The sequence below is a fragment of the Pseudomonas sp. BP6 genome (assembly GCF_017875935.1).
Classification (GTDB): Bacteria; Pseudomonadota; Gammaproteobacteria; order Pseudomonadales; family Pseudomonadaceae; genus Aquipseudomonas; species Aquipseudomonas putida_Y.
In genome coordinates, this window is record NZ_JAGINI010000001.1 from 3,705,634 (window position 1) to 3,819,625 (window position 113,992).

General features: G+C 59.1%; 109 protein-coding genes and 2 pseudogenes (1 of these 111 cut by a window edge). 53 read left to right on the forward strand and 58 right to left on the reverse strand.

Going from position 1 to position 113,992, the window contains the following annotated elements:
- The 6 genes from J3A98_RS16785 to J3A98_RS16810 all read right to left on the reverse strand — a co-directional run.
- Window positions 1–150: the 5' portion of an amino acid permease gene (locus tag J3A98_RS16785; protein WP_209967409.1), read on the reverse strand. Its footprint begins 1,269 nt before the window's first position; 150 of the gene's 1,419 nt are visible here — the first part of the coding sequence; the start codon lies at window positions 148–150; its stop codon lies off the left edge, out of view.
- Window positions 151–789: 639 nt separating this feature from the next.
- The gene (gene rluB, locus J3A98_RS16790; protein WP_209967411.1) at window positions 790–1,857 is read right to left on the reverse strand and encodes a 23S rRNA pseudouridine(2605) synthase RluB; all 1,068 of its coding nucleotides are present in this window, start codon (window positions 1,855–1,857) and stop codon (window positions 790–792) included.
- A gap of 262 nt (window positions 1,858–2,119) precedes the next feature.
- Complete coding sequence (gene scpB, locus J3A98_RS16795) at window positions 2,120–2,887, reverse strand: SMC-Scp complex subunit ScpB (protein ID WP_176685217.1); 768 nt, start codon at window positions 2,885–2,887, stop codon at window positions 2,120–2,122.
- Window positions 2,874–3,614 (reverse strand): ScpA family protein, encoded by a 741-nt coding sequence (locus J3A98_RS16800; RefSeq protein WP_162149596.1) that lies wholly within the window; start codon window positions 3,612–3,614, stop codon window positions 2,874–2,876. The genes scpB and J3A98_RS16800 overlap by 14 nt, the downstream gene beginning before the upstream one ends.
- 110 nt (window positions 3,615–3,724) lie before the next feature.
- A complete protein-coding gene (locus tag J3A98_RS16805; protein WP_103444853.1) occupies window positions 3,725–4,354 on the reverse strand; it encodes an L-threonylcarbamoyladenylate synthase in 630 nt (209 codons plus the stop codon).
- A gap of 13 nt (window positions 4,355–4,367) precedes the next feature.
- On the reverse strand, window positions 4,368–5,228 hold the full coding sequence (locus J3A98_RS16810) for a PHP domain-containing protein (RefSeq protein ID WP_176685216.1): 861 nt from the start codon (window positions 5,226–5,228) through the stop codon (window positions 4,368–4,370).
- 67 nt (window positions 5,229–5,295) lie between these two features.
- On the opposite strand from J3A98_RS16810, the gene J3A98_RS16815 reads away from it, so the two are divergent.
- The 5 genes from J3A98_RS16815 to J3A98_RS16835 all read left to right on the forward strand — a co-directional run bounded on the left by J3A98_RS16815 (window position 5,296) and on the right by J3A98_RS16835 (window position 9,621).
- Complete coding sequence (locus J3A98_RS16815; protein ID WP_209967413.1) at window positions 5,296–5,889, forward strand: septation protein A; 594 nt, start codon at window positions 5,296–5,298, stop codon at window positions 5,887–5,889.
- Between the two features lies 1 nt (window position 5,890).
- Complete coding sequence (locus J3A98_RS16820; RefSeq protein WP_003254549.1) at window positions 5,891–6,190, forward strand: YciI family protein; 300 nt, start codon at window positions 5,891–5,893, stop codon at window positions 6,188–6,190.
- A gap of 788 nt (window positions 6,191–6,978) precedes the next feature.
- Complete coding sequence (locus tag J3A98_RS16825) at window positions 6,979–7,656, forward strand: response regulator transcription factor (RefSeq protein ID WP_209967416.1); 678 nt, start codon at window positions 6,979–6,981, stop codon at window positions 7,654–7,656.
- Window positions 7,657–7,805: 149 nt separating this feature from the next.
- Window positions 7,806–8,222, forward strand: coding sequence for a Spy/CpxP family protein refolding chaperone (locus J3A98_RS16830; RefSeq protein WP_103444750.1), 417 nt, complete (start codon window positions 7,806–7,808; stop codon window positions 8,220–8,222).
- A gap of 58 nt (window positions 8,223–8,280) precedes the next feature.
- Entirely contained in the window at window positions 8,281–9,621 is a 1,341-nt protein-coding gene (locus tag J3A98_RS16835) for a HAMP domain-containing sensor histidine kinase (RefSeq protein ID WP_209967418.1), read from the forward strand.
- Window positions 9,622–9,750: 129 nt separating this feature from the next.
- Here J3A98_RS16835 and J3A98_RS16840 read toward each other — a convergent pair whose 3' ends face one another.
- Window positions 9,751–10,308, reverse strand: coding sequence for an NAD(P)H nitroreductase (locus tag J3A98_RS16840; protein ID WP_209967420.1), 558 nt, complete (start codon window positions 10,306–10,308; stop codon window positions 9,751–9,753).
- A gap of 102 nt (window positions 10,309–10,410) precedes the next feature.
- Here J3A98_RS16840 and J3A98_RS16845 point away from each other — a divergent pair, with 102 nt between their 5' ends.
- The gene (locus J3A98_RS16845; RefSeq protein ID WP_021783436.1) at window positions 10,411–11,865 is read left to right on the forward strand and encodes a TrkH family potassium uptake protein; all 1,455 of its coding nucleotides are present in this window, start codon (window positions 10,411–10,413) and stop codon (window positions 11,863–11,865) included.
- Here J3A98_RS16845 and J3A98_RS16850 read toward each other — a convergent pair.
- Complete coding sequence (locus J3A98_RS16850) at window positions 11,822–12,883, reverse strand: AraC family transcriptional regulator (RefSeq protein ID WP_209967422.1); 1,062 nt, start codon at window positions 12,881–12,883, stop codon at window positions 11,822–11,824. The two genes, J3A98_RS16845 and J3A98_RS16850, sit on opposite strands and share 44 nt — an antisense overlap.
- Before the next feature lie 153 nt (window positions 12,884–13,036).
- On the opposite strand from J3A98_RS16850, the gene J3A98_RS16855 reads away from it, so the two are divergent.
- The gene (locus tag J3A98_RS16855; protein ID WP_014590083.1) at window positions 13,037–13,348 is read left to right on the forward strand and encodes a DUF962 domain-containing protein; all 312 of its coding nucleotides are present in this window, start codon (window positions 13,037–13,039) and stop codon (window positions 13,346–13,348) included.
- A gap of 13 nt (window positions 13,349–13,361) precedes the next feature.
- Here J3A98_RS16855 and J3A98_RS16860 read toward each other — a convergent pair whose 3' ends face one another.
- Window positions 13,362–14,159: a UDP-2,3-diacylglucosamine diphosphatase gene (locus J3A98_RS16860; protein WP_209967425.1), complete on the reverse strand. Its 798-nt coding sequence runs from the start codon at window positions 14,157–14,159 to the stop codon at window positions 13,362–13,364.
- Window positions 14,160–14,286: 127 nt separating this feature from the next.
- Here J3A98_RS16860 and J3A98_RS16865 point away from each other — a divergent pair, with 127 nt between their 5' ends.
- Complete coding sequence (locus J3A98_RS16865; protein ID WP_209967427.1) at window positions 14,287–15,054, forward strand: AraC family transcriptional regulator; 768 nt, start codon at window positions 14,287–14,289, stop codon at window positions 15,052–15,054.
- Between the two features lie 178 nt (window positions 15,055–15,232).
- Window positions 15,233–16,123 carry an EamA family transporter gene (locus J3A98_RS16870; protein ID WP_209967429.1) on the forward strand — a complete coding sequence of 297 codons (891 nt, stop codon included), beginning with the start codon at window positions 15,233–15,235 and terminating at the stop codon, window positions 16,121–16,123.
- Here the strand turns inward: J3A98_RS16870 and J3A98_RS16875 are convergent, their stop codons facing one another.
- Window positions 16,124–16,405, reverse strand: coding sequence for a SelT/SelW/SelH family protein (locus J3A98_RS16875; RefSeq protein ID WP_043201632.1), 282 nt, complete (start codon window positions 16,403–16,405; stop codon window positions 16,124–16,126). It lies immediately after the preceding gene.
- A gap of 67 nt (window positions 16,406–16,472) precedes the next feature.
- Here J3A98_RS16875 and J3A98_RS16880 point away from each other — a divergent pair, with 67 nt between their 5' ends.
- On the forward strand, window positions 16,473–18,659 hold the full coding sequence (locus J3A98_RS16880) for a patatin-like phospholipase family protein (protein ID WP_209967432.1): 2,187 nt from the start codon (window positions 16,473–16,475) through the stop codon (window positions 18,657–18,659).
- A gap of 32 nt (window positions 18,660–18,691) precedes the next feature.
- Here J3A98_RS16880 and J3A98_RS16885 read toward each other — a convergent pair whose 3' ends face one another.
- Window positions 18,692–19,129 carry a MarR family transcriptional regulator gene (locus J3A98_RS16885; RefSeq protein WP_010955198.1) on the reverse strand — a complete coding sequence of 146 codons (438 nt, stop codon included), beginning with the start codon at window positions 19,127–19,129 and terminating at the stop codon, window positions 18,692–18,694.
- 150 nt (window positions 19,130–19,279) lie between these two features.
- Window positions 19,280–21,427 (reverse strand): DNA helicase RecQ, encoded by a 2,148-nt coding sequence (recQ, locus tag J3A98_RS16890; RefSeq protein ID WP_176685206.1) that lies wholly within the window; start codon window positions 21,425–21,427, stop codon window positions 19,280–19,282.
- Between the two features lie 243 nt (window positions 21,428–21,670).
- Here recQ and J3A98_RS16895 point away from each other — a divergent pair, with 243 nt between their 5' ends.
- The 3 genes from J3A98_RS16895 (at window position 21,671) to J3A98_RS16905 (ending at window position 24,301) form a co-directional block, all read left to right on the forward strand.
- Entirely contained in the window at window positions 21,671–22,258 is a 588-nt protein-coding gene (locus tag J3A98_RS16895; RefSeq protein ID WP_010955200.1) for a YecA family protein, read from the forward strand.
- 7 nt (window positions 22,259–22,265) lie between these two features.
- The gene (locus J3A98_RS16900; protein ID WP_176685205.1) at window positions 22,266–22,631 is read left to right on the forward strand and encodes a YbaN family protein; all 366 of its coding nucleotides are present in this window, start codon (window positions 22,266–22,268) and stop codon (window positions 22,629–22,631) included.
- A gap of 311 nt (window positions 22,632–22,942) precedes the next feature.
- Window positions 22,943–24,301, forward strand: a complete 1,359-nt coding sequence (locus J3A98_RS16905) for a TolC family outer membrane protein (protein WP_176685204.1) — start codon at window positions 22,943–22,945, stop codon at window positions 24,299–24,301.
- A 62-nt stretch (window positions 24,302–24,363) separates the two neighbouring features.
- Here the strand turns inward: J3A98_RS16905 and J3A98_RS16910 are convergent, their stop codons facing one another.
- From J3A98_RS16910 to J3A98_RS16920, 3 genes are all read right to left on the reverse strand, one after another.
- Window positions 24,364–24,963, reverse strand: a complete 600-nt coding sequence (locus J3A98_RS16910) for a DTW domain-containing protein (RefSeq protein WP_209967434.1) — start codon at window positions 24,961–24,963, stop codon at window positions 24,364–24,366.
- A 64-nt stretch (window positions 24,964–25,027) separates the two neighbouring features.
- Window positions 25,028–26,593 carry a PAS domain-containing methyl-accepting chemotaxis protein gene (locus J3A98_RS16915; RefSeq protein ID WP_176685202.1) on the reverse strand — a complete coding sequence of 522 codons (1,566 nt, stop codon included), beginning with the start codon at window positions 26,591–26,593 and terminating at the stop codon, window positions 25,028–25,030.
- A gap of 137 nt (window positions 26,594–26,730) precedes the next feature.
- Window positions 26,731–27,624 (reverse strand): LysR family transcriptional regulator, encoded by an 894-nt coding sequence (locus J3A98_RS16920; RefSeq protein WP_003254585.1) that lies wholly within the window; start codon window positions 27,622–27,624, stop codon window positions 26,731–26,733.
- 224 nt (window positions 27,625–27,848) lie between these two features.
- Here J3A98_RS16920 and speB point away from each other — a divergent pair, with 224 nt between their 5' ends.
- Window positions 27,849–28,799 (forward strand): agmatinase, encoded by a 951-nt coding sequence (speB, locus tag J3A98_RS16925; protein ID WP_129932884.1) that lies wholly within the window; start codon window positions 27,849–27,851, stop codon window positions 28,797–28,799.
- A 152-nt stretch (window positions 28,800–28,951) separates the two neighbouring features.
- Window positions 28,952–30,331, forward strand: a complete 1,380-nt coding sequence (locus J3A98_RS16930) for a sodium:solute symporter (RefSeq protein WP_176685201.1) — start codon at window positions 28,952–28,954, stop codon at window positions 30,329–30,331.
- A gap of 127 nt (window positions 30,332–30,458) precedes the next feature.
- Here J3A98_RS16930 and J3A98_RS27105 read toward each other — a convergent pair whose 3' ends face one another.
- Window positions 30,459–30,587: a PA1414 family protein gene (locus tag J3A98_RS27105; RefSeq protein WP_256122388.1), complete on the reverse strand. Its 129-nt coding sequence runs from the start codon at window positions 30,585–30,587 to the stop codon at window positions 30,459–30,461.
- A 124-nt stretch (window positions 30,588–30,711) separates the two neighbouring features.
- Window positions 30,712–31,605, reverse strand: coding sequence for a LysR family transcriptional regulator (locus tag J3A98_RS16935; protein WP_176685200.1), 894 nt, complete (start codon window positions 31,603–31,605; stop codon window positions 30,712–30,714).
- 105 nt (window positions 31,606–31,710) lie between these two features.
- Here J3A98_RS16935 and J3A98_RS16940 point away from each other — a divergent pair, with 105 nt between their 5' ends.
- Entirely contained in the window at window positions 31,711–32,883 is a 1,173-nt protein-coding gene (locus J3A98_RS16940; RefSeq protein WP_209967436.1) for an MFS transporter, read from the forward strand.
- A 100-nt stretch (window positions 32,884–32,983) separates the two neighbouring features.
- Here the strand turns inward: J3A98_RS16940 and J3A98_RS16945 are convergent, their stop codons facing one another.
- The 4 genes from J3A98_RS16945 to J3A98_RS16960 all read right to left on the reverse strand — a co-directional run bounded on the left by J3A98_RS16945 (window position 32,984) and on the right by J3A98_RS16960 (window position 34,999).
- Window positions 32,984–33,910: a DMT family transporter gene (locus tag J3A98_RS16945; protein WP_176685198.1), complete on the reverse strand. Its 927-nt coding sequence runs from the start codon at window positions 33,908–33,910 to the stop codon at window positions 32,984–32,986.
- Window positions 33,911–34,015: 105 nt separating this feature from the next.
- Window positions 34,016–34,411, reverse strand: a complete 396-nt coding sequence (locus J3A98_RS16950; protein WP_176685197.1) for a transcriptional regulator — start codon at window positions 34,409–34,411, stop codon at window positions 34,016–34,018.
- A 77-nt stretch (window positions 34,412–34,488) separates the two neighbouring features.
- A complete protein-coding gene (locus J3A98_RS16955) occupies window positions 34,489–34,743 on the reverse strand; it encodes a BrnA antitoxin family protein (RefSeq protein WP_004576871.1) in 255 nt (84 codons plus the stop codon).
- Window positions 34,721–34,999, reverse strand: a complete 279-nt coding sequence (locus J3A98_RS16960; RefSeq protein ID WP_010955211.1) for a BrnT family toxin — start codon at window positions 34,997–34,999, stop codon at window positions 34,721–34,723. Before J3A98_RS16960 ends, J3A98_RS16955 begins: the two co-directional genes overlap by 23 nt.
- 215 nt (window positions 35,000–35,214) lie before the next feature.
- Here J3A98_RS16960 and J3A98_RS16965 point away from each other — a divergent pair, with 215 nt between their 5' ends.
- Entirely contained in the window at window positions 35,215–35,487 is a 273-nt protein-coding gene (locus J3A98_RS16965; RefSeq protein ID WP_003254599.1) for a hypothetical protein, read from the forward strand.
- Between the two features lie 71 nt (window positions 35,488–35,558).
- On the opposite strand, the gene J3A98_RS16970 is transcribed toward J3A98_RS16965, so the two are convergent.
- Window positions 35,559–36,920 (reverse strand): DEAD/DEAH box helicase, encoded by a 1,362-nt coding sequence (locus tag J3A98_RS16970; protein WP_012051553.1) that lies wholly within the window; start codon window positions 36,918–36,920, stop codon window positions 35,559–35,561.
- A 103-nt stretch (window positions 36,921–37,023) separates the two neighbouring features.
- On the opposite strand from J3A98_RS16970, the gene J3A98_RS16975 reads away from it, so the two are divergent.
- The gene (locus J3A98_RS16975) at window positions 37,024–38,325 is read left to right on the forward strand and encodes a mechanosensitive ion channel family protein (RefSeq protein WP_209967438.1); all 1,302 of its coding nucleotides are present in this window, start codon (window positions 37,024–37,026) and stop codon (window positions 38,323–38,325) included.
- 72 nt (window positions 38,326–38,397) lie between these two features.
- Here the strand turns inward: J3A98_RS16975 and J3A98_RS16980 are convergent, their stop codons facing one another.
- Together J3A98_RS16980 and J3A98_RS16985 are read right to left on the reverse strand one after the other, a co-directional pair.
- On the reverse strand, window positions 38,398–38,667 hold the full coding sequence (locus J3A98_RS16980) for a DUF3077 domain-containing protein (RefSeq protein WP_019471426.1): 270 nt from the start codon (window positions 38,665–38,667) through the stop codon (window positions 38,398–38,400).
- Window positions 38,668–38,762: 95 nt separating this feature from the next.
- Window positions 38,763–39,005, reverse strand: coding sequence for a hypothetical protein (locus tag J3A98_RS16985; protein ID WP_010955213.1), 243 nt, complete (start codon window positions 39,003–39,005; stop codon window positions 38,763–38,765).
- 761 nt (window positions 39,006–39,766) lie between these two features.
- On the opposite strand from J3A98_RS16985, the gene J3A98_RS16990 reads away from it, so the two are divergent.
- From J3A98_RS16990 to J3A98_RS26985, 6 genes are all read left to right on the forward strand, one after another.
- Window positions 39,767–40,198, forward strand: coding sequence for a pyrophosphatase (locus J3A98_RS16990; RefSeq protein ID WP_209967439.1), 432 nt, complete (start codon window positions 39,767–39,769; stop codon window positions 40,196–40,198).
- Window positions 40,199–40,221: 23 nt separating this feature from the next.
- Window positions 40,222–41,364: a hypothetical protein gene (locus tag J3A98_RS16995; protein WP_209967441.1), complete on the forward strand. Its 1,143-nt coding sequence runs from the start codon at window positions 40,222–40,224 to the stop codon at window positions 41,362–41,364.
- Window positions 41,364–43,562 (forward strand): hypothetical protein, encoded by a 2,199-nt coding sequence (locus J3A98_RS17000; RefSeq protein ID WP_209967443.1) that lies wholly within the window; start codon window positions 41,364–41,366, stop codon window positions 43,560–43,562. The genes J3A98_RS16995 and J3A98_RS17000 overlap by 1 nt, the downstream gene beginning before the upstream one ends.
- A 313-nt stretch (window positions 43,563–43,875) precedes the next feature.
- Complete coding sequence (gene tnpB / locus J3A98_RS17005; protein WP_245354962.1) at window positions 43,876–44,235, forward strand: IS66 family insertion sequence element accessory protein TnpB; 360 nt, start codon at window positions 43,876–43,878, stop codon at window positions 44,233–44,235.
- 18 nt (window positions 44,236–44,253) lie between these two features.
- Window positions 44,254–45,786, forward strand: coding sequence for an IS66-like element ISPpu15 family transposase (locus J3A98_RS17010; protein ID WP_010954877.1), 1,533 nt, complete (start codon window positions 44,254–44,256; stop codon window positions 45,784–45,786).
- A 32-nt stretch (window positions 45,787–45,818) separates the two neighbouring features.
- Window positions 45,819–46,055, forward strand: coding sequence for an antirestriction protein ArdR (locus J3A98_RS26985; protein ID WP_245355023.1), 237 nt, complete (start codon window positions 45,819–45,821; stop codon window positions 46,053–46,055).
- Between the two features lie 383 nt (window positions 46,056–46,438).
- Here the strand turns inward: J3A98_RS26985 and J3A98_RS17015 are convergent, their stop codons facing one another.
- The 6 genes from J3A98_RS17015 to J3A98_RS17040 form a co-directional block, all read right to left on the reverse strand.
- A complete protein-coding gene (locus tag J3A98_RS17015; protein WP_209967446.1) occupies window positions 46,439–47,980 on the reverse strand; it encodes an AAA family ATPase in 1,542 nt (513 codons plus the stop codon).
- The gene (locus J3A98_RS17020) at window positions 47,977–48,750 is read right to left on the reverse strand and encodes a protein phosphatase 2C domain-containing protein (RefSeq protein ID WP_209967448.1); all 774 of its coding nucleotides are present in this window, start codon (window positions 48,748–48,750) and stop codon (window positions 47,977–47,979) included. Before J3A98_RS17020 ends, J3A98_RS17015 begins: the two co-directional genes overlap by 4 nt.
- On the reverse strand, window positions 48,747–49,502 hold the full coding sequence (locus J3A98_RS17025; protein ID WP_209967450.1) for a serine/threonine-protein kinase: 756 nt from the start codon (window positions 49,500–49,502) through the stop codon (window positions 48,747–48,749). The genes J3A98_RS17020 and J3A98_RS17025 overlap by 4 nt, the downstream gene beginning before the upstream one ends.
- Window positions 49,503–49,950: 448 nt before the next feature.
- Window positions 49,951–50,319, reverse strand: a complete 369-nt coding sequence (locus tag J3A98_RS17030; RefSeq protein WP_209967452.1) for a histone-like nucleoid-structuring protein, MvaT/MvaU family — start codon at window positions 50,317–50,319, stop codon at window positions 49,951–49,953.
- Between the two features lie 126 nt (window positions 50,320–50,445).
- Complete coding sequence (locus J3A98_RS17035) at window positions 50,446–51,618, reverse strand: DUF3800 domain-containing protein (RefSeq protein ID WP_209967454.1); 1,173 nt, start codon at window positions 51,616–51,618, stop codon at window positions 50,446–50,448.
- A gap of 16 nt (window positions 51,619–51,634) precedes the next feature.
- Window positions 51,635–52,003: a hypothetical protein gene (locus J3A98_RS17040; protein WP_209967455.1), complete on the reverse strand. Its 369-nt coding sequence runs from the start codon at window positions 52,001–52,003 to the stop codon at window positions 51,635–51,637.
- Between the two features lie 288 nt (window positions 52,004–52,291).
- Here J3A98_RS17040 and J3A98_RS17045 point away from each other — a divergent pair, with 288 nt between their 5' ends.
- The 3 genes from J3A98_RS17045 (at window position 52,292) to J3A98_RS17055 (ending at window position 56,675) form a co-directional block, all read left to right on the forward strand.
- Complete coding sequence (locus tag J3A98_RS17045) at window positions 52,292–54,403, forward strand: hypothetical protein (protein WP_209967457.1); 2,112 nt, start codon at window positions 52,292–52,294, stop codon at window positions 54,401–54,403.
- Window positions 54,403–55,299 (forward strand): hypothetical protein, encoded by an 897-nt coding sequence (locus J3A98_RS17050; RefSeq protein WP_209967459.1) that lies wholly within the window; start codon window positions 54,403–54,405, stop codon window positions 55,297–55,299. The genes J3A98_RS17045 and J3A98_RS17050 overlap by 1 nt, the downstream gene beginning before the upstream one ends.
- A 629-nt stretch (window positions 55,300–55,928) precedes the next feature.
- Window positions 55,929–56,675, forward strand: a complete 747-nt coding sequence (locus tag J3A98_RS17055; protein ID WP_209967461.1) for a DUF2971 domain-containing protein — start codon at window positions 55,929–55,931, stop codon at window positions 56,673–56,675.
- A gap of 55 nt (window positions 56,676–56,730) precedes the next feature.
- On the opposite strand, the pseudogene J3A98_RS26990 reads toward J3A98_RS17055, so the two are convergent.
- Window positions 56,731–57,062 (reverse strand): annotated as a pseudogene (locus J3A98_RS26990) (DUF4113 domain-containing protein); the annotation flags it as partial.
- A gap of 184 nt (window positions 57,063–57,246) precedes the next feature.
- Window positions 57,247–57,630 carry a hypothetical protein gene (locus tag J3A98_RS17060; protein WP_209967463.1) on the reverse strand — a complete coding sequence of 128 codons (384 nt, stop codon included), beginning with the start codon at window positions 57,628–57,630 and terminating at the stop codon, window positions 57,247–57,249.
- A 319-nt stretch (window positions 57,631–57,949) separates the two neighbouring features.
- On the opposite strand from J3A98_RS17060, the gene J3A98_RS17065 reads away from it, so the two are divergent.
- Both J3A98_RS17065 and hisD read left to right on the forward strand, forming a co-directional pair.
- A complete protein-coding gene (locus tag J3A98_RS17065; RefSeq protein WP_209967465.1) occupies window positions 57,950–58,762 on the forward strand; it encodes a helix-turn-helix transcriptional regulator in 813 nt (270 codons plus the stop codon).
- 238 nt (window positions 58,763–59,000) lie between these two features.
- Complete coding sequence (gene hisD / locus J3A98_RS17070; RefSeq protein ID WP_209967467.1) at window positions 59,001–60,308, forward strand: histidinol dehydrogenase; 1,308 nt, start codon at window positions 59,001–59,003, stop codon at window positions 60,306–60,308.
- A gap of 72 nt (window positions 60,309–60,380) precedes the next feature.
- On the opposite strand, the gene J3A98_RS17075 is transcribed toward hisD, so the two are convergent.
- The 3 genes from J3A98_RS17075 to J3A98_RS17085 all read right to left on the reverse strand — a co-directional run bounded on the left by J3A98_RS17075 (window position 60,381) and on the right by J3A98_RS17085 (window position 64,234).
- Window positions 60,381–61,535 carry an MFS transporter gene (locus J3A98_RS17075; protein WP_209967470.1) on the reverse strand — a complete coding sequence of 385 codons (1,155 nt, stop codon included), beginning with the start codon at window positions 61,533–61,535 and terminating at the stop codon, window positions 60,381–60,383.
- Between the two features lie 81 nt (window positions 61,536–61,616).
- A complete protein-coding gene (locus J3A98_RS17080; RefSeq protein WP_209967472.1) occupies window positions 61,617–62,999 on the reverse strand; it encodes an amino acid permease in 1,383 nt (460 codons plus the stop codon).
- 176 nt (window positions 63,000–63,175) lie between these two features.
- Window positions 63,176–64,234 (reverse strand): LacI family DNA-binding transcriptional regulator, encoded by a 1,059-nt coding sequence (locus tag J3A98_RS17085; protein WP_245355015.1) that lies wholly within the window; start codon window positions 64,232–64,234, stop codon window positions 63,176–63,178.
- 881 nt (window positions 64,235–65,115) lie between these two features.
- On the opposite strand from J3A98_RS17085, the gene J3A98_RS17090 reads away from it, so the two are divergent.
- From J3A98_RS17090 to J3A98_RS17120, 7 genes are all read left to right on the forward strand, one after another.
- Entirely contained in the window at window positions 65,116–65,775 is a 660-nt protein-coding gene (locus J3A98_RS17090) for a ThuA domain-containing protein (RefSeq protein ID WP_180688483.1), read from the forward strand.
- A gap of 93 nt (window positions 65,776–65,868) precedes the next feature.
- Complete coding sequence (locus J3A98_RS17095; protein WP_209967476.1) at window positions 65,869–67,656, forward strand: thiamine pyrophosphate-binding protein; 1,788 nt, start codon at window positions 65,869–65,871, stop codon at window positions 67,654–67,656.
- 22 nt (window positions 67,657–67,678) lie between these two features.
- A complete protein-coding gene (locus J3A98_RS17100) occupies window positions 67,679–69,271 on the forward strand; it encodes a GMC family oxidoreductase (RefSeq protein ID WP_209967479.1) in 1,593 nt (530 codons plus the stop codon).
- A 68-nt stretch (window positions 69,272–69,339) separates the two neighbouring features.
- On the forward strand, window positions 69,340–70,599 hold the full coding sequence (locus tag J3A98_RS17105; RefSeq protein ID WP_209967481.1) for an MFS transporter: 1,260 nt from the start codon (window positions 69,340–69,342) through the stop codon (window positions 70,597–70,599).
- Window positions 70,600–70,723: 124 nt separating this feature from the next.
- A complete protein-coding gene (locus J3A98_RS17110; protein WP_209967484.1) occupies window positions 70,724–71,947 on the forward strand; it encodes a carbohydrate porin in 1,224 nt (407 codons plus the stop codon).
- A gap of 110 nt (window positions 71,948–72,057) precedes the next feature.
- Window positions 72,058–72,447, forward strand: coding sequence for a heme-binding protein (locus J3A98_RS17115; protein WP_209967486.1), 390 nt, complete (start codon window positions 72,058–72,060; stop codon window positions 72,445–72,447).
- Window positions 72,444–72,734: an MFS transporter gene (locus J3A98_RS17120; protein WP_209967488.1), complete on the forward strand. Its 291-nt coding sequence runs from the start codon at window positions 72,444–72,446 to the stop codon at window positions 72,732–72,734. The genes J3A98_RS17115 and J3A98_RS17120 overlap by 4 nt, the downstream gene beginning before the upstream one ends.
- Here J3A98_RS17120 and J3A98_RS17125 read toward each other — a convergent pair.
- From J3A98_RS17125 to J3A98_RS17140, 4 genes are all read right to left on the reverse strand, one after another.
- Window positions 72,731–73,147 carry a hypothetical protein gene (locus J3A98_RS17125; protein WP_209967490.1) on the reverse strand — a complete coding sequence of 139 codons (417 nt, stop codon included), beginning with the start codon at window positions 73,145–73,147 and terminating at the stop codon, window positions 72,731–72,733. The two genes, J3A98_RS17120 and J3A98_RS17125, sit on opposite strands and share 4 nt — an antisense overlap.
- A gap of 62 nt (window positions 73,148–73,209) precedes the next feature.
- Window positions 73,210–73,938, reverse strand: a complete 729-nt coding sequence (locus J3A98_RS17130; RefSeq protein WP_209967492.1) for a metallophosphoesterase family protein — start codon at window positions 73,936–73,938, stop codon at window positions 73,210–73,212.
- A gap of 74 nt (window positions 73,939–74,012) precedes the next feature.
- Window positions 74,013–74,408 carry a hypothetical protein gene (locus J3A98_RS17135; RefSeq protein WP_209967495.1) on the reverse strand — a complete coding sequence of 132 codons (396 nt, stop codon included), beginning with the start codon at window positions 74,406–74,408 and terminating at the stop codon, window positions 74,013–74,015.
- Between the two features lie 3 nt (window positions 74,409–74,411).
- Window positions 74,412–74,786: a hypothetical protein gene (locus J3A98_RS17140; protein WP_348635630.1), complete on the reverse strand. Its 375-nt coding sequence runs from the start codon at window positions 74,784–74,786 to the stop codon at window positions 74,412–74,414.
- Window positions 74,787–75,088: 302 nt separating this feature from the next.
- Here J3A98_RS17140 and J3A98_RS17145 point away from each other — a divergent pair, with 302 nt between their 5' ends.
- Together J3A98_RS17145 and J3A98_RS17150 are read left to right on the forward strand one after the other, a co-directional pair.
- Window positions 75,089–75,499 (forward strand): helix-turn-helix domain-containing protein, encoded by a 411-nt coding sequence (locus J3A98_RS17145; protein WP_348635631.1) that lies wholly within the window; start codon window positions 75,089–75,091, stop codon window positions 75,497–75,499.
- Window positions 75,500–76,035: 536 nt separating this feature from the next.
- A pseudogene (locus J3A98_RS17150) lies at window positions 76,036–76,647 on the forward strand (mechanosensitive ion channel family protein); the annotation flags it as partial.
- Window positions 76,648–76,689: 42 nt separating this feature from the next.
- Here J3A98_RS17150 and J3A98_RS17155 read toward each other — a convergent pair.
- From J3A98_RS17155 to J3A98_RS17165, 3 genes are all read right to left on the reverse strand, one after another.
- Entirely contained in the window at window positions 76,690–77,565 is an 876-nt protein-coding gene (locus J3A98_RS17155; RefSeq protein ID WP_209967499.1) for a carboxylate/amino acid/amine transporter, read from the reverse strand.
- Window positions 77,566–77,850: 285 nt separating this feature from the next.
- A complete protein-coding gene (locus tag J3A98_RS17160; RefSeq protein ID WP_176685573.1) occupies window positions 77,851–78,450 on the reverse strand; it encodes an FMN-dependent NADH-azoreductase in 600 nt (199 codons plus the stop codon).
- A 108-nt stretch (window positions 78,451–78,558) separates the two neighbouring features.
- On the reverse strand, window positions 78,559–78,873 hold the full coding sequence (locus tag J3A98_RS17165; RefSeq protein WP_012051530.1) for a hypothetical protein: 315 nt from the start codon (window positions 78,871–78,873) through the stop codon (window positions 78,559–78,561).
- A 48-nt stretch (window positions 78,874–78,921) separates the two neighbouring features.
- Here J3A98_RS17165 and J3A98_RS17170 point away from each other — a divergent pair, with 48 nt between their 5' ends.
- From J3A98_RS17170 to J3A98_RS17185, 4 genes are all read left to right on the forward strand, one after another.
- Complete coding sequence (locus tag J3A98_RS17170) at window positions 78,922–79,845, forward strand: LysR family transcriptional regulator (protein WP_003254610.1); 924 nt, start codon at window positions 78,922–78,924, stop codon at window positions 79,843–79,845.
- Between the two features lie 13 nt (window positions 79,846–79,858).
- The gene (locus J3A98_RS17175) at window positions 79,859–80,671 is read left to right on the forward strand and encodes an alpha/beta hydrolase (RefSeq protein WP_209967501.1); all 813 of its coding nucleotides are present in this window, start codon (window positions 79,859–79,861) and stop codon (window positions 80,669–80,671) included.
- A complete protein-coding gene (locus tag J3A98_RS17180) occupies window positions 80,665–81,222 on the forward strand; it encodes a peptidylprolyl isomerase (protein ID WP_021783413.1) in 558 nt (185 codons plus the stop codon). Before J3A98_RS17175 ends, J3A98_RS17180 begins: the two co-directional genes overlap by 7 nt.
- 61 nt (window positions 81,223–81,283) lie before the next feature.
- The gene (locus tag J3A98_RS17185) at window positions 81,284–83,116 is read left to right on the forward strand and encodes an ABC transporter ATP-binding protein (RefSeq protein WP_209967503.1); all 1,833 of its coding nucleotides are present in this window, start codon (window positions 81,284–81,286) and stop codon (window positions 83,114–83,116) included.
- 124 nt (window positions 83,117–83,240) lie between these two features.
- Here J3A98_RS17185 and J3A98_RS17190 read toward each other — a convergent pair whose 3' ends face one another.
- Complete coding sequence (locus tag J3A98_RS17190) at window positions 83,241–84,368, reverse strand: GNAT family N-acetyltransferase (RefSeq protein ID WP_209967504.1); 1,128 nt, start codon at window positions 84,366–84,368, stop codon at window positions 83,241–83,243.
- A gap of 262 nt (window positions 84,369–84,630) precedes the next feature.
- On the opposite strand from J3A98_RS17190, the gene J3A98_RS17195 reads away from it, so the two are divergent.
- The gene (locus tag J3A98_RS17195) at window positions 84,631–85,875 is read left to right on the forward strand and encodes a putative porin (protein ID WP_176685577.1); all 1,245 of its coding nucleotides are present in this window, start codon (window positions 84,631–84,633) and stop codon (window positions 85,873–85,875) included.
- 244 nt (window positions 85,876–86,119) lie between these two features.
- Here J3A98_RS17195 and J3A98_RS17200 read toward each other — a convergent pair whose 3' ends face one another.
- Both J3A98_RS17200 and hrpA read right to left on the reverse strand, forming a co-directional pair.
- The gene (locus J3A98_RS17200; protein ID WP_176685578.1) at window positions 86,120–87,241 is read right to left on the reverse strand and encodes a beta-ketoacyl-ACP synthase III; all 1,122 of its coding nucleotides are present in this window, start codon (window positions 87,239–87,241) and stop codon (window positions 86,120–86,122) included.
- A gap of 174 nt (window positions 87,242–87,415) precedes the next feature.
- Window positions 87,416–91,321: an ATP-dependent RNA helicase HrpA gene (hrpA, locus tag J3A98_RS17205; protein ID WP_209967506.1), complete on the reverse strand. Its 3,906-nt coding sequence runs from the start codon at window positions 91,319–91,321 to the stop codon at window positions 87,416–87,418.
- A 572-nt stretch (window positions 91,322–91,893) separates the two neighbouring features.
- On the opposite strand from hrpA, the gene J3A98_RS17210 reads away from it, so the two are divergent.
- Window positions 91,894–93,258 (forward strand): glutamine synthetase family protein, encoded by a 1,365-nt coding sequence (locus J3A98_RS17210; RefSeq protein ID WP_209969891.1) that lies wholly within the window; start codon window positions 91,894–91,896, stop codon window positions 93,256–93,258.
- Window positions 93,259–93,282: 24 nt separating this feature from the next.
- Window positions 93,283–94,590, forward strand: a complete 1,308-nt coding sequence (locus tag J3A98_RS17215) for an FAD-binding oxidoreductase (protein WP_209967508.1) — start codon at window positions 93,283–93,285, stop codon at window positions 94,588–94,590.
- A gap of 283 nt (window positions 94,591–94,873) precedes the next feature.
- Here J3A98_RS17215 and fadD1 read toward each other — a convergent pair whose 3' ends face one another.
- Window positions 94,874–96,571 (reverse strand): long-chain fatty acid--CoA ligase, encoded by a 1,698-nt coding sequence (gene fadD1 / locus J3A98_RS17220; RefSeq protein WP_209967510.1) that lies wholly within the window; start codon window positions 96,569–96,571, stop codon window positions 94,874–94,876.
- 420 nt (window positions 96,572–96,991) lie between these two features.
- On the opposite strand from fadD1, the gene J3A98_RS17225 reads away from it, so the two are divergent.
- Window positions 96,992–98,050 (forward strand): IS110-like element ISPpu11 family transposase, encoded by a 1,059-nt coding sequence (locus J3A98_RS17225; protein WP_209969857.1) that lies wholly within the window; start codon window positions 96,992–96,994, stop codon window positions 98,048–98,050.
- Window positions 98,051–98,338: 288 nt separating this feature from the next.
- Here J3A98_RS17225 and fadD2 read toward each other — a convergent pair whose 3' ends face one another.
- A complete protein-coding gene (gene fadD2 / locus J3A98_RS17230; RefSeq protein ID WP_176685581.1) occupies window positions 98,339–100,027 on the reverse strand; it encodes a long-chain-fatty-acid--CoA ligase FadD2 in 1,689 nt (562 codons plus the stop codon).
- A gap of 218 nt (window positions 100,028–100,245) precedes the next feature.
- On the opposite strand from fadD2, the gene J3A98_RS17235 reads away from it, so the two are divergent.
- Window positions 100,246–101,190 carry an alpha/beta hydrolase gene (locus J3A98_RS17235; protein WP_209967513.1) on the forward strand — a complete coding sequence of 315 codons (945 nt, stop codon included), beginning with the start codon at window positions 100,246–100,248 and terminating at the stop codon, window positions 101,188–101,190.
- Window positions 101,191–101,224: 34 nt separating this feature from the next.
- Window positions 101,225–101,695, forward strand: coding sequence for a MaoC family dehydratase (locus tag J3A98_RS17240; RefSeq protein ID WP_003254624.1), 471 nt, complete (start codon window positions 101,225–101,227; stop codon window positions 101,693–101,695).
- A gap of 119 nt (window positions 101,696–101,814) precedes the next feature.
- Here J3A98_RS17240 and J3A98_RS17245 read toward each other — a convergent pair whose 3' ends face one another.
- The 5 genes from J3A98_RS17245 to J3A98_RS17265 form a co-directional block, all read right to left on the reverse strand.
- The gene (locus J3A98_RS17245; protein WP_209967516.1) at window positions 101,815–103,053 is read right to left on the reverse strand and encodes an RNA polymerase sigma factor; all 1,239 of its coding nucleotides are present in this window, start codon (window positions 103,051–103,053) and stop codon (window positions 101,815–101,817) included.
- Window positions 103,053–103,538 (reverse strand): SRPBCC family protein, encoded by a 486-nt coding sequence (locus tag J3A98_RS17250; RefSeq protein WP_176685584.1) that lies wholly within the window; start codon window positions 103,536–103,538, stop codon window positions 103,053–103,055. Before J3A98_RS17250 ends, J3A98_RS17245 begins: the two co-directional genes overlap by 1 nt.
- A gap of 21 nt (window positions 103,539–103,559) precedes the next feature.
- Window positions 103,560–103,904 carry a YciI family protein gene (locus tag J3A98_RS17255; protein ID WP_176685585.1) on the reverse strand — a complete coding sequence of 115 codons (345 nt, stop codon included), beginning with the start codon at window positions 103,902–103,904 and terminating at the stop codon, window positions 103,560–103,562.
- Between the two features lie 44 nt (window positions 103,905–103,948).
- Window positions 103,949–104,374 carry a nuclear transport factor 2 family protein gene (locus tag J3A98_RS17260; protein WP_209967517.1) on the reverse strand — a complete coding sequence of 142 codons (426 nt, stop codon included), beginning with the start codon at window positions 104,372–104,374 and terminating at the stop codon, window positions 103,949–103,951.
- A 190-nt stretch (window positions 104,375–104,564) separates the two neighbouring features.
- Window positions 104,565–104,822 (reverse strand): DUF2790 domain-containing protein, encoded by a 258-nt coding sequence (locus J3A98_RS17265; protein ID WP_003254632.1) that lies wholly within the window; start codon window positions 104,820–104,822, stop codon window positions 104,565–104,567.
- A 318-nt stretch (window positions 104,823–105,140) separates the two neighbouring features.
- On the opposite strand from J3A98_RS17265, the gene J3A98_RS17270 reads away from it, so the two are divergent.
- Window positions 105,141–105,545, forward strand: a complete 405-nt coding sequence (locus J3A98_RS17270) for a GNAT family N-acetyltransferase (RefSeq protein WP_209967520.1) — start codon at window positions 105,141–105,143, stop codon at window positions 105,543–105,545.
- On the opposite strand, the gene def is transcribed toward J3A98_RS17270, so the two are convergent.
- The 3 genes from def to J3A98_RS17285 form a co-directional block, all read right to left on the reverse strand.
- Window positions 105,500–106,036, reverse strand: coding sequence for a peptide deformylase (def, locus tag J3A98_RS17275; protein WP_176685588.1), 537 nt, complete (start codon window positions 106,034–106,036; stop codon window positions 105,500–105,502). The genes J3A98_RS17270 and def overlap by 46 nt on opposite strands.
- On the reverse strand, window positions 106,036–106,992 hold the full coding sequence (locus tag J3A98_RS17280) for a YihY/virulence factor BrkB family protein (RefSeq protein WP_021783396.1): 957 nt from the start codon (window positions 106,990–106,992) through the stop codon (window positions 106,036–106,038). Before J3A98_RS17280 ends, def begins: the two co-directional genes overlap by 1 nt.
- Before the next feature lie 155 nt (window positions 106,993–107,147).
- Window positions 107,148–107,327 carry a CsbD family protein gene (locus tag J3A98_RS17285; protein WP_012051514.1) on the reverse strand — a complete coding sequence of 60 codons (180 nt, stop codon included), beginning with the start codon at window positions 107,325–107,327 and terminating at the stop codon, window positions 107,148–107,150.
- A gap of 235 nt (window positions 107,328–107,562) precedes the next feature.
- Between J3A98_RS17285 and J3A98_RS17290 the strand changes: the two genes are divergently transcribed.
- Window positions 107,563–107,943: a hypothetical protein gene (locus tag J3A98_RS17290; protein WP_003254641.1), complete on the forward strand. Its 381-nt coding sequence runs from the start codon at window positions 107,563–107,565 to the stop codon at window positions 107,941–107,943.
- A 5-nt stretch (window positions 107,944–107,948) separates the two neighbouring features.
- On the opposite strand, the gene J3A98_RS17295 is transcribed toward J3A98_RS17290, so the two are convergent.
- Window positions 107,949–108,785 carry a S1-like domain-containing RNA-binding protein gene (locus J3A98_RS17295; RefSeq protein ID WP_010955234.1) on the reverse strand — a complete coding sequence of 279 codons (837 nt, stop codon included), beginning with the start codon at window positions 108,783–108,785 and terminating at the stop codon, window positions 107,949–107,951.
- A 130-nt stretch (window positions 108,786–108,915) separates the two neighbouring features.
- Here J3A98_RS17295 and J3A98_RS17300 point away from each other — a divergent pair, with 130 nt between their 5' ends.
- Window positions 108,916–109,776: a DUF6279 family lipoprotein gene (locus tag J3A98_RS17300; RefSeq protein WP_176685589.1), complete on the forward strand. Its 861-nt coding sequence runs from the start codon at window positions 108,916–108,918 to the stop codon at window positions 109,774–109,776.
- Between the two features lie 19 nt (window positions 109,777–109,795).
- Here J3A98_RS17300 and aceK read toward each other — a convergent pair whose 3' ends face one another.
- On the reverse strand, window positions 109,796–111,511 hold the full coding sequence (aceK, locus tag J3A98_RS17305) for a bifunctional isocitrate dehydrogenase kinase/phosphatase (protein ID WP_176685590.1): 1,716 nt from the start codon (window positions 111,509–111,511) through the stop codon (window positions 109,796–109,798).
- A gap of 206 nt (window positions 111,512–111,717) precedes the next feature.
- Between aceK and J3A98_RS17310 the strand changes: the two genes are divergently transcribed.
- Together J3A98_RS17310 and J3A98_RS17315 are read left to right on the forward strand one after the other, a co-directional pair.
- Window positions 111,718–112,593 carry a DMT family transporter gene (locus J3A98_RS17310; protein WP_176685591.1) on the forward strand — a complete coding sequence of 292 codons (876 nt, stop codon included), beginning with the start codon at window positions 111,718–111,720 and terminating at the stop codon, window positions 112,591–112,593.
- 13 nt (window positions 112,594–112,606) lie between these two features.
- Window positions 112,607–113,065 carry a DUF4265 domain-containing protein gene (locus tag J3A98_RS17315; RefSeq protein ID WP_176685592.1) on the forward strand — a complete coding sequence of 153 codons (459 nt, stop codon included), beginning with the start codon at window positions 112,607–112,609 and terminating at the stop codon, window positions 113,063–113,065.
- 3 nt (window positions 113,066–113,068) lie between these two features.
- Here J3A98_RS17315 and J3A98_RS17320 read toward each other — a convergent pair whose 3' ends face one another.
- Window positions 113,069–113,950 (reverse strand): DMT family transporter, encoded by an 882-nt coding sequence (locus J3A98_RS17320; protein ID WP_003254651.1) that lies wholly within the window; start codon window positions 113,948–113,950, stop codon window positions 113,069–113,071.
- Window positions 113,951–113,992 lie beyond the last annotated feature (42 nt).

A 113,992-nucleotide genomic window follows, 5' to 3' on the forward strand; every position in this document is an offset into this window, starting at 1 on the left:
AAGGATCATCGACGGGCCGGCGGATTTCATCACGCCTGCCGAGCCAAGGAACAGGCCGGTACCAATCGCACCGCCGAGGGCGATCAACTGGATATGGCGGTTCTTCAGGCCCCGCTTTAGCTCGCCTGAATGCATGTTTTGTCCACTCATGAACGAAGTCACCTGCATTGTTTTTATCTGTGACGGAATCGGACCCACCGCGCTCGTGGCGCAGCGGAATGGGCAAGGTGGTTACCTTGGGTTTCTTGACCTCAGGTGCCGCCGGAGCGGGTCAACCAGGCGTGATCAAGAGTGCGCGGTACGCAAGAGAGTCACAGGTAAAACGCGGCGCACTGTATACCCCTGCAAACGCGCAGGCGTCAACGCGTTGCATCGTTTCCTCGGGAAAAAACGCAGCGTTCCTGTGGTACAGGCCTTCAAAGGCGGAGTGATCGGCGTACATGGCGCCTCCATTTGTTGTTTTGTCAGCCCGGCTCGGTGGGCGGGCTCCTGCACAAGGCAATGGCGGCTATAACACCGTGGGGACGGGGGTTTGGGCAAGGGTGGCTGGCGTCATGGCGACGGCTTTGGTGCATGAACGCCGGCAAGGTTTGTTTACACGATCGGGCTTGATCTGAAATGCGGACTGAAAACGGCCATATTTGTACAGATTTCTTTACAGGACGGTTCAAGAACTTGCCAGTCGTCCGGAAAATTCTTTTTGTTCAATATCTTGGGCCGCTTGGCCGGATTCTCGCAGGCATAAAAAACCAGCCCGAAGGCTGGTTCCTTGATTGTCACACTGGCTAATCAGCCACGCGGCTTGCCGCGACCACGGCCTGCCGGCTTGTCACCATCAGGCTTGCCCGGACGCTTGCGCATCTCGCTCGGGCGCTCAGCCACCGTGCTGCCACGGTTGGTTTTACGTGGAGCTTCTTCACGCGGCTGACGCGCCGGACGTTCGCCAGTGGCGGCACCTTCGTGTGCCGGGCGCAGGTTGCGCACGCGCTCGCCACGGCCCAGCGGACGGGTCGACTTGCGCTGCAGGCGCTCCATCTTGTCCTTGGCCTTGAGCTTCATGGCTGGCAGCGCGACCGGCTGCAGGCCGACTTCGGCGGCGAGGATGTCGATTTCGCCCTGGGTCATTTCGCGCCAGCGGCCCATCGGCAGGTCGGAATTGAGGAACACCGGGCCAAAACGCACACGCTTCAGGCGGCTGACTACCATGCCCTGGGATTCCCACAGGCGGCGCACCTCACGGTTACGTCCTTCCATCACCACGCAGTGGTACCAGTGGTTGAAGCCTTCGCCACCCGGGGCCTTCTGGATGTCGGTGAATTTGGCCGGGCCATCTTCCAGCATTACGCCGGCTTTCAGGCGCTCGATCATCTCGTCGTCGACTTCACCACGCACACGTACCGCGTACTCACGGTCCATCTCGTAGGACGGGTGCATCAGGCGGTTGGCCAGCTCACCGTCGGTGGTGAACAGCAGCAAGCCAGTGGTGTTGATGTCGAGGCGGCCGATGTTGATCCAGCGGCCTTCTTTCGGCCGTGGCAAACGGTCGAACACGGTCGGGCGGCCTTCCGGGTCGTCCCGGGTGCAGATTTCGCCGTCGGGCTTGTTGTACATGATCACCCGGCGGGTGGCCTCGGCGGCCTCCTCGCGCTTGATCAGCTTGCCGTCCACGGCAATGGCGTCGTGCAGGTCGACGCGCTGGCCAAGGGTGGCCTCGACGCCGTTGACCTTGATGCGACCCTGGCTGATCCAGGCCTCGACATCACGCCGCGAGCCCACGCCAATGCGCGCCAGCACTTTCTGCAGCTTTTCGCCGGATGGCGGGGTGATTTCGGTTTCTTTCAGGTCTTGCTCACTCATCTGGGCACCTCCCGGTGTAGGAATGAAAACAGGGTTCTGGCGACGAACGCGCCAAAAGGCCGCGCATCATACGCGGTTCATCAGGCGAACGCACTGGAGGGTAGAGGGTTTTGTTGGGCTGGGTATGATTTTCTGCCCAGTGGGCTTTGTGCTGGCCTCTTCACGGGCAAGCCGCCTACAGGTACACGCAATCTTCAGGAGCTGTGATCCCCCTGTGGGAGCGGGCTTGCCCGCGAAGAGGCCAGCGCAGGCCGCAGATCAATCAGGGCTGTGCCTTGTTCTCTTCCTCCACCGAAGGCTCAGGCTCTTCTCCCCGCAAATCATCAAAATCGGTTTTCAAACCGTCTTCCATGGCATCCAGCTCCACCAACAGGCTACGGAAGCTGGTCTCCTCTTTCGGCTCACCAACCTCCTCCTCCCCAAGGCTGGCATCCGCCAACGCCTGCAGGTGCGCAGGCACCGGCGCATCATCCGGGTCGAGTTGCGGCTCTGGTTCCATTTCGCGCAGCTCGGCCAATGCCGGCAGGTCCTCAAGGCTCTTGAGGTTGAAATGGTCGAGAAACGCTTTGGTGGTAGCGAACATCGCCGGCCGGCCGGGCACTTCGCGGTAGCCGACCACGCGAATCCACTCGCGCTCCATCATGGTCTTGATGATATTGCTGTTCACCGCAACGCCCCGCACGTCCTCGATTTCACCACGGGTGATCGGCTGGCGGTAGGCAATCAGGGCCAGCGTCTCAAGCAGCGCCCGCGAATAGCGCTGCGGGCGCTCTTCCCACAGGCGCCCGACCCAAGGGGCATACGCCTCGCGGATCTGCAGGCGATAGCCGCTGGCCACCTCCTTGAGCTCGAAGGCACGGCCATCGCACGACTTGCCCAGCACCTCCAGGGCCCGCCTGAACACCTTGGGCTCAGGGCGCTCGGCTTCCTCGAACAGCTCGTACAGGCGTTCCAGGGATTGCGGCTTGCCCGAAGCGAGCAAGAAGGCTTCGATCAGCGACGCCAGGTCGCGTGGTTCATTCAGGTTCATCGGGTTCTTCAACTGGCGCCGGGCGAAGCCGCACGTGAATGGCGGCGAAAGGTTCATTCTGCACAAGTTCGATCAGCGATTCCTTCACCAGTTCGAGAATGGCCATGAAGGTCACCACCACACCGAGCTTGCCCTCCTCGGCAGCAAACAGCGCGATGAACGGCACAAAGGCACCGCCCTTGAGGCGCTCCAGCACCTGGCTCATGCGCTCGCGGGTGGACAAGGTCTCACGGGTGATCTGATGGCTTTCGAACAGGTCGTTGCGGCGCATCACCTCAGCCATGGACACCAGCAGCTCTTCCAGGCTGACCTGAGGCAACAGCTTGCGTACCTTGGCCTGCGGCGCCTCCAGGCGCGGTACCACCACCTCGCGTCCGACCCGCGGCAACTCGTCGATGCCCTCGGCGGCGGCCTTGAAGCGCTCGTACTCCTGCAGGCGACGGATCAGCTCGGCGCGTGGGTCACCCTCCTCCTCCTCGACGTCGGCGGAGCGCGGCAGCAGCATGCGCGACTTGATCTCGGCAAGCATGGCAGCCATCACCAGGTATTCGGCGGCCAGCTCAAGGCGCACGCTTTTCATCAGCTCTACATAGCCCATGTACTGCCGGGTGATCTCGGCGACAGGGATGTCGAGAATGTCAATGTTCTGCTTGCGGATCAGGTACAGCAAAAGGTCCAGCGGGCCTTCGAAAGCTTCGAGGATGACTTCAAGGGCGTCCGGCGGGATGTACAAGTCCAGCGGCAGCTCGGTCAGGGCTTCGCCATAGACCAGCGCCAACTGCAGTTGCCGAGGCTCCTCGACCCGTTCGGCCGGCGCCTCAGGCGCTTCCAGCTGGCTCACGCGTTGACCAGGAATGGCGTGGGGTCGCCACAACCTTCGCGGATCAGTTCCGGTTCGTCGCCGGAGAGGTCGATGATGGTCGACGCCTTGAGGTCGCCGAACCCGCCATCGATCACCAGGTCGACATGGTGCTCCAGCCGTTCACGGATCTCGTAAGGGTCGGTCATCGGCTCGCTGTCACCCGGCAGGATCAGGCTTACGCTCATCAGTGGCTCGCCCAACTCGGCCAGCAAGGCCAAGGTGATGGCGTGGTCCGGCACACGCAGCCCGATGGTGCGACGCTTATCGTGCAACAGCAGGCGCGGCACTTCACGCGTGCCGTTGAGAATGAAGGTGTAAGGCCCCGGCACATGCGCCTTCAGCAAGCGGAAGGTGCCGGTATCGACCTTGGCATACAACCCCAGTTGCGACATGTCGCAGCACATCAGGGTGAAGTTGTGCGACTTGTCCAGCCCGCGCAGGCGCCGCACCCGCTCGATTGCCGATTTGTCGCCTATCTGGCAACCCAGCGCATAGGCCGAATCCGTCGGATACACCACCACGCCCCCCTTGCGGATGATCTCGACGGCCTGTTTTATCAGGCGCGCCTGTGGGTTCTCCGGATGAATCTGGAAAAATTGGCTCACGTAGTCGTCCTGTTCATAGCGCCAAAGGCTGTTCATGGCTGAATCGACGCCACAAAGGTGGCAGATCCTCGGGCAAAGGCCGATAGGCACCGATCTCGCCCCAGGTGCCGGGGCCGTGGAAGTCACTGCCAGCGCTTGCCAGCAGGCCGAACTCACGGGCAAGGATGGACATGGTGCCCACTTGCTCGGCAGGCATCATCCCGTTGACCACTTCAAGCGCCTGCCCTCCTGCCTGAATATAGTCGGCAATCAGCCGCCTGCGCTTGCTGCGGGTCAGGTCGTAGTGCATGGGGTGCGCCAGGCTCACCCAGGCGTTGGACTGCCTCAGCGTGGCAACGGTTTCGTCGAGCGTCGGCCAGTGCTGCTTGACGTCGCCCAGCTTGCCGGCGCCCAGCCACTTGCGAAACGCTTCGCCACGGTCCTTGACGTGGCCGGCACGCACCAGATATTCGGCAAAATGCGGCCGCGCCGGGGCGTTGCCGCTGTCACCCAGTTCGTGTTGCACGGCGCGCGCGCCTTCAAGCGTGCCGGGCATGCCCTTGGCCGCCAGCCGTTTGTCGATTTCTTCGGCACGCAGCCAGCGGCCGCGGTGCAACGCTTGGATTGCCGCCAGCAACGGCGGTGCGTCGAGCGGGAAGTCATAGCCCAGCACATGGATGGTCGCGCCGCCCCACGTGCAAGACAGCTCCACCCCGCTAACCCAGTGCATCCCCAGGTCAGCGCAGGCCTGGCGCGCTTCGGCCAGGCCCTCGAGGGTGTCATGGTCGGTCAGCGCCAGTGCTTGCACCCCGTGTTCATGGGCCCGGGCAACCAGTACGGAAGGCGACAGGGCGCCGTCGGAGGCCGTGCTGTGACAGTGCAGATCAACATTCATGGAGGAGCGCTTTCGCTGGAATCGATGTTTGTTATTATGCCGTCACATCCCGATTCTGGCTGCCATTGTGAAACAATTCATCGATTTCATCCCACTGCTGCTGTTCTTCATCGTCTACAAGCTCGACCCGCGCCCCATGGAAGTCGCCGGCCATCACTTCGAATTGGGCGGCATCTACAGCGCCACGGCCATGCTGATCATCAGCTCGCTGGTCGTTTACGGCGCTCTGTTCCTGCGCCAGCGCAAGCTGGAAAAGGGCCAGTGGCTGACGCTGATCGCCTGCCTGGTGTTCGGTGGCCTGACCCTGACCTTCCACAGCGAAACCTTCCTCAAATGGAAAGCGCCCGTCGTGAACTGGCTGTTTGCCCTGGGCTTTGCCGGCAGCCATCTCATCGGCGACCGGGTGCTGATCAAGCGCATCATGGGCCACGCCCTGACCCTGCCTGATGCCATCTGGACGCGCCTGAACCTGGCCTGGATCGCTTTCTTCCTGTTCTGCGGCGCGGCCAACCTGTTCGTCGCCTTCACCTTCCAGGACTTCTGGGTGGATTTCAAGGTGTTCGGCAGCCTGGGCATGACCGTGATTTTCCTGGTGGTGCAAGGCGTGTACCTGTCGCGCCACCTGCACGATGACCCTTCTACCTCCAAACCCAAGGATTGACATGCTCTACGCCATTATCGCCAGCGACGTCGCAAACTCCCTGGAAAAGCGCCTGGCTGCCCGCCCGGCGCACATCGAACGCCTGCAGCAGCTCAAGGCCGAAGGCCGCGTGGTGCTGGCGGGCCCGCACCCGGCCATCGACAGCAACGACCCGGGCGAAGCGGGTTTCAGCGGTAGCCTGATCGTTGCCGAATTCGAGTCGCTGGCAGCCGCGCAGACCTGGGCCGATGCCGACCCGTACATCGCTGCCGGCGTGTACGACAAGGTTGTGGTCAAGCCGTTCAAGCAAGTACTGCCTTGACCTGAGACGGCACGGCCCTTTTCGCTACAAGGTACCCACAAACCTTCGGACCTGTGCCATCGCCCGTAGGAGCGGGTTCACCCGCGAAGAGGCCGGGCCTGCTGGCCAATCTCCACCTACCGTTCACCGTTGCCGCCGCTACCGTATTCGCGGGTAAACCCGCTCCTACACAGATTTGGTGGTGGACACATCTCGGTGGTTGGACACAGACCGCTGTAGGAGCGGGTTCACCCGCGAAAGGGCCGGGCCTGCCGGCCAATCTCCACCCACCGTTCACCGTTGCCGCCGCTACCGTATTCGCGGGTAAACCCGCTCCTACACAGATTGGTGGTGGACACATCTCGGTGGTTGGACACAGACCCTTGTAGGAGCGGGTTCACCCGCGAAAGGGCCGGGCCTGCTGGCCAATCTCCACCCGCCGTTCACCGTTGACGCCGCTACCGTATTCGCGGGTAAACCCGCTCCTACACAGATTGGTGGTGGACACATCTCGGTGGTTGGACACAGACCCTTGTAGGAGCGGGTTCACCCGCGAAAGGGCCGGGCCTGCTGGCCAATCTCCACCCGCCGCTCACCGTTGCCGCCGCTACCGTATTCGCGGGTGAACCCACTCCTACACAGATTGGTGGTGGACACATCTCGGTGGTTGGACACAGACCCTTGTAGGCGCGGGTTCACCCGCGAAGAGGGCCACGCGGTACCAGCAGTTATACTCAGGTCATCAGTCTGCGGTATCTTTGCCAGTGGCGGACCGAATCACCGCCGTAAATGGTTGAATTGAGTGAGTCATGAGCGAGCTGTTACTGATTGATGATGACCAGGAACTGTGCGAGCTGCTCGGCAGCTGGCTGACCCAGGAAGGGTTTTCCGTGCGTGCCTGCCACGATGGCCAGAGCGCTCGCCAGGCCTTGGCCGAGCATGCGCCTGCTGCCGTGGTATTGGATGTGATGTTGCCCGACGGCAGCGGCCTGGAGCTTCTCAAGCAGTTGCGCAGCCAGCATGCCGAGCTGCCGGTGCTGATGCTGTCAGCCCGCGGCGAGCCGCTGGACCGCATTCTCGGCCTGGAACTGGGCGCCGACGATTACCTGGCAAAACCCTGCGACCCGCGTGAGCTCACTGCCCGCCTGCGCGCGGTACTGCGCCGCAGCCACCCCACCGCCACGACCAGCCAGATGGAATTGGGTGACCTGGTCTACAGCCCTGCGCGGGGTGTGGCCAGCATCGATGGCCGCGAAATGACCCTGACCCTGTCCGAAAGCCGTATTCTTGAAGCGCTGCTGCGTCAGCCCGGCGAGCCGCTGGACAAACAGGAACTGGCGCAGATCGGCCTGGGCCGCAAGCTGACCCTGTACGACCGCAGCCTGGACATGCATGTCAGCAACCTTCGCAAGAAGATCGGCCCACACGCCGATGGCCGTCCACGCATCGTGGCGCTGCGTAGCCGTGGCTATTACTACTGCCTGTAAAGCTGCGCGCCTCATTCGCGGTACAAGGCCGCGCCTGCACGGGCCACTCATCTTTACTTTGCCTTTACCATCCCCTGACTGCGCTTGACGGTGATCTCCCTAGACTGTGCTCATCCGGTAATCACCGGCCCATGTAAAGGAGAGACACCATGCGCAAGACCCTTATCGCCCTGATGTTCGCTGCCGCTCTGCCGACCGTTGCCATGGCCATGCCTGACGGCGGCCCGCGCCACGACGGCCCGCATCATCGCGGTGATGCGCCTTTCCACCAACTGGACCTGAGCCGCGAGCAGCGCCAGCAGATCGGCAAGCTGATGGGCGAGCAGATGCAGCAGCGCCGCGACATCACCGAGCGCTACCTGTCCAAGCTGCCGGCCGCCGACCAGAAGGCCATGAAGGACGAGCTGAAAGCCAGCCGCGACAAGACCGACAGCGCGGTGCGCAACCTGCTCAAGCCTGACCAGCAGAAGAAGTTCGATGAACTGCAAAAGGAACGCGCCGCCAAGAAAGCCGAGTGGCAGGAGTTCAAGGCCTGGAAAGCTGAAAAAGGCGCCAAGGCCCAGTAAGCTGTCCGCCCCGTGCCCGGCCCGCATCACTGCGGGCCGGGCTTTTCCCGTTTAGGAGGTGCACTTGCGTTCACTGTTCTGGCGCATCCTGGCCAGTTTCTGGCTGGCCATCACCCTGGTCGCAGGCCTGTCGATCCTGCTCGGGCACATGCTCAACCAGGACGCCTGGATCCTCAGCCGCCACCCGGGCCTGAATACCTTGGCCAGCAAGTGGGCCAAGCACTACGAGCGGGAAGGACTGGATGCGGCACAGCACTTTCTGGAACGACGCAAGAACCGCTACAAGATCGACGTGCAGGTGCTGGACGACAGCGGTGAGGCCTTGGTGCCCGGTACCTTCCCACGCCGTGCGGCAGCCCTCGAAGCGCGCCAGCACAATGACCAGCGGCGCTTGCCATGGCGCCGGCTGACCGAGGAATACACCAGCCCCGACACCGGCGAAACCTACTTGCTGATCTACCGCATCCCCCACCCGGCGCTGGATGCCTGGCACCGCGAGAGCCTGCTGTGGCCGCTCAGCGCACTGGGCATTGCCTTGGTCGTGCTGACCCTGTTCAGCCTGCTGGTGACGCTGTCCATCACCCGCCCGCTAAGCCGCCTGCGCAGCGCCGTACACGACCTGGGCCAGACCACCTATCAGCAGAACAGCCTGGCACGGCTGGCAGCGCGGCGCGACGAGTTTGGCGTGCTGGCCAAGGACTTCAACAAGATGGGCGCACGCCTGCAAAGCACCATTGGCAGCCAGCGCCAGCTGCTACGCGATGTATCCCACGAACTGCGCTCGCCGCTGGCCAGGCTGCGTATCGCCCTGGCCTTGGCCGAACGCGCCGAGCCTGAGCAGCGGCAAGCGCTGTGGCCGCGCCTGACCCGCGAATGCGACCGTCTGGAAGACCTGATCAGCGAAATCCTTGCCCTGGCCCGAGTGGATGCCGAACAGGCTCATGCCGAACCAGTCGACATCAATGCCTTGCTCGGCAGCGTACGCAAGGACGCCCTGTTGAGCGCGCCGGAGCAGGACGTGCGCCTGGAGGCGCAGCCGGGGTTGAGCTTGCAGGGTTGGCCAACGCTGATAGAGCGGGCCGTGGACAACCTGCTGCGCAATGCCCTGCGCTTCAACCCGGCCGGCCAGCCGATCGAGGTCAGCGCCGCACGTGAGCAGGACCGTATCGTGATCAGCGTACGTGACCATGGGCCTGGGGCGGCAGCGGAGCACCTGGCGCAACTGGGCGAGCCGTTCTTCCGCGCGCCGGGGCAGGCAGCGCCGGGGCATGGCCTGGGGCTGGCGATTGCACGCAAGGCAGCGGAGCGCCATGGCGGTAGCCTGGTGCTGGAAAATCATCCACAGGGTGGGTTTGTGGCCAGGCTGGAGTTGCCCTTGGCTGAAGCAGCAGGCAGTTGATGGGTGTAACGGCGCCTGGCCTCTTCGCGGGTAAACCCGCTCCTACAGGGGATGTAGATGCCGTTGCAGGAGCGGGTTTACCCGCGAAGAGGCCGGAAGCCTTGATACATCAATCAGTCCAAGGCAGCCTTACTCACCCCAGCCACTGACGAAATCGGCAGTTTCCAGCACCGGCGCCGTCCGCGGCTCGGTCAGCGGCGTGCCGACGTACAGGTAGCCGATCAGCTCCTCGTTCTCGGCCAACCCCAACCCCTTGTGCACATGGGCATCGAAGGCCATGTCACCGGTACGCCACACCGCGCCGATCCCCTGCGCATGCGCAGCAATCAGAATGCCGTGCGCTGCACAGCCTGCGGCCAGACGCTGCTCGGACTTGGGCACCTTGAAGTGGTCCTGCAACCTGGCCACCACCACGATCAACAATGGCGCCCGCAGCGGCATGGCACGGGCCTTGTCCATTGCCGCCTGGCTGGCATCGCCCTTGTGCTGCAAGGCTTCGGCGAACAGCTCGCCGAGCTTCTCGCGGCCCTGGCCTTCAATGGTAAGAAAACGCCACGGCCGCAGCTGGCCGTGGTCCGGGGCGCGCAGGGCAGCCTGGAACAGCGCCTCACGCTGGGCGGCATTGGGCGCCGGGTCGGTCAGGCGTGGCACGGAAACACGGTTGAGCAATGCGTCGAGAGCCTCCATCGGCTACCCTCCTGGCAGTTGAATGTGCGGCCATTCTAGCGTTTACATCACCGGACCCATAGGTAGAATGGCGCCCTTCCGTTTCGAGTCTGAGCAGATCACATGGCGTTGCCGACCTTAAGGATTATTGGTTTCATCATCGGCATCTTCCTGATTACGCTGGCCGTGAGCATGGCCGTGCCCATGGCGACCCTGGTGATCTTCGAGCGCACCGGCGACATGCCGTCGTTTCTCTGGTCGAGCCTGATCACCTTCATCGCCGGCTTGGCCCTGGTGGTGCAGGGGCGCCCGGAGCATGTACACCTGCGCCCGCGCGACATGTACCTGCTGACCGTCAGCAGTTGGCTGGTGGTGTGCGTGTTCGCCGCGCTACCGTTCCTGCTGACCCAGCACATCAGCTACACAGACGCCTTCTTCGAAAGCATGTCAGGCATCACCGCCACCGGCGCCACCGTGCTCAGCGGGCTCGATAACATGTCGCCGGGCATCCTGATGTGGCGTTCGATGCTGCACTGGCTCGGCGGTATCGGCTTCATCGCCATGGCGGTGGCGATCCTGCCGCTGCTGCGCATCGGCGGCATGCGCCTGTTCCAGACCGAATCGTCCGACCGCTCGGAAAAGGTCATGCCGCGGTCGCACATGGTCGCCAAGTCGATCGTGGGGGTTTACGTCGGCTTCTCGATACTGGGCGCGCTGGCCTTCTGGTGGGCGGGCATGAGCCCGTTCGATGCAATCAACCACGCCATGTCGGCTATCTCTACCGGCGGTTTCTCCACCTCCGACCAGTCATTGGCGAAATGGGATATCCCGGCCGTGCACTGGGTTGCGGTGGTGGTGATGATCATGGGCAGCCTGCCGTTCACCCTTTACGTAGCTACCCTGCGTGGCAACCGCAAGGCGCTGATCCGCGACCAGCAGGTGCAAGGTTTGCTGGGCATGCTGGTGGCCACCTGGCTGGTGTTGGGCACCTGGTATTGGTACAGCACCGATCTGCACTGGCTCGATGCCTTGCGCCATGTAGCGCTGAACGTGACCTCAGTGGTCACCACCACCGGCTTCTCCCTGGGTGACTACAGCCTGTGGGGCAACTTCTCGCTGATGCTGTTCTTCTACTTGGGCTTCGTTGGCGGCTGCTCCGGCTCGACCGCAGGCGGTATCAAGATTTTCCGCTTCCAGGTGGCCTACATCCTGCTGAAGGCCAGCCTCAACCAGCTGATTCACCCGCGCGCGGTGATCAAGCAGAAATACAACGGCCATCGCCTCGATGAAGACATCGTGCGTTCGATCCTGACGTTCTCGTTCTTCTTCGCCATCACCATCTGTGTCATGGCGCTGCTGCTGTCGCTGCTGGGCGTGGACTGGATGACCGCGCTGACCGGCGCCGCGGGCACGGTTTCGGGTGTAGGCCCGGGCCTGGGCGAAGTGATCGGCCCGTCGGGCAACTACGCCACGCTGCCTGACGCGGCCAAATGGATTCTGGCGACCGGCATGCTGCTGGGTCGCCTGGAAATCATCACGGTGCTGGTGTTGTGCATGCCGGCGTTCTGGCGTCACTGAGCGCTTCGCCTTCCGTGCCCAGGCGTGCGCGGTACTCGCTGGGCGTGGCATCGAACCAACGACGGAACGCCCGATAGAAGTTGCTGGGGTCGGCAAAGCCCAGCAGGTAGGCGGTTTCCAGCAAGGTCATGCCCGGCTGGGCCAGGTACTGTTCGGCCAGCTCGCGGCGGGTGTCGTCAAGCAAGGTCTGGAAGCTGGTGCCTTCCTCCTGCAGCCGCCGTTGCAAGGTGCGCTGCGACAGGTGCAGGGCCTGGGCCAGGGTTTCGCGCTTGGGCTCACCCTGCGGCAGGATGCGGCACAACACCTGGCGCACGCGGTGGCTGACCCGGCTTTCGGAAAAGCGTGCCAGGTACTCGCCGGCAAACCGGTCGTGCAGCACCGCCATGGCCTCGTTGGCGGTCGGCAGCGGCGCCTCCATGTCGGCCCGCTCGAACACCAGCGCATCATGCGGGGCACCGAATACCAGCGGCGAATGGAACGCCACCTTGTAAGGCTCGACATTCTTCGGCTGCGGCCCCTGCACCAGTACCCGCCGCGGCTGTACCGGCCGGCCACTGAGCCATTTGCACAGCGCCAGCGCACAGGCCAGCGACGCTTCGGCGCTGTGCCGGGTCGGCGGCAGGTGGTCGCCATGCACGGTCAGAATCAGCGAATAGCCCTCGGCGCCAAGGACGAAACTGAGGTCGGAGCTTTCGGCGATGATGCGCTGGTAGCGCACCAGGCGCTCGAAGCCCTCGGCCAGGGTGCGGCTTGACATCAACGCATAGCCCACCACATGGAACGACGCCGGGCGGACCACCCGTGCCATGTTCAGGCCGATGGCCTCATTGCCCGACAGCTCCACCGCCAGTTGCCAGAGGCGGGTCATGGAATCTTGAGGGAAACGTGCATCAGGGTCATCGAGGGCGGCAAAGTCCAGCCCCAACTGCTTGAACATGGCTCTGCAATCCAGCCCTTCCAGTTCAAGTGCCTTCACGATCCCTGATGCCCAACTGGCTGACGTTGTTCTTTCGCTCATGACAGGCTTCTTTTACCGACCGCTCCTGCGGTGAACCCCAAGGATACTCATTTGGCGCCTATTGTCACTGGTAGGCCCCGTCAGTCACTCTAGACTCGAATCAGGCTCCACGCCGTGTATCTTGTCCAGAAGTATTAATCCCGGAGCACTGCCATGAACAGCAAAGCGCAGTTTCGCAGTTTTGCCGAGTTCTATCCGTACTATCTTGGGGAGCACAGCAACCCCACCTGCCGCCGTCTGCACTTCGTCGGCACCAGCCTGGTGATAGCGCTGCTGGCCTACACCATTGGCAGTGGCAAATGGTTGCTGCTGCTGGCCGTGCCGGTGTTCGGCTATGGCTTTGCCTGGGTCGGGCATTTCTTTTTTGAGAAAAACCGGCCAGCGACCTTCACCTATCCGCTTTACAGCCTGGCCGGGGATTTCGTGATGTTCCGGGATATCCTGCTGGGCAAGCTCAGGCTGTAAGCATCTGAGGCCCTTAAGCCGGCTCGCGCAACGCCGCCGCTGCCTGTGCCTCAGCCAGCCGATACAGTTCGACACTGCCGTCCCAATGCTCGATCAGTGCCGTGCACGATTCCACCCAGTCCCCGCAATTGAGGTAGTCCACCTCACCCACCTTGCGGATTTCAGCATGATGGATATGCCCGCACACCACCCCATGAAAACCACGGCGGGTGCACTCGTGGGCAATGGCATTCTCGAAGTCACTGATGAAGTTCACCGCCCCTTTCACCTTGTGCTTCAGGTACGCAGACAGCGACCAGTAACCATAGCCATACCGCGCACGCCAGTGGTTGAGCCAGCGGTTGAGCACCAAGGTGAATTCGTAGGCGCGGTCACCCAGAAACGCCAGCCAGCGGTGGTAACGGGTAATCACATCGAACTGATCGCCATGGACAACCAGCAGACGGCGGCCATCGGCTGTCAGGTGCTCGGCCTCGTCCACCAGCTGAATGTTGCCCAGAATCAGCTTTGAGTAGCGGCGCAGGAATTCGTCGTGGTTGCCGGTGACGTAGATCACCTCGGTGCCGCGCTTGCTCATGGTCAACAGCCGGCGGATCACGTTGGTGTGAGCTTGCGGCCAGTAGATCCCGCCGCGCAGTTTCCAGCCATCGATGATATCGCCCACCAGGTAGACACGGTCAGCCTGGTAGCCCTTGAGAAATTGCGACAGGTGTTCGGCCTGGCAGTCGCGGGTACCCAGGTGCACGTCGGAGATCCATAGGGTACGCACGCGTTGCTTGCGCGAGGGGCGGGACAGTTCGGCATGGGTCATGGGCAGGCTCCGGCGCAGTTTGCTGGAGACTGGCAGGCGTACATGACAGCGCCATGGCAAAACAGTGACGAGTGATGGCGTGCAGGGATTGAGGCACAATGGGCGCCCGCCCTGCGAGGAAGCCCCCATGACCGCCGGCCCGATCCTCTCGCTGCGCCATTACCGCGACAGCCTGATCGCCCACAGCCACGAACACCCGCAACTGGTGTTCGGCCTGCGCGGCCGCCTGGAGTTCGAGGTCCAGGGGCATGGCGCCGGGATCGATCGGCAGGGGCTGGTGGTGGTCCCGGCGGGTGCTCATCACACGTGCGCCAGCGATGCCGGCAGTGATTGCCTGGTGCTTGATGTGCCTGGGGAGCCTTGGCTGCACGAGCACCTGGGTGAGCATGCCGATGCCAGCCGCCGCCTGCTCGACCGCCCCGTCGCCGTATGCCTGGATGAGCGCCAGCAGCAACTGGTGGACTGGCTGGCGAGCAGCCCCGTGCACGACCCGTTGATCGCCAGGCAAGGCGCGGCACTGCTGCTGGCCAGCCTCAACGCCACGGCGGCAGCCAGCGTGCACACCAGCCAGCGCCTGCCCTACGCAGCCTTCGATGCGCATATCGAACAGCATGCTGCCTACCCGCTGCAGGTTGCCGACCTGGCGCGCATCGCCGGGCTGTCCATTGCCCGACTGCATGCGCGCTTTACCGCAGAGTGCGGGATGACTCCGATGGACTACATTCGCCAGCGGCGTTTGCTCAAGGCGCGGCGGCTAATCGTGCAGACCGTGCTGCCGATGGGCGAAATTGCGGCGCAGGTGGGGTATAGCTCGCAAAGTGCCTTTTCAGCGGCGATGCTGCGGGCGTTCGGGTGTACACCGTTGGCTTTGCGACGAGAGCCTGGCGATAACTGACAGCAGTCTTGCGACAGAATGTGTTTGCCTGAGGCTTTACACTTTGCCTTTACCGGCCCTTTCGCGGGTAAACCCGCTCCTACAGGATTTCCGCAGCCCTGAAGGTTGTGCACAACCTGAGCGGGTTTACCCGCGAAAGGGCCGGCACTGCCTGTAGAGATCTTCATCAAGGACTACCATGAACCACCGCACCGCCCTCGGCGCACTGCACATTGGCGCGCTGTTCTTCGGCCTTACCGGCGTCTTCGGCAAACTGGCTGCCAGCGCCAACCCGGCGATCATCGTCTTCGGTCGCGCTGCCTTCGCCGTACTCGCCCTGGCCCTGTTCGTCAGCCTGGCCGGCCCGGGCTGGCAACGCCTGAACAGCCAGGACGCGCGCCGCCTGTTGCTCGGCGGCGTGCTGCTGGCCGGCCACTGGGTCAGCTTCTTCATCGCCGTCAAAGTGGGCGGCGTGGCCATCGCCACCCTCGGCTTCGCCAGCTTCCCGGCCTTTACGGTGATCCTCGAAAGCCTGCTGTTCCGCGAGCGAATCCGCCGTAACGAAGCGGTATTGGTCGTGCTGGTCAGCATCGGCCTGATACTGGTCACGCCGGCATTCGATCTGGCCAGCGAAGCCACCGGCGGCCTACTCTGGGCACTGCTCTCGGGCCTGCTGTTCTCGCTACTGTCACTGACCAACCGGGCCGGCTCCGGCCGTTTGCCTGCGGTACAGGCAGCCCTGTGGCAGAACCTGGTGGTGGGCCTGTGCCTGCTGCCGTTCGCCGCCCCCGGCCTGGCCGACGTTGCGCCCCTGGACTGGCTGTGGATCGCCCTGCTCGGCATCTTCTGCACGGGAGTGGCGCACAGCCTGTTCGTTGCCAGCCTGGCGGTGATCAAGGCGCGCACCGCCGCCGTCGTGTTCGGCATGGAGCCGGTCTACGGCATTGCCGTGGCCTGGGCAGTATTCGCCGAGACCCCGACCGTGCGCATGCTGCTGGGCGGCGCGCTGATCATCTTCGCCATCGTGCTGTCCAGCCGCTTGGCTGCCGAGCAACCGCCCAGGCAGCGACAACTGACCGAGGGCGCCTGATCAGCGGTCGTTGTGACCAAGATCACGCTGCGGGTCGATCTGGTCGCGCACCCGCTGCTTCAGTACCTTCGCTTCGGGGAAACCACCGTCGGCCTTGCGCTCCCAGATCTGCACGCCATTGCAGGTGATGCGGAAGATACCCCCGGTACCCGGCTCCAGCGCTACCCGGCCAAGGTCGTCGGCAAAGGTGCTGAGCAGTTCCTGAGCCAGCCAGGCAGCACGCAAAAGCCACTGGCACTGGGTGCAATAGGTGATGACGATTTCCGGCTTGTTGTCAGCCATGGTGAAACATCTCCAGGTAAAGGGCCGCTTATACTAGCGGTCTTTAGCCCACGGTTTGAGACTCACGATGCGCCGTTTGCTGCTCTGTTTTCTGCTTCTCATTACCTCCCTTACGGCAATCGCTGCGGAACCCGCCAGGCCCAAGGTCGGCCTGGTATTGTCTGGCGGTGCAGCCCGTGGCCTGGCCCACATTGGCGTACTCAAGGCGCTGGAAGAACAGGGTGTGCGCATTGACGCCATCGCCGGCACCAGCATGGGCGCGGTGGTCGGCGGCCTGTACGCCTCGGGCTACAGTGTCGAAGAGCTGGAAAAACTCGCTACCACCCTTGACTGGCAACAGGCGCTCTCCGATGCCCCGCCGCGCGAGGATGTACCGTTCCGACGCAAGCAGGATGACCGCGACTTCCTGGTCAAGCAGAAGCTCAGCTTTCGCGACGATGGCAGCCTGGGCCTGCCGCTGGGTGTGATTCAGGGCCAGAACTTGTCACTGCTGCTGGAAAGCAAACTGGCGCATACCGCCGACACCCGCGACTTCGACAAGCTGCCCATCCCCTTCCGTGCCGTGGCCACTGACATCGCCAGTGGCGAAAAAGTCGTTTTCCGCCGCGGCCACCTGCCCCAGGTAATCCGCGCCAGCATGTCGATCCCCGCCGTGTTCGCCCCGGTCGAACTGGACGGTCGCCTGCTGGTGGACGGCGGCATGGTCGACAACATTCCGGTGGATGTGGCCCGCGACATGGGCGTGGACCTGGCGATCGTGGTCGACATCGGCACCCCGCTGCGCGATCGCAAGCAATTGCTGACGGTGGTCGACGTGCTGAATCAGTCGATCACCTTGATGACCCGGCGCAACTCCGAAGAACAGCTGGCCAGCCTGCACCGCGACGACATCCTCATCCAGCCATCGCTCACCGCCTTCGGCGTGACAGATTTCGGCCGTGCCCGCGACATGATCGACGCCGGTTACCGCGCCACCCGCCTGCTTGACCCGCGCCTGGCCGCCCTGCACCAGCTCGAGGGCGACGCCAGCCTGGCCGTGGCCCGCTCGCCGCACCAGCGCACGCCGGTAATCACCGCAATCCGGATCGAAAACGACTCCAAGGTCAGCGATGATGTGATCCGCTCGTACATCCGCCAGCCGATCGACGCACCGCTGGAACTGGACCGCCTGCAGACCGACATGGGTACGCTGTATGGCCTGGACTACTTCGACAGGGTGCAGTACCGCGTCGTGCACAAGGGCAACGACCACACCCTGGTAATCAACGCCCGTGGCAGACGCGGCGGCACCGACTACCTGCGCCTGGGCCTGAACCTGTCCGATGACCTGCGTGGCGACAGCGCTTTCAACCTGGGCGCCAGCTACCGGGTCAACGGCATCAACAGCCTTGGCGCCGAATGGCTGACCCGCGGCCAGATCGGCGACCAGCAAGAGCTGTACAGTGAATTCTACCAACCCCTGGATGTGGGCTCACGCTACTTCATCGCGCCGTACCTGGACCTGGGCTCGCAGAACATCGAAGCGACCCTGGACAACGACCCCGTCGCCGAGTATCGCCTGGAGCGCTACGGCTTTGGCCTGAATGTAGGCCGGCAGATCGGCAACAGCGGTGAAGTGCGCCTGGGCGCGGGCAAGGCCTGGGGCGAAGCCGAAGTGCGCATCGGCGACCAGGACTTGCCCAAAGTCAGTTTCAACGAAGGTTTCTACGAACTGAAGTACTCGTTCGACACCCTCGATAACGTGTACTTCCCGCACCATGGCGAGGACATCAGCCTGACCTTGCGCAAATACGACAAGTCGCTGGACTCCGACCAGGATTACCGGCAGTGGCTGTTTAACCTGGACAAGGCCATCAGCAGCGGGCCGAACACGTTCGTGCTGGGTGGGGGCTACGGGCGCACGCTGGACGATACCGAAGTGGTGACGTCGAGCTTTGTGATAGGCGGGGCGCGACAGCTGTCAGGCTTCCGCCAGGACTCGGTATCGGGGCAGAACGTAAGCCTGTTGCGCATGGTCTATTACCGCCGGCTGACGCCGCGGGCCTATGTGCCGCTGGACTTCCCGTTATACATCGGCGGTTCGCTGGAGCGTGGGCGGGCATGGAACAACGACAACGAGTTCGACAGTGGGTACATCAATGCGGCGAGCATCTTCCTGGGGTTGGAGACGCCTCTAGGGCCGCTGAACTTCAGCTATGGCGCCAACAGTGCACATGAACAAGCGGTGTACCTGAACCTTGGGCACACCTTCTGAGGCTTGCACTGCACCTGAATCGATGGGCGGGCTCAGGACTTTTCGAGGTTGGCCAGGATCTTGGCATGCACGCGCATACAGACCTGCAAGTCAGCCTCGTCCACGCCGGTAAACAGCTCGACCCGCAGCTGGTTGGCGATGGTCTCGATCTGATCGATCAACGGCTTGGCCGGCGGGCACAGCACAATCTTCTTCGCCCGCCGATCCTCCAGCACCGCCTGACGACGCACCAGCCCTTGCGCTTCCAGGCTGTCAAGCAGACGCGCCAGGGTCGGGCCTTCAACGCCTACGCTCTGGGCCAGCTCACGCTGGGTCGGGGCTTCCTCGAAGCGAGCCAGGTGCAGCAACACCAGCCAGCGCGCCTGGGACAGGTTGAGCCCGGCCAGGCGGCGGTCCAGCTCGGCACGCCAACCTCGGGACATCTGGGCCAGTTGCATGCCAAAGCGGTGTTGGTTGTCGTTCAGGGGCATAAGGAGCTCATTGAGTAGATCTAATTATTAGGCAGCTAACCATGCCCTGCCCCACGAGGCAAGGCTCGGCCACGCCTGCTCGGTCGAAAATCGTCAAAAAGCATGACAAAGGTCAGCAGATGGCGCTTCTGCCTTCGATCCTGCCTGTGCTCACAATTCGAATTCCGCCGCCAGTGCTGCCCGCACGCAATAAAGTACGCCCTCCGGTACCCGCGCCCCGAACTGGGGGGCAATGGCCGACACCGGTGGCAGTTCACCTTCGCCATCAAGAAAGGCGTCCTGTACCTCCATCATCAGGTCTTCCGGCAGGTCGATGGCCTGGTCAAGACTCAGCTCCTGGCGGCCCAACGCCTCGGCCAACAGGCTATACACGTTCTTCTCGCTGCAATTGAGCTGCCCGGCGATCTGCGCCGGGGTCATGCCGGCACGGGCCAGGCTGACCAGTTCGTGGCGCAGGTCGAGCACCACTTTCGGTGCCTCGTCGGTGCCTCCGCTGTTGTTCAGCACTTCGAGGAACGCCTGGCCGTAGCGCTCCAGCTTGCGCGCCCCCACACCGCTGACCTGGGCCATGTCGCTGAGGCTGACCGGCTGGCTACGCAACATCTCCAGCAGTGTCGAGTCAGGGAAGATGACGTAGGGTGGCACACTGTGTTCTTCGGCCAGCTTGCGGCGCAGGGTGCGCAGTGCTTCCCACAGATCGCGCTCTTCGGCACGCACCAGCTGGCTGGCAGGGCTGCCGCCACCGGACGACGAGGTTTTGGCCGTGGTCTGCGGTTTGAGGTCACGGCGCAGTTGCAAGGTCACCTCGCCGCGCAGCAGCGGCCGGCAGCTGTCGGACAGGCGCAGGCCGCCGTAGCCTTCCAGGTCGATATCGACCAGCCCGCGCGCCACCAACTGACGGAACAGCGAGCGCCACTCGACCTCGGCCAGACCTTTGCCAACGCCAAATACCGACAGCTTCTCGTGGCCGAAATTGCGCACCTTCTCGGTGTCCTTGCCCAACAGCACATCGACCAGGTGGCCAACACCATAGCGCTGGCCGGTGCGGAACACCGCCGACAGCGCCTGGCGGGCCGGCTCGGTGGCGTCCCAGGTCTGGATGTTGTCGACACAGTTGTCGCAATGCCCGCACGGTTGTTCGAGGGTCTCGTCGAAGTAGGCCAGCAGCGACTGGCGGCGGCAGCGGGTTTCTTCGCACAGCGCCAGCATGGCATCCAGCTTGTGCTGCTCGATGCGCTTGTGGCGCTCGTCGCCTTCGGAGTTCTGCAGCATCTGCTTGAGCATCACCATGTCCTGCAGCCCGTAGGCCATCCAGGCATCGGAGGGCAGGCCGTCACGGCCGGCACGGCCGGTTTCCTGGTAGTAGGCCTCAAGCGATTTGGGCAGGTCGAGGTGGGCAACGAAGCGCACGTTGGGTTTGTCGATACCCATGCCGAAAGCAATGGTAGCGACCATGATCAGCCCTTCCTCGTTCAGGAAGCGATGCTGGTTGGCCGCCCGCGTCTCGGCGGCCAGGCCGGCGTGATACGGCAGCGCGGGGAAACCCTGACTACAGAGGAAGGCGGCGGTTTCGTCGACCTTCTTGCGCGACAGGCAGTAGACGATGCCAGCGTTGCCACGGCGCTCGCCGAGAAAGGCCATCAACTGCTTGCGCGGTGCCTCCTTGGGCACGATGCGGTAGAAGATGTTGGGCCGGTCGAAACTCGACAGGAAGCGCTCGGCGCCTTGCAGGTGCAGGCGCTGGACAATCTCCTCGCGGGTCCGCATGTCGGCCGTGGCGGTAAGCGCAATGCGCGGAACATGCGGGAACAGTTCGGCCAGCTGGCCCAGTTGCAGGTACTCGGGGCGGAAATCGTGACCCCATTGCGATACGCAGTGGGCCTCGTCAATGGCGAACAGCGAGATGTCCAGATCGCGCAGGAAGTCGAGCATGCGCGGCTGCACCAGACGTTCCGGCGCCAGGTACAGCATCTTGACTTCACCACGGCGCAGGCGCCCGGCCAGCTCACGCTGCTGCTCTGCCGTCAGGGTAGAGTTCAGGGCGGCCGCAGACACACCCAGCTCGTCAAGGGTGGCGACCTGGTCGTCCATCAGCGCGATCAGTGGCGATACCACCACCGTCAGGCCCGGGCGCAGCAGCCCCGGCACCTGGAAGCACAGCGACTTGCCACCACCGGTGGGCATCAGCACCAAGGCATCGCCGCCATTGGCCACGCATTCGATGATCGCTGCCTGGCGCCCACGGAAACTGTCGTAGCCGAAGATGTCCTTGAGAACGCGCTGAGCCTGTTCGAGCATGTGCAACTCCAAATCGCCGTACCATCCTGGATAAAGGCTGGACGAAAAACCCGCCCCGCACACGCCAAATGCGTAAGCGGTTTTTGCCAGGCAGCCGGCAAAACCTGCCCCTGGATGAAAAATCGCGGAGTATACCGCAGCACCGCCCTGCACAGGCACCACGGCGATAGACGTTCCCTTTGCCCCGCTGCCGCTGCAAGGTGCTAGAATTCGTTATCGTTTATTCCCCAAGGTAGCCCTGTAATGTCCTTCGCCGAGCAACTGACCCGCCTGCAAGCCTTCCTCGACGCCGACGAGCTGCACGAAGAAGCGCTGGACTACGTCGCCGCACATGGCTACCTCACTGCTCTTTCGATCAACGCCGAGGACGTGCCCGAGCGCGAGTGGATCGACGCTCTGTTCGCCGAAGAGCCGCACTATGCCAGCGAAGCCCAGCGCACCGAAATCGAGGCCACCCTGGTGGCGCTCAAGGCGCACATTGCCCGCCAGTTGGCCAGCGACGAAGAATTCGACCTGCCATGCGACCTCGACCTGACCGATGAGCCGGACGATTCCGACCTGCGCGGCTGGTGCATCGGCTTCATGGAAGGCGTGTTCCTGCGGGAAGAGGCGTGGTTCGAGAACGCCGAAGAAGAGGTCAGCGAGATGCTGCTGCCGATCATGGTGGGTTCGGGGTTGTTTGACGAGCAACCAGAGTTCGCCGACATCGCCAGCAACGCCAACCTGCAGGATGACATGATCGTGCAGATCCCCGAGGCACTGAGTGCACTGTTCCTGCTGCTGCACGCCCCTGACGAAAAACCGGCGCTGCTCAAGCCACGCCACCACTGAGCAAGCTGTGCGCTACCTGCTGCTGGCCACGGGCTGGCTCAGCGTCGCGCTGGGGGTGCTGGGGATATTCCTGCCGGTATTGCCCACCACCCCATTCCTGCTTTTGGCGGCGGCCTGCTTTGCCCGCAGCTCGCCGCGCTTCCATCACTGGCTGGTCCATCATCCCAAGCTGGGGCCATGGATCCGTGACTACCTCAGTGGTGAAGGCATCCCCCTCAAGGGCAAGGTCTACGCCATCGGCCTGATGTGGGCCAGCATTGGCCTGTCGTGCTATCTGGTGCCGCTGTTCTGGGCGCGCACCTTCATGCTGACCAGTGCCACATTGGTCACCCTGTACATTCTCAGCCTGAAAACCCTGCACAAGCCAAAGTGACAATATTTTGTCGCCAAATATCGCTTTCGCCTAATCAACACCCTCTTTATCCGAATTAGTTCTGGAACTGCGCATAGCCCTTGTATCCATTGGTTTTCAAGGCATTCTTCGTGTCCATTCCGTGCGCTTGAATGCACACTTATTAGACAATAAAGATCTTTTATGGCAATTTGATATGAATAAATCTTCTTACCTATCGCGTTGAATGTACTTAGCTGTGTTGTTAAAAACCTGCAACACTATACGCGATAAGTTTATCGTCATTTTTTTGGCGAGCAGCAGGATCAATTCCAGGATCAGGGAGATGTACCATGCGCGTTTTGAACCCCATCACCAGTGCTTTATTGTTGGCCCTGGCGAGTGCCAACGTACAGGCGATGTCGATTACCGAGGCTGTCCAAAGCGCCGTGGACTACCACCCACAAGTCAGCTCCAACCGTAACAGCAAGCTGTCGGCCGATGAAGACGTGAAGTTCGCGCGTGGTGGCTACTACCCTTCCGTGGACCTGGTTGCCGGCTACGGCCGCCAGCGCTCGGACAACGCCACTACCCGCGCTGCGGGTAATCACAACAAGGAAACCCTCAACTACACCCAGTCCGAGCTGCGTCTGCGGCAGATGATCTTCGACGGCTTCAACACCGCGAATGAAGTGGGCCGCACCGAGGCGGTCTCTACCTCCCGCGCCTATTACACCCAGGCCGTTGCCCAGGATGTCGCACTGCGTGCAGTCGAGGTCTACCTGGAGGTGCTCAAACGCCGTGAACTGGTGACCCTGGCCAAGAACAACCTGCAAGCTCACCTGCGCGTCAACGACCAGATTGGCCTGCGCAACGAGCGCGGCGTCGGCAGCACCGCCGACCTCGACCAGTCCCGCGCCCGTCGCGCCCTGGCAGAAAACAACCTGGACACCGCCGAAGTCGACCTGGCCGATGCCGAGGCCAACTTCTTCAGTGTGATCGGCCGTGCCCCGGACGAGCTGGAAAGCCCGCAGACCATCAAGAGCGAGGTGCCAGGCACCCTCGAAGAAGCCCGCGATGGCATGCGTCAGAACAACCCGTACATCAAGTCTGCCCAGGCTGACGTCAACGCCGCCGAGAAGCAGTACGAAGTGGGCAAGTCGACTTTCTACCCACGCTTCGACGCCATTCTGGCAACCGGTGCCAACAACAACACCGGCGGCGAAAAAGGCCACAACAACAACGACTGGCAAGCTGGCGTGGAGATGAACTACAACCTGTTCCGCGGGGGCAGCGACAAGGCTCGTCTGCAGTCGGACGCGCACAAGATCAACCAGGCACTGGACATTCGCAACAACGCCCTGCGTGAGTTGACCGAGAACCTGAGCCTGGCGTGGAATGCCATGAACAACGCCAGCAAGCAGCTGCCGACCGCGCGCGAATACGCCGAGACCACCAAACGTGTGCGTGCGGCCTACCAGGACCAGTTCGGCCTGGGTCAGCGCACCCTGCTGGACGTACTCGACAGTGAGAACGAGCTGTACAACGCCGACCGCCGCTACACCGAGGTGCGTTATACCGAAGAGTTCTCGCGCTACCGCGTACTGGCGACCATGGGTGAATTGCTGAGCAAACAGCATATTTCGCTGCCGCCAGAGGCGCTGGCGACTACCGAAGTACGCACCGAGGCACGTCTGCCTGAGATGCGTTGAGCGGATTTGAGGTAGCGGGGCCGCTTTGTGCTGCGAATGGGCCGCAAAGCAGCCCCCAACCCTCACCCGCGGCCATGATTACGCTGAAACGTCTCTACACCCATGGCCCTGATCTGCCCCTCGATCAACGCCTCGAACGGCGCTAACAGTGCATCGAAGCAGGCCGGTTGCTCCAGCGTGTTCAATGCCCCGACCACCGCCTCGATCGTCGACACTGCACCCGCCTCCGGCGCTTTGCGCAACCGATAGCGTGAAGCGGCCACCTGCCCCAGCGTCACCCGTGGCAGCCTCCCCAGCAACGGGTTCAGGTACAGCAGCTTGCGCGCCTTGCGCCAGGTGCCGTCGGGTACGATCAGCAGCAAAGGTTTGTCGCCCGCCTCGCCATACGCTGTCAGCACCTGAGCATCATCACCAGGGAACAACAGCACCGGGTGGTATCCGGGGGTGGCGAGCAGGTCATGCAGGTCATCGAACACCTCTCCAATACGCAGTTCGGCATTTTTCAGGCCAAGGGCAGCCAGGCGCGCCGTGTTCAGGGCGTGGGCAGTTTCACTGGGGTGCTGCAGCAGGATCACACGGGTGCGGCTGTCGAGCGCGGGGATCAGTGGGCATAGGCAATGGTCGAGCGGGCGCTGGCAGCGCTCGCAGCGGGGTCTGGGCATGGCGGTCTCCTTGGCGGGGACAGTTTGCCACATAACCGGGGCCCGCTTAGCGGGCCCCGCGATTTCAGCGGTTGAACCTTTCCGCCAGGCTGTGCAGGTACTCCGCCATGCGCTCGAGGTCCTGGCTGATTTCCGCGCCTTGCCTGGCTTGCCCGGCACTCTGGTCGCACAGTTGGGCAATCCTCACGATCTGCTGGTTGATGTCCTCTGCCACATGGGTCTGCTGCTCCGATGCCGTGGCCATCTGCTGGCTCATGCCGGTGATGCGGCTGACCGCCTGGGCAATCCCGCTCAGCGCCGCCTGCACCGCCTCGACACTGTGCACACTGTCCCGGGAAATCTGTTCACCCCGGCTGGCAGTGCTGACCGCTCGCTCCGCCCCGGCCCTCAACGAGGCGATGATATGGTGGATCTCTTCGGTCGACGCGCGGGTACGTTGCGCCAACGACCGCACCTCATCAGCCACCACGGCGAACCCGCGCCCTTGCTCACCGGCGCGCGCCGCTTCAATGGCGGCGTTAAGCGCCAGCAGGTTGGTCTGCTCGGCAATCGAAGTGATCACGTCGACCACACTACCAATCGACTGGGTCTGCTCGGCCAAGGCGTTGACCGCCTGACCAATGTCATTGACTGCATCGCTCATGCTGCCCATGGCCTGCAGGCTCTTCAGGGCCAGCTCGCTGCCCTGCTGCGCCAGCTGGTCGGCATCACCTGCCGCGTGTGCCGTGCTTTGCACGTTGTGGGTAACCTGCTGGATGGTTGCCGCCATCTGTGCGATAGCCGTGGCGGATTGGTCGGTCTCGCTGCGCTGCCGGTCGAGCATCTGCGCCTGGGCATCGGACAGGTCGGAAGATTGCGCCGCCCGCGACTTTACCCCGACCCCGGCATCCACCAGCCGGGTCAGGGCCGTTTGCAGGCGGGCTTCTTCGCTGATGATAGCCAGGTCGAGCTGACCCTGCAGGCCTGGGTTGTCGCTGTAGGTCAGTGCCACCAACGGACTGGTAAAGGCCTTGGGATGCTCGGCCAGCGTGCGGCGGATGGCCTGGTTCTGCCGGCGCTCGACCACGTACCAAGCCAGGAGCAGACTTGCCATCAGCACCGCGAGTGCGGCATAGGGTGGCAGCCAAAGGTAACCCGCCGCCGACAGCAGGCCGGCGCCGATCAGCGGCCAGCCATGGCCCAGGCCGTGCCCCAGGCGGGCAGCCCAAGGCACCGGGCCGCGGCCATCGCGCAAGCGCGCATACAATGCCTCGGCGCGGCGGATCTGCTCGCGCGTGGGCACCGAGCGCACCGACTCGTAGCCACTGATCCGGCCCTGTTCGTAGATCGCCGTGACGTAAGCGCTTACCCAGTAGTAATCGCCGTTCTTCGCCCGGTTCTTGACTATGCCCATCCAGGGTTTGCCCTGCTTGATGGTTTCCCACATGTGGCCAAACACTGCCGGCGGCATGTCCGGGTGGCGCACCAGGTTGTGCGGTTGACCGACCAGCTCGTCGTAGGTAAAGCCGCTGATCGCCACAAAGGCGTCGTTGCAGTAGGTGATGCGGCTGTCGAGGTCAGTCGTGGAAATAAGGCGTTGATCGCCGGGGAAGGTTCTTTCGTGCTCAGTGACGGGCAAATTCATGCGCATCTTGGGCGATCCTTGCAGGATGAAATGAGGGAAAATCATCAGCGCAAGTTGATATGTAGCAGAGCGCTATCAGGTTAGCGGCCAACGTTTACCGGAATTTAACCCCCTCCCGACGGAATGCATGAATGCGTCGCATCTCAGCCCACGTTGAGCTGGCTTTTCAGCAGGTCACGGAAGGTCTGGATCAACGGTTCACGGCTACGTCCGCGGCGAATGATCAGCGAGAACGGGGCCTGGTAACCAAAGGTCGACGGCGACAGCACGCGCAAGTCACCTTTGTCGACCCAGGCCTGGGCGTAGTGCTCAGGCAAGTAGCCAATATAGGCCCCGGAAAGGATCAGGATCAGCTGCGCCTCCATACTTTCAACTGTCGCCGCACTGTGCTTGAAGCCATGCCGGGCCAGTTCGGCCTGGCTCCAGTAGCCACGCCCGACCATGCGCTGCTGGGTCACCACCTGCTCGGGAATGCGCCGCTCGGCATACAACGGGTGGCGGCTGCTGCAATACAGCCAGTGTTGTTCGCGGTACAACGGCTGGTAGAGCAGGCCACTCATCCGCGAAGAAAACGCGCCGATGGCCAGGTCCAGACGGTTGTCCTGCACCCCCAGTTGCAGCTCGTAGGGGCTGGACACCGACAGATGCAGGTGCACTGCTGGGTGTTCCTGGCTGTAGGCACCGATGGCTTCGGCCAGCGGCAAGGCGCGGTCACCGACTGTGGAGTCGATCACCCCAAGGTTGAGGGTGCCACGCAATTCGCCCTTGAGGGCGGCGGCATACTGCTCGAAACCGTCCAGCTCGGCCAGCAGGCGCAGGGTCTCCTGATGAAACAGCTCGCCCTTGCTGGTCAGGCTGAAGCCACCCCGACCACGGTGGCACAGCACGATACCCAAGGCGCCCTCCAGCTGGCTCATGTAGGTACTGATGGCCGAGGTCGACAGGTTCAGCTCGCGCTGGGCGTTGGCAAAGCCCTGGTGGCGCACCACGCTGATGAAGATGCGCAGCAGTTTCAGGTCGGGCAAGGTCGAGGCCATGGTGCAACGGTTCCACAAGGGTATGTGCGCGCAGTCTAACCGCTCCACCCGCCTTTAGTTCAGAAAATCCTGAACTAAGTATTTGTCGGTAGCGATTCTTCCCGGGCACTACCTTGAGCAGACTTGGCCGAAATGTCCCTGCCCGCCGGCAAACCACACGTGAATGGCGCGCGGCGGCACAGGTTCGAACAAACACAACAATCGACCGACTGATGAGGCCCACCGTGGACAAGACTCTCCACCAACCACTGGGCGGCAATGAAATGCCGCGATTCGGCGGCATCGCCACCATGCTCCGCCTCCCCCACCTGCAAAGCGCCGAAGGCCTGGATGCTGCCTTCATCGGCGTACCACTGGATATCGGTACCTCGCTACGCTCCGGCACTCGCTTCGGCCCACGGCAGATCCGCGCCGAATCGGTGATGATCCGCCCGTACAACATGGCTACCGGTGCCGCCCCGTTCGACTCGCTGTCGGTCGCCGATATCGGCGATGTGGCAATCAACACCTTCAATCTGCTGGACGCCGTGCGCATCATCGAAGAAGCGTATGACGAGATCGTCGAGCACAACGTCATTCCCATGACCCTGGGGGGCGATCACACCATCACCCTGCCGATCCTGCGCGCACTGCACAAGAAACACGGCAAGATCGGCCTGGTGCACATCGATGCCCACGCCGACGTCAACGACCACATGTTCGGTGAGAAGATCGCCCACGGCACCACCTTCCGCCGCGCCGTGGAAGAAGGCCTGCTCGACTGTGAGCGCGTGGTGCAGATCGGCCTGCGCGCACAGGGCTACACCGCCGATGACTTCAACTGGAGCCGTCGCCAGGGCTTCCGCGTGGTCCAGGCCGAAGAGTGCTGGCACAAGTCACTGGAGCCACTGATGGCCGAAGTGCGGGAAAAAGTCGGCGGTGGCCCGGTTTACCTGTCTTTCGACATCGATGGCATCGACCCGGCCTGGGCGCCCGGTACCGGAACCCCGGAAATCGGCGGCTTGACCACCATCCAGGCGATGGAGATCATTCGCGGCTGCCACGGCCTGGACCTGATCGGCTGTGACCTTGTCGAAGTCTCCCCGCCTTACGACACCACCGGCAACACCTCGCTGCTCGGTGCCAACCTGCTGTTCGAGATGCTCTGCGTGCTACCGGGCGTGGTGCGTCGCTAGGCTTTTCATACAGAGCCTAAAACCGTTACACCCCGGCAGGAGCCATGAGGGAGGGCCACTGAGGCCCGCCAACACACGACAGGACCGCCGGGCGCCATGAACCCCGCCCGCGTGGTCGATCTCGCCATAATAAAGATAATCGGGAGACCCCAATGGCCTTGGACATCATTGTTGTAATGATCTATACCGCCGGCATGCTCGGGCTTGGCTGGTATGGCATGCGCCGCGCGAAAACCCATGAAGACTACCTGGTAGCCGGGCGCAATCTCGGTCCGGTGCTGTACATGGGCACCATGGCCACCACCGTACTCGGTGGCGCCTCCACCGTCGGCACCGTGCGCCTGGGCTACGTCCACGGCATCTCCGGCTTCTGGCTGTGCGCAGCCTTGGGCATGGGCATCATCGCCATCAACCTGTTCCTCGCCAAACCGCTGCTGCGCCTGCGCATCTTCACCGTGACCCAGGTACTGGAACAGCGCTACAACCCCACCGCACGCCAGGCCAGCGCCGTCATCATGCTGGCTTATGCACTGATGATCGGGGTCACCTCGACCCTGGCCATGGCCACGGTCCTGCAGGTGCTGCTGGACCTGCCGTTCTGGGCTTCTCTGATGCTCGGCGGTGGCGTGGTAGTGCTGTACTCGACCATCGGCGGCATGTGGTCGCTGACCCTGACCGATATCGTCCAGTTCGTGATCAAGACCGTCGGCCTGATGTTCATCCTGCTGCCAGTGTGCCTGTACAAGGCCGGTGGCTGGGACACCCTGGTGGCCAAATTGCCAGCGGCCAGCTTCCAGCTGACTACCATTGGCTGGGACACCATCATCACCTACTTCCTGATCTACTTCTTCGGCATCCTCATCGGCCAGGACATCTGGCAGCGGGTGTTCACCGCCCGTGACGAAAAGGTCTGTCAGCGTGCCGGTACCACCGCTGGTGTGTACTGCGTGCTGTATGGCCTGGCCTGTGCGGCGATTGGCATGGCTGCACACGTGCTGATGCCCGACCTGGCCAACCCGAACAACGCCTTTGCCGAGATGATCAAGACCACCTTGCCCGATGGCATCCGTGGCCTGCTGATGGCCGCGGCCCTGGCGGCGATGATGTCCACCGCCAGTGCCGGCCTGCTGGCTGCCTCGACCACCGTGACCGAAGACCTGCTGCCCAAGCTGCGTGGCGGCAAGCAGTCGAGCCTGGGTACCAGCCGCCTGTTCACCCTGCTCACTGGCCTGGTGGTGCTGGGCATCGCGCTGGTGGTAAATGATGTGATCAACGCCCTGACCCTGGCTTACAACCTGCTGGTCGGCGGCATGTTGATCCCGCTGATCGGGGCGATCTTCTGGAAGCGTGCGACCACCGCAGGCGCGATTGCCAGCATGTCGCTGGGCTTTGCCACCGCTCTGCTGTTCATGTTCATGGACGGGATGGAAGCCAATACGCCGATCTACTACAGCTTGGCAGTAGGGCTGGTGAGCTTTGTAGTGGTGAGCCTGGTGTCGCGCAAGTCAGTAGCGGCGGTGAAGCTGGCCTGACCGTTGTACCGGCCCTTTCACTTGTAGGAGCGGGCTTGCCCGCGAAAGGGCCAGTACAGGCAATAGACAATCAACAGACACAAAAAGGCCGCTGCACACACTCGGGTGCAGCGGCCTCTGTCGTTAATCAGCGACGACGTGATTGACGTTTGCGCTGCTCTTCATCAGTCGGGATCGGTACCGGCTGCAGGGGTGGTGGAATCAGCCCCAAGGCGACGGCCAGGTCGTGGAGCCAGTTTGACAGTGGTTTATTCATAATGCCCCCTTGACGGGTCAGCCTCACGGCGAATCAATCCTGCGATGTTTCATACAGATCATAGCCCGATGTCCTGTATTACGCATGCCTCTGTTCCTACAGATAAGGGCCATTTTGACGCGGATCAAGCCGTGGCGGCGCATTCCGACGACTGGTTAATCGTTTCGCTTTGTTGCAGGTCGATCCATGCCTGCAGATTAGCCCCGCGCATACCCTGGCGCCACATCAGCCAGGTGACCGCCTGATCGAAAGGCGCCTGCAGCGGGTGCACCCTCACCCGATCACGTCCAGGCAGGCTGTCGAGCATCGACTGGGCCATCATCGCCACACCCGCACCCGCGATCACACAGGCCAGCATGCTCTGGTACGACTCGATCTCCATCACCCGCCCCATCGGCGTATGGGCATGGGCATACCAGGCCTCCAGACGCATGCGGTACGAGCAGCCTTGGCGGAAGGTGAACACCGCCTTGCCCGCCACGTCCTTGGCGGTGCGTACCGCCATGTGCTCGGGACTGGTGATCAGTACCAGTTGCTCATCGCACAGCGGCACGCCATCCAGCCCGGCAAGGCTCGGTGGCCCGTCCACAAGAGCAGCATCCAGGGTGTGGTTCAGCAGCCCTTCAAGCAACTCGCCGCTGGGTGCAGCACGCACTTGCAGGTTCACCTGCGGGTAAGCCTGGTGATAGCGCGCCAGCAACCCCGGCAGGTGGGTCGCCGCCGTGCTGTACATGGTCCCCAGCACGAAGTCCCCAGCCGGCTGACCGCCACGCACGGCGCCCAGCGCTTCGTCGCGCAAGGCTGACATGCGGTTGGCATAGTCCAGCAGCACCTTGCCTGCTGGCGACAACTGAAGGCGCTGGCGTTCGCGCAGGAACAGTTCGACGCCCAACTGCTCCTCGAGCTGGCGCAGGCGCGTGGAGAGGTTTGATGGCACCCGGTGCAGACGCTCTGCGGCACGGGTAACCGAGCCTTCCTCGGCCACGGCCTGAAAGATACGCAGTTGGCTGAATTCCACAGCATTCTCCAAAACAGAACAACTTGATCATCATTATTCAATTTTATTGAAAATAAAAGCGCCCTAACCTGCCAGCCATCACTTTATCTGCGCAGGAGACCTGTCATGTCGCCACTCATTCAACTGCTCGCCAGCGCCGTGGCGCTGATGATGGCCATGGGCATCGGTCGTTTCGCCCTCACCCCGCAACTGCCACAACTGATTGCCGAAGGCCAGTTCGACCTGACAGTCGCCGGGCTGGTCGCGGCGGCCAATTACCTGGGCTATTTCATGGGCGCGGTGGACGCCATGTTCGCCCGCTCGCCAGGCCAGGTACGCCTGCGCCTGCATGCGGGGCTGTGGCTGTGTGTGCTGCTGACCTTGGCCTCGTGGGCTGCCGACGGCTTCTGGGGCCACCTGCTGTTGCGCTTTGGCACAGGCGTAGCCAGCGCCTGGGTGCTGGTGATGATCACCAGCCTCAGCCAGCAGGTAGCCAATGCGCACAACCGCCAACGCCTGGGAGCGCTGGTATTCGCCGGGCCCGGCCTGGGTATTGCCGTGACCGGGCTACTGGCAATGGCCGCACATGTGCAGGGACTGGGCTCGGCGGCGCTGTGGCTGATCTATGCCGTGGCTGCCCTGGTGATGCTATTGGCCGTGCGGCCGTGGTTGCCACGGGCATTGCAAACCGCGCCGACTCAGTTGCCAGTACGACAAGGCCCGACGCGCAGTGTCGGCACTGGCCGCCTGGGGTTGGTGTATGGCCTGTATGGCATGGGCTACATCCTGCCAGCTACCTTTCTGTCACAGATGGCCAATCAGCAGTTTCGCGGGCAGTGGCTGGCCGACCTGTTCTGGCCGGCGTTTGGCCTGGCGGCGGCGCTGGGCGTCCTGCTGGTGAGCGTGCGCCGTGGCGGTCGCACTTCAACCTGGTTGACCGTCACCCTGTGGTTGCAAGGGCTGGGTGTGCTGGCCTGCCTGATGGGTGGAGGGACCGGCCTGGCGCTGGGTGTTGCGCTGTGTGGCGGGCCATTCCTGGCCTGCATGCAACTGGTCATGCAACGCTCGCGCGAGTTGGCGCCACATGCCACACAGCGCAATGCCGGGCTGCTGACCGCGTGCTTTGCCTTGGGGCAGTTGAGTGGTCCGCTGCTGGCCGCGCTCAGCAGCCATTACAGCGGCGGGCTGCAACCCGCATTGATGCTGGCGGCGGGCGGGTTGGCGGTGGCTGGCGGGTTGGTCCAGTTGCCGGGTAATGCACAACAGGGAAGCGCCTGTCAGGCCAAGGTTGCATCCTGAATCGATGCAGTCTGTACCGGCCTCTTCGCGGGCAAGCCCGCGCCTACAACGGCTGTGTAGGCGCGGGCTTGCCCGTGAAAAGGCCGGTATAGGCAACGCATCACCCTACCAACCGCCGCAATTGCTGTTTCACCCAAGGCTCGGCACTTACCAGGATCACACCCAGCAACACCATCAACGCCCCCACCACGAAATTCGCACTGAGCGGCTCGTCCAACAGCAAAACGCCAAAGGTCACCCCAAACAACGGGGTAATGAAGGAAAACACCGCGAGGTTCGACGCCAGGTATTTGCGTAGCAACCAGAACCAGGTCAGGTAGCTGACGAACGACACCACAATCCCCTGGAACAACACGCTGCCCATCGCCAGCGGCGTCAGCGACACCGCGCCGATCTGCCCGCTGACCAAGGCAATCAGCAGCAGCCCGGCAAACCCGACCGCCAGCTGATAGAACAGGGTCAAGGTTGCCGGCGCCTCCGATAGCCGTGAGCAACGCACCACCACCGTAGTCGCGCCCCAAGCCAGCCCGGCGATCACGCCAAAGGCATCACCCAGCAAGGTGCGGCCGTCCATGTGCTCGAACGAAGTGCCACCGGCAAAGGCCATGGCTATGCCGCCGAAGGCCAGCAGAATGCCCAGCCATTGCAACAGCCGCAAGCGTTCACTGGATAGCCGAAAATGCAGGCCCAAGGCGGTAAATACCGGCGCGGTGTAGAGGAACACCGACATATGCGCCGCCGAGGTCAGTTTCAGCCCTTCGGCAATGAACAGAAACTCCACCCCGAACAGCCCGCCCGCCAGCAACCCAGCGCGCCAGGTGCTGCCGACCTGCTCCCAGCCTCCCCGCCAGCACAGCATCAGGCCTACCAGCACAGCGGCAATGCCATTACGCAGTGCTGCCTGCATCACGGGCGCGATGTCGACGGCGGCGGTCTTGATCAGTACCTGCTGGCAGCCCCAGATCAGGCAAAGCCCCAGCATTACCTGGAAGGCAAAGGCATCAGGGTTCTTGCGGACCGCGCTCATAAGCGGGCCTCTGGGGTGATCGTAGGCATGGGCAAGGCTCGGCAGCGTTCAGAAGCTACCGATTATCGGGTTTTGAACGCTGCACTTGCCAGCCTTAAAACGACCTCAAGCAATCTGTGCCTTCGCAGATACCTGTTCGAACGTCGTTTCGTCCAGCGCATCCTCCTGCTCATCCAGCACCTGGCGCGGGTGCTCGAAGCCGGGGATGCTGCTGTCGATCAGGCTCATCAAGCGCGAGCCGCGTTCGGTCAGGACGAAGTTTTCGCCATTGCCGCCGTCCTCTTCAGGCCGGCATTCAATGAATCCGCGCTCGAATAGCAGCTTTTCATACTCGCATGCACGGGTTTTCAGGTGATCCAGGTCACCCACCGGCTCACCCTTGGCGGCCAGTGCAGCAGCATGCTGCTCGGCATAGGGGCGGGGCGTGAAGCTGTGACCGGCGCCGTTCTGCACTTCGTGCAGCAAGCGTTCGATCAGGTCCCAGTCGTAGGCGATGCTCATGGCTATGGGCTCCTGCTGTGGACGAAAAGGGGTACACAGGTTGGGACCTGCCAAGGTTGCCAAGCGTTCCGAAGCGCTTAGCGCTGGCGTTGTTGCGCTTGCATGTACTGGCGCAGCAACTGATTGATCCGGGTCTGGTAGCCGCTGCCCTGCTCCTTGAACCAGGCGAGGACATCTGAGTCCAGTCGAATGGTCACCGTCTGCTTGGCGGGAACGCGCAGCTCGGCCTGGCGGAAAAAGTCCTGGTCCAGTTCAGGGATATCTGATGTGTCGATGTCCTTGTCGTCCTGTCGGGCCAGGCGGCTCCAGTCAGTTCTCGATGATTTGGTCATAGTACCTGGCCTCCCGTTTGGTGGCTTTTCTTGCAGAAATGATGCGTATCACCTCACCCCGCCTCTCCGTGTACACGACGACACCTATCAGCGCCTTTAGCCATCCTAGGCTGACCCAACGTTCTTCAGCACATTCCACATCCTCATCACGCCGGATCAGCATGGGATGGTTGAACATGTCAGGAACGTCGGCAAAGTCGATCCCGTGCTTGCGGATATTGCTCTGGTTTTTCCCTTCGTCCCATTCAAAGAACATGGGACGACTTGTATTTACAGCTGTACATACAATACCCCCTCTTTTCCTTCGAGACTAGAGCGATGTAGCGTGCTGCTCAACGGCGCTGGAGGGATACGGGAGCGTTTCAGAAACGGACTACCACCACCAAAGAAATCTTCCATCGGTCGCAAGCCCTGAACTTCCCTGCCCCCACAGCCCTCCACCGGGCATCACCATCGCCGGAGGTTGAAAGGATGAAACCGCTACTGCCCATAGCCTGTGCCGCTGCCCTGCTCTGCGCCCTGCCCGCTTGGGCCTGCACACCTGAAGAAGCAACGCAGAAACGTGAGGAGCTGGCCGGGCTGGTCACTCAGTTGACCGAGCAGAACCCGCAAAAGGCCAAGGAGATCAATGATGAGCTTCAGGGGATGGATCTGGGGACGGCGAGCAAGGACTTGCCCGATAAGTGTCAGCTGATCGACCAGCGGATCAAGGAGTTGAAACAGGCAGAGAAAAAAGCGGAGTGATCGTTCGTCGCCTGCGCACGCCCTTCGCAGATGCGAACTTGCGTCACTTCTGCAAAGGGCCTGCGTGAGTATTATTCAGCAGCAGGCTTGCGCTTCTTCAGCGGCGCCAGGCCGTCAGCACTGGCCAGAGGCGCGTTGGCCTTCGGCTTGGCAGTAGGCTTGCGCTTGGCGGCAGCTTTCTTGTCGCCAGTCTTCTTCTCGACCTTTTTCTTCTTGCTACCGGCCGCCTTGCCCGAGGCCTTGACCTTCTTCGGCCCGTTGTAGGTGCCCTTCACTTCCTTGATGACCCGGCGCTCGAACTGCTGCTTGAGGTAGCGCTCGATGCTCGACATCAGGTTCCAGTCGTTGTGGGTGATCAGCGAGATCGCCAGGCCTTCACCACCGGCACGGCCGGTACGGCCCACACGGTGGACGTACTCGTCACCGCTGCGTGGCATGTCGAAGTTGATCACCAGGTCCAGGCCGTCGATATCCAGGCCACGGGCTGCCACGTCGGTCGCAACCAGCACTTTGGAGCTGCCCTGCTTGAAGCGCTCGATGGCCAGCTTGCGGTCCTTCTGGTCCTTTTCGCCATGCAGCACGAAAGCCTTCACGTCCTTGGCCACCAGGTGACCATAGATACGGTCGGCCATGGCACGGGTATTGGTGAAGATGATCGCCTTGTCGAAGGTTTCATTGGCCAGCAACCACTGCGCGATCTGCTCTTTATGCTGGTCGTGGTCGGCGGTGATGATCTGCTGGCGGGTGCCTTCGGCCAGTTGCGAGACACTGTTGAGCATCAGGTGCTCAGGGTCTTTCAGCACCTTGCCGATGATATCGCGCAGGGCCGCGCCACCGGTGGTAGCCGAGAACAGCAAGGTCTGCTCGCGGTTTTCGCACTCCTTGCACAGGCGCTCCATGTCTTCGGCAAAGCCCATGTCGAGCATGCGGTCGGCTTCGTCCAGAATCAGGACCTGCACGTGGGACAGGTCGAGGTTACCCGCATTGAGCTGCTCGAGCAGGCGACCCGGGGTGCCGATCAGCACGTCGGGCACCTTGCGCAGCATGGCGGCCTGTTCCTTGAAGTCTTCACCGCCAGTAACCAGGCCCGACTTGATGTAGGTGAACTGCGAGAACAGCTGCACCTGCTTGAGGGTTTGCTGGGCCAGTTCACGGGTCGGCAGCAGGATCAACGCGCGAATCTCGACACGCGGGCCGCTGAGGTCGACCAGACGGTTGAGCAGCGGCAATACGAAGGCCGCCGTCTTGCCGCTGCCGGTCTGCGCAGTCACACGCAGATCACGCCCTTGCAGGGCCAGGGGGATGGCCGCGGCCTGCACCGGGGTTGGCTCGACAAATTTAAGCTCGGCCACGGCTTTAAGCAGGCGTTCATGCAGGGCGAATTGGGAGAACACGGAGGTAACCTCAGACAAGTGCGGGAAATTCAGTTGCATAGGGTAACGTTTTCTGCCGCCTTAGCCGAATTTCTTTTGGCAACTTTGTCGCTATCCGCGCTCTAATACAGCTTCGTTTCGCAACAAGACTGTACGCAAGCCCATGGATATCCAACAAATCTGGCGTGATTCCCTCGACCTGTGGGGCACCCTCGACCAACATCCAATGCTGCACGCCGCCATCGGCCTGGCGGCACTGCTGCTCATTTCCCTGATAGTCGGCCGCCTGGCGCGCTTCCTGGTACTGCAAGGCGGGCGCCTGTTGGCCCGTCAGCATGCGCTGAAGTGGCTGGACGACCTGCGCCACAACAAGGTATTCCACCGCCTGGCACAAACGACACCGTCACTGGTGCTGCAATTCGGCCTGAAGCTGGTGCCTGAGCTGTCCGACACCGCCCAGCACTTCCTCGGCAATGTCGCCCTGGCCTTTACCCTGCTGTTCATGACCATGGCGCTGTCGTGCCTGCTGGATGCCCTGCTCGACATCTATGCCCGCACCGAACACGCCCGCACCCGCTCGATCAAGGGCTACGTGCAACTGGCCAAGTTGATGTTGTGGATCTTCGCCTCGATCGTCATCGTCGCCACCCTGATCGACCGCTCGCCGCTGTTGCTGCTGTCCGGCCTGGGTGCGATGTCGGCGGTGCTGCTGTTGGTGTACAAGGACACCCTGCTGTCATTCGTCGCCAGCGTGCAGTTGACCAGCAACGACATGCTGCATGTGGGTGACTGGATCGAAATGCCGCAGGTAGGCGCCGATGGCGACGTGGTAGACATCACCTTGCACACGGTGAAAGTGCAGAACTTCGACAAGACCCTCGTTTCCATCCCCACCTGGCGCCTGATGAGCGAGTCATTCCGCAATTACCGCGGCATGCAGCAGTCCGGTGGCCGACGGATCAAGCGCAGCCTGTTCATCGACGCCGGCGGCGTACGCTTTCTCTCCCGCGAAGAAGAGCAGCGCCTGAGCCAGGTGCGGCTGCTGGGTGACTACCTGACCGCCAAGCGCCAGGAACTGCAGAACTGGAACGAGGCGCTGGGGCCGGTGGCGGAGCTGTCGGCCAACCACCGCAAGCTGACCAACCTCGGTACCTTCCGTGCCTTTGCCCTGGCTTACCTGCAGAACCACCCCAACGTGCACAAGAACATGACCTGCATGGTGCGGCAGATGCAGACCACGGCCGAAGGCGTGCCGCTGGAGATTTACTGCTTCACTACCACCACGGCGTGGGAAGAGTACGAGCGGATTCAAGGCGATATTTTCGACTACCTGCTGGCGGTGTTGCCGGAGTTCGGCCTGAGCCTGTATCAGCAGCCGAGTGGCAATGACATGCGGGTGGGGTTGGCCGGGCGTACGGCGGCGGAGCCGATGCCGCGTCGCCTTGAAGAGATGAACGAGGCCTGAGATTGCCGGGGCTGCCTTGCAGCCCTTTACGAGCCAAGGCCGCTCCGCAAAGGAGCGGCGGGATGATGGTGTTCAAGGGGTTTTCATCATGCCCAGTTCAGCATCATCCATCAGCGCCTTGGCCAAGGCACAGAGGTAGTGCGAAGCCCAGATTAGCTGAGGTTTGTCTTCCATCAATCCGTCCAGGGTCATGTCACGTGCGTAACCCATCAGCTCCGAAGCTTGTTCGCGGGCGCTCTGGCAAGGGATGCCGGCTTCGATGCGGAACAGTGGATGGGTCTGGTTTTCACCTTGATAGAAGGTGGTTTTGCCGACGGTGAATTTGGTTTCTTCTGTAGACACTGCTCAATCTCCCCGAAATCTCTATTGCCTGGGCTGGCCCTATCGCCGGCAAGCCGGGCACCTTCAGGGGCCACCCCAGGCGAGTCATGATGCGGTTAATGCAACGGCTGAGAGTCCGCAGGCTTTTGGACTTGAGCCAGCGCCGATTCGAGCAACTTGCGGAGGGTCTCAAGCTCGTGCATTGAGGCCATCATCAACACCGAGACGGGTGATCTCGGCTGCATCAAAACAGCTTGCTGAGCAACGGCTTCCGCGCACAGTGCGTAGTCCGCTGCCATCAGCAGTGTGTCTTCAAGGGAGTGAAGATTGTAAGGTGGATCGGGGACTATTTTCAGCATGGTGTAACCCTCAATTTGTGGTTGGGACTACCGCCATTCGCTGTCAAACAAAGGGTGGCAGCTGTGCACGGGTTGACAGACCGGTCAAATTGAGAAACCCGGCGCACCCGAAGGCGCCCCACGCACAGCCACCATTGAAGGCAAAGCTATGGATTGCAATTTGAGTCGGCCTGTCAAAGCCGGTCGTTGAGTGGCAACGACCGGCTGAGACTAGTGGCCAACTCCTAACACCACAATGGCCGGCAGTATCTTTGGGAAATGCCCTACAAGAAAGGGGCAAATTCTGATTTTTTTAGCCGCTAGGAGTAACGGCATGTAACGCTTGCAGGCCGGGTGAACATAAGAGACGACCTTGAGTTACCACAATGCCCAGATACCTTATTAACAGCGCTACACGCCCTTTAGAAGCTAGCAAAGAATCTCTGGCCTCGGCGCTGCATTGCCTCGTAACACCAACTGGGGAAGCCTGGCAGTTGAGGTGGTCCGGTAATCGCTCGCCATTGGACTGATCGGAGCCACCGCTGAACAAGCATTGGACCCCATCAGTGTGCAATTAGGGGGGGGTGATGACACCGTGAGACAGGTACAGGCCCGACACTCCTCTGTTTCCCTGGCGAAAATCGGGTGCCGTGGAAAAACGATCGCAAGGGCTTCCGTAGAGCCTGCTGGTTACCATGACCGGCCAGTGTGTTTTGGATTGCTTTGTCCCGAAAAAGAGGCGTAGTGTCTGCTGCGAATGCCTCACCAACGGAGATGGATCAATGAGCAAGAGTTTTCGCGACCGCATCCAGACAATGAATGAGATGTACAAGCTGCCCGTCCACGAGACCCCACACCTGTTCCCGGATGCGGAAGATCGCCTTCTGAAGTTCAAGCGGACGCTGCTCGACGAGGTCGCGGAGATAGATGACATTGCTGATCAGATTCGTCGGGGGGACAATGCTATCGATGTCCAAGTCGCGATTGCAGACCTTCTCGGCGACGTAATCGTGTATTGCCGCTCCGAGGCCATGAAGTACGGCATCCCTCTTGAAGCCGTCCTGGAGCTAATTATGGACAGCAACGAGAGCAAGCTAGGTGCCGATGGCAAGCCTATCTACGATGAAAATGGGAAATTCCTCAAGGGCCCCAATTACTGGAAGCCCGAGCCCCAAATAAAGCAACTCCTGGCAAGCCTTCAGGCTCAAAAGTAACCCCACTTTTCAGAGGTGATAGCTTGGCAATTAACCACGTGGGGAAGTGCCGAAGCCTGGTTGAGATTGAGGAAATCATCTCCCAGATCGAGTACTCCGACAGCGATACCGTGTTTCGCTTCCCTATAGACACCCTCAGCGCTCGACATAGTCCGATGCATGACGCATCGCGGCTGCAGATGGTCGTTACGCTCGCTCGCCAAAAACTCGAAGATGACTACCTGGACTTTCATCCAAACGCTCAAGAACTGGATGCTCAGGAGGCCGTTTGTGATTACTCACCTGGGATTGCGGGTGTTCGGCTGTCCAAGGGAATACGGATTGGTAGCAAGGAAATTGATCGCCGAGATGTTCTGACCTTCGCGACCACAAGAATGCAAGCGATGGACGCCCAAGAGTTTGACGACCTAGTCAAGGGACGCTGCGTCGACCTATTGTGCGTTGGTGGTTCCAAAATCCAATACCTGAAGCCGCTGTTCTCTTCGCGAGGCAAGGCCAAAGAGAAAGACGACATGGCCCCAGTGATGCGCAAGCTGGTTGACCGCACCATGCAACAAAGTAGGTATGCACTGTCTGAACCTTTGATCGATTCGCTTGCATTGTTCTCAGCGGAACTCGTCCAGAATACTCAAGACCATGCAGTGAACGACCATATCGGCAAACCGTATCTCTCCCATGTTGAAGGCATGATGATGGGATGGACACGGTTTTACGACTCGCTCCACTCCGAAGACTTCTCCGGACACCCCATGCTGCAGAGCTTCTGGAGTGGAGAAGCCGGACGGACTGACACTGGACTGAAGAGTCTCAGGGCATTCGAGGTCAGTTATTTTGACTCTGGGCCTGGCTTGGTCAGCCGTTATACCGGAAAGCTAGTACAGGAGATGTCACTCGAAGAGGAACGAGTGGCACTCCTCCAGTGCCTACGGCACAAATCGACTTCAAAATCCCAAACAGCAGCAGGAGAAGGGCTGCCATCTGTGTTACGCCAGCTGAGACAAATAGGCGGGCTCATGAGAGTCCGCACGGGAAGACTGTCGATGTTCAACGCATTTGAGCCTTGTGACAACCGTGACCTCTTCGACTTCCAACACTGGACTGAAACCAGTCTCTCGCCCGTTCAAGGTGCGGTTATCTCTATCCTCGTACCGCTGAGGGCTCATTGATGCAACGGTTCTACTCCTGGCGGCACCTGAAGCACTGCCCCTCGCATGGCACGATTGAAGCCCTTGTGCTTTGCTACAAGCACTGCCAACTCACCGAAGGGAATGTGTATGCGGATGTAGAGTCCGCCCTCAAGAGTGATGCCAATCTTCCAGATTGCGTGTACATCGTGGGCTCTATTGAGCAATACCAAATTTTCAAAGCAGCCTGGGATCCGGCCAATACGCACCTGCAAACCATGCTCAAGCGCGGTATGAAGGCTGGATTCGATTTCGTGAAGCAGTACGTCTTCGTAGAGTGGAATGGTGCAAAGTTCCACCACCACGTCCTTGGCCAGCAAACTGGCCCTTATAACGTGGATCTGAAGTTTCTGATGACCTGTGGCGTACACAGTCTCATCGAGAAAAATAATGCCGTCCACCAGGCACCCTCTGGGCATGTCTTCAAGCACCCTTCCCAGCGAAGGAACAAGGTCTTCATTCAGGCAAGAGAAATCGCCTCTGGCGAGGCAGAGCTGCACGTCGTCGCTTACCTGATCGCTCTATGCTACGGACAGGCGTTGCAAGACATCACCAAGGTCTACATCGATACGATGGGCATTTATGCCTACGTCAAGTGCGCGCTGACCCTGTGCCGCTCCGACGCAGAGATTGTTAGCTTCCACTCATATGATGAATTGGAGAAGATCAACCCACCGCCTGACCCCTATTTCTGCATTATCTCTGCTTCCACTTCAGGAAGCATGGCAGGGAAGATGGCAGACAGCGTGTGGGAACCACGGCGAATCGCCACGATCGTCGACATAACGTCCAATGGACGAGCTGGCGACGTGATGGTCGCGCTTGACAGCATGGGGGTTGCTTTCCCCGATCTGAAAATCAGCGACGGTACTCTGATCGAGATCATCGGCGAAAACTTTTCGTCCAAAGCCAAACCTCCTCGCCCAGTCGTCATCGGGCGGCCACATGCCCCAGACGCCCTGCCTAAATTCCATGAGTATTTTGGCTTCTCGATACACCCCTTCAACACCCAGATCGCGACGAAGACAAAGCTGCTGCAGCTTGATGTCGCCAGGGTGCTGGCGCACGAAGAGTTTCAGAAATGGCTGAATGCAGAAGTTGACTGGTCGTTCCCTCTGACCGTCAGCCACGTTATCCATGCCGATGACGAGGCTTCCAAGGCTCTCGCGGGGATCGTGGTCGCTCGCCTGTGCACTCGCCTGGCTGCTGGTTCGTCGATTACCGTGCTTCCGTACCAAGAACTGGAGAAGGACAACTGCAAAGACGCCACTGGTGTAGTGATCGTATCCACAGTCGCACGGGATGGTGGAGTCCTCCGAGAAATCAGTCGCGATCTACGCTCGTACATCAAAGCGGACATTCCAAGGCACTTCCTCTCCCCGATCGGCATTCCCCAAACGAACGAGTCCTGGAGTCAGTTACGGATGTTCCTGGTTCGAAACTCTACGCCCAGAGAGTACGGTTTCGCCAACTGGATCAAGTTACCTCTCGGGGAAGACTCCAATGACAACTCATGGCATCGCTTGATCACGACATATAAGCAACATTCGGAACAAACCGTCGATGAGTTGAAGCTTGGACACCTGGAAAATACCACCAACATTCTGCCCGCCCTTAAGTTGGCGGGAAACGCAGCCTCCAGGGCGTTTAACGGATTTTTGCTTTCACCACGTGGCAACCCTCTGCGCCTGTCGGAAGGCTTCCTCTTTTTCGGGGACAAAACCGAGATTGCTAAGCGCTATGCTGAGGTTGAGCCCAGCATGGTGCACCTCACCATGTCTGCAGTGCTCCAAAACGCTCGGGAATACAAAGACCACGAACGACGACTCTGCCCCAACGGTTATGAGTCGGTCGTACTGGCCCCGGAGTGCTTCCTCAGGTTCAACGAGGCGATCTTGCAAGCGTGCATGCTGAGGGCATGCCACCCAGCAGAGTTGGACTACTCATCCAGCCCCGAGCTCAGCAAGGTAATGAAAGAGCTGTTGGTGAAAGTGTTCGCCCGCTGGGACAAGGACTTCGGCGACGCAGCCTTGGAGTTTGCCGCAGCCATCGCCGTCGGCTCGCTTCGGCTTGCGAAAACGGATATGCAGATGCTGCTGGACGATGCATTGAAGCAGCACGCTGACCAACTGTCCGAATTGCTCGGGATGCTTGTGCTGGCGAAGCAGGCAACTCACTAGGTTGCCCTCTAAGCACTCGACTTACCAGCCATGGCATGCCGATCACAAAGGTCAGACCAATAGCTCAAGATATGTAAAGGCAAAATCAGTGGGCCGGAACAACGGCCCTGAACCTCAAAGCAAGGAACTTTAGAATACTGCTTTTACGCGTATCGGCGGCGCTCCCGAACTGGGAACTCCGCCTCGCAGTAGAGATGCTTAGCTCTGGCTCAGGGGCCGCAGAGGGACGTAAGGGATCCATCATCCCCACATTCCAACCGTCCACCTGATTCCCGATGCTGTGCTCCCGATTTCTTTCTGGAGCCAGCCCGCCATGATGCGCCCCGACAGCAAAGTCGATAAAGTCTACCTCTACCCCAAGCCCGTGGACTTTCGAAAGTCCATCGACGGCCTCACAGCCTTGGTCGAACTGGACATCAAGGTCGCCGTGTTCGACCCGGTACTTTTCGTCTTCCTCAATAAAGCCCGTAACCGCATCAAGGTGTTGTATTGGGAGCGCAACGGCTTCTGCCTTTGGCTCAAGCGCCTCGAAGCCGAGCGTTTCAAAACTTCACCCAACGCGACCGACGAAGCTATCGTACTGACCGTCCAGGAACTGAATTGGCTACTCGACGGTTTCGATCTCTGGCGCAACCGTCCGCATCAGGTTTTGACTCCTCGTTTCGTCGCCTGACCGGGTATAATCCGGGCCATGATTTCAGTGCCCGATAACCTTCCTGACGACCCTGCCGCGCTCAAACTACTGCTTGCGCAGTTGTTGGCCGAGCGCACGGTCGACAAAGGTCAGATCGTCGATCTTAAAGAACAGGTCAAGCTGCTGCGTGACCGATTATTCAATCGCAAGTCCGAGCAAACCGTCGAGTCCAACACGCCCCAACTGGCGTTGTTCAATGAACCCGAAAGTCAGTGGGTTCCTACCGCTGATGATGCCGACGAAGAAGTTGTTGCGCCAAGCAAGCAGCGCGGCAAACGCAAGCCACTGTCGGCTGACCTGCCACGCATTGAAGTCATTCATGACTTGCCCGAGCACGAACTGACTTGCGCCTGTGGTTGCCGCAAACACGTGGTTGGCGAGCAAACCAGCGAACAACTCGACATCGTGCCGATGCAGATCCGTGTGCTTAAACACGTACGCAAAATCTATGGCTGCCGTGGCTGCGAATCCGCGCCGGTCACCGCTGACAAGCCGGCCCAATTGATTGAAAAGAGCATGGCCAGTCCCAGCGTGCTGGCGATGTTGCTAACCACCAAGTACGTCGATGGCCTGCCGCTGCACCGCTTCGAGACGGTGCTGAACCGACATGGTATCGAGATCCCCCGGCAAACCCTGGCCCGCTGGGTCATCCAGTGCAGCGAACACTTTCAGCCACTGCTGAACCTGATGCGTGACCGCCTGCTGGAAAGCCCGGTGATCCATTGCGATGAAACTCGCGTGCAGGTGCTCAAAGAGCCGGATCGTGATCCGACCAGTCAATCCTGGATGTGGGTGCAGGCCAGTGGCCCGCCTGATCGACAAGTCGTGCTGTTCGATTACACCACCAGCCGCGCGCAGGAGGTGCCGCTGCGCCTGCTGGAGGGCTATCGCGGTTACGTGATGACCGATGATTACGCCGGTTACAACGCGTTGGCGCTACAGCCGGGCGTTGAACGACTGGCGTGCATGGCGCATGTTCGGCGTAAATTCGTCGAAGCGCAGAAGGTGCAGCCTAAGGGCAAGACCGGTCGCGCCGATGTTGCGCTGACGATGATCAACAAACTGTATGGCATCGAACGCGACCTCAAGGATGCCAGCGATGAACAGCGATTCATCGGTCGTCAGGAACGAAGCCTGCCGATCCTTGAGCAGTTGAAAAGTTGGCTCGACAAGACGCACTCACAGGTGACACCGCAAAGCGTACTGGGCAAGGCGGTGCTTTACCTGGCAAACAACTGGAACCGCTTGGAGCGGTATGTCGAGGCGGGCCACCTGCCGATCGACAACAACCTGGCAGAGCGGGCCATAAAGCCGTTTGTGATCGGGCGCAAAGCTTGGCTGTTCAGTGACACGCCCAAGGGAGCCACGGCTAGCGCGCAGATCTACAGCTTGGTCGAAACCGCCAAGGTCAACGGCCAAGAGCCCTATACGTGGCTGCGCCACGTCCTGGAGCGACTGCCGCACGCCTCATCGGTAGCAGACTACGAAGCGCTGCTGCCATGGAACTGTTCGCCAGAGATGCCACGGTAACCTTGGCTTCCACCTTGTGGTAGGTGGGGTTCATGGATCGGTTACGAGCAAAGAATGAGAAGTACCGGGGCGGGATTGTGATGATCTGGGAAGGGGAGGTATACGCTTGGAAAAATGAGGTGCGAGATCCTCAATGCGAACGACCAGGCGTATACGCAGTTGATGAAGCGGGACAAATCTATATCGCAGTAGGAGGTGATGACTACAACGGAGCAGAACGCTGGGTCGTGAAACAGCAAGCGGTCGTGGATTGTTCACGTTCAAACTGAGCAAATACTGAGGGCCTACTGCTTCATCCACTATGATCAAACGCTTTTGCACAAAGTTATAGTCGTGGAGGGGTTAGCAACTAATGGCTGGTCTCGGATGGGCCGCCAAATGCATGCAGCTGATAGTCAGTAACGGCCTGAAACCTATGCTCAGCCGAAAGCCGCAGGCGCTCGAGCTCCGCCCCACTGACACCGTCAGTTTGCGCTTGGTGATAGCGCTTCATAGCCTCCACGGCATCGATATACATCGGATGATCAGGAGGCAGAACGCTGTTAAGATCCTTCACCAATGCGGTTTCTCCAATGCCTTCATGCCTGGGTACCCTTGCATTCCGTGTGCAAGGGGCGGCTCGACGAGCCCGCGCCTGCGGTGCTGCGCATGGTCAATTCAGGGCTTTTTGAATTGCCTTCCTTAAGTCGTCAAATTCATCCGCAAACAAGCGACTCACAACGCCGCACGTGAGTATGAGACAAGTTTGAGCATCCAGGTTCACCTGCTCACCCATTTCGGCGAACTCTTCATGTTTACCTGCTTGCAGAGCGTATTCGATTATCTCGCTTGCCCGATCAGCATCGACACCTAACACGGTTCCAAGCTCAGCAGGAGTTTCTGCACATTTTTGGAGAAGCCATGCTTCAGGCCATACAGCCCCGGGGAGGTAGCTCATCCTCTCAGCAAGCCATGTCTCAATATTGCCATCATTAACTTCTGTCATATTCTTTGCGTAATCGACATTCTTTTTTTGGAGAGTTCGTTGATCACCGTCAAATATAGCCATAATACTGGACTTAGCATCTCGGAGATAGCAGGCGGCTAACTGTCGCGCTACCGCTCCAGCTGATCCGACACGAGTAACATTGATTCGGCTTCTCGTAGCACCGTCAACTATTGCCTCTATGATAACTTTCGCGACAGGATCCTCCACGAAAATATCGAGTTCTTTCTCGCCCAAAGCTCCCATTTTTGAGAACGCAAATTCCGCCGAAACCCCCGGCGTAACTTTCGTTCTACCTCCTGAACTTTCAATATAAAATCTCGCATCGTCGGGGAGGCATTGAAAGACCTGTTTTGAGTGAGTAGTACATATCACTTGAGTACCAGTTTTTATGCACACCTCTTTCAAAGTCTCTATAAATAGACGTTGAGCCTTGGCATGAAGCCCCAATTCAATTTCATCCAATACAAGTAATGAATTTTCACCACAAGCATAGATTGTCGAAAAAATCTCAAAAAGGGCGTTCTCTCCGGCTCCCATATTGAATCCGGAGTAGACCAATTCTCCGACTTTTACAATTGGCAGGCTGTACTTACGATACTCAAGTTGGCGGTAGTCATCATATTTCTTCCCAAGGATAAACCCAACTGCATCTTTGACCTTTTCCTCCCAGCCGTGAACTCTAATACCCTTAAATGAACGCGAATAAGATCGAGACTGGCTCCGTTCAGCATGCGGGACAATGCGCTCAATCCCAAGGAATACAACAGTTTTTTTCAGCCTTTGATCGTAATCATTCCACCGACCTTTTGCTTTCTTTCTGCGAGCTTGCCATGCTATTCCCTCAGGAAGATTCTTCCAGCGATTATGGGCAATCGAATATCTTATCTCCACGCCTGGAGGTGGGATTTCTTCAGAGTGCTGCACAAAAAAATCAGAGAACGTATAATAAGTCCTCGACCTTTTGGGCAATTTATAACCCTTCGAGTGATTATGGTATCCACACGCTGCAATAGCCAGCATTGTCGATTTACCGGAACCATTGACGCCAGCAAAAGCGGTAATAGGATAATCAAGTTTCACCTTGAACGTGGTTAGCCCCCGAAAGCCGCCTTCCGTGATTTCAATACCCCTAAGAAGTCCTTTAGTGTTGTCGTTCACGAACCAATTACGAAGCCGCTTATCTAAATTGCTTTCACGATACTTCATACAGCGCGCTCACTCAAAGAGTTCATATCTATCAAAAATTTTGACGAAATCAAAGAGTAGTCGTCTGAAGGCCCAACCCAGCCGATACGTCTCTTCAAGCTAGCTGCAAATCGACCTGGGTCTGACATAGTGCTCAAAGCAAATCTAGAACGCATGTCCCAGACCTGATGAGCTCCATCAGACATCAGCACAATATCGACCTCCAACGCATCGAGATCGAGTTCCGAGTAGGGCAACCAAAGTTCTTGATACTGTAACTCTAACTTTTTGGAAACCGCTGCATACAGAGTGTTCTTACCACCTAAAAGCTTCAGCTCATGAGCCCTATACAGACCTTCATCCATCAGCCTCTGATGCTGAGTATGATCTGCAGTAAGCTGTTTTAATGCCATCCCCTTTCTGAGATACGCTCTGCAATCGCCAATATGGCCAATCCGAAGCCCTTGAGAATTCACGTAGCAGAAAGTTATCGTGGTTGCAGCATCAGAAGCATTTTGATCGTGATCGGACAATTCCGACACGCGTCGCTTAATTTCACTAAAAATACGTTCAGATGAAATACCCATCGCCCAGTCAGCAGCCGGGATCTCTCGTATACATTTGATGGCAGCACGAGATGCTTGATCAGCACCGGCATACGAGCCGACACCATCGGCAATTGCCATAAGATACCCATCACCCAGAAGCTGCGGTGGCAGGATGCAGTCCTCATTAATTCGTCCGCTCTCTTTTGCGTATGAGAAAGTACTGGAGGCTAGTAAACTGATCATCCGACAATTTCCTTGGAAGCCATAATGAAATCGTCCCTCATTGCCTGAGCTGTTGTATATCGGTCTAGCGGCCTACGCTCCGTGCTCTTTCTCAGAACCCGTAGTACACCCGCATCCTCTGGAAACCCCATGTCTTCCATTAAAATCCCCAGCGCATAAATATCAGAAGCAACACCATACTGCGCCGCCGCAATTACTTCTGGTGCCCGATACCTCTGCGTCCCCATAACAGTAGTGATTTTGGTGAGAACTTCAGACTCAGCGGCAGTATCTTGGTTTTTCACCAAGCCAAAATCAGAAACCTTGTAAATGCTACCAAACCTCAACACATTATTCGGCTTGATATCTCGATGTAAATATTTGTGCTGATGGATATGTATAACACCCTGAAGAACCATATCAAAGGCCTCAACTTTCTCGGCTAGACTGAGTCTGCCACTCATCAGGTCTTTGTGTAAATCTCCATCAGCCAAATCCATTACGAACCAAGGGTTAGGTGATTTCAAATCGCACAAGTAAATATTGGCTACGTTAGTATGGACGCAACTGGCTTGATACGTCACCTCACGTGCAAAGCGGCGCTTGAACTCCTCTTGCTCTTCTTCAAATTCTCCACGGAGACATTTCATCGCGTAGTCACCGCAGCGAACCCCATCTGAATTGAAAAGCTCAATTTTTTCTACGAAGCCAAAACCGCCTTGGCCAATTCGCTCTACAATTTTATACTGGTAGTTACCGTGCAAGCCGTCCATTCGTTCACCTAAACTTCCAAGCAAAACATCCGAGACTGCGCCCCACAGCATCCTAAATACGCCGTGCCTCGGGCGACATGGCGATCAATTTAACTCAAAATATGGCCTTGTGACATCATGCGTAACGATTTCGGTGTCTAACGTTTCGGTCTAGCCGCGATGGACAGCCGAACGCCGCGCCTCACCCAAGCACTGAGCCTTCTCTGCAGAATCGGCCACACCCACAACAGCTCAACCGCATGGAAGCCATACCGAGGTCTACATTCCCTTGTCGCACCGAGCTGGAGTTGATGAATGCCCAGAAGACCCGTGAGGACGGGCTGCTACCGCGTCATTAGATGACGGCCTTGCTTGTGCAAGGTGTGTTGGCCGGTCGCTCACGATAAGTCCTCATTCACGAGCCATAAAAAAACCCCCGCGAGCGGAGGCTTTGTCGTGTCATTCCGACTTACTTAGAAACCCAGCTCTCAACTTCGTCAGAGCCATATTCTGCTTTCCACTCCTTCAATTTCCTGTGATTGCCACCTTTGGTCTCGATCACTTCGCCGGAGTGTGGGTTCTTGTACAGCTTAACCTGGCGCGCACGACGCGGTGCCTTCTCAACTGCTACAGGGGCAGCCGCACGACGGCTGGCTTGAGGATCCAGGATGTTGATGACGTCTCTCAGGCTGTAGCCGTACTCGGCCAGCAGATCACGCAGCTTGGTTTCAAATTGGATCTCCGCTTGCAGCTCGGAGCTGCCCTTGAGCGCTTCCAGCTCTGCGAGTTGTGCGGCGAGTTGCTGTTCGAGCTGACGAAATTCGGCTAGGCGAGACATGTTATATCCTCATTTTGAGTGGAAACAGGATGAACATCTTAGAGCATCTGGATAACGATGTCCTTTAATCTGACGCGGATGCTGGATCCTCGTTCAGTTTAACTAGCCCTGATCCGTTTTCACGAGTCAGCCGGGTGCAAAAGCTTCAAGCGAGGTTAGTAATTTCTCTAAATCCTTGAGCCTAGATGCCTTGATGATGTCGTACTCCCCCCCACTGCTTAGCTTATAAACCTCGCGGGCTTTTTTAACGCGCTCAAGCAGTGGCACTACTACGCCAGATGCCATTTCTAGAAAGTCGTTGATATCGGCTCTCGTTTGGGGAATTTTGTATCCCTTGGAGGTGCTTGTGATGATGACACCAGAGTCCCGCAGCTTCGCAATACCACTTGACCTGACCCGCTGCTCCGAGAGATCACCGAAGCCTTTATCACCGAGATGAGCCAAGATTTCGGCTGTAGGGATGTAATCCTTCGTGACGAACTCGCTCTGAAACCTCAAGTAATCCAGGATACTGACCTGTAAACGCTCATCCTCGTCTGGGTATTGGCCGGCTTTTTCGATGAAGCGATCTGCTTGGCGAAGAGCTTCCTGATGCACCTGATAGTCCGCGTAGCTGGACTCATCCATAGGTGGAGCAAGCAGCAAATTGTACTTGGGCGGCCATTCCAGAAGGCCGAGAGTCTGCTCGCGGAGGATCGTTTTGTAGACCTCGGCGACTTCGCCAACAGCCTTCCGTTCATAGATCTGGGCTACAGAACCCGCGAAAAAATCAGCAACCTGTATCAGGACGTCATCCTTGCTGGATTTCGTCTGAAACGCATGATCGTCTCCAAATAGGTCATCGACATAGCGATCCTGAACATAGGCCCTCAAGCTCTCCTGAAATTCCAGCCCGCCATGCTCGTCAACGGTCATCTGTAGATTGCGGCAATTCCTAAAAAGCCGGCCATAGAGCAATCCGTTAATATGCTTTACAAACGAGGTCTTGAATTGCAGGCCTCCATCTTTGTAGATGCGCTCCTTGTCCACGACCACGAAATAGAGCTTGATCGGAAGCTTCGCAAGGTCAGTAAGGATACGAACACGTCGGTCGGCAAATTTCGCACGCACCTTGCTGGACTTAATTTCGCCCGTCTGAAAGTGCCGCTGACGGAGTTCCTCAGCACATTGGTAGGCTGACTCACGATCTTTCTCAGCCACAAGGATGGAGCAAACCACAAAGAAGCCTGAGCTCCCACCTTTGGTGGTGTCTAGGTCAAAATTACCCGATTCATCAACATAGGCATACGTTCTGTCCAATCACGTGCCTCCCTCATCAGTAGGTCGCTGTACTGCTGCCAGGAGCAGGCCCTTCGCTGAATGTATAGTTGATCACCACATCATCGCGAATCAGGACATCCAAAGTCTTCTGCGTGCCGGTGGTGGTGACCTTCATCGTTACCACATAGCTCTGGGCATGAGCTGAGCCGGATGAGTATGTGTAAACCCACTTCTCATCAGTCTCGCTCACAGCACTCTTCGTGTAGGGTTCACCGAACAGTGCTTTCAGGTCAGCAGTCGTGGTCTTTCCTTTGGTGATGCTCGCCACACTCGCCGATGGGAAATCTCGGCCAGCAGTGTAGTGGGAGGTGGCGCACGCGCTGCCCAAGAGACACATCACAATGACAACAATAAACCTACTCATACCCTTCCTTGAATGTGAAAGCCTTGAGCTTAACCTGCACGAAAGCGAAATGCCATCATACGTAAAGACCACTTATTACAGGGGAAAAAACTCCCAACCTACCCCTCAGTCTCTTTGCAAGAAAGGTGAAAAATTAGGGCGGGGCCCATCCAAACAGATAGCCAGCACTCCAAACGAATCTGTATATAAATACAGTGCCGCACATGTAATTTCTATCGCCGCCACTTGCCATCATTTCGCCATTGAGCCACGATTGCTTCTTGCCTCGACCTTCAAGTGGTTCGAAATATGATCGATGTAGAAGAGCTGAAAAAACTCTATAAACAATACGGATTCGATGAAGCCAAGAGTGATGAACCTGGCATTCATGTTTTCACTTACCGAGCCGGACATTTTCACAACGCCGATATCGTCAGCATCGATAACCGAGGCGACGAAGAACGGGTATTCAATCAGTTCAAGAAATCTGGATATGCCTGTAAAACCCGACACTACACCAGCAACCATGATATCGAAAAAACGTTGTTCCGAGGCTTCTTCTCGGCTGATACCACACGTAAAAAGCTCCGGAAAGAATACAACCGCTACACTGACGCAATCGCAAAAACACACTCTGACACCGGAACTTATCAGTATATAAACTCCCACTACACGATCAACGATAAGCCCGGAACCAAAAGCGTCGTAACTGAAATACACTCCCGCCTACGATCCGCAAAGCCTGCATTATTTCTCATTGAGGCAGCGGCAGGGTTTGGAAAAACCTGTACCGCCTACGAACTTCTGAAGACGATAATAGACACTTCGGAGGACATGGTTCCTCTATTTTCTGAACTTTCGAGAAACCGACAAGCCAAAATATTTAGATACGTTTTTCTGGATGAAATTGATCGTAGCTTCCCGATGCTAAGATCATCACTTGTGCGTAGCGAAATTAGGAACGGTAATGTACCTGTAATTCTTGACGGTTTCGATGAGCTTCTTCCTCAAAGCAAAACTCACGAAGAGGGTGACGCTTACGAGCATACAGAACCTATGCTCGAGACAATTAGTGAGCTTTTGACAAAATCGGCCAAGGTTATCCTCACTACCCGGCGAACGGCTATTTTTGATGGTGATAACTTCCATGCGTGGGTGGAGCAGCACTGTGATGATTTCGAGATTTTCAGAATCCGCATAAATGAGCCGACCATTGAAGATTGGATTAGCACTTCTCGACTTGAAAGCCTTAATGGAGCTAATTTCCCGATTGATCGCGTAAGCAATCCAGTATTGCTCGCCTACCTACGCTGCATTTCGAACTCCGAGTTTGACCACGTAATAGCCAACCCCAATTCAATCGTGGACAAATACTTCAATTCCATGCTTGAAAGGGAGCGCCTAAGACAAGATCTTCGCGTATTGCCAAGCCATCAGTACTCGATACTGAAAACCATTGCAAACGACATGATCAACAATAATTACACCTCTGAATCAAAAGAGTACATCTCCGCTCTTATCCTCAAGTCCCATCAAGACTTACTTGATGAAAGTAGAAAACAATACCAAGTCGATGAAAGACCAACACTTGGAGAGCTTGTCACGAAGCTAGCGGGCCACGCGATGCTCGACAGAAGCAATGAAAATGGGCAGGGTATCGGCTTTGTGAACGAGTTCGTTCTTGGAAACTTCTGCGCCGAAATAATTATCGACGACACCAGCTTAGAATGGGCTGGGCCTGAAAGATTCATCGAACCTTCAGTCATAGCCTCTCTCGCGCGCGCAAATGATACAAAAACTCAACTTTGGAAGGCACTCGCTTTTTCCCTTGAATTTTTGACCCCAACCGAAAAGGTCACCTATACCATAAGCCTTACCGACCAATTGGATGTAGAACTCGTCGGGGGTTCTGTTGAGAGCATTGAGATTCGAAATGTCAGACTTGGGAAAAATAAGCTAGAGAACTTTATCTTCATTGGTTGTTCTTTTGTAGACACCATATTCGTCTGCAAAAAAATGGATCGAGTCTCGTTCATAAACTGTCGCTTCTTCAATTGTGGACTAGAGCAAAGCGACCATACAGAAACAATTCATGCACTCGGCTGCAGCTCTGACAATGAAGATTTCCTACTCGCACTTCAACACCGCTCAACAGAAGAAATCATTGTCGAGAAAAAGTTTCCAGAAGCTGAAATATTTGTGTTAGAGAAATTTTGGCCAAAAGGGCGCAATACCTTTCATAAGCACCGCCCTATTCGTATAGTTTGCTCTAACGCCGGACAGATTCCGCAGACTGATATTTTGGAAGCAATTTCCGCCCTTAGAAGACAAAAATTTATCCAAGATGGTGAAAAAAGCAGCATCCTGGAACTAAACATCGAATATATACCTGAAATAAAAACAATGCTGGGGCGCAACTGATGTCACTTTCACCAGACCATAACATTTCGACACAGCTGCAAAGCATGATACAGAGCCATCTTGATCAATTAGGTTTGCTGTGCCGTGTATTTTCAAGGGCAAAAAGCGAGCACTCCATTCAAAAGAAAATTTCTCGTACACCGGGTAAATACTCAGCTGACGGAAAAAAAATTCAGGATGCATTTGGCGTTAGGGTGGCCCTCTATTTTCCTGACGACCAACCGGTTGCGATGGCAGTTCTGAAAAGACACTTTTCATATGATGCAGAATCATCCACGATTGACACACCAGACGGAAGCGTTTTCACGGCCAACCGTTGCAACTTGGTATTCCGCCTCCCGGCACAGCTTATTGACCAAAGCGTGCTACTTGAGTCATTTGACGTCCTAGACCAAACCTTTGAAGTGCAAATCCGAACAATCCTTTCAGAAGGATGGCATGAAGTCGAGCATGATCTTAGATACAAGTGCCAAGACGACTGGGAAAGTTATGGCGACCTGGGTAGAGCTCTCAATGGAATCTTTGCGAGCTTAGAAACCTCAGACTGGGGAATGATGAAGGTTTTTGAGACATTGGCCCATCGTCATTACAAAGCTGGGGAATGGACGCAAATGATAAGAACAAAATTTCGGCTTCGCTCGGAGAGCGAGCTAAGCAGCGAAGTAATCGACATACTGCGACTGTATCCTGAAACCGGAAAACGTATTTTCCGTATAAACCGCCAGAGCTTCCTAGACACCATTATTAATTATAAAATCGAAATGCCCATCACAGCAGACAACATTGTTTACCTAGGAAATTATAGTTTCGTTGGCAGCCCCGAGATACATGAGCTCACACCCCCGCCTCTCCTTAACATTTTCACAAGCTCAGGTGCAGGACAATACGCGCGATAAGTTATCCGATAAATATGTGGGGCTGCCGCTCGACAGCTCCATATCTTTTTGAGTCTTATCAACGATGAGGAAACCCGCAGATCTCAGCAGTTGCATGGCCGAGCTCGCTCATCATATGGATCCGTTTGTAAACCGTACCGCACTTCAGGCAAGAACGGGCGGGGAGATCCTTAGAAAATTTCGCAAGTGCGTAAAGAAAGCCAAAACCACAAAGCCCGAGGTCGGGTCAATTGGCCGCGCGGCCGCTGACATGCTCTAGGCGCTGAACATCCGGCGATCGGACATCATGCATGCCTACCCGATCACCAACCAGGCAAGGCAAGGCAGCAAATTCTGCACCGTCGGCTGGACGAGAAAAATCGCTACTTCCAGGTAACCAACGAGATACTGGAGGAGTTCATCAGCAAGCTACATGACGTGAGCAGCTTGCTGTACAACATTCGCGCCATCATGAAGTCGGAGCTTGGCAACCAAGCGGCGACCTCCAGCCGGTGAGCAACCGGGACGCGGGCTCGGAACCGCGGAGGTAGATAGCTTAAGGCTTGGCTTCCGGGCTAAAGTGGGATGTTGCGCAGCAAATCCAGCCGCCAAGCAGGCGACACACCATCTGCCCAGTGAACCAGGACACCATGATCACCCCTTCCCACTTGTACAAATATCAAAGCGTCACGCAGTACTCGCTGCAGTCCTTGGCCGACAAAAAAGTCTGGCTGTCCAACCCGGCCTCCTTCAATGATCCGTTTGACTGCGCCATCAACCTCGACCGCAGCAAGCTGGCAGAGTCCGTAGCCCACGCGGTCGAGAAAGCCACACAAAATGCTGAGGTGGAGGACTCACGTAAGGTGCCGAGCGAGGAGGACGAGCTTGCCTATGAGCGGCTTCGCGACGGACTCGGTGCGCTCATGCAGAACATTGGCGTGCTCTGCCTCAGCGAGGCACCCGATGAAATTCTGATGTGGTCTCACTACGCCGCGAACCACAAAGGCTTCTGCATCGAGTACAAAATCGATGAGACCTCCCCACTGAAGACCATGGCCAGACCGGTGAAGTACACCGATGTGTACCCGTCACTGTCCGTGAAAAACCTGCCTGCCGGCACCACGGAGACCTTTTTGGATGCCTGCCTGTTCACCAAGGCCAAGCAATGGAGCTACGAGAAGGAATGGCGAGCAATCATGGATGTTGGCGGGAAGCTTTATGAAGCTCCAGCCCCGGTCTCCGCCATCATCTTCGGCGCACGCATGCCTGATGCCGATAAGCGCGATGTCTACGAGATTCTTCGCCATACACCCGGAATCGAATTTCGGGAGGCGTTCCTCCTTGATAACTTCTTTGGACTCGGTTTCCGTCCGTATGTAACTGAAGACAACCGATAAGGTCGTTCAGGGCCAGAGGCGCTGGAAGCCGCCCTGGCCTTGCTCATACCCCGCTCTATTTGCAGTACACCGTCCAGAGTTCATCGATACGCGTCGTAAGGCGACGACTCATCATCTCCCAGCTCATCCCCAGCTGGGATCGACCGGAACGCTGGCCAGGCGCATCGTCCCCCTGCCCCATCGTCCATTCACAGCATCATGCACGCCCATGAGCTTTTCGCTTGTCGCGGGCTGGGCAGCAGCGAATAGGTCACCGGTCATCTCGTTCCGCCTACTGAGGTCAAGCAGCAGCACCTCTGCTTTGCTGTAACGAAAGCCTTCTCGGAACACCCTTTCCACCCCCTGCTGCGCAGCCTTTGTCAGCAAACGTGTGTCGTCTTTTGGATACTTCCGCGTAACGCTTGCACGAGCTCGCTCATCACGAGTAGAGCAACCTATTATTGTCAGAACTGGACATAAAAAAGCCTTGGCATACTCATTTAGCGAGCAAGCCAAGGCATCAACAGAAACTTCAGCAGCTACTGCTTCCTACAATTTAGCTTCAAGGTTAATCCCTATACTTAACCAAAGGTCAGACTAAACTGTCACCTTTTTTGACCACCCCAAATGATGGCTTGTTTCTTAGAACTGCATAAGACCCAATCACGAACACAGTAATGCTAAGGGTAAACCAAAACTGAAAACTGGAGGCCGGGTTAATAGCTTGAGAAAGAAGAACGACAGAAAGCGTCCCAATGGCAAGCCAGTTTGAGTATGGAGAGAACCAAGCCTTGAAGCCTACCTCATCACTAGGCTGATGACGTTGCTGCTTACGCATAGCGAGGTGCGAGAAGGATATAAACAACCACACAATGATCACAAAGGCTCCTGAGCTCTTTGCTAGCGCCAAGAACAAATCGGCCCCACTCAAAAAGTGAGCTATGAATAAACAAAATGCATTATTGCGAAAAACCAAGGTGAGTTCGCATTTTAGCGACAGCTAGGAGGCTCATTGAAAATGGTACTGCCCCCAGACCATTTAAACGGTGAAAAGCTACTCCTCGTATTGGCTAATCAGATTTCCTACACCTCCGGTCGCCGCACCGTCCTGAAGCACTGACCGATTTTTAGGTATCGCCCAATCGAACGCCGCATCCTTAGAATCTGGGCGGAGCGCTCGTACCCAGCGCCATCGAGGAGCGGAACTCAGGCGCACCAAAATCCCACTTCCCGTTGATGATGAGCTGGAAACCCCATAAGATGAGCTCATCGATATATCTGAACCAAGACAAGCCATGCACAATCAAGAAAATTTTCAAGAAAACCTGAAAATGCTATGTGAACAAGTTGGCACAGTTTCAGAGATGTGCCGGCGAGTAGGAATCAACCGACAGCAATTCAATAAATATTTAGCTGGAACGCATCAACCTTCAAAATCCAACCTGCGCTCAATAGCTAACTTTTTCGGCCTAAGCAACGACATACTATTCAGCAACCCGAACGACTTCCGATCAATGATCGAAGGCGGTCATTTTCATCTTTTCAGAAACCTGATCCAAACACCAAAGATGCTCATGTTTATCAATGAGCTCCTACAAGAAAATGACTCTAGCCTATCAGAACTAACGGGCGTCTATGAACGATATCATCATTCATCCATCTACAAAGGGAAAATTGTTAGATCCGTTTTCTGCATTTATGAAAAAAACGGGATGCTCATGCATTATTACATCGAGAGATTCCCTAACCAGGATGGCAGCGGCAAGATAGATTACCACTTCAAGTATCATGGCTTGACCTTCTTGATATCCAGCCGGATTTTTTGCATAGATTTCGAAAGCATTCAGAAGAACGAAATAACTTTCACGAACCTCGCAGCGGTAAGTAGAAACTCTAGGAAATTCGTTTTTGGTGTCTCTAGTGGCATCGCAGCAACCATGGTACGTCAGCCTGTCGCCGCAAAAGTTGCGATGCATTTCGTCACCAAGGGGCTCATGAAAAAAGAACACATTCGCCGTGCAACCGTTCTCTCTCCTGATGATCCCTCCATTCCCAAGGAGGTCGTGGATTATCTGGGAGCCGGCACCTCTTCAATCGATCCCGTCTGAGCGCATCCCAAGACGTCGACGCTTAATGCGTCTAACTCACTACAGATATGCGTCACATTGCGTCACATGTCGTTCATGTGAGAAATTGTTTGCGTCATCCGTCAACGGTAATTTGATTCAAGCAGCTCGATATTCGAAAGGGTCGCAGATCGCATTACGCAATCCCTGCTAAGCGGCGACCACACTCGAGTGCTGCTCAATAATCCTAATACTGTGTGCGCCCGATAGAGGTGATGTGATGGCTGAGTGGATCAAAAAGGCTAAACCTACTGAACAGCAGGTTGATCGCAACGAGCAGGTGAAGTCTGATGTCTCCCGCATCCTGCTGGACATCGAAAAACGCGGCGATGCCGCTGTCCGCGAGCTCTCGGTTAAGTTCGATGGCTGGGATCGCACCGACTACCGCCTGACCGACGCCGAAGTCAAAGAATGTGTATCCAGGCTCACCGAGCGTGAATACAACGACATTCTGTTCGCTCAAGAGCAGGTGCGCCGCTTCGCTGATGCTCAGCGTAAATCCCTCCTGGATGTTGAAATTGAGAGCATTCCAGGTGTGATCCTCGGTCATAAGCACATTCCTGTGAATGCTGCTGGCTGCTACGTGCCAGGTGGCAAGTACCCACTGCTGGCATCGGCCCACATGTCGATCGTTACCGCCAAATCGGCTGGCGTGAAGAACATCACCACAGCTGCCCCGCCCTTCCAAGGCAAGCCGGCTCCTTACATCGTTGCTGCACAAGCGCTGGGCGGTGCTGATGCCATCTACAGCCTGGGTGGCATTCAGGCAGTTGCGGCGATGGCGATCGGCACTGAGTCGATCAGTCCAGTAGATATCATTGTTGGCCCAGGCAACGCTTATGTTGCCGAAGCAAAGCGTCAACTCTTCGGGCGTGTTGGCATCGATCTGTTCGCAGGCCCAACCGAAACACTGCTCATCACCGATGACTCGGTCGACGGCGAACTGTGTGCGACCGATCTGCTGGGCCAAGCCGAGCACGGTGTCGACTCCCCTGCCGTCATGCTGACCACTTCTCGCGAGCTGGCAGTGGAAACGCTGAAAGAGATCGAGCGCCTGCTGGTTAAGCTGCCAACCCAGAAAATCGCCCGTGAGGCGTGGGATAATTTCGGCGAGATCATCCTCTGCGAAAACTACGAAGAAATGGTCAAGCTCTCGGATGAATACGCCTCTGAGCACGTCCAGATCATGACTCACGATGACGATTACTTCGTGAAGAACCTGACCAACTTCGGTGCACTGTTCGTAGGTGCCCGTACCAACGTTTCCTACGGCGACAAAGTGATCGGCACCAACCACACCCTGCCAACCAACAAAGCCGCTCGCTACACCGGTGGTCTGTGGGTTGGTAAGTACATCAAGACCTGCACCTATCAGCGCATCCTGACCGACGAAGCCTCTTCGCTGATCGGCGAATACTGCTCGCGCCTGTGCTTGATGGAAGGTTTTGTCGGCCACGCTGAGCAAGCGAACATCCGTGTTCGTCGCTATGGCAAGAAAGAAGTAGGCTTCGGCGAACCAGCGATTTAAATCCACTGGCTCAAAAAAATGCCAGCTCACTTGGTGGGCTGGCATTTTTATTGGGCAGGTAAAAATCAAACCTCAAGACTGCTTCACGACAGTCCTTGAGGTAGCAATGACAAACACCAGAAGGATTCCGGTCAGCAGCAGTGCAATGCTCAATGTGGTCAAGTGAGCCACAAATCCTATGATTGCTGGCCCCATCAGAATGCCCAGATAGCCAATTGCATTGACTGTTGAAAGCGCCATGGCTACCGGCATGGCCCCCTGCTTGCCGGCTGCAGAGCAATACACTGGGACTAGGTTCGCGATTCCAGCCCCAATCAGGACGAAACCTGCCAAGGTGGCAAGTGGGTTGTCGACCAAAATGGCGATCATGACCCCTACCAGCGCCACGCACCCGCCACCTAAGAGCACAACACGCTCCGTCAGTTTCGGAACCAACCAGTCCCCTGACAGCCTCCCGATTGCCATCGTAACGGAGAAGAGTGCGAAACCAATCCCAGAATGACTGATATCCATGTCCCTGACGGTATTCAAGAATACTGCACTCCAGTCGAGCATTGACCCTTCAACAAGGAAGACAATCAGGCAGAGCACACCCAAGAGCAGCACGTAGGGTGTTGGCTTGGCGAACATTGAGCCTCCGCTACCCTCTCCATAAGGAAGCATGTGTCGACCTACGCCTAGTAACAGGGCTATGACCAATGCTACGAGAGCAAAGACAGCCGCCACCGGTGACAGCCCGCACCACAAGAGCCCAGAAACGACCAGGGCGCTGACAATATTCCCAACGCTGAATAAGCCATGAAAGCCAGACATCATCGAACGTCCGAGACCTCTCTCGACGATGGAACCTTGCAGGTTCATCGTCACGTCGGCTGTCCCCAGGCAAGCACCGAAGATCAGCAGAAATACGACAAGCAGCGAAAACTGCGAAACGCTAGCAAGAAACATCAAACTGATGATCGCCCCCAAAAGAGCCGTGATCATTGTCGCCCTGCACCCTACTTTGCTGACGATCTTAGCAACGAACGGCATCATGCATAGAGAGCCAGTCCCTAAGCAGAGCAGCAAGATACCCAGTTCCCCATCACCAATTCCAGCCCGCTCCCTGGCGAACGGCACCAGTGGCGCCCATGCGCCCATCGCCACCCCGGGAAGGAAAAAAGCAGTCCGGCATGCAACCAGGTTCCTCCTACTAATCGTGTAGAAATCATCGGTTAATGCATTCATAAATTATCCCAAAAAAAACGCCCATCAGGAGATGGGCAAAGTTTGGTGAGTACCGCACACAACAAATCTAAAGATCGCTATTCAGTTGCTGTCCCTCTTTTGAAGGATCACGCCAATGATGACCAACGCCAGTGTGAGTATTGAAGACACAAGCAGTTCCATTTGGTGCCCCGGCACGACTGCCATCAGGATTAGGAAGGAGACGATTGCAGCGATGGTTACGTAGGACAGCGCCGGGAAAAAAGGAAAACTCACCAGCAGCGCCCTCCCCTGAGCAATGGCACGCTTACGCAAGATCACTTGGCTCACCGCGATGACCAGGTACGTCACAAGAGCAATCGTACCGATCGTAGCAATCAATGGTACCAGCACGGCTTGCGGCAACGTGTAGTTGGCCACCAGAAGAGCGAGAGCCCCCGCGCTCGCATAAAAAATCGACACCTTCGGAACACCGTTGGCGGTCGTCTGAGCCCAAGACTGAGGCGCATCTCTACGTACGGCAAGCGAATAGCCCATACGAGACGCAGTGAAAATCGCAGAGTTGAGGGTGCTCGCTACACCCACCAGGATCACTGCCTGAATGATGCCGGCAGCACCTGGGATACCCATCACCTCCAGAGCCGACTGGAAAGAGCCGATCTCAAGACGAGGAGAATTCCAGGCTACCAAGGCAACAATTACAAAAATGGAGCCAAAGTAGAAAATCAGCATCCGCCATACCACAGAGCGAATTGCCCTTCGGATGTTTGCTCGGGGGTCTTCAGATTCAGCTGCAGCGATGGTCACGATTTCCATGCCTGTGAAGCTGAACAGCGCCAGAACCAGCGCTGATGCAATTCCCGGGAGCCCTGTGGGCGCAAAGCCACCGTCTTGCCAGAGGTGACCAAATCCGCTTGCCGTGCTGGTAGGGAGCATCCCAGACATCGCAGACACGCCCAGGCCAATGAAGGCCAAAATGGAGACGACCTTGATCAGAGATAACCAGTACTCGAGCGTACCGAAGTTCTTCACGCTGAGGATATTGGTCAGAGTGAGGCCGACGATAAGCGCCACACCAATCGCCATGGAGGGGACTCCAAGCCAACCGCCGAGAATGTCGGAGGCCACGATAGCTTCTAGTGGTATGACGAGCACATAGAACCACCAGTACAACCAGCCGATAGAGAAGCCCGCCCAGCGCCCCATCGCTTGCTGGGCGTAGGTGGAAAATGAGCCTGTGTCTGGGTTTGCGGTTGCGAGTTCGGCAAGCATGCCCATCACAAGTACAACCAGTACCGCAGCAATAGCAAAGGAGACCAATACCGCTGGCCCAGCAGCACTAATGGCGCTCGCGGAGCCCACGAAGAAGCCTGCACCGATTACACCACCAATAGAGATCATGGTGATCTGGCGACTACTCAAACCCTTAGACAACGCCCCATGAGACACCGCCTTCTCTGAGGCAGAATCCAGTTGATATTCCATGCCTAGCCCCATCAGGAACTTCCACCCACCGCCTAAGCGGTACAGCCTGGAGGCTGGCGGAAGTGAGCTTCACGTTATTTTTAGAAACCGCCGCATTGCGATCTCAGATTAAGCTGTGAAACTCACTGGGCCAATTTCTCAATCAAACACAAAGTGACGCAGATTGACGCACAGCGCTACAGTCGGCGCGTAGTGGTTCGCACGACAAGCGATGTTTCGAAGATCTTGACTATCGGCTGTAGGGGCTCCGACGCCTCGAGTTCATCGAGCAAAATACGAGCAGCACACTCGCCCTTACCGATGATGGACTGACGGATGGTGGTCAGGCCTCTCGGCGCCGCATCGGGGACGTCGTCGAACCCGATAACCGATAGCTGCCCGGGAACGGCAACACCCTCCTCCTCCGCTTTTGACAAACACGCTAATGCCATCACATCAGAGCTCGCTACAACAGCCGTGACCCCGGACTCACGTAGCAGTGTGGACGCAGCCTCCCGACCGAGCGCATCGGTAAATCCGCCTGCTTCGATAATCACCAACTCGTCGTAAGCAATGCCGTGCCTTTCGGCAGTCTCGACGTAGGCCGTGAGCCGCTCTCTAGCGATTCTCTCCGTCGACTGCCTAAAGCGCTTTTGGCTCACCCGCCCCCTCTTCCCGTCAGGGATCAAGCGCTCGACCAGAATCGCGATCTTGGTATGACCAAGGCCGAGAATGTGCTCCATTTGATCCGTTGCAGCTTGCCGGTCGTCTATCCCAACAAAATGCACCCCCTCGAGTCTGGGCGAGTCGATAATCACTGCAGGTATGTTGCGTTTCACGATGAACTGGGTGATTGGATGATCGTCAGGCAATGTGGAAATTATCAGGCCGTCGACCAGCCCCCGTACAGCCAGGTTGGAATCACCTTCCTGATCGCCCTCAAGTTTTTTGCTCTTCAAGGGGAAGAGGGTCAATGCGACGTTGGCGAGTTCGTTGACCTTGGCGATTCCCTTCAGAAGAGACATCGCCCAAGGGTCATCAAACGCATAGGACAACTGATCCATTACGACCAGGCCAATGGCACCGACTCGACCCGAGCGAAGGCTTCTCCCGCGAAGGTTCGGCCCTGGATATCCCAAGCTCGCAGCGACTGAAAGAATGTGTTCCCGCTGGCTGGCTGAGACCTTACTCGAGCCGCTGTAGGCATAGGAAACCGCTGGCTGAGAAACGCCCGCCGCTTTTGCCACATCTTTCATCGAAACCATCTGAAGATCTGCCCTATATTTATTTCTATGACATGCAGGAATTACTCTGCACACGCTGATTGCAGAGCTGGTGAGGATAACGGCTCGAGCTCCGGGAGGATAACTATTTTCCCTGGCGCGGTTGATGCCACACACCTAGCTCGAGCCCCTTTCCAGCACAGAAAAAATCACACTGGCACATTTTTTTGTGCTCGCCATTAGCCTAGCGACAACGAAAAATGCGACCCAAATCGCTGGTGACCATCTTCCTTGATGCCTCAAGCCACGCGGCTTCCAACCCCAAATTTGATCCACCACTGCCAGAGGTAGGTGCCCAATCGAGCCCCCGACCTTTTGTCGTGTGCGGGTATTGACAACCTAAAAACGCGTGTTACCTTGTGCTCACAGGTTATACGAATAACCACCCAAACAAGAAACGAGGCTGCTTATGTCTAGCGCCCACAAGCTGAACGAACTAGCTCAGCGAAACCATCAAGCGAGATGCGTGCCGTCACTAGCTCTGCGGCTTGCACCCCAGCTATCTCTTAGATCCACTGCCCACAAAGCCCGAAATGCGTCGGTGCGTCGGAGCCCTAGTGCCGAGACCCAGACCCACTCAGCTGTATTAACGGCTAGGAACGCCTTTGCCTGGAGTTTAAGTGCGCAGTGAAATCGTCGTTAGATAAACCCCCTACTTTGAATGCAAGGTACACACAGCAATCATTTCGCTTGCTGTGACAATGTAGGCAGGTAAAGGCTCACGCCAAGTTATCCCCCGAATTTGTTTCGGTGACTTCGTGCAGCCCCAATAAAGGCAAGTCAATAGCTAAGAATTCTGTCGAAGTTTTATCGACGGCTGCTCTTCGTCAAAAATAAATACTGGAGGTATAACCGTGACTCGTGCTCTCTATCTTTACGGCGGCTGGCCTGGACATTACCCATACGAAATCGCTGGCTGGGCTCGCGAGCTATTCAAGGAGCTGGACTTTGACGTTGAAGAGTCCACCGACATCTTCACCCTAGATCGTGACCTGAAGGGTTATGACCTGATCATCATCGGATGGAACAACGCTGTCACCACCGAAACCCTGACTGCTTCGCAGGAAAAGCATCTCTCTGAAGCAGTCGAAAGCGGCGTGGGCCTTGTTGGCTGGCACGGCGCAGGCGCGGCATTCCGGGCAAGCCTGAAATATCACTTTATGCTGGGCGGCTCCTTCCTTGAGCATCCGGCTGGCGAAGGTTACCCACACCCGTACATGGTCAACTTCATCGACCGTGATCACGAGGTGACCCAAGGCGTTGAGGATTTTGAGGTTCGCTCCGAGCAGTACTACATGCAGGTAGACCCAAACATACACGTCCTGGCTGAAACCACCTTTGATGGCAACCCTATGCCATGGCTTAAAGGCCACCGAAGCCCAGTTGCTTGGGTTCGTAACTGGGGCGAGGGCCGAGTGTTCTATCACTCGATCGGCCACGACACCAGCAACCTCGCTGACCCCAATATTCGTCGTCTCACTAAGCAAGGCTTGGTGTGGGCAGCGCGTAAGTAAATACCTGACCGGTAATTCGAGATCTTCAGAGTTACTCCACGCGGTTTCCCTGAAGAACGTTTAGTGAAACCCTCCAACTAGGAGCGATGCAACATGCCTAAACTCACAGGCAGCCAAGTGGTTGCCCAAACACTAAAAAATTACGGCGTCGAGTACGTTGCCGGTATTCCTGGGCACGGCATCTGGACTTTGATGGACGCCTTCATGGAAGAGGAGTCCAAGCTCCGGTTCATTCAGGTTTTCCATGAGCAAAGTGCCGTGCACTTGGCCGACGGCTTCTACCGTGTTTCGGGCAAACCAATGGCTGCAATCACTTCGATTGGCGCCGGTGCAAGCAACACCGTTATCGGTATGGCGACCGCCTACACCGACTCGACCAGCTGCATGCTGATCACCGGTGGCCCACCCACTCACATGCGCGGCCATGGCTTGCTGCAGGAGTTGGAGCGCTACACGGACAACGACTTCCCGAAGATCGCCGAAGCAGTATCCAAGCGGCACTGGGTTGCCACTCGCACCGAAGAGATGCCATTCATCATGCACCGGGCTTTCAGCTCGATGCTGACCGGTCGTCCCGGCCCTGTTCACATCGAGATCCCGATGGACGTACAGGCTGAAGCGGCTGAGGTGACTCTGCACGACCTGCAAGAGCGCATTCCAGTTGGTAAGGTCTACCCAGACCCGAAAGCCATCAAGCGCGCGGCCGAAGTGCTGCGTGAGGCTAAGCGTCCAATGATCGTTATCGGCGGCGGCGTTATCACTGCCGAAGCATTTGACGAAGTTGTAGCGCTGGCGGAAACCTGGAAAATCCCAGTCGTTACGACTTGGAACGGTAAAGGTGGCTTCCCGGAAGACCACGCGCTGTTCGCAGGTAGTGTTGGCCAGACCGGCACGCTCTGCGGCAACAAGATGGCATCGAGTGCTGACGTGATCCTGGCAGTAGGCTGCCGATTCACTGACTGGTCGTCTTCGAGCTACGCCCAAGGCGTTACGTTCTCGATCCCACCAGGACGCCTGATCCACATCGATATCGATCCGCATGAGATCGGCAAAAACTACCCAGTTGCTGTCGGTATCGTTTCGGACGCGAAGTACGCTCTGGCGCACATCGTTGATGAGCTGAAAGACGAAACTGTTGATCGCACCGAGTACCTGCAAGATCTGAAAGAGAACCAGGACTTGTGGGAAGCCAAACTGGCTACCCGCCGCGACTCTGATCGCTTCCCGTTCACCTCGCAGCGTCCTCTGGGCGCTCTGCGTAAGATCTTCCCACGTGACACCATCGTTGTCGTAGGTTCCGGCAATGCGCAGGGCGCAGTGAAGCAGACCTTCCCTGTTTACTCTCCGCGCACCCACCTAACCTCGGGTGGCTTCTCCTCGATGGGTTGGGCTGTACCTGCAGCAATCGGCGCCAAATTGGCGGCTCCGAATCAGCCAGTGGTGTGCATCCTGGGTGACGGTGACTTCCTGATGAACTCTCAGGAAATTGCCATCTGCAAAACCAACGACATCCCTGTTGTCTTCATCATTCAGAACAACGCCGGCTACATGTCGATTCGCGGCGGCCAGCGCAAGCAGACGGATCGACACATCGGTAGCGAATTCAACACTCCTGATGGCAAGCCCTACTCCCCGGACTACGAGGCACTGGGCAAGGCGTTCGGCCTGAAGTCCTTCTGCGTTCGCAGCAATGATGAGCTGGAGCCAATCCTTCAAGAAGCCTTGGAATCCAATGAGGCCGTTCTGATCGAAATTCCAACCGACCGTGACGCGGCAGGCCCGTGGGTTCCAGGCTGGTGGGACTTCCCGGTTCCAGAGTACATCACCGACGAACGTCAGGATGAGTACTGGGAACTGCGCAACAAAGAACAGCACCTGTAACTAAAACTGAGGCATGCAGGAAATGAGTACTGAAGTATTAAACACTCATTCAGAGCAAGCCCGCTTGGAAGGAGCTCCGGCCCGCCGGCGCTCCAATCCAACCGTGAAGCCTGATGAAAATGGTGTAGTGACCTGCGACGTGCTGATCATCGGATCCGGCATGGGAGGCTCCACATTTGCTCATGCTCTGACCAAGAAAGGGCTCGATGTCCTGGTCGTAGAGCGCGGCGATTTCCTTCCTCGTGAAACCGAAAACTGGAGTGCGGAAGCTGTTTTCGGTGAAGGCCGCTACAGGAACGCGGAACAGTGGCTGGACAGGGATAACAAGCCTTTCTCGCCAGGCGTATTCTATTACGTAGGTGGCAATACCAAATTTTATGGGGCAATGCTGCCGCGCTTCCGGGAGGTAGACTTCTCGGATGTAAAGCACGCAGAAGGTGTCGCGCCAGGCTGGCCAATCAGTTACGCGGAATTGGAACCATACTATTGCCAAGCCGAGCAGCTCTATAAAGTGCACGGCAACGCAGGCCAAGACCCCAGCGAGCCATGGCGGTCGCAACCATACCCATGGCCAGGCCTGCAGCACGATCCCGCACTGCTCTCACTCGAGAAAGTGATGAAAGATGACGGACTGTCGCCTTTCGTAATGCCGGCTGCTGTTGACTACGGCGAGGATCGCGCCTGCGTACTCTGCTCTACGTGCGACGGTTACCCATGCTTGCTCGAAGCCAAAGGCGACGCCGAAATTTCGACCTTGCGTCCAGCGTTGGAGTCAGGCGCCAGGCTGATGGTAGGTACCAAAATCGACAAGCTCGTGACCAGCAAAGACGGAAAGCGGGTTACTGAAGCTTTAGGTGTCAAGGACGGTCAACCGGTCAGAATTCTGGCAAATCGTATCGCGCTAGCATGTGGCGCGGTTAACAGTGCCGCCCTGCTTTTCCGTTCAAAGAACGAGCTGCATCCTACGGGCCTTGGTAATAGCTCTGACCAACTAGGTCGGAACTACATGGTGCATAACAGCACGTTCATGATCGCTGTTGACCCACTGCACACCAACAAGGTGAAGTTCCAAAAAACACTGGCTATCAACGATTGGTACTCGGCAGGCCGTCACAACACATTCCCGTTGGGGAATGTGCAAATGCTTGGCAAGATTCGAGAGCCAATGATCACGCCAATGCGGCCATGGATTCCGAAGATTGTCTCTCGGTTTATCACCGGCCACAGCGTTGACCTTTATCTGACCTCTGAAGATATTCCAACCCAGGACAATCGCGTGGAATACGATGAAAAACGTAATTCCATCAAGGTTCATTGGACACCTAACAATCTCAGTGCTCATGATCAGCTGGTTGAAAAAACCACTGCAATCATGAAAAAAGCTGGTTTCCCAGTTGTACTGACCGAGCGTATGGGCATCGCGACGAACTCTCACCAATGTGGTACTGCGGTAATGGGTGCTGACCCGAAGAAAAGCGTTCTTGACCCTAACTGCAAAATGCATGACCTGGACAACGTATGGATCGTTGACAGCTCATCATTCCCATCTTCAGCAGCAGTTAACCCTGCACTGACAATTGCGGCAAATGCGCTAAGGATAGCGGATAAATTTTAATAAAAATGTCATCCATTCTTTGCAAACGGATGACACCCCGACCTTAACCGACAGGAACGTGTTAAAAAATGAATAACATGAACAATAGCCTTGTCACCCCTCGAATTAGAAGGGCTCGTGTTGCTACATTTGCGGGCTTTATGATTCTTGGGGCCATGATGTACATCTGGTCTACTGGCGTATCAGCATTTCGTCACCACATGGGACTTAATGGTGACCTCGGCGACGCCAACTTTGGCATGATCGCGTTTGGTATTGGTGTTGGCAGTGCGGTTGGTTCGTTCATCGTTGGCATGTTCCTGGACAGGTTTGGTGCCAAAAAAGTTATCCTTACAACCGCAATTGCGTACCCGCTCTCGATCATCCCGATGGGCTACGCCACCGACGTTTACTTTGCGTTGAGCTTCGGGGTTGTCTTGGGATTGCTTCGTGGTGCTGCAGACACTGCGTACAACACCCATGGTGTGCAGGTAGAGCGTTTCTACCAGCGCTCGATCATGACCACATTCCACGCGGCCTACTCCTTAGGTGGCTTCGTTCTCGGCATGGTGGGTAGTGGGTTTGCGGCACGTTACACCGAAAGTGCCGCCGTCCCATTCACTGTTCTGGGCGTGCTGTTACTCGCAATCGGCATCATTTCCAGCGTCTTCATGCTCGATCAGCATGAGGTAGTTTCAGAGGCAGCTACTGATGCGAAGGGAGCCAAACCGGCCAGCTCCGCTTCCCTTGGCGTGATCGCGCTGATGGTGGGGTTCGGTATCCTGTTGCTCGGCAGCATGGTTGGTGAAGGGGCTGTCGCCGACTGGGGCCAAGAGTATGGACGTCGTGTTCTTGGTGTCACCGCTGCCGATGCCGGTGTTGCCGTTTCGGTCTTCATCGGGGCGCAGTTCATTGGTCGAGTGATTGGCGACCGTCTCGCAGCACTGATCGGCGCAGTTCGTCTCGTATTCCTGAGCGCTGTCATCGCCATCGCTGGTCTGATTCTGATCGTAGTCGTCAATACAGAGTTCGCGGGCCTAGTTGGCTTTGCAATGTTCGGCCTGGGTCTTGCCAGCATCGCACCGCTCATGCTGTCCAGCGCTGGCCGTAAAGACCCGGCCAACGCAGGCCGCAACATCGGCATCGTGAACTGCATTGGTTATTCAGGCATGCTTATCGGGCCGGCAGCCATTGCTCTCGTTGTCAGCACCTTCGGCATCGACAAACTGCTCTACTTCCCGATTGTCCTCCTCATCCCGCTCGCCGTATTCGGCCCAGCATTGATGAAACAAGGTCGCTCGAGCAATTCCTCGCTTCAAACCCCCATCAGCGAACACAAAGTAAGCTGATTCTTTGGGGCTGCCTGCTCGGGCAGCCCCTTTTTTCTACACCATCTATTCAATAAAAACAGTAGTCAAACGAACTCCTGAACAATCACTACCTGCCATAAAACATATAATAAAGGAAACATTCATGCTCAATAGCAAGAAGCTAGGGCTTTCGGCTGCACTCAGTATGTTATCTCCGCTTGCAGCAGAAGCACTCGAGTTTAATGGTTATCTTCGTAGTGGTATTGGAGGTGCGACCTCTGGCGGAACTCAGTCATGTTTTCAGTTGCCAGGTGCACCCACAAAATACCGTTTAGGTAACGAATGCGAGCAGTACGCCGAATTCGGAGTTCGCCACGACCTTGCCACACTAGATGATGGGTCGGTTCTTAGCGTCGAGGGGATGGCCGCTCTACAAAATCAGTATGGGCATACTCCGAAGTTCTCAGATAACTACGGATACGCTCGCGTAGTTCAAGCCTACGCCGAGTGGAGCAAAGTCCCACAGCTCAATAATGGCTCCTTGTGGGCGGGTCGTCGCTTTTACAAGCGCAATGATATACACATCTCTGACTTTTACTATTGGGATCAAAGTGGCACCGGCGCTGGCATTGAAGATTTCGAACTCGGCGGCCTCAAATACAGTTACGCATTCTCCAGGAAGGATAACGTCTTTCAAAAGGACTACACCAACCGGCACGACTTCAATATAGGCGGCATCAACACAAACCCCGGCGGCGAGCTCGAGTTTGGCCTCAGCTATATCGAAGATCCGGATAGTGGTGATACCCACAGCGGATGGGCGGTCACTGCCCAGCATCGCCAGAGTGATGTGCTCGGTGGAAACGCCAACACCGTAGCAATCCAGCATGGCCAGGGCCCAGGTACCAGTTTAGGTTACACAGGGGATGTGGAGCTCGATCGCAGCAACCGGAGCTGGCGAGCCTTGGATTATTTCGACTGGCAAATAACTCCTCGATTCGGCGGCCAGTTCCAGATCGTAGCTCAGCGCGATTATCGCGACGGTGGGGAAAAACAGGATTGGGTATCGGTGGGCGTCAGGCCTGTTTATGCGATCTCTGATCAAATCAAGCTGATTGCGGAAATCGGCCACGACCAGATTGATGCCGCCGATGGCACTCGGAAGCTGAGCAAATTCACCGTAGCCCCTACCTGGTCTCCTAAAGGGCCTGGTTTCTGGGATCGACCAGAAATCCGCCTGTACTACACCTACGCGAAGTGGAACCGGGCCGCCCAACAGGCTGCGGACGAAATGGATGAAGGATCTGCCCTATCGTCCACCGGAGCATTCAACAGCGCACGCCACGGCAGCAATTTCGGCGTCCAGGTCGAGTACTGGTGGGAATGAAGCAATAGAGCTTCGCCCTCCTCTTCTAATACGTAACTTCACCTTGCTCTCGAATGGTGCTCAGGGTGCCGCTTGAGCGCAAGGTGCTACTGCTCAGGAACATTACGAAAATGGAAGAAATTGCGCAGCAAGTCATCAGTCGCGCTCAAGAAATTGCCCATCGACTGGGGCACCCCGTCTGCATCTCCGTAGTCGATCCATCCGGGCTTCCATTCGCCTTCTTGCGCATGGACAACGCAATACCTGGGGCTATCGATATCGCAGTGAAGAAGGCTCGTACCGCTGCCCTCTTCCGAACAGACAGCATCACTATCGGCGCCGAAGCGAGGCCCTCTGGGTCGATCTACACATTGGAGGCAACCAATGGCGGGTTGATCAGTTTCGGAGGCGGCGTAGTGCTCTATGACGAAACGGGCAACGTGATAGGAGCTCTTGGCATTTCTGGGGCCCCTGTAGAGGTCGACCAGTCGATCGCCATGGAGGCTGCAGGCCGGCTATGAATGCTTCGAAGTCTCTCCATGTGGGTGTGTGGGCGCTCGCAATTGCGGCATTTGCCATAGGCGTTTCCGAGTTTGTCGTGGTTGGCGTGCTGCCTTCCATTGCCCAAGATTTCAGTATCTCGCTCGCCCACGCGGGGGGACTCGTTAGCTATTACGCCCTGGCCCTGGCAGTGGGCCCCCCCATAACCGTTCTCGTCATCGCACATTATCCAAGAAGGCTTGTGCTACTGGTTCTGATTGCAGTCTTCCTGCTGGGCAACCTGCTCTCGGCGATGTCATCCAGTTAACCATCTGAGCTAGGTGTTCTGATCCGACCGTAGGCGCCTGGCTCGCTCGTTAGAGAAGCTTCAGGTTGGTCTGCGCTTGTAATGAATGCTCGAAGACTCTTCCGGCCCGCTCCGCGCTTGAATGAAGTCAGAACAAAATTCCCTGCCTTTGTATCGACCACCCAGAAGCGCCCTACTCTAAACAACGAGAAGATCGGCGTGGTCGTAAGCAAATATGCCCCTGTGCGCTTCTCAATAAGCCCTGGAACGATTTGACCAACCACGACCCCGACTGCGCACTCATTCGAAATTTCTACGTCGCTCAGATACGCAGTGATCGGCACAGGATACTGCTGAGCCATCGCTTGTATGATGCGCGTGAGCTGAAAAATCGATGGTTCTTCACCTGGGTAACTCATGATCTCATCTGTCATGTGTTCTTGCGCTCCTGCGTCCAATTCAACACCCCTCTGACAGCTTGCGCTCCTAGGGGCGCTTAGATTTCAATGATCAAGTCCGGTACAAAGCCGGTCTTTTCACCGGGATACCCTTTCGGGTTCGAAACGAGCCGACATCCCGAAACGACCGTGTCGACCGCGTAATGGGTATGGCCGAAGATCCAGGCATCAGCCTGCGAAACTAGGTCATGCCATTGGTTGAAATACGCAGCACCGAGGTGGCCTTCATGACCATCACCAGCGACCTCTTCAATCGGGCAATGATGCGTGACGACGATGGTCTTACCTCCGAAATCCTTAGCCAACTCCGTAGCCAGAAAGTCCCGCGCACAAATGTTGCGAGCGATGAGATCGACAGGGCGAAGCTTTCTAAAGCCTTCGCCGATTCGGATCTGGGTGAAGTCGCTCATCCACTCCCAGCACAACGACATCGCTACGCGGTAATCCCCTGTGGACGTGAAATCTGTCCACGCCGTCGCAGCTAAAAATCTGACATCACCAACGATCAGTGTCTGGTTATCCAGAACATGAACATGCCCAGCTGCCGCCTGTTGCATCTTCGTCAGCGTGCGGTCTAGGTGCGCCCGGTAGAACTCGTGATTTCCGGGGACGTAGATCACTGGACAGTCAAAAGCCGCGTTTGCCCACTCGACCCCTTGACCGCGCACAGAGATGTCACCAGCGAGCACGACCAGCTCGACGTCCAGCTGAGGTGGCACGAATTCGGAGAACTCGTTGTGGAGGTCGGAGTAGACCGCAATCTTCATACAGCGCTCCATAAGGCTCCGTCGCAACTCCCGAGCCAGTCCGAAGGACGATCGGGCTACAAAATCTGAAATGCTTAAGGACGAAAGGACAGCACCAATTCGAGCGGGGCTTGCTTCCTGTATCCGTTGCCAACAAGCAAATAGATCGTGTTCCGAGTCTCAAATAACCATGGTTTCTCATGCGAGATTGCGTAGGTCGATCTCACCCAGCTGCCTGGTACAAACCGCCCTCGGCTGTCGTAGATGACCTCATGAGCGAGCACGATCATCGGCGCGATTCCGCCCGGCAACGGCTCAACCTCATTTGCGGGAATCTCAACGATGATCCAACGCTTCACCAAGCAAAACGCTTTACCTGAAAAGCGCTGCTCTGCTGTTTGAACAAGCCCTGCTCTATCACCACACCACCCAGGGACAACCTCGCCGGCGCCGTAAAGAAACTCCATAGCGTCATCAAGGGACACGGACATCTCTTACTCCCCAGCGCTCGAGAAAACTTGCCCATCATGAGTGACGAACTCGTAGATCGGGGTCGCTTCCGTACCGGCTTTGATACGGATCTCTGAGAGGAGCCTCATCGAGAATTCAGTCTGCTTTGTCATCGCGGGTGGAGCGAGCAGCTGAACTTTGTTGACGCTCAGAAAATCGACTGAGTCGCCCTTACACAACGAATCGACAGCCTCGACGCTCGAGACGATGCGCATAGAAGGCCCAAGGCATCCGTCGACGAAGCCACTCCCTTCTACGATGAAGTAGTAGGAATCTGCGTTCAGGCTCGCCGAGTCCCAAAGCAAGCGCAGGTGATCCGGCGCCAAGAACTGCCCTTGCAAGTCGGTTCGCTTAGTCACCAACACAACTCGTACTCCGCTTTTTTCTCGGGCTATAAGCTAGTGTTAAGCCCTACAACAATTGATATAAATTGACACTTTTACCAGCTGTTAGCTGCACAAAAGCTGAAATTAGCCCGCGCTATCGCACGGGAGGCACGATAACACCAATCCACATTCCCTGACTATATTTCATAGATGTGGATTTTGCGTTGTGGCCTTATCCTTCCCTTTACTCGGAAGTCTTGATGCCCTCGCCCCACTCCCTAGCAGCGGTCTTGCGCACCGTGCGTGCTGCTCGCGGCCTCTCGCAAGAGCAGCTAGTGAAGACGCTGGACGCGCGCCACTTGCACAACGTAGAGCACGGCTCGACGAACATGACGTTGAAGATGTTTGACGGTATCAGCAGCCATCTTGACGTCGACCCCCTAGCACTCCTGGCAGCCGCTTCCAGCTTTGATCGCCACGAAACCTTCGAAGAGTTTATGGCTTACCTATGGAGCGAGCTCGAAAAGCTACGTGAAATGAAGGTCATGGATAGCGTGCCAGCACAGTTCTCTAATGGCGTGCTGATCGCAGCCAAAGGCGGGAAACCCGCTACCTCCGCCGAAAAAATCAGAGCCGTCCTTGATTGCAAAGCCGAAGGGCTGACTCAGAAAGAGACGTCGGTAAAGCTAGGCATACCCAAGTCCACAGTGCACAAGATTTGGCATCGGAAGGATGGACACCGATAGACTGCAGCTAGTGAGACCGTGAATTGGTAGGAAAGCGGACAGCAGAACTCGGAGAGCTAGCCATCCGCCTCAACGCAATTTGAGAAAGCGCGCTGGGCCATATCGAACATCCCACCGGAAACAAGCAGGGGTGATAAACATCTGCTTGCGCTCAGCTAAGAAGCTCCCCTCACACGTTGGCCGGCTGTTTAGTGAATTTGCCGTCAAGAATCGCCTTGGCGATTTCCAGCTCCTTCAACATGTATCTGCGCGGTGTGCGCTCTTCATAGATGCGCCTGGCTTGTTCTGCGCCTCACCCGCGCCATTACGAAGATGAGCTGGAGAAGCCAGCCTCGTAGGCGTAATTGACCTGAGTTGAGCTTGGGATCGCTCACGTTTCGGTCGAGAGCGTTAGACCGGTGTCGGAGGTATCGCCATGAATGCTCTCTTCACTCGGCTCAGCGGCTGTCCATATTTGCCTAAGAAATTCCAGACAGCACCTTTTTCTCCTCTTGCCCGGTTTTACTGGCTGAGGTGCTGTCCGGATTCTATGAAGCTCACTATTAGTAAGATTCGACAAGACCCTCGTTTCCATCCCCACCTGGCGCCTGATGAGCGAGTCATTCCGCAATTACCGCGGCATGCAGCAGTCCGGTGGCCGACGGATCAAGCGCAGCCTGTTCATCGACGCCGGCGGCGTACGCTTTCTCTCCCGCGAAGAAGAGCAGCGCCTGAGCCAGGTGCGGCTGCTGGGTGACTACCTGACCGCCAAGCGCCAGGAACTGCAGAACTGGAACGAGGCGCTGGGGCCGGTGGCGGAGCTGTCGGCCAACCACCGCAAGCTGACCAACCTCGGTACCTTCCGTGCCTTTGCCCTGGCTTACCTGCAGAACCACCCCAACGTACACAAGAACATGACCTGCATGGTGCGGCAGATGCAGACCACCGCCGAAGGCGTGCCGCTGGAGATTTACTGCTTCACTACCACCACGGCGTGGGAAGAGTACGAGCGGATTCAAGGCGATATTTTCGACTACCTGCTGGCGGTGTTGCCGGAGTTCGGCCTGAGCCTGTATCAGCAGCCGAGTGGCAATGACATGCGGGTGGGGTTGGCGGGGCGCTCGGTTGAAGCGCTGCCGCATCGCCTGGAAGAAGTGAGCGAAGCTTGAGAGTGCCGGGGCTGCCTAGCAGCCCCCGGATCAAAGGGCGCGTCAGGCCTTGCCGGCCAGCGGCGCCTGTGCGCGCCCACCCAGGCGGCTCAGCCACACCGACGCCAGGATGATCCCCCCACCGATGAACAGCCGCCCCAGCGGCTCGTGCTGGTTCCAGATCAACAGGTTCAGCAGCAGCCCTACCGGCACATGCAGGTTGTTCATGACCGCCAGCGTACCGCCAGAAACCAGGCATGCACCTTTGTTCCACCAGTACAGCCCCAGCGCCGTCGGGCACAGGCCCAGGAACAGCAGCACCAGCCATTGCACATCCGTGCTTGGCAGGTGCTGAGTGTTGCCGAACAGCAAGAAGGCCGGCAGCACCACCAGCAACGCGCCGAGGTAAAAGTACCCGAAGCGGGCGTAGTGTGGCAGGTCGCTGGGGTGGCGAGCGACCAGGTGACGGTACAGCACCTGGCCGGCAGCGTAGGTGAAGTTGGCCAGTTGCAGCAGTAGGAAGCCGATGAAGAACTCGCCGCTGATGCTGTCGAAGCGGATCACGGCGGCGCCGGCCACCGCAACCAGTGCGGCCAGCAGCGCCCAGGGGTTGAAGCGCCGGTTCATGGCGTCTTCAATCAACGTCACATGCAGCGGCGTGAGGATGGTGAACAGCAGCACCTCTGGCACCGTGAGCACGCGAAAACTCAGGTACAGGCAGACGTAGGTGATGCCGTACTGCAACGCACCGATCAGCAGCATCCAGCGCATGAAGCCCGGCTCGACGTGGCGCCAGCGGGTCAGCGGCAGAAACACCAGGCCAGCCAGCAGTACCCGCGCGAGCACCGCGAAATAGCTGTCAACGTGCCCGGCCAGGTACTCGCCGATCAGGCTGAAGGAAAACGCCTGGATCAGCGCGACGATTATCAGGTAGCCCATGGTTGCCTCTCGTGAATCAAGGCGGCGACCTTAGCGGGTTGCGGCGAATGAGTTCAACCATGAGGAATGTAGGGGCTGTCCCGGCCTCTTCGCGGGCACGCCCGCTCCCACAGGGACCTGCAATATCTTCCGGCGTGTGGAGGCCCTGTAGGAGCGGGTTTACCCGCGAAGAGGCCGGCACTGGCGACCTCAAAACCCCAGGCATAAAAAAACCCGGCCATACAAGCCGGGCAGGTACACCCAAAGGAGCAAAAACAGGTGTCAGGGTTGGGAATTCGTGAAGCCTCAGGCCACCGCCGCCAGCTTGGCCTTGGCCTGGTTGACGCCCTTCTCGTGGAACTCGCCGCTCATGTTCAGGCCCTCGGCATGGATGAAGTCGACATCGTGGATGCCGATGAAAGCCATTACCTGACGCAGGTACGGTTCCTGGTGGTCACTGCTGGCACCAGCATGGATGCCGCCGCGGGCAGTCAGGACGATGGCGCGCTTGCCGGTCAGCAGGCCTTGCGGGCCGGTCGGGGTGTACTTGAAGGTGATACCCGCACGCAGCACGTGGTCCAGCCAGGCCTTGAGAGTGCTGGGGATGGTGAAGTTGTACATGGGCGCCGCCATCACCAGCACGTCGGCAGCCAGCAATTCATCCGTCAGCTCGTTGGAACGGGCCAGGGCCTCCAGTTCGGCGGCGGTGCGCTGTTCTTCGGGCTTCATCCAGCCACCCAGCAGGTTGGCGTCCAGGTGCGGCACCGGGTTTACAGCCAGGTCACGCACGCTGATCTGATCGACTGGGTGAGCGGCCTGCCATTGCTGGATGAAATCCTTGGTCAGCTGACGGGAAACGGAATCCTGCTGGCGGGCGCTGCTTTCGATGATCAGTACGCGGGACATGGGGTGCCTCCATCGGCAAAAAGGGAGCGATTCGATGGAGGTGAGATTAAGGCTTGACCTATCGATAAAAAAGCGTAAAAAGTGGGTCCAATCTATCGATTAATCAGTTTATTCCGCACTGCAGTTCAAGGCGATGCGCAGTTTGATGATTTGTCGATTGAATTTGGCGGTGACATCGACGCTTTTACCCGCCGGTACGTTCACCCGGCGCACCCGCGGTGCCTCCGGCCCATTGCGAAAGGTCACCTTGCACGCCGCCGGGACCTGCCCATAGTTGTTGAGGGTGATGGCGCCAATGTCATAGGCCGTGTCATAGGCGGTGTAGTCGAGCTTGACCCCGGTCAGCTCCTTCTCTACATCGATGGGATAAGCCATGGCCCCGAGGGGCAGGCACATCAGTATTGCCGCACAACATTTCTTCATGGGCCGTTCTCCTTGAAAGAGCGCAGCTTAGGACAACAGGAGCGAAAGATGAAAGCGCCACGCGTAACCCTTGACCAGTGGCGAACCCTGCAAGCAGTGGTCGATCACGGCGGGTTTGCCCAGGCCGCCGAGGCCTTGCACCGCTCGCAGTCATCGGTCAGCTACACCGTGGCCCGCATGCAGGAGCAACTGGGCGTGCCGCTGTTGCGCATCGATGGCCGCAAGGCGGTGCTGACCGAAGCCGGCAATGTGCTGCTGCGCCGCTCGCGCCACCTGGTCAAACAGGCCAGCCAGCTCGAAGACCTGGCCCATCACATGGAACAAGGCTGGGAAGCCGAGGTGCGCCTGGTGGTCGATGCCGCCTACCCCAGTGCCCGCCTGGTGCGCGCGCTGGCTGCGTTCATGCCGCAAAGCCGCGGCTGCCGGGTGCGCCTGCGTGAAGAGGTACTGTCTGGCGTGGAGGAAGTGATGCACGAAGGCATCGCCGACCTGGCCATCAGCAGCTACAGCATCGGCGGCTACCTGGGTGCCGAATTGAGCGCAGTGGAGTTCATCGCCGTCGCCCACCCCGAGCACAGCCTGCACCGCCTGGGCCGTGAACTGACCTTCCAGGACCTGGAAAGCCAGCTGCAGGTGGTGATCCGCGATTCCGGCCGCGCCCAACCGCGTGACGTAGGCTGGCTGGGCGCCGAGCAGCGCTGGACCGTCGGCAGCCTGGGCACCGCCGCCACCTTCGTCAGCAGCGGCCTGGGCTTTGCCTGGCTGCCCCGTCACATGATCGAGCGTGAACTGCGCGAAGGCGTGCTCAAGCCCTTGCCACTGGATCAGGGTGGCAGCCGCCACCCACTGTTCTACCTTTACTCGAGCAAAGAGAAGACCCTGGGCCCGGCCACGCAGATTCTCATCGACCTGCTGCGCAATTTTGACACCGCGCCACTGGACGTGCCCTTCGCAGCCCCCCCGCAAGCCTGAGAGGACCGCGCCCATGGCCTATTTCGAACACGAAGGATGCACACTGCATTACGAGGAATATGGCCAGGGCGAACCCCTGGTATTGCTGCACGGGCTGGGCTCCAGCTGCCAGGACTGGGAGTTGCAGGTGCCAGTGCTCAGCCGCCACTATCGGGTGATCCTCATGGACATCCGCGGCCACGGTCGCTCCGACAAACCCGCTGACGGTTACCAGATCGCCACCTTCAGTGCCGACCTGCTTGCCCTGCTCGAACACTTGCACACAGGCCCGGTGCACTTCGTCGGCCTGTCCATGGGCGGCATGGTCGGCTTCCAGTTTGCCGCCGACCACCCGCAATGGTTGCGCAGCCTGTGCATCGTCAACAGCGCCCCCGAGGTCAAGCGCCGCACCCGCAGTGACTGGCTATGGTGGTTCAAGCGCTGGAGCCTGGCGCGCGTCCTCAGTGTCGAAACCGTCGGCAAGGGGCTGGCCGAGCGACTGTTCCCCAAACCACAACAAGCAGACCTGCGGCAGAAGATGGCCCAGCGCTGGGCGCGCAACGACAAACGCGCCTACCTCAAGAGCTTCGACGCTATCGTCGACTGGGGCGTGCAGGAACGCATCGGGCAGATTCGCTGCCCTACTCTGGTGATCGCCGCCGACCACGATTACACGCCGATACAACTCAAAGAGCGCTACGTCGCCCTAATACCCAACGCCAGGCTGGTCGTCGTCGACGATTCCCGGCACGCTACACCCCTCGATCAACCCGAGGTCTTCAACCAGACCCTGCTGCAGTTCCTCGCAGCCGCTTCCACCTCTCAAGGATCTTTGAGCCCATGCTGAAAAAACTCCTGCTCACCGCCTGCTCGGTTGCCTTCGCCACCAGTGTCATGGCTTCCGACAAGACCCCGCACGTCATGCTGGACACCAGCTTCGGCCAGGTCGAAATCGAGCTGAACGCCGAGAAGGCACCGATCAGTACCAAGAACTTCCTGGAGTACGTCGACAGCGGCTTCTACAACAACACCATCTTCCACCGCGTGATCCCGGGGTTCATGGTCCAGGGCGGCGGTTTCACTGACCAGATGGTGCAGAAGAACACCAACGACCCGATCAAGAACGAGGCCAGCAACGGCCTGCAGAACACCCGCGGCACACTGTCGATGGCGCGCACGTCCAACCCGAATTCAGCCACCAGCCAGTTCTTCATCAACGTCGCCGACAACGACTTCCTCAACCCGGGCCGCGACGCCGGTTACGCCGTGTTCGGCAAAGTGACCAAGGGCATGGAAGTGGTCGACCAGATCGTCAACTCGCCCACCACCATCAAAAAAGGCATGCGCGACGTACCGGCCGATCCGGTCTATATCAAGTCCGCCAAACGTATCGACTGACTGCAGCTTCACAAGGATGTGAAACCGCCTGAGGGTCGGACGAACAGGAGTGTTGTCGACCATGCTGTACCGTCGTTTCGAAAGACTGATCGATATTTTCCGCGCGGCACCGAGCGAAGCCCCACCGAGCACGGTGTGGCCGTTCTATCTGTACTACCTGCGCCAGGTATGGCCTGCTTTTCTCGCGCTGCTGGTGGTTGGCCTGTTCGCCTCGCTGATCGAGGTGGCGATGTTCAGCTACCTCAGCCGCATCATCGACCTGGCCCAGGGTACGCCCAATGCCAACTTCTTCAGCGAGCACAGCGGCGAGCTGATCTGGATGCTGGTGGTGATCCTGCTGCTGCGGCCAGTGTTCTTCGGCCTGCATGACCTGCTGGTGCACCAGACCATCAACCCTGGCATGACCAGCCTGATCCGCTGGCAGAACCATACCTACGTGCTCAAGCAGAGCCTGAACTTCTTCCAGAGCGACTTTGCCGGGCGCATTGCCCAACGCATCATGCAGACCGGCAACTCGCTGCGCGACTCCGCCGTACAGGCCGTGGACGCGCTATGGCATGTACTGATCTACGCCATTACGTCGCTGGTGTTGTTTGCCGAGGCCGACTGGCGCCTGATGCTGCCGCTGCTGTTGTGGATCATCGGCTACATCGCCGCGCTCTGCTACTTCGTGCCGAGGGTGAAGGAACGCTCGGTGATTTCTTCCGACGCCCGCTCCAAGCTCATGGGGCGTATCGTCGATGGCTACACCAACATCGCCACCCTCAAGCTGTTCGCCCACACCGACTACGAACAGCAATACGCTCGCGAAGCAATCCGCGAACAAACCGAAAAAACCCAGCTGGCCTCACGGGTGGTCACCAGCATGGACGTGGTCATCACCACGCTCAATGGCCTGCTGGTGGTCACTACCACCGGCCTTGCCCTGTGGCTCTGGAGCCAGTCGCTGATCACCGTTGGCGCCATCGCCCTGGCCACTGGCCTGGTGATCCGCATCGTCAACATGTCAGGCTGGATCATGTGGGTGGTCAACGGCATTTTCGAGAACATCGGCATGGTGCAGGACGGCCTGCAGACCATCGCCCAGCCGGTCACCGTCACCGACCCGCCCAATGCGCCGGCACTGAAGGTCAGCCGCGGCGCGGTGCGTTTTGATGACGTCGACTTCCATTACGGCAAGGCTGCCAATGTCATCGAAGGGCTCAACCTGGACATCCGCCCTGGTGAGAAAATTGGCTTGATCGGCCCATCCGGGGCAGGCAAGTCGACCCTGGTCAACCTGCTGTTGCGCCTGTACGACGTGCAGGGTGGGCGCATCCTGATCGACGGCCAGGACATTGCCGAGGTCAGCCAGGCCAGCTTGCGTGCGCAGATCGGCATGATCACCCAGGACACCTCGCTGCTGCACCGTTCGATCCGCGACAACTTGCTGTATGGTCGCCCAGACGCCAGCGAGGCGGAGTTGATAGAAGCCGTGCGCCGTGCCCGCGCCGACGAGTTCATCCCGCAACTGTCGGACGCCCAGGGGCGTACCGGCTTCGATGCCCATGTGGGGGAGCGCGGGGTCAAGTTGTCGGGCGGTCAGCGTCAGCGCATCGCAATTGCCCGGGTACTGTTGAAGAATGCACCGATCCTGATCATGGACGAGGCCACCTCGGCGCTGGATTCGGAAGTGGAAGCGGCGATCCAGGAAAGCCTGGAGACGCTTATGCAGGGCAAGACGGTGATTGCCATCGCCCACCGGCTGTCGACCATTGCCCGGATGGACCGGCTGGTGGTGCTGGACAAGGGGCGAATTGCCGAGAGTGGCAGCCACAGTGAGTTGCTGGAGCAGCAAGGGCTGTATGCCCGATTGTGGCACCACCAGACCGGAGGCTTTGTCGGGGTCGATTGACACCTGTGCGGCCTCTTCGCGGGCTCGCCCGCTCCCACAGGATCACCACAGGCCATCAGAACTGTGCAATACCTGTGGGAGCGGGCAAGCCCGCGAAAAGGCCGGCACAGGCAACACAAAACGCTCAGTCCCGGCGGTAGGGCAACATCCCCCGCGCCTCCTCGGCATACCCCTTGACCCCTTCCCGTTCCTGGAGCAGAAAGTCCTCCACCGCCCGCCGCAACCCCGGGTGCAGCAGGTAATGCCAGGACCGCGTCAACACCGGCTCGAACCCGCGAATCAGCTTGTGCTCGCCCTGCGCCCCGGCATCGAAACGCTGGTAACCCTCGGCAATGGCAAAGTCCATGCCCTGGTAGAAGCACGTCTCGAAATGCAGCCGATCGAACTCATCCAGGCAGCCCCAATAGCGGCCAAACAGGCTGCCCCCCCCCACCAGGCTCAGGGCCATTGCCACATCACGCCCGCCTTGGCGCGCCATCACCACGCGCAACGCTTCGGGCATGCGTTCGGCCAGCAGGCTGAAGAATTCGCGGGTCAGGTAAGGTGCCCGGCGGCGTACCGCATAGGTGTTGGCGTAACACAGGAAGACGAAGTCCCACTGCGCCTCGTCCAGCTCTTCGCCGCGGTACCAACGGAATTCGATGCCCTGCCCGGCCACCTGCTCGCGCTCCTTGCGCATCTGCTTGCGCTTGCGCGAGCTGAGGCTGTCGAGAAAGTCCTGGAAGTCGCGATACCCCCGGTTTTGCCAGTGAAACTGGCAACCCAGGCGTTCCATCCACCCTGGCAGGCCCGCCAACTGCGCGTCCAGCGCCTGGTCGGTGAAGTTGATGTGCGCTCCGGAAAGCCCACCCTTGCCTAGATACTCCGGCAGGGCCTGCAGCATCAACAAACCGTCAGCCGGATCGGCCGCCAGCAGCCGAGGGCCGCTGACCGGACTGAACGGTACAGCGCCAAGCAGTTTTGGATAGTAGGCGATACCGGCCCGCTGACAAGCATCGGCCCAACCATGATCGAACACATACTCGCCAAACGAGTGCCACTTGCGGTACGCGGGCAACAGCGCCCGCACCTGCCCGTCACGCTCCAGCACCAGGTGCTCGCTGGCCCAGCCGGTGTTGCGCGCCACGCTGCCGCTGTCCTCCATTGCACTGAGAAAAGCATGGCGCAGGAAGGGTTGACCGGCTGGCACAAGGGCATCCCAGGTGGCCGTCGGAAGATCACGCAGATGGGCAAGGCTGTACAGGCTGGTCACGTTTTCGGCTCGCTGTCTGAAGACCGTCAGTATCCCCAAGGAAGGCCCGCCGCTCAAATGACGATCGACGGGTTGATCCCTTCATTCTCAATTACTTAACAACAGTGCCATTAATCAGACATTAATCTGTCATTGGCCCCCGCAATACTTGCGCCTGTTTTCCGGATCCACAGAACCTGTCTACTCAGGCCCTTTCCGAAGACATGCCAATGCAGGGGCAGGCGCTCGAGCCTCCCCCATTTTTTTCAGTAGGGAGAACCTTATGCGTCTTGTTTCCACACTTACCGGAGTAAGCCTCACCGGCATGATGCTGGCCCTGAGTGCCCCGGCCAGTGCTGCTGTCGACGCCAAGCTGCTCGAAATGCTCCGCGCCAATGGCTCGATCAACCAGGCGCAGTACAACGAACTGCAGGGCGACCTGGCAAAAGAAACCAAGGAAAAGGCCGACCAGAAAGCTCAGTCCGAACGTATGAGCTCCTTTGAACAAAAAGTGGCATGGGCCGCCAAGACCCAGATCAAAGGTGACGTACGCCTGCGTTACGAAGACGTCAACGTCGACGACCCGAACAGCAGCAGCGGCAACCAGGACCGCCAGCGCGTGCGTGCCCGTGTCGGCTTCTACAGCGAGATCAACCCGCAGGTCGACGCAGGGGTTCGTATAGCCACTGGCAGCAGCGCCGACCGGCGCTCGACCAACCAAAGCCTCGATAACTACTTCGACAAGAAGTCGCTGTGGGTCGACCTGGCCTACCTCGACTGGCACCCGACTGCAGTCCCTAACCTGCACCTGATTGGCGGCAAGATGCCACAGCCTTGGGTGAGCATGGGCGACATCATCTGGGATGGCGACATCAACCCGGAAGGTGTGGCTGCCACTTACAAGGCTGACCTGGGTGGGGCCGAGGTCTTTGCCAGCGCCGGTCAGTACACCCTGAAGGATAACGTCGATGGTGACGGCGTCCAGTACAAGCACGATGCGCAGGTCTACCACGGACAGCTGGGCGCCAAGTTCGCGCCGGCCGACGTGCTCAAGCTCACCGTGGGTGCCAGCATCTATGGTTACGACAACGACAAGGAAGCAGCCATCCTGCAGTCGTTCGGCAACACCACCAACGAGTTCAATCTGGTGGAAGGCTTTGGCCAGATCGATTTCACCGGCTTGGCCATTCCGTTGTCGGCCTATGGCCAGTACGTGAAGAATACCGAGAGCACCGATGGCGAAGATCAGGCCTGGCTGGCTGGCTTGAAAACCAAAATGGGCGCCTGGAGCCTGGACTACAACTACCGCGATGTGCAGCGTAACGCGGTGGTCAGCCTGTTCACCGATTCGGACTTCGGCAACGGCTTCACCGGTTCGCGTGGTCACAAGTTCAAGGTCGGTTACGAGATCGACAAGAACTTCTCCCTGGGTGCTGCCTACCTGATGGCCAAGACCGACCTGTCGCAGCTGCCGAACAGCAATGCTGACGTAGACACCCTGCAGGTTGATCTGGAAGCCAAGTTCTAAGCGACACCCTGCTCTGCTTCACCTGAAGCGGGAAATGCCGACCCCATCCGGCGTTTCCCGCTTTTTTGCCTGCCAGAAATGCATCGGCCACTTTCTACCGGGCGTTCACCGGTGCCGGCGCTACCGTATTCGCGGGTGAACCCGCTCCTACAACGGTCGGTGGTGTACACGCATGGGCGGTCCGGCACGGCCCGTCGTAGGAGCGGGTTTACCCGCGAAAGGGCCGGAACAGGCTTCTGCTCAATCAGCGCTTGCGCAAAATCACGCTACCGATCGAATACCCCGCACCAAACGAGCTCAACACGCCCAACGAGCCCTTTGCCAGGTCATCCTGGTACAGGTGGAAGGCAATCACCGACCCCGCCGAGCTGGTATTGGCGTAACGGTCCAGAATCACCGGTGCCTCTTCCTCGGCCACCTCACGCCCCAACAGTTTCTTGACGATCAGCTGGTTCATGCTGAGGTTGGCCTGGTGCAGCCAGAAGCGCTTCACGTCGCCCGGTTGCAGCCCGTTCTCCTGCAGGTGCTCACCGATCAGCTCGGCCACCTTCGGGCACACCTCGCGGAACACCTTGCGGCCTTCCTGGATGAACAGCTTGTCCGCAGCGCCTTCGCCCTCTTCCGCCGCACGGTTGAGGAAGCCGAAGTTGTTGCGGATGTTGTTGGAGAACTCAGTCCAGAGCTTGCTGCTGACGACGTCGAACTGGTGCGCCGAAGTGGCCTGGTCGGCACGCTCCAGCAACACGGCGGTGGCAGCATCGCCAAATATGAAATGGCTGTCGCGGTCACGGAAGTTGAGGTGGCCAGTGCACACTTCGGGGTTGACCATCAGCACTGCCCGCGCCTGGCCCAGCGCTACGCTGTTGGCGGCGGTCTGGATGCCGAAGGTGGCCGACGAGCAGGCCACGTTCATGTCGAAGGCAAAACCCTGGATACCCAGTGCCTGTTGCACTTCGATGGCGATGGCCGGGTACGGGCGCTGCAAGTTGGAGCAGGCGACGATCACCCCGTCGACATCGGCCGCCGTTCGGCCAGCGCGCTGCAGGGCCTGACGGGCAGCGGCCACGGCCATTTCACAGAGCACCGACGGTTCATCGTTGCTGCGCTCGGGCAGGCGCGGCTTCATGCGCTGCGGGTCTAGGATACCGGCCTTGTCCATGACAAAACGGCTCTTGATGCCCGAGGCCTTTTCGATAAACGCCGGGTCGGAGAGCGGCGCCGCTTCGACCTCTCCGCGCTCGATGGCGGCAGCGTTGTCCTGGTTGAACTGCTGCGACCAGGCGTTGAAGGAAGCCACCAGCTCTTCGTTGGAAATGCTCTGGGCCGGGGTGTACAGGCCGGTGCCGCTGATCACGACGTTATGCACGGTCGTTCCTCTGGTCAAAGGCCATCGCCACAAGGCGCTGGCTGGGAATATGACAGGTTAATGGCACTTTAGTGCCAATTCAGGGGCGTACATTTACCCCCGCAGGGCGGGCTTACCCGCCAAGGGCCGCAAAGCGGCCCCAAACGCCCCAAAGTTTGCCACAAATAATGAAGGTTAGCCTTCCACCTGACTCCATTGTTTGCTCAATCGCTTGTCAGAAATCGGCACCTTGGTCCCCAACTGCTGGGCAAACAGCGACACTCGATACTCTTCCAGCCACCAGCGGTACACGGTCAGTTGCTCATCGCGCTTGCCTTCCTGGGCATGCTTGTCGGCACGGGCCTTGTACTGCGTCCACAAATTGGCCAGCTCGCCGCTCCACACCCGGTCCTTCTGTACTTGCGAGCCAAGTTTCTCGAGGCGCAATTCAACCGCCTTGAGGTAACGCGGCAACTCCTTGAACCACACCCCAGGCGTTTCGCGCACAAAGCCCGGGTACACCAGGTTGCCTAGCTGCTGTTTGATATCGTTCAGTGCCACCGCTTGGCTCAGGTCGATCTTGCCCTTGAAGCGCTTCTGCAGCCCATGCCACAGCTTCAGCACTTCCAGGGTCTGCCTGGCCAGGCGCTCGGCATGCTCGGCCCAGCTGCCGCGCTTGCGTTCAGCCAGCCCGGCCAAGGCCGCGCCATCACGTGGCAACGGTTGTTCGCCTTCGAGGATGCAACTGTCCAGGCTAGCCAGCAGAATGTCTTCGACCAGCGCCTCTACTCGCCCCATTTCACGGTACAGCAGGCCCAGCTCGGTCAGCCCCGGCAGCTTGCCGCGCAGGAACTTGGCCGGCTCGGCCAACTGCTGCAGCAATAGCCGTTGCAATGCGCGGCGGTGCTGAAACTCGGCTTCGGCCTGGGTCGAGAAGCGCCCTTCACGCACGGTGCCGTTGTCTTCCACCAGTGCCGGGTACACGGTCATCGACAGGCCGGCGATCTTCTGCTGGGCGGTCTGCTTCACTTCGCTGAAGGCCTTGGCCTGCACCGGCTGCTCACCCTTGGCGTCACGCGGCACGGCCAAGGCAGCCTGGCTGGCGGCAGCAAAGCGCGCGGTCAGTTCTGCCAGGTCACGGCCTTCGCCAAGGAACTTGCCCTGACCATCGACCACTTCGATGTTCATGCGCAGGTGGCCTTCGACCTGGTTGACCGACTCGTCCCAGGCCTCATCCGACACACGTGCCCCGGTCATGCGCAACAACTCCTGGCCCAGGGCCTGCGGTAGCGCCCCTTGGCCGAAGGTCATGCGCGCCAGCGAAGCCTTGACGAAGTCTGGCACCGGGACGAAGTTCTTGCGCAGGGCCTTGGGCAGGTTGCGCACCAGCGCCACGCACTTGGCCTCCAGCAGACCTGGCACCAGCCACTCCAGGCGCTCGCCCGGCAGGCTCGGCAACAGCGGCGCCGGCACCCGCACCGTCACACCATCGCGGGGGTGGCCGGGCTCGAAGTGGTAGCTCAGCGGCAGACGCAAATCGCCCACCTGCATACTGTCGGGGTACTGTGCGGCGGTCACTTCGCTGGCCTCGCGGGCCAGCACGTCCTCCTCGCGCATGATCAGCAGGTTGGCGTCCTTTTGGCTGCCCATGCGGTACCAACTGTCGAAGGTCGCCGTCTGGTGGATTTCTGCCGGCAGGCGCGCTTCGTAAAAAGCGTACAGCGTTTCTTCGTCAGCCAGAATGTCACGCCGGCGAGCCTTGGCTTCCAGCTCGTCCAGCTCTTCAAGCAGGCGCTTGTTGGCCGTCAGGCACTTGGCCCGCGACTGGATTTCGCCACCCACCAGGCCTTCGCGGATAAACAGCTCGCGCGAGGTCGCCGGGTCGATCGGGCCGTAGTGCACTGGCCGGCGGCCGACCAGGATCAGGCCGTAGAGGGTGATCTGCTCGTAGGCCACCACCTGCCCGCGCTTCTTCTCCCAGTGCGGCTCGAAATGGTTTTTCTTGATCAGGTGGCCGGCCAGCGGCTCGATCCAGTCCGGCTCGATCTTGGCCACCATGCGCGCATACAGCTTGGTGGTTTCGACCAGCTCGGCAGCCATGACCCACTGCGGGCGCTTGCGCCCCAGGCCCGACGACGGATGCACCCAGAAGCGCCGCTGGCGGGCGCCCTGGTAGTCGCCCTCTTCGGTTTTCTGGCCGATCTGGCTGAGCAGCCCGCTGAGGATCGCCTTGTGCAGCTTCTGGTAATCGGTCGGTTCCTTGTTCACCGTCAGTTGCAGGTCGCGGCAAATCAGCGCCAACTGACGATGAGCATCACGCCACTCGCGTAGGCGCAGGTAGTTCAGGAACTGCTTGCGACACCAGTTGCGCAGCGGGTTGGCGGTCAGCGCCTGGCGTTGTTCCTCGAAGCCACGCCACAGGTTGACCAGCGCAGCGAAGTCCGAGTCCACGTCCTTCCACTGTGCGTGCGCCTGATCGGCGGCCTGCTGGCGTTCTGGAGGGCGTTCACGCGGGTCCTGCACCGACAGCGCGCTGGTGACGATCAGCACTTCCTGCAGGCTGCCCAGGCGTGCGCCTTCAAGCAGCATGCGGCCCAGCCGAGGGTCGATCGGCAAGCGCGCCAACTGGCGGCCAATTGGCGTCAGCTGGTTCTCGCGGTTGACCGCCGAAAGCTCCTGCAACAGGTTGAAGCCGTCGCTGATGGCTTTGCCATCTGGCGGCTCGATGAACGGGAAGGCATCGATTGCACCCAGGCGCAGGTGCAACATCTGCAGGATCACCGCCGCCAGGTTGGTGCGCAGAATCTCCGGGTCGGTAAACGCTGGCCGGCTGTTGAAGTCCTCTTCGCTGTAGAGACGCACGCAAATGCCAGGCTCGACCCGGCCGCAACGGCCTTTACGCTGGTTGGCACTGGCCTGTGACACTGCCTCGATCGGCAGGCGCTGGACCTTGGCGCGGTAGCTGTAGCGGCTGATGCGCGCAGTACCGGTGTCAATCACATAGCGGATGCCCGGCACAGTCAGCGAGGTTTCGGCGACGTTGGTGGCCAGCACCACGCGGCGCCCGGTGTGCGGTTGGAAGATACGCTGCTGCTCGGCCGGTGACAGGCGCGCGTACAGCGGCAAAATCTCGGTATGGCGCAGTTGCGCCTTGCGCAGAATCTCGGCGGCATCACGGATTTCCCGCTCGCCCGGCAGGAAGATCAGCACATCGCCGGGGCCCTTGCCTTCGCTGCGTTCGTGCTGCGCCAGCTCATCGAGGGTGGCAAGGATGGCCTGATCGACGGTGAGGTCGTCCTCGATCTGGTTGCCCTCTTCGTCCTGTTCGCTGGTCAGCGGGCGGTACCAGGTGTCCACCGGGAAGGTGCGCCCGGACACCTCGATGATCGGTGCGCCGTCGAAGTGCCTGGAAAAGCGCTCCAGGTCGATGGTGGCCGAGGTAATGATCAGCTTCAGGTCCGGTCGGCGATGCAGCAACGTTTTCAGGTAGCCGAGCAGGAAGTCGATGTTCAGGCTGCGCTCGTGCGCTTCGTCGACGATGATCGTGTCGTAGCGTTCAAGGAAGCGGTCGTGCTGGGTTTCGGCCAGGAGGATGCCGTCGGTCATCAGCTTGACCAAGGTGTTGGAATCGCTCTGGTCTTCGAAACGCACCTGGTAGCCGACCAGCGCGCCCAAGGGCGTGCCCAGCTCTTCGGCGACCCGCGCTGCCACGCTACGCGCTGCGATCCTGCGTGGCTGGGTATGGGCGATCAACCCATGGCTGCCACGGCCAAGCTCAAGGCAGATCTTCGGCAACTGGGTCGTCTTGCCAGAGCCGGTTTCGCCGGCAATCACCAACACCTGGTTTTCGGCCAGGGCCTTCTTGATTTCGTCACGCTTGGCGGCGATGGGCAGGTTGTCGTCGTAGCGTACGGTCGGCACGCTCTGCTGACGCGCGGTGACCTGAGCGCAGGAGGCCTGGACCTTCTCCACCCACTGCGCCAGCTTCGCCTCGTCGGGGCGCTTGCGCAGTTCGTGCAGTTGCCGGCGCAAGCGATGGCGGTCGGCAATCATGGCGTGGTCGAGGTTTTGCAGCAGTTTGTCGATGGCGTGGTCAGTCATGGGGCTTTTTAGTGATGCAGGTGAGCCTGCTTTTTCATGATCGGCATTCGGAAAGTCGGGCGATTGTCGCAGATTTGCGGATTCTCTGCTGCCTGCACGCTCCCTGTGGGAGCGGCCTTGTGTCGCGATAGGGCCGCAAAGCGGCCCCAGCAATTTCTGCGTGGTCGCTGATGGCCGGGGTCCGCTACGCGGCCCTTTCGCGACGCAAGGCCGCTCCCACTTTGACCGTGATGCTTTCAACACGAATGTTTAGCCAAGTGCGATGTAAAGGTTGCCATTCACTGCTTTAATCAACCTTACGCCGCATGTGAGTATCAAAGGCATGACTCCCGCCCAGCCCATCGCCCCACCGTCGTCCCGCCCTTCGCTGCCGAAGGCCCGGAGGCGTGCCGGGGAAAATCCGCTGGTCCACATCATCCTCGCCTTCTGGGCCTTGTGGCACTGCCGTCACGCGCGCCCACCGGACACCTCGCTCACGCCATTGTGACCAAACCCGGCCACCTTCTGGCCGTTTGACTCATCCGGGCCGCCTGCTTGCGCGGTGGCCCTGCGCGCCCATGAGCGAATTGATCATGCACTTTGCCCCTGTAGAGCAGGCTACCCGTTTTCTGGCCGACAACCCCGATATCGAGTTGTTTGAACTGTTCATCCTCGACGCCAACGGCGTGCCACGCGGCAAACTGTTGCACCGCGAGGAACTGCTGGCCGTGTACCAGACCGGCCGGCCACTGCCCAGCACCATCCTTGGCCTGACCCTCAATGGCGACGACGTGGAAAACTCCGGCCTGGTGTGGGATGTCGGCGATATCGACTGCCGTGCCTACCCGCTTGACGGCAGCCTGGTGCGCCTGCCCTGGCGCCGGGTGCCAACCGCCGCAGTGCAGGTGAGCATGCACCCCAAGGAGGGCCTGCCCGCCAGCATCGCTGACCCACGCCATGTGCTGCTGCGCACCATCGAAGCGCTGAAGGCTGACGGTTATCACCCGGTGATGGCCTGCGAGCTGGAGTTCTACCTGCTTGACCAGCAGCGTGATGCCCAAGGCCGCCCACAACCGGCGCTGGACAACGATGGCGGCCGCCCCCGCAGCACCCAGGTCTATGGCCTGCGCGAACTGGAGCAGATCGAACCGTTCCTCGCCGACCTCTACGCTGCCTGCAAGGCCCAAGGCATCCCGGCGCGCACGGCCATTTCCGAGTACGCCCCCGGCCAGGTGGAAATCACCCTGGAGCATGGCGATGCGCTGCAGGCGATGGACCAGGCGGTGCGCTACAAGCGCCTGGTTAAAGGTGTGGCCCATGCCCACGGCATGCAGGCCTGCTTCATGGCCAAGCCATTCGCCCAACTGGCCGGCACCGGCATGCACATGCACCTGAGCCTGGCCGACAGCGACGGCAACAACCTGTTCGCCAGCGAAGACAAGGCCGGCACCCCGCTGCTGCGCCAGGCCGTGGCCGGCATGCTGCGCCACCTGCGCGACTCGCTGTTGCTGTTCTGCCCCAACGCCAACTCGTACCGCCGTTTCCAGGCCAACAGCTATGCGCCCCTGGCGCCAACCTGGGGCGTGGACAACCGCACCGTGAGCCTACGCGTGCCGGGTGGCCCGGCCAACAGCCGGCATGTGGAGCACCGCATCTGCGGCGCTGATGCCAACCCTTACCTGGCTGCAGCGGCGATCCTTGCTGCCAGCCACCGGGGCATCCGCGAACAGCTTGACCCAGGCGCCCCCGTTGAAGGCAACGGCTATGCCCAGGCCACCGAACACTTGCCCACCGACTGGCTGACCGCCCTCGACGCCCTGCAACAATCCGATTGGGCCCGTGAAGCATTGGGCGAAGACTTCCTTGGCGTGTACCTGAAGGTCAAGCGCGCCGAGTACCGCCAGTTCATGGCCGAAGTCAGCGAACAGGACTGGCGCTGGTACCTGCACCAGGCCTGAGCCCCTACATAACAAGGAACACCCATGAACGCAGCATTGAACAACGGCCCGGCGCAGCGCGCGCCGTCCTATTACAGCGCCACCCTCAACGACCACAGCGAGTACCCGCAACTCAAGGGCACAGTGCAGGTGGATGTGGCGATCATCGGCGGTGGCTTTACGGGCGTGGCCACGGCAGTGGAACTGGCCGAGCGCGGCCTGAAGGTCGCCATCGTCGAAACCAACCGCATCGGCTGGGGTGCCAGCGGGCGCAACGGTGGCCAGGTCACCGGCAGCCTGTCGGGCGACGAGGCCATGCGCGCGCAGATGCGCAACCACCTGGGCGCCGAAGTCGACGATTTCATCTGGCACTTGCGCTGGCGCGGGCACCAGGTGATCGAGCAGCGCGTGGCGCGCTATGGCATCGATTGCGACCTCAAGCGTGGCCACCTGCATGCAGCCATGAAGCCTTCGCACATGAACGAGCTGCGTGCGTTCGAGGCCGAGGCACGGCGCCGTGGCATGGGCGAGCAGGTGCAACTGCTCGACCGCTCTGCAGTGGCGGAGCATCTGCAAAGCCCGCTTTATCTGGGCGCGTTGAAGAACCTGCGCAACCTGCACCTGCACCCACTCAACCTGTGCCTGGGCGAAACCCGTGCCGCACATGGCCTGGGTGCACTGATATTCGAAAATTCCGAAGTACTGGACATCGTCCATGGCCCGCGCCCGGCGGTGGTTACCGCCCACGGCCGGGTGGAAGCACGCCAGGTGATGTTGGCTGGTGATGTGTATCACAAGCTGGAAAAGCGCCAGCTCAAGGGCAAGATCTTCCCGGCCATGGGCGGTATCGTCACCACCGCGCCCCTGGGTGAGCTGGCCGAGCAGATCAACCCACAGGACCTGGCGGTATACGACTGCCGCTTCGTCCTCGACTACTATCGCCTGACAGCCGACAAACGCCTGCTGTTCGGCGGCGGCGCCAACTACTCCGGCAAGGATTCACGCGACATCGAAGGCGAATTGCGCCCCTGCATCGAACGCACCTTCCCGGCATTGAAGGGGGTGCCGATCGAATTCCAGTGGAGCTGCGCCATGGGCATCGTGGTCAACCGCATCCCGCAGCTGGGCAAGCTGTCGGACAACGTGTGGTACTGCCAGGGTTACTCGGGGCACGGCATTGCCACCAGCCACATCATGGGTGAGATCATGGCCGAAGCGTTGACCGGGACGCTGGAGAAGTTCGACACCTTTGCCCAGTGCAAGCATGTGCGCGTGCCGATGGGGGACTTGCTGGGGAATCCGCTGCTGGCGGCGGGGATGTGGTACTACCAGATGCTCGAGAAGCTGCGCTGAGTTGCGCGGATGTAGGAGCGGGTTTACCCGCGAAAGGGCCGGCCCTGCTGACCGATCTCCACCCGCCGTTCACCGTTGTCGCCACTACCGTATTCGCGGGTAAACCCGCGCCTACAGGGGCTCACAATGTCTGAAGACGGCGCCGCATCTTATTGTGGGGCCTTGTGTCGCGAAAGGGGCGCAAAGCGCCCCCAGCCATTGTTGCATCGCCGCCGAAACCCCAGGGCCGCTTCGCGGCCCTTTCGCGACACAAGGCTCCTACACTGAGCGTGCAGGTTTATGGTCAGGCGATCTTCTTCAAACCTTGCTTCTTGAGCTCTTCATCACGCAGTTCGCGGCGCAGGATCTTGCCCACGTTGGTGGTTGGCAGCGAATCGCGGAACTCGATCTGGCGCGGTACCTTGTAGCCGGTAACGTTGGCACGCATGTGCTCCATCACCTGCTCCTTGGTCACGGTCATGCCCGGCTTGACCACGATGAAGACCTTGATCACTTCACCCGACTTCTCGTCCGGCACACCAATGGCCGCGCACTGCAGCACGCCCGGCAAGGCCGCCAACACGTCTTCCAGCTCGTTGGGGTACACGTTGAAGCCCGAGACCAGAATCATGTCTTTCTTGCGGTCGACGATGCGCATGTAGCCATCCGCCTGTATCAGGGCGATGTCACCGGTCTTCAGCCAGCCTTCGCTGTCGAGAATCTCGGCCGTGGCGTCTTCAAGCTGCCAGTAGCCCTTCATCACCTGCGGGCCCTTGACGCACAGTTCGCCCACTTCGCCAAGCGGCAGCTCATTGCCGGCGTCGTCGATGATCTTGCACTGGGTCGACGGCACCGGAATACCGATAGTACCCACCTGGTTCGCTTCAGATGGGTTCACTGCCGCCACCGGGCTGGTTTCGGTCATGCCGTAGCCTTCGCAGATGGCACAACCGGTAACGGCCTTCCAGCGCTCAGCCACACTCAACTGCAGGGCCATGCCGCCCGACAGGGTGATCTTCAGCGCCGAGAAATCCAGGGCACGGAATGCCTCGTTGTTGCACAGGGCAACGAAAAGGGTGTTGAGGCCGACAAAGCCGCTGAACTTCCACTTGCCCAGTTCCTTGACCATCGCCGGCAGGTCTCGCGGGTTGCTGATCAGCACGTTGTGGTTGCCGATCAGCATCATCGCCATGCAATGGAAGGTAAACGCATAGATGTGGTACAGCGGCAGCGGGGTGATGAGGATTTCGCAGCCTTCGTGCAGGTTGGCGCCCATCAGTGCCCGGCACTGCAGCATGTTGGCCACCAGGTTGCGGTGGGTCAGCATGGCGCCCTTGGCCACGCCGGTGGTACCGCCGGTGTATTGCAGCACCGCCACGTCGTTGGCCTGCGGGTTGGCTTCGGTCACTGGCTGGCCCTTGCCCAACGCCAGGGCGTCATTGAAACGCACGGCCTGCGGCAGGCTGTAGGCCGGCACCATCTTCTTCACGTACTTGATCACGCTGTTGATCAACAAGCGCTTGAGTGGCGGCAGCAGGTCGGCCACTTCGGTGACGATAACGTGCCTGACCTGGGTTTTTGGCACCACTTTCTCGGCCAGGTGAGCCATGTTGGCCAGGCACACCAGGGCCTTGGCACCAGAGTCGTTGAACTGGTGTTCCATCTCCCGCGCGGTGTACAGCGGGTTGGTGTTGACCACGATCAGCCCGGCACGCATGGCACCGAAGACCGCGACCGGGTATTGCAGGACATTGGGCAATTGCACGGCAATGCGGTCACCCGGCTTGAGGTCGGTATGCTGCTGCAGCCAGGCGGCAAACGCCCCCGACAACGCATACAACTCGCCATAAGTGATAGTCTTGCCCAGGTTGCTAAAGGCCGGTTTGTCGGCAAAGCGTTGGCAGGATTGCTTGAGTACCGCCTGGATATTGGGGAATTCGTCAGGATTGATTTCCGCCGTAATCCCGGCTGGGTACTTATCCTTCCAAAAATTTTCGATCATGGAAGCCCACTCCTTCAGCAACAGCGAAGTTCGATTCACGCGTCGATGCGCTTATTATTGATATGGGATGACGGTTCGTTGCAAACCGGATCATCTGGAAGCGGGCCGAGAGTAACAGCTTTGTCCGGGGTCGCCTAGAGGCCAAAACAGGCCTTACGGTCACAAAAATGACTCAATGAACAATACAGGTCATTTTTAGAGTAATTATCCAAAATGTCGCAGATAAGGCTGTATAGAGCCTGTTAGAGCGGTTTAAGGCATTCGCGGGTAAACCCGCTCCTACATTGGGCGGTGTAATCGATGGACTCGCCCCCGCCGAGGCATCACAGTGCCACGGTGGTGTTCAAAGAAGCCAACGGCAGCGAGGGCGAGACCATGAAAAAGCATAGTTCGAAACAAGATTCCCTGTCTTCCACTGATGTGGAGCTTTGCACAACCATCTGCGTAGACCTGGCCAAACAGGTCTTCCAATTAGCAGGCGAGGACGCTACTGGTCGGGTGATCTACGAAGATCGCATCAAATCCCGCCAAGCGTTCCATGATTTCCTGCTCAGGCTGCCAACGACCGTGGCCGTCTTGATGGAATGCGGTCCAGGTGCACAAGCCTGGGCCAGGCTGCTGCAGACCAAAGGTAATCCGGTTCGCATCCTGCCGGCGCAACGTGTCGCCGAACATCGCAGCGGTGCTAAGAACGATCGTAACGACTGCTATGCCATTTTGCGTGCCGGTCGCGATACGAGCATCGCTTCGATACCGATCAAGAGCACCACAGCACTGGCTATTCAAGCGCTGCACCGTATCCGGCGCGGTAACATCAAGCGACATACCGCGCTGGGTAATCAGATCCGTGGTTTGCTACTTGAGCATGGCGTATCCATGCCCCAGGGCGATGCCGCGATCAATAAGCATGTGCCTCAGGCGCTTGAGGATGCTTCCTTGCCTCTGCCCGACCTGTTGCGCGAGTTGCTCGATGAGTTGCTGATGGACTGGTTGTCTCTAGGTGAACGCATAGCGGCGCTGAGCCGCCGGCTCGAAGCGACTGCCCAAGAGGATAAAGTCGCTCAGCGACTGATCACCATTCGCGGCGTCGGCCCTATCATTGCCACGGCGATCGTGGCGAAACAGACCGACCCCAGCCGCTTCGCCAGTGGCCGAATGTATTCCGCCTTCTTCGGTATCGTGCCCGATCAGCACAGCAGCGGAAACAAAATCAGATTGGGCAAGATGAGCAAGCGCGGTGACGGCTACATACGCAGCCTGATGATCCAGGGCGCGCATGCCGTCTTGAGCCAGCTAAGGCCTGATTCCGATCAGCCAGATGATCGCCGCCTCTTGCGCTGGCTATCCCGCCTTGGGCGCAAGGAGGCGGCGATCAGGCTGGCTAATCGAAATCTGCGGATTATCTGGGCCCTGTTACAGAGCGATCAGGTTTACCAACGCAAACCGAACGAAAAACCGGAGGCGGCTATGAGCCTCTGACCAACCGGGTAATGCCACCGGGGCGCTAGGCGCTCCAACCCCTGCTAGTGAACATTGACCCTAGGTAAGACCGTCGCAGACCGATGCCTCCGCTCCTACAGGCCTGATAGTGGCCTCAATGTAAACGGCACACTGCGAGCTCACCACGATGTTGGCCAGAAGCAAAAAGCTTCCTCGAATAGGCCTGATACATAGATGCAACCGGGTTCCTATGTTCAAAAAGCAGCTAGACAGTGTGGGCGAGTCCATACATAGGAGCGGGTTACCCGCGAAGACGCCATCCCCGTATCAAGCTATATCGCGCAACTCCCGCCGCAATATCTTGCCCACCGGCGTCATCGGCAACGATTCGCGCAGCACGATGTGCTTGGGTACTTTGTAGCCGGTGAAGTTGGCCTTGCAGTAGGCCTTCAGCTCATCAACGCTCACCCCGCCCTCGCGCGGCACCACGAACAGCTTGACCGCCTCGCCTGAACGCTCGTCCGGCACGCCGATAGCCGCACAGTTGGCGACCTTGGGATGCCCCATCACCACATCCTCGATTTCGTTGGGGTACACATTGAAGCCCGAGACGATGATCATATCCTTCTTGCGGTCGACGATGCGGGTGAAGCCGTCCGGGTCGATCACCGCGATATCACCGGTCTTGAACCAGCCTTCTGCATCCAGTGCCTGGGCCGTTGCCTCGGGCTGCTGCCAGTACCCCTTCATGACCTGCGGGCCTTTGATGCAAAGCTCGCCCCGCTCGCCCAGCGGCAGTTCGTTGCCGTCATCATCGATGACCTTGAACGCAGTACCCGCCACAGGGATGCCCACCGTCCCCAGACGCGCCAGCTGGCCGTATGGGTTGGTGCTGGCTACCGGCGAGGTTTCTGTCAGGCCGTAGCCTTCAACGATGCGGCACCCGGTAAGGTTTTCCCAGCGCTCGGCGGTGGCCTTGACCAGCGCTGTGCCACCAGAATTGGTGACCTTCAGCGCCGAGAAGTCCAACTGACGGAAGCCCGGGTGGTCCATCAGGGCGACAAACAGGGTATTGAGGCCCAGCAAGCCAGAGAAACGCCATTTGCCCAGCTCCTTGATGAAGCCGGGAATATCCCGCGGGTTGGTAATCAGCACATTATGGTTGCCGGTCACCATCATGCACATGCAATTCGCGGTAAATGCATAGATGTGGTAAAGCGGCAACGGCGCGATCATCACCTCCTGGCCGTCCTTCAGCAGCTTCTGCCCATCGGGGCCGTGCTGCGAAAAGCAGGCCAGCACCTGCAGCATGTTGGCCACCAGGTTGCCGTGGGTGAGCATGGCGCCCTTGGCCAGGCCAGTGGTGCCGCCGGTGTACTGCAGCACAGCGATGTCATCGAGGTTCAGCGACACCGGTTTGGGCGACAGCCCGCGGCCCTCGCGCAGCACCTGCTTGAACGGCACCGCTTGAGGCAACTGGTAGGCCGGCACCATCTTCTTCAACTTGTCGACCACGGTGTTGACCAGCCAGCCCTTGGCGGTCGGCAGCAGGTCGCCCATCTTTGCCTCGATCAGGTACTCGATACCGGTATCGGGCAGCACCTCCTGCACGCGCTTGCCGAACATGTTCAGGTACACCAGCGCACGCGCGCCGCTGTCCTTGAACTGGTGGCGCATCTCGCGCTCGGTGTACAGCGGATTGGTGTTGACCACGATCAGTCCGGCGCGCATGGCACCGAAAACGGCGATGGGGTACTGCAGCACGTTGGGCATCTGCACGGCGATGCGCTCACCCGGCTTGAGGTCGGTGTGCTGCTGCAACCAGGCAGCGAAGGCTGCCGAATGGCGCTCCAGTTCCGCGTAGCTGAGGGTCACGCCCAGGTTGCTGAACGCCGGACGGTCCGCAAAGCGCTTGCAGGAGCGTTCGAACACCTCGACGACCGAGGCGTAGGCATTGATGTCGATGGTGGAAGGCACGCCCGCCGGGCGCTTGTCATTCCAGAAGTCGGCTTGCATTTATTATTGTTCCTCTGCCTGGACCTGCACTGCGTCCTTTAGTCCTTTGCCTGACCGCCTGCTGGCGAAAAGGCGTTGATTCGACGTTAGCAGGTAAACCCAAGGTGGCATATACGCCAAGTCCCGCCATTAACATTGTGAATCTTATTTGTGCCCCTCCTGCAATCCGGCCGGTTGTGCATACACTGTTCGGGTAACCGCGCGCACAAGGACCCGCCATGCACCACGACGCCTTCTGGCTGCCCGCCAGTGAGCACTGCAGCCTGTATGTATACCAATGGCTGCCGGCCACACCGGTAAAGGCCGTGGTGCTGCTGGCCCATGGCATGGCCGAGCATGCCGGGCGCTACCAGCGCCTGGGCCAGGCCCTGAGCGAGGCCGGCTTTGCTCTGTTCGCTGCCGATCAGCGTGGCCACGGGCGCACTGCCGAACTGGGCAACCTCGGCCTGTTCGCCCGCCATCATGGCTGGAATGCCGTGGTCAACGACCTGGGATGCGTGGCCCAGCACATCGGCCAGCAGTTCCCGTGCACGCCGCTGTTCCTGTTCGGCCACAGCATGGGCAGCTACATCGCCCAGGCCTACCTGCTGCATCACAGTGGCAGCCTGCACGGGGCGATCCTCAGCGGCTCCAACTACCAACCGGCCGTGCTGTACCGCGTTGCGCGGCTGATTGCCCGGCTGGAGTCCTGGCGCCAGGGGCCACTGGGCAAGAGTGCACTGATCGAATGGTTGTCCTTCGGTTCGTTCAACAACGCCTTCAAGCCCAACCGCACGGCATTCGACTGGCTCAGCCGCGACCCGGGCGAGGTCGATCAGTACGTGAATGACCCGTTATGCGGCTTTCGCTGCACCAACCAGTTGTGGCTCGACCTGCTGCAAGGCTTGGCGCAGATCAGCCAGCCGGGTAACCTCGCGCAGATCGATCCCAACCTGCCGATGCTGGTGATCGGCGGTGAATGTGATCCGGTCAGTGCCGGCAAGCGTCTCACCCATCTGGCCGACGCCCTGCGCGCGACCGGCAATCGACATGTACAGCTGCGCGTCTATCCTGATGCGCGGCATGAAGTACTCAACGAAACCAACCGTGGCGAGGTCATCGCCGACATTCTCGGCTGGCTTGAACAGGCGCTGGCCCTTGGCCGCCCTGCGCGCAGTGAATGATAGTCGCCCTCGCCCAACGCTTAAGGAAGCATCGATGTCCCAGGTCACCAACACGCCTTACGAAGCCCTCGAAGTCGGCCAGAAGGCCGAGTACAAGAAGTCCGTAGAAGAACGCGACATCCAGCTGTTCGCTGCGATGTCCGGTGACCACAACCCGGTTCACCTGGATGCCGAGTTCGCCGCCAAGAGCATGTTCCGCGAGCGTATTGCCCATGGCATGTTCAGCGGCGCGCTGATCAGTGCTGCAGTGGCGTGCACACTGCCGGGCCCTGGCACTATCTACCTGGGCCAGCAAATGAGCTTCCAGAAGCCGGTGAAAATTGGCGACACCCTGACCGTGCGCCTGGAAATCCTCGAGAAGCTGCCCAAGTTCAAGGTGCGCATCGCCACCAATGTGTACAACCAGAACGATGAGCTGGTGGTCGCGGGTGAAGCCGAGATCCTGGCGCCGCGCAAGCAGCAGACCGTCGAGCTGGTGTCACCGCCGAATTTTGTGGCTAGCTGACGTGTGATGCAGCCAGCCTCTTCGTCGAGGCTGCTCTCCTGGGTAACCCGCTAATTCGTTGATTTAGCGGGAATCCTGCGGAAGCGGGCTTGCCCGCGAAGAGGCCGGCGCCCCCCACATCATTCGATAGCCTGCAAGCGCCGCTCGATATGCCGCCGTTCTGGCGCCTGCCGTGTCATGGCCAGCGCCTTCTGCCAGGCCGCACGCGCCGCTTCCACCTGCCCCAGCTGGCAATGCAGCTCGGCCCGCGCCGCATGTGCCAGGTGATAGTCCAGCAACTCCCCCCGCGCCAGGATCCCTTCGATTTCCCGCAAACCAACCTCCGGCCCATCCCGCTTCGCCAGCGCCACCGCCCGGTTCAGCTCCACCACCGCTGATGGCCAATACCGCTGCAACACATCATACAGCCCAACGATCTCCCCCCAGTCCGTCTCTTCAGCCGTCGCCGCTTCGGCATGCACAGCAGCAATCGCCGCCTGGACGGTATAGGCCCCGAACGCACGGCTCTGCAGGGCCTGGCGCACCAGATCACAGCCCTCGGCAATGAACTGCCGGTCCCACAAGCTACGGTCCTGCTGCTCCAGAACCACCAGATTGCCTTGGCCATCGATACGCGCCCGCTGCCGGGACGCCTGCAGCAACATCAACGCCAACAGGCCGACCGCCTCCGGGTCGGGCAGCAACTGCACCAGCAACCGCGCCAGGCGAATGGCTTCATCACTGAGCGCCTGCTGCAGCAGTGTCTCGCCCGATGACGCCGAATAACCCTCGTTGAACACCAGGTAGATCACCCGCAACACGCTTTCCAGGCGCTCGGGCAGCTCATTCAGCTCTGGTACCTGGTACGGTATGCCGGCATCACGGATCTTGGCCTTGGCGCGCACGATACGCTGGGCAATGGTGGCCGGGCTTTGCAGAAAGGCCCGGGCAATCTGCTCGGTGGTCAGGTCGCAGACTTCGCGAAGGGTCAATGGCACCTGAGCGTCGGACGACAGGGCCGGATGGCAACAGGTGAAGATCAGCCGCAGGCGGTCATCCGCCAGCAGCTCTTCTTCACTGGGGTCCTGCGCCTGACCCTCCAGCAGCATGCTCAAGTCAGCCTGGGAGCGGTCGAAGCGGGCGCGCCGGCGCAGCGCATCAATGGCCTTGAAGCGCCCCACAGAGACCAGCCACGCTCGCGGGTTGACGGGGATACCGTCGCGTTGCCAGCGCTCGACGGCAATGAAGAAGGCATCATGCATGGCCTCCTCGGCCAGGTCGAAATCACCCAGCAAGCGGATCAGTGTCGCCAGGATCCGCCGCGACTCCTGCCGGTACACGGACTCGACTTCGGTGCGCACCAGGGCCAATGCGGTCATCAGTCGGGCATCCGCTGGGTCACCACCTCCACCAGGCGGTCCAGGCTTTCTCCCCAGCCTTGGTAGAAGCCCATTTCTTCATGAGCCTGGCAGTCAGTGGCATTCCAGTGCCAGGCACGGGCGGTGTAACGGGTTTTGCCCTGTTCCTCGTCAAAGCTGATCACGGCGGTCATGAAGGCCTTGTCCGACGGTACCCAACCGGGGCCGAAGGCATCGGTGAACACCAGCCGGCGTGGCGCGGCAATTTCCAGAAAAACGCCTTGGTTCGGGTACTCGCTGCCATCCGGCGCCCGCATCAGAGTGCGAAACAGGCCACCGGCCCACAGCTGCATTTCACATTCCGGGGTGGTCATGCCGTGCGGCCCCCACCACTGCATCAGCCACTGGGGTTCGGTCCAGGCGCGGAATACCTTGGCCGGTGGTGCGTCGATCAGACGGCTGATGGACAACTCGTATTGCGCTTGCGCAATGGGTGCAAGGCTCATGCTGATGGTTCTCCTTGGCTGTCAGGGTTGCAGCTCGCGCACTGGTCGCACCTCGACACTGCCGACCCGCGCGGCAGGGATGCCCTTGGCGATATTCAGCGCTTCGTTGAGGTCGCGGGCCTCCACCAGGTAAAAGCCGGCCAGTTGCTCCTTGGTTTCGGCAAACGGGCCGTCGGTCAGGCTCATGTGCCCGTTACGCATGCGCACCGTGGTGGCAGTCTGCACCGACTTCAGCGCCTCGGCCGCGAGCATTCGCCCGGAACCGTGAATGGCTTCGGCGTAAGCCAGGCACTCGGCGTCTGCCGGGCTGTCGGGCAGGCTGTGCAACAGCCCCTCGTCACAATAGACCAGGCACAGGTATTTCATGGTCGCCTCCAGGGCATTGGCAAAGTGCGTTTGGCGATAACGGCTCAGGGCTTGAGATCGAACAGGGCTTTTTGCGTTTCCATGTCGAAAGGCGCCGACCAGTGTTCGTGGATTACCTGCCACTGGCCGCCTTGACGACGATAGCCCACCGTGGCGCGCATGAAGCCGCACTGGCTTTCGTCGTCGCCTGGGCCGCAGTGGTTCAGCCAATGGGCCAGGGCCAGATCGCCAGCGGCGTGCACGGTAAGTTCGGCAAGTTCGAAGACCATGGGACCAGTGCACATGCCCATGCACATTTCCCAGTGCGCCGTGTAGGCGGACTTGCCTTTGAATTGCAGGGCCTGGATGGCATCGAAGGCGACGATATCGTCGGCGTAGGGGGCGATGATGCCCGGGATGTCGCGATCGCGCACGGCTTGCATCCAGCGCTCGATCAATTGGCGGATTTCGGATTCGGCTGCGGTGCTCATCGGGGGTTCCTCCGACAGATCATAGGGGGTGCGGCACGGTGTGACGCGTGCCTTCAGCTATGGTCGAACGGGAAACGGAGGATTCGACAGGCGGAGAAATTATCTGTATTGGCGGTGCACCTGGGAGGTCGCATCAAGGCCAGCAAGTGCCCGCCACGGCGTTTTCAGCGCCTGCGGCGGGCACAACCAGTCAACCCTGCTGGCAACCTTCACCCATGGCCCGGTACTGAATGGTGTGCACCTGGCCCTGGTGGTCTTCATAGGTCATGGTCGCAGGTACCACTTCGCAGACGTTGGGTATGGTCGACAGGTTGATCACCCGCTTGATGTCCAGGTTCATCGAGTAGTCGTACTGCTGAGCCACAGGCTCGCTGGAGACGGGTTTGGCCTCATCGGCGAGGGCGAACGAGGACATACCGACCAATGCAAGAATCAGTAATGGTTTCATGTGGTTTTGCCTTTTGAGCGTTCAAGCTGATCGATTGACTTCTATTGCCGTATCCGGCGCGGAGAAGTTGTCATCTATGGTCTAGATGGCACGAAGTACCGATCCCGCTTCGTACTGCCAGGGGGGATGAACAAAATTCTACTCCCGGCCAGCAATAGTTGAACCCCGGAGTCGGATATTCACCCTTGCCGGTTTTGCAACAATCTGCGACAAAGTGGCCGCAAATCATCAGGCCAGAGCCCCTGGCCACGTTTCAGGGTAGGACTCACCATTTCTGACCAATTGTCCTGTTCGAAGCTATCGGACACAGAACGCCGTTTGCTGGACCACTTCTACCGCCAGCACAGCTCACGCATGCGCGCTGCAAGCGACGCCGAACTGTGGGTAGCACGGGCCCCTGGCATCATCGCCGGGCTGAGCTTGAGTGCGGTGAGTGAGGGGTTCTGGCTGACCGGCCTGTTCGTCGACCCGCAGCGACGCAGCCAAGGGGTGGCCGCGCGGTTGGTCGAGACAGCGCTGGCGCAAGTTGGCGGGCCTGTCTGGCTGTTCTGTCATCCCGAGCTGACGCCCTTCTACCAGCGCCTGGGCTTCGACCTGGCCCAACAGCTGCCAGAAGCCCTGGCCAGCCGCCTGCTACGCTATCAGCGCAGCAAACGCCTGGTAGCCCTGCAGAGAGGTCAGTCGTCGCTGACCTCGAGCCCAGGGAACAGCACCTCGGTGTAGCCGAACCTGGCAAAGTCCTGGATGCGCGAGGGGTACAGCCGGCCGATCAGGTGGTCGCACTCATGCTGCACCACCCGCGCATGGAAGCCATCGGCAAAGCGGTTGATCGGGTTGCCGTGGGGGTCGATGCCTTGGTAGCCGATGTGCTTGAAGCGCGGCACCACGCCGCGCAGGCCAGGCACCGACAGGCAACCCTCCCAGCCGTCCTCGACCTCGGTGGAGGTCGGAGTGATGACCGGATTCAGCAGAATGGTCTGCGGCACCGCCTCGGCCTCGGGGTATCGCTCACTGCGCTCGAAACCAAAGATCACCAACTGCAGGTCGATGCCGACCTGCGGGGCGGCCAGGCCCACACCGCCTACGTGACGCATGGTTTCGAACATGTCGTCGATCAGTTGCTGCAGTTCGGCACTGCCAAGCATGTGCTCGGGCACTGGCGGAGCGATGCGCAGCAGGCGTTCGTCGCCCATCTTGAGAATGTCACGGATCATCAGGGGTTCGGCTCGACGCTATGAGGCTTGCTCGGGTTCGGGTGCTCGTGACCCAGTACAGTCAAGGTTTCCTTGGGCTTATCTTCGTCGAAGTCTTTCTCGCCCGGATTCTTGCCTTCGGCTGACATGTGCTCGATCACCGCATTCATTTCGGCGCCGAGCAACAACACGGCAGCCGAAATATAGAAATACAGCAACAGCACGATGATTGCACCAATGCTGCCGTACATGGCGTTGTAGTCGGCAAAGGTCTTCACGTAGTAGGCAAAGCCCAGCGAGGCCACGATCCACACCACCACCGCCAGCACAGAGCCCGGGGTGATGAAGCGAAACTGTTGTTTCACGTCAGGCATCACGTAATAGATCAGGGCCACTGCCACCATCAGCAGAATGATGATCACCGGCCAGCGCAGGATGGTCCACAGTGTGACGATGAACTCCTGCATGCCGATCTGGGCGGCGATCCATTCCATCACCTGGGGGCCCAGCACCATCAGTGCTGCGGCCGCCAGTAGCATGCCAGCCAGGCCCACGGTGTAGAAAATGGAAAGCGGGATACGCTTCCACACCGGGCGACCTTCGGGCACATCGTAAGCGGCGTTCATGGCGCTCATCATCAAGCGCACGCCAGCGGAGGCGGTCCACAGGGCGATCACGATACCCACCGACAGCAGCCCACCCTTGGATTGTTGCAACTGGTCGATCACCGGATTCACCTGCTCCAGCGCCTGAGGCGGCAATACCAGTTCCGATTGCAGACGCAGCCAGGAGAAAAAGTCCGGCAAGTGCAGGAAACCGATCAGGGCAATCAGGAACAACAGGAAGGGGAACAGCGAGAACAGCGCCTGGTAGGCCAGCGCTGAGGCATAGGTGGACATCTCGTCGTCGAGGAATTCCTTGACGGTACGTACCAGCACGCGGTGCAGGGGCAAGCCGCGCAGGTCGGGGAAAATCATAGCGTCTCCTTTCGCCGCTTGATCGTTACAACAGACAAGTCTAATAGACCCTGCCCGTGCTGTGCTGCTCCCGGCCATGGTTGAAGGCTTTGCTTACATATAGTCCCGGCCTCTTCGCGTATCACCCGGAAGAGGCCGGCACAGGCCGCCTCAAGTCAAGGCTTCTTCACCGCATCCTTCACATTGCCCTTGACCTGTTGCGCCTCGCCTTTGAGCTCCTGCGCCTTGCCTTCGGCCCGCAGCTTGTCGTTGTCGGTCACCTTGCCAACACCCTGTTTCACGTTGCCGATCGCTTCGTTGGCCAAGCCTTTCGCTTTGTCTTTAGTACCGCTCATGGCAAAACTCCTGCAAATGGAGACACGTGAACCGTGTCGACATTAGGTGGACCCAACGCCTTCGCCAGGAGTTTCAACGGATTTCCCGCTCAGAAGCCGGACGGTAAGACTACGGGCGAATACCGCACAAGCCGGTGAAGAGGTCCGCACAGGCACCGCAAGTTACAAACCTTGCCCCGCCCCGTGCCACCCCTCACAATGCAGGCCTTCATAGCGTCAACCCGCAGGAACCTGCATGAAACTCGACAAACCCGCCGCCATCGCCCGGCGCAACGAAGCACTGGCCCGCCCGGTGCTGACCAGCAGCAATACGCTGTTCGCCATCCTGGACAACAAACGCAACCTGTGGTGGTTCGAAGTGCCAGTGGCACTGCTGGGCAAAGGCCAGGCCGACTGGGTCAACCTGCTGCTGCACACGCCAGAAAGCGATGAGCTGCAGCACCTGAAGGTGCCCACCAACTTCCTCAAGGCCCACCTGGAGCAGATGGAAGTGCGCAAGCCTGGCAAGCGCCGCTCCACCATCAGCCTGGCCCTCAGCGCCGACCGTGACTCGCTGCTGCGCGACACCCGTCCGGGTGGCGAGCAGTTGGACTTCCGTAACTTCGTACAGGCGTAACGCGGTCAGGCTTTCTCGATACGATCGTCATGGATGACGATCAGGCCCTGCTTGAACAACCCGCCAATGGCCTTCTTGAAGTTGCCCTTGCTGACGTTGAACAGCTTGCTGATCAGCGCAGGGTCACTCTTGTCGCACACACCCAACACCCCGCCCTCTGCTTCCAGGCGCGCCATGATCTGCTCTTGAAGGGTGTCCGCCAGGGCAGCGCCTACCGGCTGCAGGCTCAGTGAAATCTTGCCGTCCTGCCGCACTTCCTTGATGAAGCCTTTCTCGTGCATGCCCGAGCGCAAGAACTTGAACACTTCGTTCTTGTGGATCAGGCCCCAGTGGCGGTTGTTGATGATGGCCTTGAAGCCCATCGGCGTTTCGCCGGCCACCAGCAGCTCGACCGGCTGACCAACCTTGTAGTCGGCCGGGGTGACATCGAGGTAGCGGTCCAGGCGCGAGGTGGCAGTGATACGGCGGGTGCGCTTGTCGAGGTACACGTGCACCACGCAGTAATCGCCAATCTTCAGCGGCCGTGCCTCTTCCGAGTACGGCATCAGCAAGTCCTTGGACAGGCCCCAGTCCAGGAAGATACCGGCACCGTTGATGTCCTTGACCTTGAGGCTGGCAAACTCGCCAACCTGCACCTTGGGCTTCTCGGTGGTGGCGATCAGCTGGTCTTCGCTGTCCAGGTAGATGAACACGTTCAACCAGTCATCGACCTCGGTCTCGGCGTTTTTCGGGATATAGCGCCCGGGCAGCAGGATCTCGCCATCGGCGCCGCCGTCCAGGTACAGACCGAAGTCCACGTGTTTCACGATTTGCAAACTGTTGTAACGCCCAAGCAGAGCCATTTCCGATGATCCTCAAGACAAGGCGACTATTCTACACCTGAAGCCACCACATGGCCCGACCACTCATGCAGTGGAACCGCCAGCCCGCACTTGCATCTACCTTCTGGCCAGCCTGAGGAAGGAACAGCACATGCCGCTACGCCTGCCCAAAGCCCTGCTTATCGCCATCGGCTTGGCCTTGGCCTTGGCCGCCTGCAGCCGCATCGACCTGGCCTATCGCAACCTCGACCGCCTGGTGCCGTGGTCGCTGAGTGACTACCTGGACATGAACCGCGAGCAGAGGGCGCTGCTGGATGATCGGTTGCGCGAGCACCTGGCCTGGCATTGCAAGACTCAACTGCCCGGCTACCTCGACTGGCTCGACCGGCTACGTGGCCTGGTCGCCGCCGGCCAGCTAACCGACCGGGCCCTCCAGCAAACCACCCACGACGTGCGTGAAGCGATTGGTCGGGTGACCGAGGAAATCACCCCTTCGGCCACCGAACTGCTGCGTGGCATGAGCGACGACCAGGTAGCAAAAATGCGTGAAGCTTTCCGCGAAGACATCAGTGAGCGGCAGAAGCAGTATGTGGATACGCCCTTGCCGAAGCAGATTGCCCGCCGTAGCGAGCGCATGGAAAAACGCCTGGCACCCTGGTTTGGCGAGTTGACTGCGGTACAGAAGCAACGCATCCAGACCTGGTCTCAAGCGCTGGGTGACCAGAACCGTGAATGGATCGCCAACCGCGCCCACTGGCAGCAGCAATTGCTGTTGGCGATGAACCAGCGCAACGACTCCAGCTTCGAGCCGCGCCTGGCGACCTTGTTGCAGCGCAAGGAAAGTTTGTGGACACCCGAGTACCGGGCGGCGTATCGGAATACCGAGCGCCAGGCGCGCAGCCTGCTGGTTGACCTGGTGCAGCAAAGCACTCCGCAGCAGCGGCGGTTCCTGCAGGAACGGTTGGGCAAGGTGCGCACCCATTTGAGCGATATGAAGTGTTTGAAGGGCTGACAGCCCTGTTCGACCTGATTCACCGGGCCTTGCGCCGATACGGAAACACATCGATCACTTTCCCTTCACGTATCGCCGCCTGCAGCCCCTTCCAGTAATCCGCGTCATACAGTTCCCCATGCAAGCGGCTGAACAACCGCCGCTGGCCCATATCGGCAAACAGAAACGGCGGAAACTCTTCGGGGAACACATCATGCGGCCCGATCGAGTACCACGGCTCGCCCGACATTTCGTCCTCCGGGTAACGCGGTGGCGGGATGTGGCGGAAATTCACCTCGGTCAGGAAGCTGATTTCGTCATAGTCGTAGAACACGACCCGGCCATGGCGGGTCACGCCAAAGTTCTTCAGCAGCATGTCGCCGGGGAAGATATTCGCCGCCGCCAGTTGCTTGATGGCCAGGCCGTAGTCCTCCAGTGCCTCCAGCACCTGGCCCTCGGTGGCCTGCTCCAGGTACAGGTTCAACGGCGTCATGCGCCGCTCGGTCCAACAGTGGCGGATCAGCACCGTATCGCCCTCCAGCGCCACCGTCGACGGTGCCACCTCCAGCAACTCGGCCAGGCAATCCGGCTCGAACTTGCTGCGCGGAAAGCGAAAATCGGCAAACTCCTGGGTGTCGGCCATACGGCCCACCCGGTCGACGCTTTTCACCAGCCGGTACTTGTCGATCACCGTGGCGCGGTCCACGGTTTTCGATGGCGAAAAGCGGTCCTTGATGATCTTGAACACCGTATTGAAGCCAGGCAAGGTGAATACACTCATGACCATGCCCCGTACCCCTGGCGCCATGACAAAGCGGTCATCACTGCTGGCCAGGTGGTTGATCAGCGCGCGGTAGAACTCCGACTTGCCCTGCTTGTAGAACCCGATCGAGGTGTATAGCTCGGCAATGTGCTTGCCTGGGAGGATGCGCTTGAGGAAATTGACGAACTCGGCCGGCACCGGTACATCGGCCATGAAGTAAGAGCGGGTGAACGAAAAGATGATCGACACCTCGGCCTCGTCGGTGATCAATGCATCGGCCTCGATGCCGTGGCCTTCGCGGTGCAGCAAGGGAATCACCAACGGCCACTGCTCATCGCTGTTGTACAGGCGGCCAACCAGATAGGCCCCCTTGTTGCGGTAAAGCACGGGTACAAACAGCTCCAAGGCCAGCGCCGGGTCCTTGCACACCCAGTCGGGCAGGCATTCACGCAATTGTTCTTCCAGCCGCGTCAGGTCGCCTTCCAGGTCGCCATACGGCATGTCGAACGGGTAATCGGCGAACACCGCACGCAGCAAGTTCCTGAGACTGCCGTCAAGCCGATAGGTACGTGTTTGCGCGGCGCGCTCACGGCCGCGCATGGAAGGCCGGGTGGTGTGGATGAACATGCAGCCGTCGCTGATCTGGTCATGGCTGAACAGGCTGCAGAACAGCGAGTTGTACCAGGTCTCTGCCAGCTCGTCGTCCAGGCGGGGGTCAATCAGGTGGATATAGGCGTTTTTCACCAGCGGCCACTGCTCCACGTCCAGCAGCACCTCCGTGGCAAAGGCCTGGCGCAGCCAGCCGTTGACTTCAGCGACTTTCTCTTCATAGAGATTGATGCGGGCGGCGGCGGCCTGCTGGATATCCTGCCAGCGCGCCTGCTCGAAGCGCTTGCGGGCTCCGAGAGTGATGCGCTGGAAATGATCGCGGTAGTCGTCGAAGCCGGCGAGGATCATCCGGGCGATTTCGACAGCGGGCCAGGGCTGGGACATGCGTGGGGCCTCGGAGCAGGGATTGAGTACAGAGCTTAGCCGCCCTTGGGTGCATGGGTTACTGCCATTGAAGGCCCGAGCTGGCGTAGTTACAGCAGCGTTGTCCAACGCCCGCAGCCCGAGAGGAATTACACAGCAAGAAAGCACAAGAATCCCCCCGCCCCCTGGCGTACACTCGCGCCCCTGCCTTGCCTTCGGAGACCGTTGTGAGCCCCATCGCCCTAGCCCGCCTGCTGACCCTTGCCGCCGTCTGGGGAGCGAGTTTCCTGTTCATGCGCATCATCGCTCCCGAACTGGGCACGGTGCCGACCGCGTTCTTCCGGGTCTCCATCGCCTGTCTGGGCCTGATCGTGCTACTCGCCGCCGCCCGCGTGCGCTGGGACTTCCAGGGCAAGCTCGGCGCGTGCCTGGTGCTGGGCATGATCAACTCCGGCATCCCCGCCACCTTCTACTCGGTGGCGGCCCAGGTGCTGCCTGCCGGCTATTCGGCGATCTTCAACGCCACCACCCCGTTGATGGGCGTGCTGGTCGGCGTACTGTTCTTCCGCGAGCCAATGACCCTGGCCAAACTCTGCGGCATCTTCCTTGGCCTGTTCGGCGTCGGCATTCTCAGCGGTGCCGGCCCGGTGGCGCTGGACATGGCCCTGCTGCAAGGCGCCCTCGCCTGCCTGGCGGCCACCACCTGCTACGGCTTTGCCGGGTTCCTCGCCCGCCGCTGGGTCAGCGGCCTGGACAGCCGTCTTTCCGCGCTGGGCAGCATGCTCGGCGCCACGCTGATGCTGACCCCGCTGTTCGGCTGGAGCGCACTCACCCAACCGCCCGCCAGCTGGGGGGGCTGGGAGGTGTGGTTGTCGTTGCTGGGGCTGGGGCTGCTATGCACCGCCTTTGCCTACATCCTGTACTTCCGCCTGCTGGCCGAGATCGGACCGGTCAAAGCCAGCACCGTGACCTTCCTGATCCCGGTGTTCGGTGTATTGTGGGGGGCATGGCTGCTGAACGAGCCGTTGTCGATGGCGCATCTTTACGGCGGCCTGCTGATTGGCCTGGCCTTGTGGCTGGTGCTGCGCCCAGCGCGCCGCTGAAGCGGGGTACTGCATGAACAGCGCGTACAAGAAGGTCCTGTTCCGCCTGGAACAGGACGAGAACGGCTACCCACCGGCCTCGGTCGAGGGCCTGTGGGCCAAGGCCGTGGAAGGCGGCTATGCCATCGACAACATACCCTTCCATGTCTACGGCATCGCCCCAGGCGATGTGATCGACACCCGTGAAGAAGAAGGCGAAACCTGGTTCGCAGAACTGCGCCACAGCAGCGGCAGCTCGGTGTTCCGGGTGGTCGTCAAACCACCGGAAACCCTCGACCAGGTGCGCGCGGCATTGCTGGATTTCGGCTGTGCCTGTGAAACCGAGCAAGCAGTGAAGATGTTGGCTGTCGAGGTCCCGCCGCAACGCTCGCTCGACACCCTGCTCTACTACCTGCTCACCCAGCGCGAAGCCGGCCTGCTGGACTTCGAGGAAGGCGTGTTGCGCCACGCCATCCCCGAAGAATTCCGCTAGGGCCTACGCTTCCGCCAGGCGCGCCGCGGGCTTGCGAAACACGAACAGCAGCCCAACAACGATCAGCCCCATGCCCAGCAAGCTTAGCGGCGCCAGGCGATTACCGAAGATCAGCAAGTCCATCACTGCAGTCACTGCCGGCACCAGGTAAAACAGGCTGGTGACATTGACCAGGTTGCCCTTGGCGATCAGCCGGTACAGCAGCAAGGTTGCCAGCAGCGAGACCACCAGGCCCATCCACAGCAGCGCACCGACGAAGCTGCCGGTCCACTCGACATGGAGCGGTTGCAAAGGTGCGAACAGCGCGCACATGGCAAAGCCGGCCAGGTACTGCAGCGGCAGTGTGCCCATGGGGTTGTCGGTAATGCGCTTCTGCAGGATCGAGCCAAAGGTCATGCTGACCAGCGCCAGCAGGGCGAACAGCATCCCCGCCAGCGATACCCCGCCCAGGTTGATGCCCTGGTAGACCACCATGATCAAGCCGCCCAACCCCAAACCCAGGCCGAACAAACGGCTCCAGGAACGCTGGCGTTCCATCAGCACCACGGTGAGGATCGGTTGGACGCCCATCACCGTGGCCATGACACCAGGGGTGACATGGGTATCAAGCGCCAACAGATAGAAGATCTGATAGGCACCGAGCAGCACACACCCGGTACCCAGGGCGCGCAGAATGCTCCCGCGAGTACGCGGCCAGCGCAACCCTAGCAACGGGCCGATCAGCAACAGGCCAGCCAGTGCCAGCGCCGAGCGCAACAGCAGAAAGGCGAACGGGCTGGCATGCGCCAGGCCAAGTTTGGAGACGATCGCCCCGCTGCTCCACAGCAGGACGAACAGGCAGGTAGTGGCCGCCGAGGCCACGGACGTTTTGGTAAAGACAGACATGAATTGCCACCTGATAGTAGGCAGATAAGCCAAACGGACGGC

Coding starts and splice junctions, on each gene's coding strand:
- rluB (WP_209967411.1), bottom strand. CDS start 1,857: ATGAGTGAGCAAGACCTGAAAGAAACCGAAATCACCCCGCCATCCGGC.
- scpB (WP_176685217.1), bottom strand. CDS start 2,887: ATGAACCTGAATGAACCACGCGACCTGGCGTCGCTGATCGAAGCCTTC.
- J3A98_RS16810 (WP_176685216.1), bottom strand. CDS start 5,228: ATGAATGTTGATCTGCACTGTCACAGCACGGCCTCCGACGGCGCCCTG.
- J3A98_RS16820 (WP_003254549.1), top strand. CDS start 5,891: ATGCTCTACGCCATTATCGCCAGCGACGTCGCAAACTCCCTGGAAAAG.
- J3A98_RS16825 (WP_209967416.1), top strand. CDS start 6,979: ATGAGCGAGCTGTTACTGATTGATGATGACCAGGAACTGTGCGAGCTG.
- J3A98_RS16830 (WP_103444750.1), top strand. CDS start 7,806: ATGCGCAAGACCCTTATCGCCCTGATGTTCGCTGCCGCTCTGCCGACC.
- J3A98_RS16840 (WP_209967420.1), bottom strand. CDS start 10,308: ATGGAGGCTCTCGACGCATTGCTCAACCGTGTTTCCGTGCCACGCCTG.
- J3A98_RS16845 (WP_021783436.1), top strand. CDS start 10,411: ATGGCGTTGCCGACCTTAAGGATTATTGGTTTCATCATCGGCATCTTC.
- J3A98_RS16850 (WP_209967422.1), bottom strand. CDS start 12,883: ATGAGCGAAAGAACAACGTCAGCCAGTTGGGCATCAGGGATCGTGAAG.
- J3A98_RS16855 (WP_014590083.1), top strand. CDS start 13,037: ATGAACAGCAAAGCGCAGTTTCGCAGTTTTGCCGAGTTCTATCCGTAC.
- J3A98_RS16860 (WP_209967425.1), bottom strand. CDS start 14,159: ATGACCCATGCCGAACTGTCCCGCCCCTCGCGCAAGCAACGCGTGCGT.
- J3A98_RS16865 (WP_209967427.1), top strand. CDS start 14,287: ATGACCGCCGGCCCGATCCTCTCGCTGCGCCATTACCGCGACAGCCTG.
- J3A98_RS16870 (WP_209967429.1), top strand. CDS start 15,233: ATGAACCACCGCACCGCCCTCGGCGCACTGCACATTGGCGCGCTGTTC.
- J3A98_RS16875 (WP_043201632.1), bottom strand. CDS start 16,405: ATGGCTGACAACAAGCCGGAAATCGTCATCACCTATTGCACCCAGTGC.
- J3A98_RS16880 (WP_209967432.1), top strand. CDS start 16,473: ATGCGCCGTTTGCTGCTCTGTTTTCTGCTTCTCATTACCTCCCTTACG.
- J3A98_RS16885 (WP_010955198.1), bottom strand. CDS start 19,129: ATGCCCCTGAACGACAACCAACACCGCTTTGGCATGCAACTGGCCCAG.
- recQ (WP_176685206.1), bottom strand. CDS start 21,427: ATGCTCGAACAGGCTCAGCGCGTTCTCAAGGACATCTTCGGCTACGAC.
- J3A98_RS16895 (WP_010955200.1), top strand. CDS start 21,671: ATGTCCTTCGCCGAGCAACTGACCCGCCTGCAAGCCTTCCTCGACGCC.
- J3A98_RS16905 (WP_176685204.1), top strand. CDS start 22,943: ATGCGCGTTTTGAACCCCATCACCAGTGCTTTATTGTTGGCCCTGGCG.
- J3A98_RS16910 (WP_209967434.1), bottom strand. CDS start 24,963: ATGCCCAGACCCCGCTGCGAGCGCTGCCAGCGCCCGCTCGACCATTGC.
- J3A98_RS16915 (WP_176685202.1), bottom strand. CDS start 26,593: ATGCGCATGAATTTGCCCGTCACTGAGCACGAAAGAACCTTCCCCGGC.
- J3A98_RS16920 (WP_003254585.1), bottom strand. CDS start 27,624: ATGGCCTCGACCTTGCCCGACCTGAAACTGCTGCGCATCTTCATCAGC.
- J3A98_RS16930 (WP_176685201.1), top strand. CDS start 28,952: ATGGCCTTGGACATCATTGTTGTAATGATCTATACCGCCGGCATGCTC.
- J3A98_RS27105 (WP_256122388.1), bottom strand. CDS start 30,587: ATGAATAAACCACTGTCAAACTGGCTCCACGACCTGGCCGTCGCCTTG.
- J3A98_RS16940 (WP_209967436.1), top strand. CDS start 31,711: ATGTCGCCACTCATTCAACTGCTCGCCAGCGCCGTGGCGCTGATGATG.
- J3A98_RS16945 (WP_176685198.1), bottom strand. CDS start 33,910: ATGAGCGCGGTCCGCAAGAACCCTGATGCCTTTGCCTTCCAGGTAATG.
- J3A98_RS16950 (WP_176685197.1), bottom strand. CDS start 34,411: ATGAGCATCGCCTACGACTGGGACCTGATCGAACGCTTGCTGCACGAA.
- J3A98_RS16955 (WP_004576871.1), bottom strand. CDS start 34,743: ATGACCAAATCATCGAGAACTGACTGGAGCCGCCTGGCCCGACAGGAC.
- J3A98_RS16960 (WP_010955211.1), bottom strand. CDS start 34,999: ATGTTCTTTGAATGGGACGAAGGGAAAAACCAGAGCAATATCCGCAAG.
- J3A98_RS16965 (WP_003254599.1), top strand. CDS start 35,215: ATGAAACCGCTACTGCCCATAGCCTGTGCCGCTGCCCTGCTCTGCGCC.
- J3A98_RS16970 (WP_012051553.1), bottom strand. CDS start 36,920: ATGCAACTGAATTTCCCGCACTTGTCTGAGGTTACCTCCGTGTTCTCC.
- J3A98_RS16975 (WP_209967438.1), top strand. CDS start 37,024: ATGGATATCCAACAAATCTGGCGTGATTCCCTCGACCTGTGGGGCACC.
- J3A98_RS16985 (WP_010955213.1), bottom strand. CDS start 39,005: ATGCTGAAAATAGTCCCCGATCCACCTTACAATCTTCACTCCCTTGAA.
- J3A98_RS16990 (WP_209967439.1), top strand. CDS start 39,767: ATGAGCAAGAGTTTTCGCGACCGCATCCAGACAATGAATGAGATGTAC.
- J3A98_RS17000 (WP_209967443.1), top strand. CDS start 41,364: ATGCAACGGTTCTACTCCTGGCGGCACCTGAAGCACTGCCCCTCGCAT.
- tnpB (WP_245354962.1), top strand. CDS start 43,876: ATGATGCGCCCCGACAGCAAAGTCGATAAAGTCTACCTCTACCCCAAG.
- J3A98_RS17010 (WP_010954877.1), top strand. CDS start 44,254: ATGATTTCAGTGCCCGATAACCTTCCTGACGACCCTGCCGCGCTCAAA.
- J3A98_RS26985 (WP_245355023.1), top strand. CDS start 45,819: ATGGATCGGTTACGAGCAAAGAATGAGAAGTACCGGGGCGGGATTGTG.
- J3A98_RS17015 (WP_209967446.1), bottom strand. CDS start 47,980: ATGAAGTATCGTGAAAGCAATTTAGATAAGCGGCTTCGTAATTGGTTC.
- J3A98_RS17020 (WP_209967448.1), bottom strand. CDS start 48,750: ATGATCAGTTTACTAGCCTCCAGTACTTTCTCATACGCAAAAGAGAGC.
- J3A98_RS17025 (WP_209967450.1), bottom strand. CDS start 49,502: ATGGACGGCTTGCACGGTAACTACCAGTATAAAATTGTAGAGCGAATT.
- J3A98_RS17030 (WP_209967452.1), bottom strand. CDS start 50,319: ATGTCTCGCCTAGCCGAATTTCGTCAGCTCGAACAGCAACTCGCCGCA.
- J3A98_RS17040 (WP_209967455.1), bottom strand. CDS start 52,003: ATGAGTAGGTTTATTGTTGTCATTGTGATGTGTCTCTTGGGCAGCGCG.
- J3A98_RS17045 (WP_209967457.1), top strand. CDS start 52,292: ATGATCGATGTAGAAGAGCTGAAAAAACTCTATAAACAATACGGATTC.
- J3A98_RS17050 (WP_209967459.1), top strand. CDS start 54,403: ATGTCACTTTCACCAGACCATAACATTTCGACACAGCTGCAAAGCATG.
- J3A98_RS17055 (WP_209967461.1), top strand. CDS start 55,929: ATGATCACCCCTTCCCACTTGTACAAATATCAAAGCGTCACGCAGTAC.
- J3A98_RS17065 (WP_209967465.1), top strand. CDS start 57,950: ATGCACAATCAAGAAAATTTTCAAGAAAACCTGAAAATGCTATGTGAA.
- hisD (WP_209967467.1), top strand. CDS start 59,001: ATGGCTGAGTGGATCAAAAAGGCTAAACCTACTGAACAGCAGGTTGAT.
- J3A98_RS17075 (WP_209967470.1), bottom strand. CDS start 61,535: ATGAATGCATTAACCGATGATTTCTACACGATTAGTAGGAGGAACCTG.
- J3A98_RS17080 (WP_209967472.1), bottom strand. CDS start 62,999: ATGGAATATCAACTGGATTCTGCCTCAGAGAAGGCGGTGTCTCATGGG.
- J3A98_RS17085 (WP_245355015.1), bottom strand. CDS start 64,234: ATGAAAGATGTGGCAAAAGCGGCGGGCGTTTCTCAGCCAGCGGTTTCC.
- J3A98_RS17095 (WP_209967476.1), top strand. CDS start 65,869: ATGCCTAAACTCACAGGCAGCCAAGTGGTTGCCCAAACACTAAAAAAT.
- J3A98_RS17100 (WP_209967479.1), top strand. CDS start 67,679: ATGAGTACTGAAGTATTAAACACTCATTCAGAGCAAGCCCGCTTGGAA.
- J3A98_RS17105 (WP_209967481.1), top strand. CDS start 69,340: ATGAATAACATGAACAATAGCCTTGTCACCCCTCGAATTAGAAGGGCT.
- J3A98_RS17110 (WP_209967484.1), top strand. CDS start 70,724: ATGCTCAATAGCAAGAAGCTAGGGCTTTCGGCTGCACTCAGTATGTTA.
- J3A98_RS17115 (WP_209967486.1), top strand. CDS start 72,058: ATGGAAGAAATTGCGCAGCAAGTCATCAGTCGCGCTCAAGAAATTGCC.
- J3A98_RS17120 (WP_209967488.1), top strand. CDS start 72,444: ATGAATGCTTCGAAGTCTCTCCATGTGGGTGTGTGGGCGCTCGCAATT.
- J3A98_RS17125 (WP_209967490.1), bottom strand. CDS start 73,147: ATGACAGATGAGATCATGAGTTACCCAGGTGAAGAACCATCGATTTTT.
- J3A98_RS17130 (WP_209967492.1), bottom strand. CDS start 73,938: ATGAAGATTGCGGTCTACTCCGACCTCCACAACGAGTTCTCCGAATTC.
- J3A98_RS17135 (WP_209967495.1), bottom strand. CDS start 74,408: ATGTCCGTGTCCCTTGATGACGCTATGGAGTTTCTTTACGGCGCCGGC.
- J3A98_RS17155 (WP_209967499.1), bottom strand. CDS start 77,565: ATGGGCTACCTGATAATCGTCGCGCTGATCCAGGCGTTTTCCTTCAGC.
- J3A98_RS17160 (WP_176685573.1), bottom strand. CDS start 78,450: ATGTCCCGCGTACTGATCATCGAAAGCAGCGCCCGCCAGCAGGATTCC.
- J3A98_RS17165 (WP_012051530.1), bottom strand. CDS start 78,873: ATGAAGAAATGTTGTGCGGCAATACTGATGTGCCTGCCCCTCGGGGCC.
- J3A98_RS17170 (WP_003254610.1), top strand. CDS start 78,922: ATGAAAGCGCCACGCGTAACCCTTGACCAGTGGCGAACCCTGCAAGCA.
- J3A98_RS17175 (WP_209967501.1), top strand. CDS start 79,859: ATGGCCTATTTCGAACACGAAGGATGCACACTGCATTACGAGGAATAT.
- J3A98_RS17180 (WP_021783413.1), top strand. CDS start 80,665: ATGCTGAAAAAACTCCTGCTCACCGCCTGCTCGGTTGCCTTCGCCACC.
- J3A98_RS17185 (WP_209967503.1), top strand. CDS start 81,284: ATGCTGTACCGTCGTTTCGAAAGACTGATCGATATTTTCCGCGCGGCA.
- J3A98_RS17195 (WP_176685577.1), top strand. CDS start 84,631: ATGCGTCTTGTTTCCACACTTACCGGAGTAAGCCTCACCGGCATGATG.
- hrpA (WP_209967506.1), bottom strand. CDS start 91,321: ATGACTGACCACGCCATCGACAAACTGCTGCAAAACCTCGACCACGCC.
- J3A98_RS17210 (WP_209969891.1), top strand. CDS start 91,894: ATGCACTTTGCCCCTGTAGAGCAGGCTACCCGTTTTCTGGCCGACAAC.
- J3A98_RS17215 (WP_209967508.1), top strand. CDS start 93,283: ATGAACGCAGCATTGAACAACGGCCCGGCGCAGCGCGCGCCGTCCTAT.
- fadD1 (WP_209967510.1), bottom strand. CDS start 96,571: ATGATCGAAAATTTTTGGAAGGATAAGTACCCAGCCGGGATTACGGCG.
- fadD2 (WP_176685581.1), bottom strand. CDS start 100,027: ATGCAAGCCGACTTCTGGAATGACAAGCGCCCGGCGGGCGTGCCTTCC.
- J3A98_RS17235 (WP_209967513.1), top strand. CDS start 100,246: ATGCACCACGACGCCTTCTGGCTGCCCGCCAGTGAGCACTGCAGCCTG.
- J3A98_RS17240 (WP_003254624.1), top strand. CDS start 101,225: ATGTCCCAGGTCACCAACACGCCTTACGAAGCCCTCGAAGTCGGCCAG.
- J3A98_RS17245 (WP_209967516.1), bottom strand. CDS start 103,053: ATGACCGCATTGGCCCTGGTGCGCACCGAAGTCGAGTCCGTGTACCGG.
- J3A98_RS17250 (WP_176685584.1), bottom strand. CDS start 103,538: ATGAGCCTTGCACCCATTGCGCAAGCGCAATACGAGTTGTCCATCAGC.
- J3A98_RS17255 (WP_176685585.1), bottom strand. CDS start 103,904: ATGAAATACCTGTGCCTGGTCTATTGTGACGAGGGGCTGTTGCACAGC.
- J3A98_RS17260 (WP_209967517.1), bottom strand. CDS start 104,374: ATGAGCACCGCAGCCGAATCCGAAATCCGCCAATTGATCGAGCGCTGG.
- J3A98_RS17265 (WP_003254632.1), bottom strand. CDS start 104,822: ATGAAACCATTACTGATTCTTGCATTGGTCGGTATGTCCTCGTTCGCC.
- def (WP_176685588.1), bottom strand. CDS start 106,036: ATGATCCGTGACATTCTCAAGATGGGCGACGAACGCCTGCTGCGCATC.
- J3A98_RS17280 (WP_021783396.1), bottom strand. CDS start 106,992: ATGATTTTCCCCGACCTGCGCGGCTTGCCCCTGCACCGCGTGCTGGTA.
- J3A98_RS17285 (WP_012051514.1), bottom strand. CDS start 107,327: ATGAGCGGTACTAAAGACAAAGCGAAAGGCTTGGCCAACGAAGCGATC.
- J3A98_RS17290 (WP_003254641.1), top strand. CDS start 107,563: ATGAAACTCGACAAACCCGCCGCCATCGCCCGGCGCAACGAAGCACTG.
- J3A98_RS17295 (WP_010955234.1), bottom strand. CDS start 108,785: ATGGCTCTGCTTGGGCGTTACAACAGTTTGCAAATCGTGAAACACGTG.
- J3A98_RS17300 (WP_176685589.1), top strand. CDS start 108,916: ATGCCGCTACGCCTGCCCAAAGCCCTGCTTATCGCCATCGGCTTGGCC.
- aceK (WP_176685590.1), bottom strand. CDS start 111,511: ATGTCCCAGCCCTGGCCCGCTGTCGAAATCGCCCGGATGATCCTCGCC.
- J3A98_RS17315 (WP_176685592.1), top strand. CDS start 112,607: ATGAACAGCGCGTACAAGAAGGTCCTGTTCCGCCTGGAACAGGACGAG.
- J3A98_RS17320 (WP_003254651.1), bottom strand. CDS start 113,950: ATGTCTGTCTTTACCAAAACGTCCGTGGCCTCGGCGGCCACTACCTGC.